This is a genomic window from Magnetovibrio blakemorei, from assembly GCF_001746755.1.
Taxonomy (GTDB): Bacteria; Pseudomonadota; Alphaproteobacteria; order Rhodospirillales; family Magnetovibrionaceae; genus Magnetovibrio; species Magnetovibrio blakemorei.
The window spans coordinates 56,710-149,198 of the sequence record NZ_MCGG01000002.1 but is presented as its reverse complement, the minus strand read 5'-3'; the positions used below and the strand labels follow the sequence as shown (position 1 = coordinate 149,198).

Here is a 92,489-nt window from a genome sequence, read left to right as displayed (position 1 = left end):
GCGCTTCGGTGTGGGGCGGAAATCCGCGTGTACGGGTGGCTTATAGCATATTTTGCGCGGGGGAAAAGATCATCCGGGCGGCTTGGGCGATTATTTTGCGGCGCTCAACAAGCCTAAAAGCTTTGTTTGATTTCGACGAATATGCGGTCGTTGTCGCCGAGCCCCTTAAAGGGTGCGCGGGTGCCGTCGTGATAGAGCGTTATGCCGCCCGTGATGCTGAGCGCGTCTTGCACATCATATTCGATGGAGGCCCGTGAAAATCCACCGCCTTTGGTGAGTGGCGAAATGCGGGTGGTGAGCGCCGTTAAGTGGACACGGTCGTGCATATAGTCGCCGGAATAGCGCAGCGCGTATTCTTGCGAATTCCTCTTTAAACCTTCCCCAATCAGCGCCGGGCTCCAATCAACAAGGTGGCGGTTCACGACTTCGAAGCTCATGGAGGCGTCAGATAGGCCCGTGTAGTCGACACCGGCCAAGATATCGTGGCGGGTAAAATCCTGGCCCGGAACGCCCAAGGTTTGCAGGCCGGAAAAGCTGGCGGCTTCGCCCCTCACCAACCAGTTTCCCAACGCAATGTCCCCCGAGATGCCCACCATATTTACCCGCTCATGGCGGATGCGGGTGGCGCCGTTCACCGTTTCTTTGTGGCCGTTGTCGTCATAGAGGTTGGCCGCGTGCAGGGACAAGTCCCAGCCCGAAAAGGTGCCCTTGAGGCGGGCGGCCAACTCAGTATTGTTGAGGCCACCCGAAGGCACATCGTTTTGTGGAGCTGCCCCATTGGCGGTGTCGTAAGGGCTGTAAGACGGTGCGGTTTTGTTAAAGCGGATGTGGGGGATGACCAAGGCGCTGGCGCTCCACGGTCCGGCGGTATAATCGGCGCGCACCATCGCCAACGGCAGACGGACGTCTTCGATATCGACCATACCCAGTTCGCGTCGATCCAAAGGATTGATGACGTCCACCACACGCAGATTTTCAGACGTGCCCCAGACGATGGTTTGACGCCCGGCGGTGATTTCGAACCCGTTTCCCAATTGAGCGCTGGCGTAGAGTTCTCCAAGATTGATATCGCGCTCGAAGGAATTGAGAACCGTCGCGTTATAATCCCCACGGCCATGCACGGCGTACACAAAATCGTGGGCGACGGACGCTTCGCCCAACACGCGCACCGGAAGGGAAAATTGGTCGGGCAGGTTACCTTTGATTTTAAGGTTGGCTTTGGGACGCGCGCGGCTCAGTCCGCGTTTGTCGGAGCTGCCCGCCGTTGGTGTATTTTGGGTGTAATCATAGGCCGCCGAAAATAACATGCTGCCCGACACAGACCACGGCGACGCGACAGAATGTTCCGTCGCCGATGTTGACGAAGACGGTTCATCAAAACCTTCCAAAGGGTCGTCCGTCGGGACAGTTTTGGGGGCCTTGTCAAAACCATCAAGCACATCGTCAAGCACATCTTGAGCCCAGGCGTTTGCGGGCAACGCGAGCGCCATGCACAGCAGCACAAGAAGATGAGAAAATGGCTTTTGCAAAACTTACAGACCTTTTTCGAGGCGGCGTAAATTGAACATGGCGTCGTCCAAGCCCTGGTTGTAAAGAATGTTGTAAAAGGTCAATTCGGTTTTGTGTTCGGTGAGTTTGTTTTTCTTGGTGGTCATGGTCATGGCTGTGGTGGTCCACACACCGTCCATCAATTCCAATCCGGTCACGTCCAAGTATTTGAGCTTATCGCCGATATCGGTCCAGTGCACGGCACGCACGACGACAAAATTATCTTGGCGCACGAACACAACCGATTTTTTGTAACCGCTTTGATCGATCTCTTCTTGGGTTTTGGGCTGGGCTTCGATCACCCAAGTTTTGGCACCGCGCACTTCGTCTTCTTTGAGAATCTTATACTCATAGGCATCGAGATTTTTGCGCGTCATGTCGGAATAGTTGAAGTCAGATCCCATGAAGCTGCCGGATTTATCGGTGCTGGCAATGCGTTTGGTTTTTTTCAGCGCGGGTAAGAACAGCCATTGATCATCGTCTTTGTCATACGCGTCAAAATCATAAGTCAGAAAGCCGGTGTCCTTGACGTCGGCAGGTTCCAAAAAGAACATGATGGTGCGGCGGTCTTCTTCGCCCTTGTCGGTGATCAGATCTTTGGCAAAGGTTTTGATTTTGCGCGTGCGGGTGTCCCCGTTTTTATCGATCAGTACCATTTTCATTTCAGAAATGCGATTGTCACCATCGTCGCGGTCATCCACTTTTTGCATGATTTCGCGGGCCGTGAGGTCAGCGGCCCCTGAATCAAACGCATAAAAGCTAAACACCAAGGCGCTGAAAAGAACTGTTGCGGTTTTCATCAAACTCTCTCCGTTCCTAAAAATCTTTGTCGTCGGGAATCATGTGGGCTTTGTCCAAAACCTTCATCAGGGCGGGTGCCAAGAAGATGTCCGCCAGCAGCGCCAAGATGATGGTCGTGCCGGTCAGCCAGCCGAAGTTGATGAGGTTTTGTAAAGTGGACAGCAAGTAGATGAAAAAGCCTGTCGACAATACGATTGATGTCACCAACATGGCGCGTCCGGCCCCCAACAAGGTTTCGCGTACAGCGGTATTCACGCTGCCGGTGTCGTGGTGGATACGTCGATAATTGTGCATGAAGTGAATGGTGTCATCGACCGCCAGACCGATTGCGATGGACCCGATCAGCATGGTGAATAAATCCAGCGGCACGCCCACCCAGCCCATGATGCCCAAGGTGATCACGATGGGGGCCAAGTTGGGGATCATGCTCACCAAGCCAAGGCGGATGCTGCCGAGAAAAGCAATCATCATCAACGTGATCACGCCTCCCGCAATGATGTAACTTTGGCCCATGGAATAGATGGTCGCTTGCATGGTGCGGCCCAACAGAGCGTTCATGCCGGTGACCGTAATGTCCACGTCATCGCCCAACACTTCCCTAAATTTTGCGGTCACGGTGTCGTTGATGTCTTGCAGATAAACGGAATCGGCCCATGGCATTTTGGCGGTGAAGCGGGCCATTTGAAATTGGCTGTCGACGAAATCTTCCATATCGTCTGAGCCTGAATTTTCAAACAAGAACAGTTCTTGTGCGATCAAATCACGGTCATCCGGAATGCTGTAAAAAGCCTCATCATTGGCATGCAAGGCGCGGTTTGATTCTTTTAAAATGTCAGCCAACGACAGGGTCTTGCCAACGGAAATAAAATCCGTTTTGAGCGCTTCGATGACACCACTCAGCTTGTCCAATCCGGCCATGATTGTTGGATCATAGAGGCCGTTGACCTGCTTGGTGTCGACGATCACTTCAAGGGAGCTGGCCCCTTTCAAACGCTCGTCAATCAGGTCAAGGGCCAAGCGCGAAGGTTCAGACATCGGCAGCCATTTGAAGGGTTGATGGGAAAAATGAAGCTGCGTGATGCCCGCGATTGAAATCAGCAATAGCACACCACTGACGATGATGACCGGCCACGCCCGAGCCGTGGAAAAATCGGCGATGGTGCGCAGCAGCGCATCCATGCGGTCATGACGCTTATGCGCCCGTGTGCTGGATTTGGCCTTAAGCGGCAAGAGACTGAGGGCGGCCGGCAATAGCGTCAGGTTCAAAAGCAACGACAGCAAAATACCCAAAGAGGCGATGACGCCCAGATCGGCAATGGGAGCAACTTCTGCGCCGGCAAATGATGCCAGACCTGCGGCAGTTGTCAGCGATGTCATAACGATGGGCAGCCCCGAGTGGCCCAGGGCATAGACCACGCTGTCATGTTTGGCGTTGCCGTGCTGAACATGGCGAAAGAAGATCGCCAACAAATGCACCGATGCCCCCACACCCACCGCCAACAAAAAGGACGGTAAAATTTGCATTGGCAAGGTGAAGGCGCGCCCGCTCAGCGGCAGCATCCCCAAGGTGCCGATGACCGATAAAATGACCACGATCAACGGCAGCACAACACCCGACACACGGCGGAACATCAGCAACAATACGGCTGCGATGATCAGCAGACCCATCAGGGTAAAACGCTTCATATTGGTTTGCATGGATTTTTTCAAAGCATCCGCCACCACGGGCGATCCGGACACGTAAACCTTGAAGTTCGGCGCGTCATAGCTGTAAGCGATCTGTTCGACTTTTAACACCAGTTCGGAGTTTTCAGCATCCGACAAAAAGGCGCGTTTCGTTTTGGGCGTGTCTGTCGGCGCATCTGCATCGTCGAAACCGCCCAACGCGTCTTCCTTGATGCCTGCGCTGGTGTAGGCATCGGTACGAATGATGATGGAGGTGATGTGGTGGTCTTCGGACAGCAGCGTGTTTTTAAACAAGGGGTTGCTGTATGCACGTTGGCGCTTGGCTTCAAAGGCTGTCTGGTCCTGGGGCCAATCTTCGAACAAGTCTTCGACGATCAAGTCTTCGCCGCGTCCGTAGGTGTTGCGGGCGTTGACAAGACTGGTGATGTCGTCCAGGTGTGGGGTGTTGTTTTTCAACTCGGTGTGGAGCTTTTTCAATTTGTCCATAAACACAGGCGTGAACACATCATCGGTTTCGATGGCGACGATCACCAACTCGTCCCGGCCAAACTGATCGCGAAAGGCGTTGTAGGTCAGCAGGGCCGGGTCCGTCTTGTGCAAAAAACTATCCGTTGCCGTGTCCATGACGATTTTGGGAATGTTGGAGCCCAGCCCCCCCACCAGCGCCAATGTCACAACCAACACGATCCATGCGCGGCGTGTGATGAAGTGGCCGTAGGCGGCAAAACCCTTTTCGATCCGTAGGCGGATGGTCTGAACCATGGGAATGTCTTTCGTGTTGAGCGTTAAGATGATCGGATGCCGCCCAGCAGCATCTCGGCGATGGCACGGGCAACTTGGGAAATGGGCAGTTCGGCGTTCAGCCATGAGTCATGCGCCGTTATTTTGGCAACCCGGCGGCGGATGGGGCCGTTGGTCGCGTATAGCGTGCACGCCCCCACCAAAATCATATGGATCATAAACGGATTGACCGGCTTAAACCGACCTTGGGCAACGCCATCGGCCAAGGTCTGTTCCAACACGCCGATCAAGCGGCTCATGAAAGGCAGGATGCTGTCGGGCAAATTGCGCCCGCCGTTGGCGATTTCACGCAACATGATGGCGCTAAAGTGTTCTGGATGTTCGTCATCGACCAATACGGCAGCAAAGGCGCGGACTCGATCTTCGGCGTCATCAAAGGTCTTGAGCATGTGTTCCATGTTCGCGACTTTGGCGGCGAACATGCGTTTTAAGATCGCTTCATAAAGCGCGTCCTTGTCACCGATGCGATAATACAAGGTCGCCTTGTTGACGTTCGCGGCCTTGGCGATTTCATCAACGCGCGCCCCGGCATAGCCCATTTCGGCGAATACGGCGGCGGCGACGTCCAAGATGTCGTCGGTGGACGGCATGGTGCGGGAAGGTTTTGTGAGCATGTTTTAACCATTTGGTTTAACTGAACGGTTGAAAGATGCCCGGGCACACGGAAACAGTCAAGCGCAACTTATGCGCAAGGGGTTTTCGGGCGAAAAAAGCTGACTTAAAGGATCAATGGAAGAAATCGACGGGGATGGAATAATACAGCAAAGCCGATTCCGTGCCCGGGTTGGTTTTCCCCAACGAGGCATTGGAATAGTGCGATACGGATATGCCAAGGCGTGAACGATCGTCAAAGCGATACGCGGCTTCGATCTGGGAGCGGAATTCCAAGGGGTAGTCCAGATCCAGTTTTGCATTGCCGCCGTTGTAATAATGCGGGGCAAAACTGGGGGTGATGACAATGCGCTTACCCAGATAAACATCCATCAAAATGCCTGCACCAATAAACGTTTGGGTGCTGTCATTCTTGGAAACCGCCAAAGCGGCAAACGGTTTGAACAAGCCGAGCAGCTTTTTGTCATGGCGGTATTCCATGCGCACTTCAACGCCTTGATCTTTTTGCCGGTTCCAATCGTAACTACCTGCACCAAAAGATAAAAAGGCGGGATCGTCGGCGGCCTGGGCCGGGGCTGTGAAGGCTGGAATGGCGAAAAAGGATACACCCAGGGTGACGCTCAGCGTCAGCAGTGTGGCGACGGATTTTTTAACGGCAGTCATGAGTTTGTCCCTTCCCGAGTTCGAGGCCGCATTTAACGGGAAATAAGCGCAAAAATCAATGCGTTTGAATCGATGGTCCTTAAGCCAAATTCACGGCCATGGTGTCTGCGGCTTGAACAAGGGCGCGGGCGATACCGGGCTCCATGCCGGAATGCCCGGCGTCCGGGACCACGGCAAGTTCTGAATTGGGCCACGCCAGATGCAGGGCATGGGCGGTTTTGATGGGGCAAACCACGTCATATCGACCTTGCACGATGATGGCGGGCAGATGGGCGATGGCATTGACCCGCGCCAACAGTTCGCCTTCACGCAAGAACATGTTGTGCTTAAAATAATGCGCCTCAATGCGCGCCAAGGTCAGGGCATAATGATTAAATGCAGGGCTGCTTTGAAATACGCCACCGGAACGTGCTTGAGGCAGCAACGTTGAGCACAGGCTTTCATAACGTGCCCACGCCCGGGCGGCGGGCAAATGGATGTTGGGCTCAGGGCTGAACAGGCGCTCGCAATAGGTCTCGAACAAGTCTGTCCCTGTGCGCCCCCCCACTTGGTCTGAAAAAGCCGCAAAATGTTCGGGAAAAAAAGTTCCCATGCCGCCCAAAAACCAATCGACTTCGTTTTGAGTGCCCAAAAAAATGCCCCGTAAAATAAACCCTAAACACGACTTGGGATGGCGGGTGCCATAGGCCAGCGCCAAGGTCGCCCCCCACGACCCACCGGCCACCAGCCATTGATCAATGTTTAAGTGCCCGCGCAGCATTTCCATATCTTCGACCAAATGATCGGTGGTGTTATGGGAAATGCTGGCATAAGGAATTGACCGTCCGGCGCCGCGCTGATCAAACAGCACGATGCAGTATTTTTCGGGGTTAAAATATTGCCGTTGGGTCGCCACGCTGCCGGCTCCCGGTCCGCCGTGAACAAAAACGACCGGAATCCCTAACGGGTTGCCGGACACTTCGTAATATACGCTGTGGCCGTTACCCACATCCAGCATGGCCGTCGTGTGCGGTTGGATAGGCGGATAAAGACCAAAATTGGGGGCGCTGTCCATGGGCGAAGTATCCAGTTTAGGGCAGTGTTGGGGCGTTGTTGTTGGCGATGGGTCCGTTTAGTATACGGCTTAACCGCTTTTGGGAACATATGAACACACAGCTAATGCGAGATGAAGGACTGTTTATGGTTCCTGTGTTGAGATTGATCGTCCTCTTCGCCGTCCTGTGCTCGGCAAGCGCTTGGGCCTTGGGCCCCGAAACGCTTCAAGACGGTGGACTGGCGCGGGTGAGCCGCGTTGTGGATGGCGACACGGTGGTCTTAACAGACGGTCGACAAGTCCGCTTGGTGGGCATTCAGGCTCCAAAACTGGCGTTGGGTCGCGCCAATTTTAAAGACTGGCCGTTGGCCATTGAGGCCAAGCGTGGCGCCGAAGACTTGGTGTTGGACCAAGATGTCCACCTGTATTTTGCGCCTGCCCCCCAAGACCGTCACGGCCGGGTGCTGGCCCATGTAACGCGCCAAACGGATAGCGTCTGGCTGCAAGGCGAACTGCTCAAGCGCGGCTTGGCGCGGGTGTACACCTTTCCCGACAATCGGGTGTTAGCGGCTGAATTGCTGGCCTTTGAGCGCCAAGCCCGAAGCGCTCAAGTGGGCATATGGGCGCTGGTGCATTATATGGTGCGCACGCCCTACACCTTAGCAGCGGACATGGGCACGTTTCAAATTGTCGAAGGCCGGGTTCTGGATACGGCCCAGGTGAAAAACACCGTTTACGTCAATTTTGGCAAAAATTGGCGCAGCGACTTTACCGTTAAAGTGAGTGCGCGCGACGCCAAGTTGTTTGCCGAGGCGGGCATTGAGCTGTTGGCTTTAAAGGGCAAACGGGTGCGGGTTCGCGGTTGGATCAAATCGCAAAATGGTCCGATGATAGAGTTGGACCACCCCGAACGCCTGGAAATTCTGGAAGACAAGAAGGACCCCATCGCAAGGTGACAGCCGAATACATTGCGCTTATATTTTGACGATGAAAAACAAAACCCTCCTGTCCGCCTGCAAATGGCTGCCGCTTGTGCCCGCCCTGTTGATGTTGGGGGCGTGCTCGGTCAATCCCGCCACCGGCAAACAAAGCTTTACGGGGCTGATGTCGCCGCAAAAAGAAGCTCAAGTGGGTGCCGATGAGCATCCAAAAATGCTGGAACAATTTGGCGGGGCGTATACCCAAGACGATTGGCAGGCGTATGTGAACGAGGTCGGGCAAAAGCTTGCGGCCTTATCTGAGCGCCCGGATCTGACGTGGACGTTTACGGTGGTGAACGATACGGATGTCAACGCCTTTGCCTTGCCGGGGGGGTATGTGTACGTCACCCGCGGGTTGTTGGCCTTGGCCAGTGACGAAGCCGAATTGGCGGGGGTTTTAAGTCACGAGATCGGCCACGTTACGGCGCGCCACACCGCGCAACGTTACAGCGCCACTGCCGCCACCAACATCGGCATTCAAGTGCTCGGCGTGTTGAGCAGCGTGGCCGGCGTGGGCGGCATTGAAAACATTGCCGCCGTCGGCGCCGAATTGGCCTTAAAAAGTTATTCACGCGATCAAGAATTGGAAAGTGATATGCTGGGCGTGCGCTACCTGACGCGTGCGGGCTATGATCCTCAAGCGATGGTCAGCTTTTTTGAAAAGCTGCGCGCCCAACAGCGCATTGAAGGCTTGAAGGCCGGGGATGCCAATGCGGCGGAAAAGAACAATCTTCTCGCCACCCACCCGCGCACCGCAGATCGCATTGAGCAAGCCATCAAGTTGGCGGACAAAAACGGGATCGTAAAGGGGGCCGCAGCACCCGCCCGACGCGATGCCGCGCGCTATCTGGCTCAAGTCGACGGTTTGGTGTTTGGTCAAGATGTTGACGAAGGGGTTGTGCAGGGCAATGCCTTTATCCACCCCAAAATGCGCTTTCGGTTTGATGTGCCCGATGGGTTCACGATTAAAAACACCCCTGATTTGGTGCTGGCCACGGACAAGGACGGAAATTCGATTAAGTTTGCCCATGCTTCGGCCAAAGAGGTGCGCGACACGGGCGGAATGGCGGGGTATTTGACCAAAGCCTGGAGTACCGATGTCACCATGGGGGACGTCCATGCCATCACCGTCAATGGCATGAGCGCCGAGAGCGGCTCGGCCAGGGTCAGCACCAATGCAGGCATCCTGGACGTTCAACGCATCCTCATCGAACAAGATGCAACGCGCTATTGGCGGTTTCAGTTTGTGTCGAAAAGCGCCGATACGCCGCGCCTCAACGTGCCGTATCGTTTGACCACTTATAGCTTCCGCCCGCTCAGCCGTGCAGAGGCCAACGCCGTGCAGCCCAAATACATCCGGGTGGTCGAAGTGGGTAAAGGCCAGACGTTTAAAGATTTAAGCGCGTCCATGGCGGTGGATGCGTATAAAAGTGAATGGTTTGAAGCGCTCAACGGCATCGGCCCCAACGACCCGCTGGTGGCGGGCACGCGGGTTAAGGTGGTGAAATAGGCTGCACCGACAACAAGAAAACCGGAGCAATCTGATCGATTGCTCCGGTTTTCTGTTTTGTTTGGGCTTGGACTATGCGCCTGGGATTAAGCAGCCGTGAGCAGCTTTTCCAGTTTCAACTGGGCTTTGTCCATGTCGATCTTTTCGACCGCCGCCACTTCACTGGCCAGACGTTCGAGCGCTTGCTCGTAGATCTGGCGTTCAGAGAACGACTGGTCCGGTTGATCGGCGTTGCGGTGCAGGTCGCGCACCACTTCGGCGATGGAAATCGGATCGCCGGAATTGATCTTGGCTTCGTATTCTTGGGCGCGACGGCTCCACATGGTGCGTTTGACCCGGGCGCGACCCTTCAACGTGCTCAAAGCGCCGTCCATAATCTTTTTGGAGCTCAGCTTGCGCAGGCCCGCTTCATTTACTTTCCCAACGGGTACACGCAGGGTCATGCGTTCGCTTTCAAAAGAAATCACGAACAGCTTCAGCGGGTGACCCGCAATTTCCTGTTTTTCCACGCCGAGAACCTTGCCAACGCCGTGAGTCGGGTAGACCACGAAGTCGCCGGTATTAAACATCAATTTATCTGCCATTTGTCGCCTTCTGGATCGATCGTGTTTAAGCGCGTGACGCGCATATGTTTGTGCCCAAGGGCTGGAGCCGTAAAACAAACCGTAAAAAGAAGACCCACAGCCGATGCCGTGCGTCCATCATGCGGTTGGTTTAGGGGTGTGGGGCTATCGCGCCACATTGGTCCTCATCAGGTCCAAAATCGGGTCCAAACTCTTGTGCCGCTGCTCATTCGGACCTCGACGCGTCAGGGCGTGTCGATTCGAACAAAGTAAAACTGGCCCAGGGGACCAGCTCTGCGCAAGCATAACACAAAATTAACGAAAATTACACCCTTTTCGGCAGGTTTTACCGAAAAGGGTGCTGATTTTGGGCTTAAAAAGCTAAAATTTTGCTCAGTTGCCTTCGCCGGGCTTTTCGCTCAGCATCGCCAGCTTACCGGGCTTACCGTCCCAGTCTTTGGCATCGGCAAGTGCATCGCCCTTGCGGGTGATGTTCGGCCACAGTTCGGCATACTTGGTGTTAAGCTCAATCCATTTTTCGAGATTGGGCTCGGTATCGGGCAAAATGGCTTCGGCCGGGCATTCCGGTTCGCAGACACCACAATCGATACATTCGTCGGGATTGATGACGAGGAAATTTTCCCCTTCGTAGAAGCAATCCACGGGGCAGACTTCAACACAATCTTGGTATTTGCACTTGATGCAATTTTCGACGACAACGTAGGTCATTTTAAGACTCCGGGTCTAAATCAATATTTTGCGCATTGTTTACGCGATTTGGGGGACGTGCTCAAGGTTAATAAAACCCTTATTCTTTTAGGGCTATTTTGTCCAAGATTCGTTTTCGCGCCTCGCCGCTTTCTCGGTCTGACACGTACAGCAATCCGGCCAGTCGGCGCACCAGGTTGGATTCATAGTCGTCGAGCTTGCCGTCGGCATAGACGACCTCCCACAGCATTTCAATCAGACCGATGCGTTCAGGATGTTCAAAGTTGTCTTTAACGGTGCGGGTCAGGGTATAGAGCTCATTTGCGTTGGCGATGGTCGCTTCGGCTTGGCTGAGCAGCTCTTGGACCTCTTCGGCGTCAAGCGCGAAGCGTTCCGTGAGCAACCGCGTGACGACCGTGCGTTCCGCATCATCGAAGGTACCGTCCATGACGGCTGCTTCGACCAGCAGCGCCGCCGCCGCCAGTTTCAGCTCGTCTTGCGCCAAAGGCTGTTGGGATTGGGCGCTGGTGAACAATTTTTTCAGGCGGTTCATCATGGGGTGGGTCCTTTATTCATTTGGTGTTTGCCGAGCGCGTTTGCGGCGATTGGAGACCGTGATGTTGAGCGCTTCGACTGAAATGGAAAACCCCATGGCAAAGTAGAGGTAGCCCTTGGGGATGTGCAGGCCGAAGCCGTCGGCGATCAAGGTCATGCCCACCAGCAACAAAAAGCTCATCGCCAGCATTTTCACCGTCGGGTGCTCAGAGACAAACGCCGACAGCGGCCCCGACGCCCACAACATGATCATCACAGCGATGATGATGGCAGACGCCATGATGGCCACTTCATCAACCATACCCACGGCGGTGACCACGCTGTCGAGTGAAAATATAATGTCGATGAGGGCGATTTGCACCACCACGGCCAACAGCGAATGCACAGCCTTGATGGTCGGTTCGTGTTCGCCGGCGTCTTCAATGTTGTCGTGAATTTCACGGGTTGCCTTGGTCAGCAAAAACAGTCCGCCAGCGATCAAGATAATGTCGCGCCATGAAATGTCTTGGCCGAATGCTGTGAACAGCGGGGCGGTGAGGCCTGCAATCCACGCCAGTGTAAACAGCAGCAAAAGCCGCGTGATCAACGCCATGGCGATGCCCAGGCGGCGCGCCACAACTTGCTTTGATTTTTCTACACGGTCGACCAAAAGGGCAATGAACACCAAATTATCAATGCCGAGTACGGCTTCCAGCGCCACCAGCGTCAACAGGCTGATCCAGGTTTCGGAGTTGAGCAACAGTTCCATCGGGCGGATTCCTTAAGGACGTTCAGTCCAGGTTTTGCAGGCGGTCAATGGCGCGGCGTTGCGCCTTGGTTGGGCGACCCGATCCAGCGTCACGCAGAGCGGGCCTGGCGGGGGCAAAGGGCCGCGCGGTTTTTTCAGGGGGCGGCGGACTTAAGTCTGAATAGAGCGTCCGGGCCTCGGGTGCCGGGCCGCGGCGGGTGCCGACAGACTTGATTTGCACGACCTTGACCAGATGTTCCTTGGCAAACGTCAACACGTCACCCGGTCCCACCATCACGTGGGCCTTGGAAATCAGCTTGTCATTGAGGCGCACATGCGCGCCTTGGCAAAACTTGCCCGCCAGCGTGCGGCTTTTGAAAAACCGTGCATGCCAGAGCCATTTGTCGATGCGGATCGGTCCTTCCGCTATAGTGTCTGTCATATCCGCAACAACTTGATCCGTTATGACTTGAATTTAAGTTCCATCAGCTTTGCGAACGGATTGTCTGGGTCGATGCCCGCTGCGCGGGGGCGGCCAGAATGCTGGTCTTTTTGCTTAGCAGCCTGCTGGGAGGTGTGATGAGGCGTGGTTTCGCGTTTTTTGAAGCGCTTGGGCGGGCGGCGCTTTTGCGTCGGCTTTGCACCAAGCCCCTCGGTCGGAGACAAGGGAACAGCACCAGGCGACGCAGATGCCGACAAAGCTGGCTGTGGGGCTTGCCTTTGTGGAGCCTGATTTTGCGGCGCTTGGGGCATCGCTGCAGGCTGGACTTTCTTGGCGCGATTGCCGGCGCGATTGCGCCATGATTTTGGCACCCACTTGCCATCCTTGTCGGCCTGAAAACCCAGGCTGGACAAAATACCGGCCAGATCGGCGGCACTACAGCCCGCCAGAGACAAAAACTCTTCATTGCCTTCAAACGGTCCCTTTGCGGCTTCAAGACGTTTCCACGCCATTTCGGCTAAGCGTTCGAGCATGTCGGCACGGACAAACAAGGTGCCCGCCGGACGAAAGCCCGCCGCGCGTAGCCAGCCTTCGGGCTCGTGCTTTTCGCGGCGCAAGGACACCCGGCCCGCAGGCGGCGGGGGCAGCAAGGGATCGCTGTCTTCAAACACACCCCACAACAACACCGACAATTCCGCCGCAGCCGGGCGCAACAGGGTGGGGATATAGATCAGGTGCCGGCCGATGCGAATGCCGAAGCGGCGCAGCTCGTGGCGGTCTTCTTTGGTGAGCGCTTTGATCTCGCTCTCGGCCTCATGGCGGGGCAGGGCACCCAAGCATTCGGTGAGTTGAAACACCAAACCGCGTGCCACCCCTTGCAGGGGCGCTTCGCGGGCTGCCAACAACAGGCCCAAACGATCGCGGACCAAATCATTGGCCCAGGTTTGCAGGCGCGCTTCGATGCGTTCTTTTTGTTCAAACTCCAACAAGTCGCTGGTCAGCACGCTGATGCGCGGGTGGAGCATTTCAGCACCTTTGACGAAGCGTGCTACGGGCTCGCCGCGCCAGTTGATGCGCCCGTCCGCGCTGAACGTGAAGGCGCCGTCGGCGTCCGCTTCAAACATGGAAATACGATCCGCAATTTTGCCCCGGAGCGCCTTTCCGGCGGCGGAATCGAGCACTTTGGCCGCCAGCGAGGTGTCGCTTTCGGTGGCGACAAAGCGGAACCCGCTGAGCTGGCCCAGATGATGGCCTTCGACTTCAAGCGCGCCGTCGTCGTGTAGCGCGGTGGCCAAGGGCACGTCGTCCTTCAACGTTTTCACCAGTTGGCTGGTGCGTTTGTCGACAAAGCGTTGGGTGAGGCGTTCGTGCAGGGCATCCGACAGGCCGTCTTCGATGGCGCGGGTTTGTTCTTGCCAATGCTGTGGTTCACCCAGCCAGCCGCTTTGATGGGCGACGAAGGTCCAGGTGCGGATGGCGGCGATGCGCGCCATCAAGGTATCGATGTCGCCGTCCAGATTGTGAATGCGTTTGACCCGTTCAGATATCCAATCGGACGAAATGCGCGCCTCAGAGCTGGTCAATTGTTCATAGATGCGGGCCAGCAATTGGGGATGCTCGTCGGTTTGAATTTGCCGGAAATCGGGAATTCGCGCCACTTCCCACAGCAACTTCACGGAATCAGCCGTGGTGGCCGTCGCCATCACGGCGTCGTTGGTCATCAAGGTGTCGAGCATACGTTCGTCATCGGCTTCGCGTGCACGGCGCAAGGCGGCGTGTTCGGGGCGTTCCGCCAAAGACGATTTAAGTTTTTTGAGCGAGCCAAAAGCCAAATCGCTGTTGCGCCAATAGACAAACGGCAATGGCGCGAAGGTATGGTTTTCAACGGCTTCAACGGCGCTGGCGCCCAATCCGGTGACTTCGCCGGTGGTGCCAAAGCTGCCGTCGTTCATGTGCCGCCCGGCGCGCCCGGCGATTTGCGCCAGTTCGGAGGGCTGCAAATCACGCATGATGCGGCCGTCAAATTTGCGCGTCGCCGCCAGCGCCACGTGATCGACGTCCATATTCAGGCCCATGCCCACCGCATCGGTGGCGACCAGAAAATCGACTTCGCCCGATTGGAACATGTCGACCTGGGCATTGCGGGTGCGGGGGCTGAGCGCCCCCATAACAATGGCGGCACCGCCCGATTGGCGACGGATCAGCTCGGCGATGGAATACACGTCGTTTGCGGAAAACGCGACGATGCAGCTGCGCGGTTTCAGACGCGTGAGCTTTTTGTAACCCGTATAGCGCAATGTGGATAACCGTGGGCGGGTGTGAAATTCCGTTTCCGGGACCAGCGCCTGGATCACCCCGCGGATGGTTTCCGCGCCCAAAAACATGGTTTCCTGGGTGCCGCGGTAGTTCAGCAAGCGGTCCGTGAAGATGTGCCCGCGATCCGCATCGGCACACATTTGAATTTCGTCAATGGCGACGAAGTCAAAGGTCCGGTCGGTAGGCATGCTTTCGACGGTGGTGAGATAATAGCGCGCATGGGCGGGAACGATTTTTTCCTCGCCAGTGACCAAGGCAACTTGGCTTACGCCCTTTTCCTTGACCGCACGGTCATAATTTTCCCGCGCCAGCAAGCGCAAGGGAAAGCCAATGACGCCCGAGCCATGAGCGAGCATACGCTCCATCGCTAGGTGGGTCTTGCCGGTATTGGTGGGACCCAATACAGCGCTGAGTGGCGCGCGCGCGCGGGACGTATCTATTTGCATGGGCGCAGTCTTAGCCTACTTTTTCCACGTTTTCCAGCGGGTAAAGTAGAGCTTTCACCGTCGCCCACAAAAAGGATGGGCCACGCGAAAGGGTCATGAGCGTCATGACACGGCTTTGCGCTGTTCGTCACGGCGTTTTGTGAGCACCTTATCCAATTGGTTTTCGACCGCGCCAAAGGCATCGCGCAACGCCACGTGGACGTCTTCATGCGCTGGGTTTTGGCCACGGTCATGGTGCACGATATCGCCGGAACCGGGTACGCCCATATCGATGTTGATATGGAACAACTTGCCCTGCGTCGGGGATTTGTGGGGCAATTCCACAACCACACGGCAATGGGTGAAACGGCCGTATTTGGCCTCAATTTTATCGATTCTGTCTAAAATCAAGCTCTGGATGGCGTCGGAATGATCGCATCCATGAAAACTGACTTGAACGGGTACTTGCATAATCGCTCTCCCCATGTGTGTTGGAATTTGGGGTCTGGGACAAACGTTTCAGACCTCACCATTCAGTATACTGCCAGGCGACGCTCACTGCGAGTCCGAAGCTGTAAATTTTTGCCAAAATTAACCCCTATAGGGTTGCGCCCGGGGCGCATTTCGACCATATCACGCGGGTCTAAGGGCGCATCTTTTGTGCATAACTTTGAGGGAACCGATATACGTCATGAGCAAGGAAACATTCACTTTTCAAACTGAAGTCAGCCGTTTGCTGGATATCGTCGCAGGCTCGCTTTATTCCAATCGCGAAATTTTCTTGCGCGAACTCATTTCAAACGCCTCGGACGCCTGCGACAAGCTGCGACACATGGCGTTGACGTCGCCGTCGCTCATCGAAGGCGACCAGGACTTTAAAATCAGCCTCGCCATCGATGAAAAAGCCAAAACCATTACGGTTTCGGACAACGGCATCGGCATGAATCACGACGATTTGCTGGCCACGCTGGGCACCATCGCCAGTTCGGGCACCGGGGCGTTTATCGAACAGCTGGGCAAAGACGACAAAAAGAATATGGGCCTTATCGGCCAGTTCGGGGTCGGCTTTTATTCCGCGTTCATGGTTTCGGATAAAGTCGAAGTCACCACCCGCAAAGCTGGAGAGAAAGAAAGCTGGCTATGGGTGTCCGACGGCAAGGGTGAATACACCATCGAAAGCGCGGAACGCAGTGAGCGCGGCACCCAGGTGGTGTTGCACCTGAAAAAGGACGCCAAGGAATTTTTGGACGCGTCGCGCGTCACCCACGTGGTGAAAACCTATTCCGACCACATTGGTTTTCCGGTGACCCTTACTGATAGTGAAGGCGGCAAAACGCTCAATGAAGCCTCGGCCATCTGGACCCGTCCGGTCAAGGATGTGACGGCGGAGCAGTACAAAGAATTTTACCACCATTCCGCCCATGCCTTTGACGATCCGTGGATCACCATGCACAACCGCATCGAAGGCGTGGTCAGCTACACGAACCTGTTGTTCATTCCGTCCATGCGGCCTTTTGATTTGTTCGACCCAGAACGCAAAGGCCACGTGAAATTGTATGTGAACCGGGTGTTCATCACCGAACAAGCCGAAGGCTTGTTGCCACCGTATCTGCGGTTTTTACGGGGCGTGGTGGATTCCGAAGACCTGTCGCTGAACATTTCGCGCGAAATGCTGCAAACGGACCCGAAGCTGGCCAAAATTCGCAACGGTTTGGTGAAGAAGGTTTTGGCCGAGCTGGCGAAAAAAGCCGAAAAAGCCCCCGAAGATTACGCCCAGTTTTGGGAAAACTTCGGCGTGGTGCTGAAAGAAGGCTTGGTCGATGACTTCACCATGCGCGACAAACTGTTGGCGTTGGCGCGGTTCCACTCGACAAAAGCCGAAGAACTCACCAGCCTCAGCGCCTATGTGGAGCGCATGAAAGAAGGCCAGGAAGCCATTTATTACATCACCGGTGAAGACGCCTCGCAAATCGCCACCTCTCCGCATTTGGAGGGGTTCAAGGCCAAAGGTGTTGAAGTGTTGATGTTGACCGATCCGGTCGATGAATTCTGGATGCAGCACATCACCCAGTTCGAAGACAAACCCTTTAAGTCCGTGACCCGCGGTTCCGCGGATTTGGACGGTGTGAAGTCTGATGACAGTGCGGATGCGGACGCGGATAAAAAAGCCGAAGATGCTCCCGCGCTCGATACCTTGATCGCGGCGTTTAAGCTGGAGCTGGGCGCGAGCGTGAAAGATATTCGTCCGTCCAAGCGTTTGACCGAAAGTCCTGTTTGCCTGGTCGCGGACGAAGGCGATATCGACGTGAACATGGAACGCTTGTTGCGGCGTCATGGTCAAATGCAAGGCGGTTTGCCCCGGGTTTTGGAGCTGAACCCCACCCACGCCATTGTCAAAAAATTAGCCGAACGGGCCAGCAGTGATGCCGACGATGGTTTGCTGAAGGACGCGGCCCATTTGCTGTTGGATCAAGCCCGCATTGCCGAAGGTGAAGTGCCTTCCGACCCCGCTGCATTTGCCAAACGGCTTGCATCTGTCATGGAACGTGCCCTTTAATGAATTTTGAAACGGGACGTTAGGTAACGAGTTTTGATCCTTTGAGGAGACACGTATGACCAAGATGAAACAAATTGCTGCCCTGGGTTTTGTGGCCCTGTTTGCTTTGGGTGTTGCGGCGTGTTCGCCGGACGTTGGTTCGCCCGAATGGTGCACCCAGATGAAAGAAAAGCCCAAAGGCGATTGGAGCACAAACGAAGCCGCAGACTTCACCAAAAACTGCATCATGTAAGGGCTGAATTTAAGCACTGCAAAACAAAGGCGCGCCTCCGATTGGGGGTGCGCCTTATTACTTTTGGGCCTTTAATAGGGCCAATTTTTCGATTGCCGGCGCATAGTCCAATGCGGCTGCTTTGTTATACCATTTCAGGGATTTTGGGGTGTCGCGCGGGACCAAGATGCCCTGTTCGTAGATTTCAGCGATGCGAAAGTAGCCCTGGGCGTATTGATTGTCGCCGGCAACTTCGTACCAGTGCAGGGCTTCGGGCACGTTGACGACAGCGCCGCCGCGACCTTCCTCATGCAATGTGCCAAGGTGGTAATAGCCGAGCTTAAAGCCCTCGTCTCCCGCCAATTGGTAAAAGTTGATGGCTTGTTCCGGATCGGCTTCCACGCCCCAGCCATTTTCAAAACACCGTCCCATATTATCCTTGGATTGGGCGTGATCGGCGGCGGCGCGGGAAAAGAGGGCGAACGCGACGTCGTAGTTTCGATCCACGTATTCGCCGTTCAAATACATCATGCCGATGTTGTTGAGGGCCGGGGGGTGGTCTTGGAGCATGGATTTTTTGTAAAGCTCATAAGCTTTTTTCAGGTCCTTAGGTACACCGCGACCCAAGTGGTAAATCAGACCCAAACTGAATTGCGATTGTGCATGTCCCGTTTCGGCTTGTTCGGTAAACTCTCGGATGGCCTTGGCCCATTTGCCTTGGCGCACCAAAATCAGGCCGTCTTTGTAGCCTGCATAGGCGGATGTCGCGCCAAGGCTCAGCGCGCCGACAATCAGAGCTGTCAAATGGGTTTTAAAGCGTTTCATGGCACCACCATAGCAAAACCCCCGGCCTGGGAAAAGGCCGAGGGGTGCCGATTTGAACTTTGTTCAGCGACTTAAGACTTGTTCAAGTTGCGCAGCACATAGCTGAGGATGCCGCCGTGCCTGTGGTATTCGACTTCATCCAAAGTGTCGATGCGGCATTTCGCAGTGACGTCTTGGGTGGAACCGTCAGCACGGGTGATTTTCAGGGCGACGTCTTGGCCCGGTTTGATGCCGCCAGAGATGCCGGTGATGTCGAACGTTTCCGAACCGTCCAGCTTTAAGTCGGCGCGGGTTTGGCCATTTTTGAATTCAAGCGGCAAAATTCCCATGCCCACCAAGTTGGAACGGTGGATGCGTTCATAGCTTTCCACCAGCACGGCTTTCACGCCCAACAGCTTGGTGCCCTTGGCGGCCCAATCGCGGCTGGAGCCGTTGCCGTACAGTTTGCCGCCCACAACCACCAACGGCGTACCGTCGTCCATGTGCTTCATGGCGGCGTCGTACATGGAGGTCTGTTTGCCGTTGTAGACGGAAAAACCGCCTTCGGTGCCGGGCGCCAATTCGTTTTTGATGCGGATGTTGGCAAACGTGCCGCGCATCATGACCTCATGGTTGCCACGCCTTGATCCGTAAGAGTTAAAATCTTGGGGACGGACTTGGTGTTGGGTCAGATACTGTCCAGCGGGTGTTTCCGGTTTGAAACTGCCCGCAGGCGAGATGTGGTCGGTGGTGATGGAATCACCCAACACCGCCAACAGCTTGGCGCCGTGAATGTCGGTGACATCGTCGGGTTCCGGGGCCAGATCGGTGAAGAACGGCGGGTTTTGGATGTAGGTCGAACTGGCGTCCCACGCAAACGTTTCCCCGGTTGCGGATTGGACGTTTTGCCACGCTTTGGTGCCCTTGAAGACATCAGCATAACGTGTGGCGAACAGTTGGGCGGTGACGACTTTTGCGACCACCGCTGCAATTTCTGCGTTGGTCGGCCAGATGTCTTTGAGATAGACCGGGTTGCCGTCTTTGTCTTTGGCCAGCGGATCGTTGATGATGTCGCGGGTCATGGAACCGGCAATGGCGTAAGCCACCACCAACGGCGGCGAGGCCAGGTAGTTGGCCTTCACGTGCGGGCTGATGCGGCCTTCGAAGTTGCGGTTGCCCGACAACACGGCGGTGGCGACCAAATCGCCTTCGGCAATGGCCGCGGCAATCGGTTCCGCCAAGGGGCCGGAATTGCCGATACACGTGGTGCAGCCAAAGCCGGCAATGTTGAAGCCCATGGCGTCGAGGCTGTCTTGCAGGCCTGCATCGCGGAGATAATCGCCAACCACCTGAGACCCCGGGGCCAGAGACGTTTTCACCCACGGTTTGGACTGAAGGCCCAAAGCACGGGCTTTTTGCGCCACCAGACCGGCGGCGATCAGCACGTCGGGGTTCGAGGTGTTGGTGCAGCTGGTGATGGCGGCAATGACCACGTCGCCGTCGCGCAGTTTGTAATCGGTGCCGGCGACGGGGATTTCCCGCGGGGCATCCGCATCGGCCATGGTTTTCAGGGTTTTGACAAAATCCGGTGCGGCATTTTTCAGATCAATGCGGTCTTGTGGGCGTTTGGGCCCGGAAATGGCCGGCTCGACGGTGGTGATGTCAAGCTCCAGCGTGGATGTGAACACCGGGTCGGGGGTGGAGCCGTCGCGCCACATGCCTTGGACTTTTGCATAGGCTTCGACCAAAGCGACCCGATTCGCATCGCGTGCGGTGAGCTTTAAGTATTTGATGGTTTCCGCGTCGATCGGGAAGATGCCGCAGGTGGCACCGTATTCCGGGGCCATGTTGGCGATGGTGGCGCGGTTGGGCAGACTCAGATGATCCAGTGCCGGGCCATAAAATTCGACGAATTTGCCGACCACACCTTTTTCACGCAGCATTTGCACGATGCGCAGCACCAAATCGGTGGCAGTAACGCCCTCGTTCATTTCGCCCGTCAGTTTAAAGCCGACCACTTCGGGGATCAGCATGGATACCGGCTGGCCCAACATGGCCGCTTCGGCTTCGATGCCGCCCACGCCCCAGCCCAAAACAGCCAAGCCGTTGACCATGGTGGTGTGGCTGTCGGTGCCGACCAAGGTGTCGGGATAGGCGACCGTCTTTCCGTCTTCGTCTTTGGTCCACACGACTTGGGCCAAATGCTCAAGGTTGACCTGATGGCAGATGCCGGTGGACGGCGGCACCACGCGGAAGTTGTTGAAGGCTTGCTGGCCCCAACGCAGGAACTCATAGCGTTCTTTATTGCGCTCAAATTCCAGCGCTTCGTTCTTTTCCAAAGCGTTGCCGGTGCCGGAATAATCAATCATGACCGAATGATCGATGACCAGATCGACCGGGCTCAGCGGGTTGATTTTTTTCGGATCGCCTTTAACTGACACAATCGCGTCGCGCATGGCGGCCAAATCGACCACGGCCGGAACACCGGTGAAATCTTGCATCAAAACGCGCGCCGGGCGATAGGCGATTTCATGCCCGCCTTTGGCGTCTGAAGCCCACGCGGCGGCGGCTTTGACATCGTCCGTGGAAACCGTGCGACCGTCTTCGAAACGCAGCAGGTTTTCAACAAGGACCTTGATGGAATAGGGGAGTTTGGAGACGTCACCCAGACCAGCCTGTTGGGCGGCGCTGAGGCTGAAATAGTCATAAGATTTGCCGTTCACTTCAAGCGTGCGGCGGGTTTTAAGTGTATCTTGTCCAGCCATATGTGGGACTCCTCAACGTATTAAGTCGTTTATCAAAGAGGCTGCGGTTTACCGCATATATTGCGGTGCAGCATGGAGCGCCCTTATACACGGTTTTCCAAATGCGCGACAGCCATATAACACTTATGGGTAGGTTTTTGTGATTTTACCACCCAATTTTGCGCGTATCTTAATTGAAATACAGGGTTTGTGAATGGGGAGAAATCATCACATTTCCCTGATTGTGACATAATCCGACCACATTCAGAGGCTTAAATACTCTCATCGGACGGCTCATCCCCCCTCCCCCCAGAGCGAGTCGTCCGTAGTCAAGTGATACAGCTCCTATAAAGACTGAAGACAGGTGCCAACGAAACGTAAAATGTATTACTCCTCATACAAGGCTCCCCTCCCAACCGCCCTTGTTTTGAGGAACACCAAATGACTTGCAGTGCTGACCAACTGGCCGGGTTCTTAGGAACCCGGCCTTTTTTCTGATTTTTTTGCAGATGCAGACAAGGGCTTCGCTTGTAATTGAGAAAGGATGCTTTAAGGTCCAAAATCGATCTTCAGGGAACAAAAACATTCGACTATGAGCCAATTTCTCGATTTTCATTTCAACGGCGACAATTTGGTATGCGTGCGTTCCGAGCGCACCGTATTTCGTGGCTTGACCTTCACCGTGCCTGCGGGCGGGGCATTGACGTTGGTTGGACCCAACGGGTCGGGCAAGTCTTCGTTGTTGCGCATGATGGCGGGATTGCTGCAACCGGCGTCGGGATCCATGACGTGGGACGGTGAAGATGCTCTGAATGACATGGACGTTCACGGCGCGCGCCTGCATTACGTAGGCCATCATGACGCGGTGAAGCCGGTGTTGACGGCGGCGGAAAACATCGGTTTTTGGGCGCGTTTGCGTGGTGGCGGCGACGACACCATTCAGGGTGCGCTGGACGTCTTCGACATCAAACACCTTTATGACGTGCCGGGGCGGTTTTTGTCCGCCGGGCAAAAACGCCGGGTCAATTTGGCACGCATTATTGCCGCACCAGCCCCGTTGTGGCTTTTGGATGAACCGACCACGGCGCTGGATAAGGCCACCATCAAACGCTTGGAGGCAGCCATCCAACGCCACCGGGACGGGGGCGGCATGGTGGTGTTGTCGACCCACGCCGATGTGGATACCCCTGGTTCGCAAACCCTCAATCTGGCGAATTTTGCGTGTTCTGCGCCGCTTGACGAACATGTGATGGTATAGGGCGCAACGGCCATGGGAAAATTTATAGAACTCGTCAAACGCGATCTGGCGCTGGCCTTCCGTCAAGGCATGGACAGCCTCATGGTGGTGGCCTTTTTCATCATCGCGGTGGTGTTGTTTCCGTTTGGCGTCGGTCCCGAACCCAGCACCTTGGCGAAAATCGCCGGGGGCACCATCTGGGTGGCGGCCCTGTTGTCGAGCATGTTGTCGTTGGAACGCCTGTTTCAAACCGATCATGACGACGGATCGTTGGAGCTTTTGGCGCTGGCCCCGGTGCCGTTGGAAATCACCGTTTTGGCCAAGGTGGTCGCACACTGGCTGACGACGGGCTTGCCGTTGATCGTTACGGCGCCGCTGTTGGCGGTGTTGATGCAGTTGCCGTCTGAAGGTTTTTTGGTGCTGATCGCAGCCTTGTTGCTGGGCACGCCGACGTTGAGCTTGATCGGGGCCGTGGGGGCGGCGTTGATTTTGGGCTCCAGACGTGGCGGTGTGCTGTTGTCGTTGCTGGTGTTGCCGCTGTACATTCCCATCTTGATTTTTGGCGTTTCCGCGGTGGATGCGGCCATTTTTGATCAGAGCGTGCGCCCGCACCTGGTGTTTTTGGCCGCACTTTTGGTGGGCGCTCTTGCGCTGACGCCGTGGGCGGCGGCAGCGGGGCTGAGACAGGCCCTAGAATAAGACCAAAACGTGCAACATTCGCCACAATTGCGCCATCACTTGGGGGCAAAGTCTGGCACTTGTGAAGGAAAACGGCTAGAACCGACCGCGTCAGATTAAGCGAAAACAAAAAAACGTATACCGTTTGTCAGATTATCAGGGGACTTATGCATCGCTTCGCCAACCCAACGCGATTTTTAAAAATCGCCGCCGCCGTCCAACCGTGGATGGCGGGCCTCACCATCATTTTGTTTGGCACAGGCCTTTATATGGCGTTCTTCACAGCGCCACCGGATTACCAACAAGGGGAAAGCATCCGCATCATGTATGTGCATGTGCCCGCCGCGTGGATGGGCATGTTTTGTTATGCGGCGATGGCCGTTGCGTCTGCGGTGGCGTTGATTTGGAAGCACCCGCTGGCCGATGTGGCCGCCAAGGCCACAGCCCCGGTCGGCGCGGCGTTCACGTTTTTGTCACTGGCCACAGGCTCCCTATGGGGTAAACCTATGTGGGGCACATGGTGGGTGTGGGATGCGCGCCTCACCTCCATGTTGATTTTGCTGTTTTTGTACATCGGTTATATGGCGCTGCAAGGCGCATTTGATGATCGCACCCGCGGGGCCAAAGCCTCTGCCGTGCTCGCCCTGGTGGGGGCGGTGAATTTGCCGATCATTAAGTTTTCGGTCGATTGGTGGAACACGTTGCACCAGACGTCCTCGTTTATGAAACAAGGTGGTCCTTCGATGCCGCCCGAGATGTGGATTCCCGCCGTCGTCATGGCGGTGGCGTTTAAGACATATTATGTGTGGGTTCTGTTGGTGCGCATTCGCCAAGAACTGACCGCCAACAAAGTCCGGATCTTGCGCTTGAAGCAAGTTCACGGCGGTTAAGGAGACCCAGACATGGCTGAATTTTTTTCCATGGGCGGATACGGTACCTACGTGTGGACCTCATACGGTTTGACGGCGGTGGTTCTGGTGGTGTTGCTGGTTGTCAGTCTCAAAAGCCTGAAATCCACCGAAACCACATTTGACCGCCTGAGAGCGGCAGTCGGCCCCAAAGAAATGAAAAGAATGGAGACCGCCAATGGCGATGAAGCGTAAGCACAAACGTCTCACTTTTGTTATCGTGGCGATGGCCTTGGTCGGCGTTGCCACGGGTTTGGTGCTGTACGCGCTGGGCGACGGGGTGTCGTTGTTCCATAGTCCCACCGATATCGTGACCAAAGCCCCCGACCCTAACCAGAGTTTGCGCTTGGGCGGCTTGGTTGAAGAGGGCTCGGTACAGCGCGCCGAAGGCTCTTCCTCCGTGCATTTTCGTGTCACCGATTTGGAAAATTCGGTCGATGTCGTCTATGAGGGCCTGCTTCCTGATTTGTTCCGCGAAGGCCAGGGCATCGTCACCACCGGTAAAGTCGTGAACGGTACATTTATCGCCGAAGAAGTGCTGGCCAAGCATGATGAAAATTACATGCCGCCCGAAGCGGTCGATGCTTTGAAAAAATCCGGCCAATGGCAAGGTGATGCGCAAAACGCAAACACGGGAGCTGCAAAATGATCGTCGAGCTTGGACACTTCGCCTTGGTATTGGCCCTGATGGTGGCTGTTTTTCAGACCATTGTTCCCCTTGTGGGTGCGGCGCGCGGCGATGTGCAATGGATGAACTTCGCCAAGCCCGCGGCGGTGGTTCAATCCTTGTTCGTCATCTTGTCTTTTGCGGCGCTGACCTATGCTTATGTTGTGTCGGATTTTTCCGTTCTGAACGTCGCGTCGAATTCACATTCCGATAAGCCGATGCTGTACAAAATTTCGGGCGTGTGGGGCAACCACGAAGGCTCGATGATGTTGTGGGTGTTGATCCTGGCCATTTATGGTCTGGCCGTGGCGGTCTTTGGCCGCAACCTGCCGCCCAGCTTGCGCGCCCGTGTGTTGGGTATCCAGGCGTTGATCGCGCTGGGCTTTTATCTGTTTATTTTGCTGACCTCAAATCCGTTTGCGCGCGTGTTTCCCGCACCGGCGAACGGTCAGGGCTTGAACCCGTTGTTGCAAGATCCCGGTCTCGCGTTTCACCCGCCGCTGCTGTATCTCGGTTATGTGGGTTTCTCCATTGCTTTTTCGTTTGCCATCGCCGCCTTGATCGAAGGCCGCGTGGACGCGGCGTGGGCGCGGTGGGTGCGCCCGTGGACGTTGGCGGCGTGGTCGTTTCTCACCGCTGGCATCGTGCTGGGTTCGTGGTGGGCGTATTATGAGCTGGGTTGGGGCGGCTGGTGGTTCTGGGACCCGGTGGAAAATGCCTCGTTCATGCCATGGTTGGTGGGCACGGCATTGCTGCACAGCTCCGTGGTGGTGGAAAAGCGCAACACCTTGAAGGGTTGGACCATCTTTTTGTCCATCGTAGCTTTTTCCTTTTCTCTGTTGGGCACGTTTATTGTCCGCTCCGGGGTGTTGTCGTCAGTGCATTCGTTTGCCTCTGACCCAGCGCGTGGTGTGTTTATCTTAGGCTTGTTGCTGGCTGTGGTGGGCGGTTCGTTCGCCTTGTTCGCGGTGCGAGGTCCGCAGCTGAAATCGGGTGGTTTGTTCCAGCCGGTGTCGCGTGAAGGGTCCTTGTTGCTGAACAATTTGTTGATGACGGTGGCGGCGGCGGCGGTGTTGCTGGGCACGTTGTATCCGTTGTTTTTGGATGCGTTGAGTGGCGACAAAGTGTCCGTTGGCCCACCGTTCTTCAATGCGGTGTTCATCCCTTTGATGGTGCCGATGATCATGGTCATGGCCTTTGGTCCGTTGATGTCGTGGAAACGCGGTGATGCGATGCGGGCGTTCAGACAACTGTTCGTCGCCCTTGGTGTGGCGGCGGTGACGGTTGGTGTGAACTTCGTGTTGCTTAAAGACGCCAGCTTCTTGTCGGTGTTGGGCACCGGGTTATCAGCTTGGCTGGTATTCGGGACCTTGACGGAAGTCGCGGTTCGGGCGCGGTTGTTTAAAACCGATTTGGGCACAAGCGTTCGGCGTCTGCTCGCCATGCCGCGATCATCGTGGGGCATGACGTTTGCCCACGCCGGATTGGGCATCGCCATTGCAGGCATGATTGGTTCGACGGTGTGGAAGCAAGAAAGCATCCAGGTGATGAAGTTGGACGATTCCGTTGAACTGGCGGGCTACACCTATACCTTAAAAGGGGTTCGTGAAGAGCAAGGTCCGAACTGGATTGCGCAAGTTGGTACCATTGAGGTCAGCCACGGCGGTGAACTTTACACCGTGCTGTATCCTGAAAACCGCATCTATCCGGTGCAAGGGCGTCCCACCACCGAGGCCGCCATCGAAACCACGTTTTGGGCCGACTTGTATGTTGCGCTCGGCAACAAAGAACAAAACGGTTCCGGTTACGTGATGCGCATCTATCACAATCCCCTGGTGGCGTGGTTGTGGGGCGGTGCGTTGTTGATGGTTTTGGGCTCCCTGATTAGCTTGACGGATCGACGCCATCGCATCGGTGCGCCGACCCGTGCCCATCCTCAGGGCTCAACCCAAGCCACGCCGGTACCGGCCGAATAGGGCCAATGTGAAAAGCCACGGAAAGAACGTGAAATGAATCGCCTTTTGTATGTTATCCCTCTGCTGGTGCTGGTCGTTGTTGGGGGATTTTCCATTGCCCAGTTGAAGCAAGTGAGCGACGGCAAGGCGGTGAATATTTTGCCGTCGGTGTTGCTCAATCGGGAAGTTCCGCCGTTTGAGTTAGAGCCCATTCAGGGCTTTTCCCAGGGCTTTGGTTCCAAAGATTTGATGGGTCAAGTTACGATCGTGAACTTGTTTGGATCGTGGTGTGTGGCGTGTCAGGCCGAACATCCGTTTTTGATGACCGTGAAGGAAAAAAATCTGGTGCCGATTTACGGTCTGGATTGGCGGGAAAAAACCCCTGATGCGGGACCGAAGTGGCTGGCAAAATATGGCAATCCCTACACCTTGATCGGTGACGACCCCAACTCCAAAGCCGCCATTGCATTTGGTGTGACGGGGGCGCCGGAAAGCTTCATCGTCGATCAAAAGGGCATCATTCGCTACAAGCAAATCGGTCCGATTACGCCGGCTGTGTGGAGAGACACATTATGGCCCTTAATTCAGGAGCTTCGCAAACCATGAACCGCTTTTTTGCCGTGGCCTTGATGTTGGCGGTGCTTGTGCCCCAATTTGCGGGTGCCGTCGAACCCGATGAAATTCTCAAAGACCCGGCGCTGGAAATGCGCGCTCGCGAAGTGGGCAAGCAGCTGCGCTGTGTGGTGTGTCAAAACCAATCCATTGATGATTCCAACGCAGAACTGGCGGGCGACATGCGGGTGCTGGTCCGCGACCGCATTACGGCGGGCGATTCAAATCAGCAAGTCATCGACTATATGGTAGACCGTTACGGCGACTATGTGTTGTTGGACCCACCGTTTAAGGCCGCCACGTTGGTGTTGTGGGTCGGCCCTGCGGCGATTGCGGGCCTGGGCCTGTTGTGGGTGGTGCTGTTGTTTCGGCGGCGCAAAACCGCCAGCGGCGAAATGGAACTGTCCACATCCGGTGTGCAAGCGGAACCCTTAAGCGATGATGAACGTCGTCGTCTCGAAAATTTATTGAAGGAAAATGACGCATGATCGCGTTTTGGAGTGTTGTTGCCGCGTTGATCGTTGTCGCGCTGGTGTTTCTCATTGTGCCCTTGGCGCGCAAGACCAAATCGACGGCCCAAGGTCCCTCGCGCGCCGAATATGATTTGACGGTTTATAAAGATCAGCTCAGCGAAATTGATCGCGATTTGGATCGCGGCGTCTTGAACCCAGACCAAGCTTTGGCGGCGCGGACCGAAATTGAACGGCGCATGTTGAATGCCTCCGACACCGATGGGGGCAGTGCCAGCGGTCTTGAAGTGGCAGAAACCAGCAACCGCAAAACCGCCATGGCGCTGATCATCGCGCTGTTGATTGTCGTGCCTTTGGGGGCCGTGGGCTTTTACATGTATCTGGGGCAGCCTCAGTTGCCCGATCAGCCGTTGGCCGCCCGCAATTTAGAGGCGGAACAGCAATCTGCGCAGCATGCGGGCATCAGCGAAGCGGATCGCGACCGCGCGCGTAAAATGCTGGCTGAGTTGGAACAGCGCTTAGAGCAAAATCCCAAAGACATCGAAGGTTGGTTGGTGCTGGCGCAAGTCTATGAAGCCATGAACCGCTACGCCGATGCGGCGGGGGTCTATGAAAAGGTCGTGGCCTTGACCGACCGTCATGTGGAAGTGCTGACGGCGTGGGCGGAGGCGCAGATCGTTGCCAACGACACCGTCGTGTTGCCAGCTGTGACGGAGCTTCTCAAAGAGGTCAAAGCCAAAGACCCGTCCGAGCCGCGCGCGTATTTTTACTTGGCGCTGGAACGTTTACAGCACCAAGACCAAGAAGGCGCGATGGCTGAATATGTGGCGCTGTTGAAGGCGTCCCCGTCCAACGCCGAATGGGTCGAACAAATTCAAACCCGTATGCAAGACTTGGCGACGGAAATGGGGCAACCCGTTCCAGTGGTAGAGATGTTGCCGCCGATGGGTCCTGTGTCTTCTGGTTTGGCGACCGGCCCCGGCGCGCTTGCCAATCCTGAAGGTGGAGCAAACGCGGCACCGGGACCAACCCAAGAGCAAATGCGTGATGCCCAGGAAATGACCGCGGAAGATCAAAAAGCAATGATCGAATCCATGGTCCAACGCTTGGCCGATAAGCTGAAGGAAAACCCTGACGACGTCGCAGGGTGGAAACGCCTTGCCCAGGCTTATCGGGTGTTGGGCAATGCCGACAAGGCGGCCGAAGCCGAGGCTCAGGTTCAGCGTCTGTCGACTCAATAAAGGCCAGGCCAGGTAAATTTCGCATACCACCCGGTGTGTGACGGGGCGTCGTCAACCGGCATAAAACAAGCCGGTTTGCTTTGGTGTTTGCATGCCCGCAATTTGACAACCGTCACGAAACCTTTATTCTTTGAGTTGATGTTTTTAAGTAACCTTGACACTGGCAAGACCCCGGCAATTCTCATCTCCGAAGATGAGGTGGGGCGCTTGCGTGAGCGGGTTTGGGACATTCCCAACTGCCTTCGCGGCAACGAAGAACCAACTTGGATGTTTGTTGGCAAGTGTGCCATGCCAAACTCCGAACATCTCATTCCCTCGCTCACCTAATTTTTTAAGGCGGAATCTCGCTTTTCGAGACCCTTAACCCGAATGCGGGTTTGGGTCCATGTATGCATATGCTGCACACATTCACCAGTTTTTAAGCCATCGTGAAATGAGTGAGCCATCGTGTAATGACGGATTTAAATTCATCACAAACAGATAGAGCGCCCGATAAGATCGTGCTGAAAAACCTTTATAAGGTTTTCGGTGATAACCCTGCGAAAGCGATGAAGCTTTTGAAGCAAGGCGTTGACAAGGCGGATATCTTTGAAAAAACAGGGAATGCCGTCGGCGTATGTGACGCCAGCTTTACGATCCGGGAAGGCGAAATTTTTGTTGTCATGGGCTTGTCTGGCTCTGGAAAGTCGACGCTCGTTCGCTTGCTGAACCGATTGATTGAACCCACGGCGGGGCAAGTTCTTTTTGACGGCCGCGACATTGCTTCCATGCCCGACAAAGAGCTGATGGCGCTTCGACGGAACGATATGAGCATGGTGTTTCAATCGTTTGCTCTGATGCCACACTTAAATGTCATCGACAATACGGCGTTTGGGCTGGAGCTTTCCGGCATTGGGGTAGACGAGCGGCATCTCCGGGCAATGGAGGCGTTAAAGCAAGTCGGCCTGGAAACCTTTGCGCACAGCTTTCCCGATGAGCTTTCTGGCGGTATGCAGCAGCGGGTTGGTTTGGCGCGGGCACTTGCCAATGATCCGGCCGTCATGTTGATGGATGAAGCTTTTTCTGCCCTTGATCCGTTGATTCGCTCGGAAATGCAGGATGAATTGCTCAAGCTTCAGGAAGAAAACAAACGTACCATTATATTCATTTCTCACGATCTTGATGAAGCGATGCGCATCGGCGATCGGATTGCCATTATGGAGGGCGGGCGTGTCGTCCAGGTGGGAACGCCTGAAGATATTCTCAACAATCCGGAAGATGAGTACGTCGCTTCGTTCTTCCGCGGTGTCAACGTCTCGACGGTGTTGAGCGCCAAGGACATCGCACGCAAGTCGCAAGTCACCGTTATCAAACGTATCGGCGTTGGGCTGCGTACGGGGTTGGAGGAGTTGCGCCAGGAAGACCGGTCTTATGCCTATGTCTTGGGGAAAAATCAGGAATTCGCCGGAGTGGTGTCGGAAGATACGATCCGTGCGGCGATGAAGGGCGGCGCAGGGCAAGATTTGTCCTCTGCCTTTATCCCCGGCATTGAAGTTTTACCCGCAGATATGGTGCTTTCGGACTTGATCGGCATTGTCGCCAACGCGCCGTGCGGATTGCCAGTGGTGGGCCCCAATAATAAGTACCTGGGGGTCGTCACCAAAACGTGTTTGCTGGAAGCTCTTGATCAGGAAATGGACCAATACGATGGCTGATCAGGCAACAACCAGCCCTTGGGAAACACCTGCGGCCCCTGTGAAACAGCCGACCGTAACCGGTAACGAAGGCACCGCATGGGGCGTCTCGGAACAATCTGATCAGGGAGCAAATACCAACTGGCTTTCGTCGTCAAAGGCGGAAGAGACATCTTTCGACATATTCGACCCATTCGCGCATTCAAGCATTCCCTTAGATGAGTGGACCGAACTTGGTTTGGAATGGTTGGTGACCAATTTTCGTCCGGCGTTTCAGGCCATTCGTGTCCCCATCGACACCACGTTGTCGGCCGTAGAAACCGGACTGCTGACAACGCCGTCCATGATTATCATCGCCATATTCGGATTGATCGCATGGCAAATGGCCAATGTTCGTTTGGCCATTGGTTCGGTTGTATCTTTGATCTGCATCGGATTGATTGGGGCCTGGCCGGAGGCCATGGTGACACTGTCGTTGGTTCTGACGTCTGTATTTTTTAGTCTCCTTATCGGTTTGCCAATGGGCATATGGTTGTCGCGTTCGGACAGAGTTTCTGTGACGGTCCGTCCGATTTTGGACGCCATGCAGACCACGCCGGCGTTTGTTTATCTGGTGCCCATCGTGATGCTATTCGGTATTGGCAATGTCCCCGGTGTTGTGGTGACGATCATCTTCGCGCTTCCGCCGTTGATCCGCCTGACCAATCTGGGCATACGTCAGGTTCCTGCGGATTTGGTGGAAGCATCGCGATCCTTTGGCGCCAGCCCTTCGCAATTGCTGTTCAAAGTTCAATTGCCACTGGCCATGCCGACGATCATGGCGGGCGTCAACCAAACCTTGATGCTGTGCCTGTCCATGGTCGTCATCGCCTCGATGATTGCGGTCGGTGGCCTTGGGCAAATGGTGCTGCGTGGCATCGGACGTCTCGACATGGGGCTGGCGACCGTTGGCGGTGTCGGCATCGTTTTACTGGCGATTGTTTTGGACCGGATCACTCAGGCGATGGGACAGGAAAAGCGCAGTAAAGGCATTCGCCATTGGTATGAAGCGGGACCGATCGGTCTGTTTCGCTCGGTGGTGTTGAAAAAGGGATAACCGCAAGCAAAGTCCCCTTTGGGGCATGACGCTTAAGCACAGGAAAAGAGGTTAGGACTGATGATTACAAAACTTATTCGTGGCGTGGTTGCGACCGCAGCTCTGGCGATGGGCGTGACGACATTTTGTGGAACGGCGCAGGCAGATCACCACATGCCCGGCAAAGGGGTCGTGATCCAACCCGGCCAAGATAACGTCGATGGCGAAAACTTTCAGACGATCCTCGTCATCAAAGCGCTGAAGGAACTGGGGTATGAGGTCAAGAGTGTGCAAAACGCCAAGTATCCCACGCTGCATATTGCGATCGCCAATGGCGATGTCACCTTCATGGCCGATCACTGGAATCCGTTGCACCAAGCGTTTTACGACGCCGCTGGTGGGGAGGCCAAATTATCTCGCACCGGCAATTATCTGCCGGGCTGTGCGCAGGGTTATCTGATTGATAAAAAAACGGCGGATAAGTACGGCATCTCCAACATCGGTCAATTGAAAGATCCCAAAATAGCCAAATTGTTCGATGCGAACGACGACGGCAAAGCGGATTTGGCGGGTTGCGTGCCCGGTTGGGGGTGCGAGCGTGTGATTGAACATCAGATGGATGCGTTTGGGCTTCGCGACACGGTCAAGCATAACCAAGGCGAATATTCCGCTATCATCGCGGAAACCATTGCCCGTTATAAAGAAGGCAAACCTATTTTATATTACACGTGGACCCCGTATTGGGTTTCCGGCGTTCTTGTACCGGGCGATGACGTGACGTGGATTGAAGTGCCGCATTCGGCGCACCCCAACAATGTCGACACGAAGTTGCCGAACGGCAAGAACTACGGCTTTGAGGTGAATACGCAAATGATCGTTGCGAATACGGACTTCGTGGCCAACAACCCGGCGGCGGCGAAGCTGTTTGAGGTGATGAACGTATCTGTTAACGACGTTTCTGCGCAAAACCTAAAAATGAAAGAAAAGGGCGAGGGTGGATGGAAAGCTGCCGAGCGTCACGCGGACGCGTGGATCGCGGCCAATCGCAAAACTTTCGATTCCTGGCTTGAGGCTGCTCGCGCTGCCGCTCAGTAACCCCCTTTGATCTAAGCACCCCCCAGTGCGCTATGCATCGGGGGTGCTTGGACCTTTGTTTGCCGGGTATTGGCAGAGCGCATATAGCGCATATCATGACTCGTCACGTCTTGGCGTAAATATTGCAAAGACCTCCTCGCGGTTTTCAGCGGGTTGGGGTGGATGACGGACGAAATTAAAATTCTGGTGATTGACGAAAACCCCGTGCGCGCGGCCATCTTGAAAGAGGGCTTGAGCGACGCGGGGCTTTTGCGTGTGGAATGGATTGCCGACACATCGAACCTGTATATGCGCATTTCGGCGCTGGACCCGGACGTTGTGCTGATCGATCTGGAAAGCCCCAATCGTGATGTATTGGAGCAAATGTTTCAGGTCAGCCGCGAGGTCCGACGCCCCATCGCCATGTTCGTCGATCAATCCGACAGCGCCATGATCACCGCGTCGGTGGATGCCGGGGTCAGCGCCTACATCGTGGATGGCCTGAAGAAAGAACGCATCAAACCCATTCTTGATATGACCATCAGTCGATTCAACGCCTTTTCCCGGCTGCAACGCGAGCTTGACGACACCAAAACCAAGTTGGAAGAGCGCATCATCATTGACCGCGCCAAGGGCATTTTGATGAAACAAAAGTGCATCGGTGAAGACGAGGCCTATACCCTGCTGCGGCGCAACGCCATGAACCAAAAGAAAAAAATTGCGGAGGTCGCGGCCAGTGTCGTGATGGCCGCCGATTTACTGAGTTGAGGAAAAGCGATCATGACGAGCCCTGAAAACCTCACTGTTGTTCGCGCCGGATTTATTGCGTTGGTTGATTGCGCGGTGCTGGTGGCTGCGCGCGAATTGGGCTTTGCCCAAGCCCACGGCCTGGACTTGCATCTGACCAAAGAGGTGTCCTGGGCCAACATCCGCGACCGCGTGAACATCGGGCAGTTTGACGTGGCGCACATGCTGGCGGGCATGCCGATTGCGCAAAGTTTAGGCATCAACCACATCAAAATTCCGACCATTGCCCCCTTGGCCCTGGGGGTGGGCGGCAATGCCATTACCGTGAGCCATGCGCTTTATCAAGCCCTTCAAGACACGGGCCGCGATTTGAGTCAGCCTTTGACGGCGGCGCGCGCCCTTGGCCAAGTGGTGGCGGCGCGCCAGGCCCAAGGCCAGGAACCGTTATCGTTCGGCCAGGTGTTTCCGTTTTCGTGCCACAACTACCAACTGCGCTACTGGATGGCGGCGGGTGGCGTTGATCCCGAGCGCGATGTGCGTTTGGTCGTTATCCCCCCGCCTTATATGGTCAACAGTCTTAAAGCCGGGCAAGTCGATGGCTTTTGCGTTGGCGAGCCCTGGAATATCCAGGCGGCGGCAGAGGGTGTGGGCGTCATTCTCACCCACACTTCGGCGTTCTGGCCATCCGGTCCGGAAAAGGTTTTGGGCCTTCAACAACGTTGGGCGGAGGCTCATCCGCAAACGCTGAAGGCGTTGCTTCAAGCCCTTGATGAGGCGGCGCAATGGGTCGATGATCCGGACCACCATGCACAATTGGCTCATATTCTGGCCCAGCCCGCTTATTTGGATGTGGTGGAAAGCCTGGTGTTGAGCGCCTTAGAAGGCGATCTCAAGTTCCATCGCGACGGGGCCGAATGGGCCGAATGCGAAGACGCCCTGTGGCTGTACGCGCAGATGGTGCGGTGGGGGCAGACTCCGCCCTCTGCACAGGCCGAACAGGCGGTTTGCCGCACCTTCCGCCCGGATCTGTTGGTGGACGTTATTGCGCCCCGTGCCGCACACGAAGCCAGTCCATCGCCGCTGCCGTTGGATGGAATCACCTTTGATGCGACAGATGTCACGGGATATATCGCCCAACTCGCGATCAAAAACTGTTCAAAATAGAGGCATTGTTTATTAAATAAGCATAATATGCTTAAAAACAGTGCAGTTGTGAAAGCGGCTTCCCCAAAAGCCTAAGCCGGGGTGCTCGCGCTATTACAAGAAAATCAACGGGTTAAAGCGTTAGGGGCCGATTGGCACGCATCTTGTATTTGTAAGTTTGTTATTTGGCACCGCTGCCATCCCAATTTCATATTCACCCACCGCCGGGTGAGAGCTGCAACGCCGCAGAGTCCGGGACCTTAGAGGTTCAGGTTTCTTTGCGGCCTTTTTTTTGTGTTGAACCCAGTCCCCCAATGTGGGCGGGGGCGAACAGGAGCAAACCAGATGAATAACCCCCGAATGCAAAAGCATTCCCATTCGATTAAATCCATCATCCGCCAAGCGGCCTATGGCGTGGGTTGCCTCGCCTTGGGCCTCGGCCTGTTTAGCCTGCCGGTTCAGGCCGAGCCGCAGGCGGTGGAAAAGGAAGAGTTAAAGTTCGGCTTCATCAAGCTCACCGACATGGCACCGCTGGCCGTGGCCTACGAGCAGGGCTTTTTCGAAGACGAAGGTTTGTTCGTCACCTTGGAACCCCAAGCCAACTGGAAGGTTCTGTTGGACCGGGTGATTTCCGGTGAGCTGGATGGCGCGCACATGCTGGCCGGCCAACCGTTGGGCGCCACCATCGGCTTTGGCACACAAGCGCATGTCATCACCGCGTTCTCGATGGATTTGAACGGTAACGCCATTACGGTATCCAATGACATTTGGGACCAGATGAAACCGAACGTTCCGGTTGGCAGTGACGGCAAATTGGTCCACCCGATCAAGGCCGATGCCTTGAAACCGGTGGTCGATAAATACCGCAGCGAAGGCAAGCCGTTCAAGATGGGCATGGTGTTCCCGGTGTCCACCCACAATTACGAACTGCGCTATTGGTTGGCCGCCGGCGGCATCCATCCGGGCTTTTATTCCAAGACCGATACGTCGGGTCAAATCGGCGCCGATGCTTTGTTGTCGGTGACGCCCCCGCCGCAGATGCCGGCCACCATGGAAGCCGGGACGATTTTCGGCTACTGCGTGGGCGAACCGTGGAACCAACAGGCGGTGTTCAAAGGCATCGGCGTTCCGGTGGTGACCGATTATGAAATCTGGAAGAACAACCCGGAAAAGGTTTTTGGCGTCAGCAACGCATGGGCCGAGAAAAATCCCAAGACCCACTTGGCCGTGGTTAAGGCTTTGATCCGTGCGGCGCAGTGGTTGGACGAAAACAACAACGCCAATCGTCCCGCAGCCGTCGAAATTCTTGCCCGTTCACAATACGTGGGTGCCGATGCCGACGTGATCGCCAACTCCATGACGGGCACGTTTGAATACGAAAAAGGCGACAAGCGCGATGTGCCCGATTTCAACGTGTTCTTCCGTCACTTTGCGACCTATCCCTACTATTCGGACGCCATCTGGTATCTCAGCCAAATGCGTCGCTGGGGTCAGATCACCGAAGAGAAATCTGATGCTTGGTACAAAGAAACCGCCGCGAAAGTTTACCGTCCCGACATCTATATGGAAGCTGTCAAGTTGTTGGTCGCGGAAGGCAAGGTGAAGAAAGAAGACTTTCCTTGGGACACGGATGGTTATCGCGCCCCGCAAAAACACTTCATCGACAACTTCGTCTATGACGGCACCCAGCCCAACGCCTATCTCGCCCAGTTTCCCATCGGTTTAAAGGGTAAAGAGATCGTCGTGGGGAACGAGGTGATGGCAGCAAAATAAGGCCAATCGGGAGGGTGCCGGGTGGCATCCTCCCCCTCACCAAAAGACACAAATTGAGGAACAGTTTCATGAACACCGCAACAACCGCAAATGACGTGAATGCACAAGACGCTGAGCAGGCTTTCAAAGCTGCCCAGAAAGCAAAACGCCAAGAGCGTCTCCACACGCGAATCAACAAGGCGGCAAAATATTTCAACGTCGTCGGCCTGGGTTGGGTCACGCCGATCCTCAAAATGATCGCTGGCGAAGATGTGAAAGCGCAGAGCAAAGAGCTGTGGCGTTTGTTGGGTGTGCCGTTGGTGGCCATCGGCGTGTTCTTGGTGGTGTGGGCTGAAACCGCACCGATGGTGCAGACCTCGCTGGGCAACATTCCCGGACCGGCCCAAGTGTGGGAACAGGCTGGTAATCTCTATGCCGACCATGTGCGTGAACGCGAAAAAGCCGCTGCTTTTTATGATCGTCAAGACAAACGTAACGCCGACAGACTGGCAAAAAATCCCGAGGCAGAAGTCAAAGATCGTCAATACACCGGCAAGCCGACCTACATAGATCAAATCTTCACCAGCTTGAAGACGGTGTTCATGGGCTTTTTCATCGGCTCGGTCATCGCTGTGCCGTTGGGGGTGTTCTGTGGATTGTCACCGACGGTCAATGCAGCGTTAAACCCGCTCATTCAAATCTTCAAACCCGTTTCGCCATTGGCGTGGTTGCCGCTGGTGACCATGGTGGTCAGTGCGCTTTACGTCAGTGATGATCCGATGTTTGACAAAGCCTTTGTCACCTCCGCCATCACCGTAACATTGTGTTCGTTGTGGCCGACCTTGATCAACACCGCGGTGGGCGTTGCCTCCATCGACAAAGACCTGATGAACGTTGGGCGGGTGCTGCGTTTGAAGTGGGACACCACCTTGACGAAGTTGGTTCTGCCCAGTTCCTTGCCCTACATCTTCACAGGTTTGCGGTTGTCCTTGGGCGTGGGCTGGATGGTTTTGATCGCCGCTGAAATGCTGGCGCAGAACCCCGGCCTGGGCAAATTCGTGTGGGATGAATTCCAGAACGGATCCTCGCAATCGTTGGCCAAAATCATGGTCGCCGTGTTCACCATCGGCATCTTAGGATTTGCATTGGATCGCGTGATGTCTGCGCTGCAGGCGATGTTCACCCACGGCGACGTGCGCTAAGAGCAAAAAGAGAGACCCATCATGACACCGATCCTAGAGCTCAAAAACGTCACCAAAAGCTTCGGTCAAGGCAAAGAAAAAACCGACGTCTTGGGAGGCATTGATCTCACCATCGAAGACGGAGAGTTTGTCGCCATCGTGGGCTTCTCCGGGTCTGGCAAAACCACATTGATCAACTTGATTGCTGGCTTGGAAAAACCCGACCAAGGCGAAGTGTTGTTGAAGGGCAAGCCCGTCACCGGGCCGGGGCCGGATCGTGGCTTGGTGTTTCAAAGCTACTCTTTGTTTCCATGGTTGACCGTGTTGGACAACATCAAGCTGGCGGTGGAAAGCGTATTTGGCGAACTCAGCAAGGCCGAACATCTGGCCAAAGCCCAGCACTACATAGATATGGTGGGGCTTGGACATGCCGCCGATCGGCGTCCTGCGGAACTGTCCGGCGGCATGCGCCAGCGGGTGTCGGTGGCACGCGCCTTGGCCATGAACCCCGATATCTTGTTGTTGGATGAACCCTTGTCGGCGTTGGATGCGTTGACCCGCGCCAAGCTGCAAGACGAGATTGAACAGATCTGGTCGCAAGACAAAAAGACCGTCATCTTGATCACCAATGATGTGGACGAAGCCTTGTTGTTGGCCGATCGCATCATTCCCTTGAACCCCGGACCCAACGCAACACTTGGTCCGGACTTTAAGGTTGAATTGTCGCGCCCACGTGAGCGCACGCAGATGAACTCAAGCCCGGTGTTCAAAAAACTCCGCGCCGACGTGACCTCGTATTTGATGGACGCAGGCAAAGCTGCCCAGCAAGCGGCGCAAAAAGCCGGTGGTGATGAAGATGGGGCGCTGCCCAATGTCACCCCGGTGTTTCCCAACGCCAAAAAGCCTCCCAAAGCGTTCCGCGATGCGATGATCAGTCATCACGATGAACGCTATCTGGAATTTTTTAACCTCACCAAAACCTATCCGACGGCGAAGGGTCCGTTGACCGTGGTCGATGGCTTTGAAACCATCTTGAAAAAAGGCGAATTTATTTCCCTGATCGGACATTCGGGATGCGGCAAGTCTACGGTGCTGTCGATGGCGGCGGGGCTGAATTCCATCAGCGACGGCGGCATTGTTTTGGATGGTCATGAAGTGACGGGCGCAAACCCGGAACGTGCCGTGGTGTTTCAGTCCCCCAATCTGTACACCTGGTTGACGGCCAAAGAAAACGTGATGCTTGGTGTGGATCGGGTATTCCCTCACGCGACGGCGGCCGAGCGCAACGACATCGTTGAATATTATCTTTCGCGTGTGGGCCTGAAAGATGCCATGAACCGGCCCACCGCCGACATGTCCAACGGCATGAAACAACGTGTCGGCATTGCCCGCGCCTTTGCCTTGTCGCCCAAACTTTTGCTGCTCGATGAACCGTTCGGCATGCTCGACAGCTTAACCCGCTGGGAACTGCAAGAGGTTCTCATGGAAGTTTGGGACCGCACCAAAGTCACCACGGTGTGTGTCACCCACGACGTCGATGAGGCCATCTTGCTGGCGGATCGGGTGGTGATGATGACCAACGGACCGCACGCACGGATCGGCAAAATCATGGATGTCGACCTGCCCCGCCCACGCACTCGCAAGGCGTTGTTGGAACACCCCCGCTATTACGAATTGCGCGCGCAACTGCTCGGGTTCCTGGAAGAATATGAACACGGCAATCAAAGCAAGTCTGAACGCCAAGAAGATGAAAAAGCTGTCGCATAAGTCGGTCGCTAGGAGAAGTCACATGAAACAGAAACTGATCGTAATCGGCAACGGCATGGCCGGCATGCGCACGGTGGAAGAAATTCTCAAGCGTGATGCGGGTCTCTATGACATCACCGTGTTTGGTGCCGAGGCGCGGGAGAATTATAACCGCATCATGCTGTCCCCCGTTCTCAGCGGTGAAAAATGTTTTGAAGATATCATCATCAACAGCCGCGAATGGTACGTCGAAAACGACATCACCTTGTTCGCCGGAGATGCCGTCACCGCCATTGACACCACCACCAAGACCGTCACCTCCCAACGCGGCCTGACGTTGGGTTACGACAAGCTGTTGCTGGCGACGGGGTCCGATCCGTTCATCATTCCGGTGCCGGGCAAAGACTTGGACGGCGTGGTAACGTTCCGCGATTTGGACGATGTCAATCGCATGTTGGCCGCCGCCAAGTTGGGTGGACGCGCCATCGTCATCGGTGGTGGCTTGCTGGGCTTGGAAGCCGCAGTGGGTCTGAAGGCCAACGGCATGGATGTCACGGTGGTGCACTTGATGGACACCTTGATGGAACGCCAATTAGATGAAGCGGCGGGTTATCTGTTGGTTTCAGAATTGGAAGGGCGCGGCTTGAAGGTTTTGACCGGGGCCAACACCAAAGCGATTTTAGGCGACACCAAAGTGACAGGGCTTGAACTTGTCGATGGCACCCAGTTAAAAGCCGATCTGGTGGTCATGGCAGTGGGCATCAAACCCAACGTCGCCTTGGCGCGTGAAGCCGGCATTGAAATTGGTCGGGGCGTGATGGTCAACGACCAAATGCAAACCTCAACGGCTGATGTATACGCAGTCGGCGAATGCGTTGAACACCGGGGCCTGACCTATGGATTGGTCGCGCCGCTGTTTGAAATGGGCAAGGTCTTGGCGGCGCATCTGACGGGCGGCGAAGGCGTTGGCTATGAAGGCTCCGTCACCTCGACCAAGTTGAAAGTTACCGGCGTTGACGTGTTTTCAGCCGGAGATTTTTCCGGCGGAGACGGCGCAGAAGACATCGTGTTTCGCGATGCCGCCCGCGGTGTCTACAAGCGCATCGTGGTTCGCGATGACAAAGTCGAAGGCGCGGTTCTCTATGGCGATGCCAAGGACGGTGCCTGGTACTTCCAATTGATGAAAGACGGTGCAGACATATCTGAGCTGCGCGACACCATTGTGTTTGGTCAGGCCTATGCGGGGGGAGGGGCCCAAGCGGACCCTAGCGCCGCCGTTGCCGCCCTTGCAGATGACGCTGAAATCTGTGGCTGCAACGGCGTGTGCAAAGGCGACATCGTCACCGCCATTACCAAAAACGACTTGACGACTTTGGATCAAGTCAAAGCCCACACCAAAGCCTCGGCATCGTGCTGCGGGTGTTCCGGTTTGGTCGAACAAGTCCTGTCTCTCACGTTGGGTGACGCGTACCAAATGCAAACCGTCAAACCCATGTGTGGCTGCACCGTTCATAGCCATGACGACGTGCGTCGATTGATTGTGGCAAAAGACATGAAGTCAATTCCCGAAGTCATGCAACAGTTGGAATGGAGCACGCCGGACGGGTGTTCCAGTTGCCGCCCGGCGCTGAACTATTATTTGTTGTGCGCCCTGCCTGAAACGTACATTGATGACAACCAGTCGCGTTTCATCAACGAACGCGTTCATGCCAACATTCAAAAGGACGGCACCTTTTCCGTTGTGCCGCGCATGTGGGGCGGCATGACGTCGGCTAAGGAACTGCGCGCCATCGCCGATGTGGTGGACAAGTTCGAAATCCCGGCCGTCAAAGTCACCGGTGGTCAACGTCTTGATTTATTCGGCGTGCAGAAAAAAGACCTGCCTGCGGTGTGGGCGGATTTGAACGCAGCGGGCATGGTGTCGGGTCATGCGTATGGCAAATCTTTGCGCACGGTTAAAACCTGCGCGGGCAATCAATGGTGTCGCTTCGGCACCCAAGACGCCATTGAAATGGGCATTGCGCTGGAACAAATGACTTGGGGGTCGTGGACGCCGCACAAGTTTAAAATGGCCGTGTCCGGGTGTCCGCGCAATTGCGCCGAAGCCACCATCAAGGACTTTGGTGTGGTTGCGGTCGACAGCGGCTATGCCCTGCACGTGGGCGGCAATGGCGGCATTGATGTACGGGTGACGGATTATCTCACCACCGTCGAAACGGAACAAGACGTGTTGGAATACGCCGGGGCCTACATGCAAATTTATCGCGAAGAAGCGCGCTATCTGGAACGCACCGCCCCGTGGGTGGAACGGGTCGGATTGGATCACATCAAAGCCAACTTGGTTGATGATGATGAAAAGCGCAAAGCCCTGTTCGCCCGTTTTATGGTTTCGCAAAAAGCCTTGCAGGAAGACCCCTGGGCCAAACGGGCCGAGGGCGTCAAGGACGCACACGAATTCACCCCGCTCAAAATTGTCGCCTAAATGTTGAAGGAGAAAACGATCATGTGGATGGAAATTGGAACCGTCAACGATATCCCCAAGTTGGGGGCGCGGGTGGTGCAAAGCGGGCAAGGTGACATCGCGATTTTTCGCACCGCCGATGACGAGATCTTCGCGCTGTTCGACCGTTGTCCGCACAAAGGCGGCGCGCTCAGCCAGGGCATCGTCCATGGCAAAGCGGTGGCCTGTCCTCTGCACAATTGGAACATCGATTTGGTCACGGGCGAAGTGAAAGGCCCCGACAACGGCTGTTCACGTACGGTGCCGGTATCCGTGAGTGGCGACATTATCCGTCTGCAAATGCCGGACGTGAAAGCTACGGGAACGCATGGCTGAAGCGGTCCACACCACCTGTCCCTATTGCGGCGTCGGCTGCGGCGTGCTGGTCACGGACTTGGGTGACGGCGATTATCAGGTCAAGGGTGATCCGGATCATCCAGCCAACTTTGGACGGTTGTGTTCAAAGGGGTCGGCGCTGGCGGAAACGCTCAGCGATCAAAGCCGTTTGCTTTATCCTGAGGTGAATGGGGAGCACACAGATTGGGACACGGCGCTGGACCGGGTGGCGGATGAGTTCAAAGCCGTCATTCAGGAGCACGGTCCCGACGCCGTCGCGTTTTATGTGTCCGGGCAATTGATGACGGAAGCCTATTATGTGGCCAACAAGCTGATGAAAGGTTTCATCGGTTCGGCCAACATCGACACCAATTCGCGCCTGTGTATGGCGTCCAGTGTCGCCGGGCACAAACGCGCATTTGGCTCTGATACGGTTCCCGGCAATTACGAAGATTTAGACCATGCCGACACGGTGGTGTTGGTGGGTTCAAACTTGGCATGGTGCCACCCGGTGCTGTACCAGCGTTTGGCGCTGGCAAAAAAAGAACACGGCACCCACGTAATCGTTATTGATCCGCGTCGCACCGCCACGTGCGACATCGCCGATCAGCACTTGGCCATCAAACCCGGAACCGATGTGCGCCTGTTCAATGGCTTGTTGGCGCACTTGGATGGGCGTGGATGCGTCGATGACGATTTTGTTCAGCGCCACACCAAGGACTTTGGCATTGCGCTGGACGCGGCGCACCTTGGAGGGGCGGAGATCGCGACGCTTGCCCGCGATTGCGGTGTGGGGACCGCCGACGTATCGGCATTTTATGCGGCCTTTGAACGCAGCGAAAAAATTGTCACCGTCTACAGCCAAGGCGTCAACCAGTCGTCTCAAGGCACCGACAAAGTCAACGCGATCATCAATTGCCACTTGCTCACGGGGCGCATCGGCAAACCCGGCTGCGGGCCGTTATCGGTCACCGGGCAGCCCAATGCCATGGGCGGGCGCGAAGTCGGCGGACTTGCCAACACCCTGGCCGCGCATATGGATTTTGATCCGGTCTCGGTCGATATCGTTGAGAGGTTCTGGGACGCGCCCGCCATCGCGCGGGCACCGGGACTTAAGGCCGTTGAGATGTTCGAAGCCATCCATGACGGGCGCATCAAGGCGCTGTGGGTGATGGCCACCAATCCGGCTGTCAGCTTGCCCGATGCCAATCGGGTGCGTGAAGCTTTGGCAATCTGTCCCTTTGTCGCCGTGTCCGATTGCGTTCCCACCAACGACACCATGGCGTTTGCCGATGTGGTTCTGCCCAGCACCACATGGGGCGATCGCGACGGCACCGTCACCAATTCGGAACGGTGTATTTCCCGCCAGCGTCCATTTCGCACAGCGCCTGGGGAAGCGCGTGAAGATTGGCGTATCATCTGCGATGTGGCGGCGCGCATGGGTCATGGCGCGGCCTTCGCTTTTGCGGGGCCCGCCATGATCTTTGCCGAACATGCCGGGTTGTCCGCATTTGAAAATGACGGGTCGCGTGATTTCGACTTAAGCGGTTTAACGCAACTCGATCCATCATCTTATGATGCCCTGATGCCGGTGCAGTGGCCGGTCCTCAGTTCCGACGCAGATGGCTGTGCGCGTCTGTTTGGCGCGGGCGGGTTTTTTCACGTCGATGGACGCGCGCGTTTTGTCGCTGTGCACCACAAGTCACCAACTCACGACCTCAGTGCGGCCTATCCATTGGTGTTGAACACCGGACGGGTGCGCGATCAGTGGCACACCATGACCCGAACCGGATTAAGCCCGCGCTTGGCCCAACACAGAACCGAACCATTTGTTGAAGTCCACCCCGGCGACGCTGCCGCATATGGTTTGACAGATGGGGGATTTGCGACGCTCACCAGCCGTTGGGGGGAAGCGTTGTTGCGGGTTCGTCTCGACGACAGCCAACGTCCAGGCTCGATCTTTGTTCCCATTCATTGGAGCGACACCAACAGCGCCAACGCGGTGATCGGCCGCTTGGTGAGTCCGTCCACGGATGCGCTATCGGGGCAACCTGAATCAAAATTTACGCCGGTCAGACTCTGCGCCTTTCACCCCAAATGGCATGCGCTTTTGGTGACGCGTGAAGACGTGGATGTGGGTGAGGCGGACTATTGGACCACCATCACCGGAACCGCCTGTTCAATCACGACCATGGCGGGGACGGGGGAAATTTCCGATTGGGAATCTTGGGCGCGGCAACGCCTGGGCGGACACAATTCAGAATGGCTGAGCTTCTGTGACCCATCGGGTGGGCGGCACCGTTTTGCGGCCCTGCGCGACGGACTGCTCACCGCTGCCGTGTTCATATCGCCGCGGGCCGATTTGCCGAGTCTCGATTGGGTGCAAACGCAATTCGGCCTTGATGCCTTGGACGACCTGGCCCGTGCAGGACTTCTGGCCGGGCGTGCGGCGGGTGATGCGTTTGATCCAGGCCCCATGGTGTGTTCGTGTTTCAGTGTCGGTATCAACGACCTGCGCCGCGCCATCACGCAAGATCAAATCCTCACCGTCGACGCCATTGGTGAAGCCCTGAAAGCCGGGACCAACTGCGGATCGTGCCGTTCGGAAATCCAGGCCATCCTGGACGCAGAATTGCCTCCGGTGATCTGCGACAGTCCTCATCAGGCGGTTGCCTGACGGGGCCGCAAATTCATCCCCCCGTTCAGACCTGCATTCTTGTCGGCTGGTTGTCTATGGTCACGCCACAAACGCTAAAGGCCGACCTGATCGCCGGCATCACCGGCGGGATCGTTGTCCTGCCACAGGGCATTGTCTTCGCCACCATCCTGGCATGCCGCTTGCCTGGGTGATGATGAAAATGTTGCGGCGAACCACTGGAAGATCGAAGGGAAGAAGGATATCATCGGTCATCGCGGGCGTGGCATTTTCGGGGGTTGTTAAGAAAGGCTGCTTAACAACAATTTTCTAAACGATTACAAGGAATGATGTTATGCCCACCAACTCGAAACCGAGCCTTCGATGAATAATCCAGGTTAACTCCATGGCGCGTGGTGTGAAGCTGACAGAAACCTTCGTTGCCATTTTAGACAGCGGACTTTATTCGCGTTGCGCAGCTGACCTTGTTCCCAACATTGGCGCTGTGGCTACCGCATATGCTCAAATAACGGCACGAGGGGAATCCTAAAATGAAGTCCAACCGTTATGACATGACCGTGCCGTGGGGCGATTGCGATCCTGCCGACATTGTTTTCTACCCCAACTATTTTCGCTGGTTCGAAAACGGAACCACCGAACTTTTTGCGTCGGTGGGGTTGGAGCTTCCGCAGATGTTCAAGGATCATGGCATCCTCGGCATTCCCATCTTGGACGCACATGCGAAGTTTATGCGGCCATCACGTTTTCGCAATGTGATTACCGTGGAAAGCGCCATCGAAAGCTGGGGAAACTCTTCCTTTAAAGTCATCCATAAGATTTACAACGGCGGCGTGGAAGCGGTGATTGGTCATGAGGTGCGGGGTTGGGTGGTGATCGATGAGACCCACGTCAGCGGTATTCGGGCGGTCTGCGTTCCCGATGACATCCGCGCCCGTTTCGACTGACGGCGCTGTCTGTCTCGTTTATGGATTTCTAGTTTCATCTTCATTCGCTTTCACTCTCTACGACGAGCCAAAAATCTTCCGTTACGCATTGGTCTCCGTGTGTCCCAGGGATGCTGACGTCAGACATGGTCGCCTGCGCCGCAACGGCGGGGCTAAGGGCGAGGCCTTTGTTTCGCTCAAGGGCGTTGTGCAGGAGCCCCTTTCGCATACGGTGAGGGTGTGCTTAATTGGCTCAACCATCCTGCCCGGCGACAGTTTCGCCTTCGCTCTGTCTAGTCGTGATTCTATGAACAACAGCAACGCCATCGCCTTGATCCATAGCGGACGAGCCGTATCCTACGCCACTCTGCACGCCCGGGGGCGGGAGGTGATGGCGTCCTATGGCGATGCGCAGGTGGTCGTCGGCGAAACGAATCGTCTCGATATGGTCAGCCTGGTCCATGGGGCGTGGGCCGCGAAACGCGCGCTGTTTGCCCTTGACCCGACCCTGCCCAGGCCCCTCCGTGAGGCTTTGCTCGCCCCCGTCGCGACCACCACGGCGGCGACAGACGTACGCCTGATCGTTGCCACCACGGGCAGCACCGGCACGCCCAAGGCGGTGATGCTCAGTGAAGCCAACATCAGCGCCGCCGTCGCTGCCTCGAACGTACGGATTCCCCTGCATCCCGGCGATATCTGGCTCAACCCCTTGCCGCTCAGTCATATCGGCGGCTTGTCGATTCTTTATCGGGCCGCCGCCGCCGGGGCGACGGTCCTGCTCGCCGAGCGATTCGAAGCCGATCATGTGTGGGCCGAGATCAACGCCCACCCGGTCAGCCACATCTCGGTCGTTCCGGCGATGCTGGCGCAGCTCCTCGATGCCGCCGGGGATCGTCCGCCGCCACCCGCCTTGCGCGTGGTTTTGACCGGCGGGGCGGCGCTGTCCCCGGCCCTAGCAGGGCGCGCCTTGGCCGCCGGATGGCCGCTCGCGCCAACCTACGGGATGAGCGAGACCGGTTCTCAGTTGGCGACTCTGATGACCATCGACGATACCTGGCGGCCCGGTCAAGTTGGCCGCCCGCTCGACTCTTTTGAGGTCGCCCTTGTTGGGGATGGACGCCTCGCCGTGCGCGGCCCCGCAGTGATGTGTGGCTACCTCAACGCTGATTTACGACCCGGCGATGGACTGGACGAAAACGGCTGGTTCAAGACCGGCGATGTGGCCCGCGTGGAGGCCGACGGCACGCTGAGCATCCTCGGGCGGGCCGATGACGTGTTGATCAGTGGTGGCGTAACCCTGCACCCCACCGCCATTGAGGCGGCCCTGTCGAATTGCCCCGGAGTCGAGGGGGTGGCGGTCACGGCAACGCAGGACCCGACGTGGGGTGACGTGGTGGTTGCGCTCTATGTGGGGACGATTGCGCCCGCCCAGGTGCTCGCCTGGGCGCGCGAAAATCTGGCCGGGTCTTACCGTCCTCGCCAAGCAGTTCAGGTCGACGAACTGCCCTTAAATCGGCTTGGCAAGTCTGATCGCAGGGCTCTGAAGAAACTCATCGAAGGGCACAAACCCGCCCCCTAAGGCGATGCGACCCCGTACGATTGGCGGCGGTTGGCCGGTGTCTTCGCACAGCCAACGTGACGTATCCAATCCGTGGGTCTGCTCTGCGCTGGGGTCGATCTCCGCCGCCGTGCGCGCGGCCAGCCACACGCCGCAGGCGCTTTCGACGACCGTCGTCACGATGCAAGCGATGCCCTCGGCCTTGGCCCGTGCGGCGATGGCCACGCAACGGTCGGGGCCGCCCTGGACCATCGGCTTGAGGATCAACCGTCGAACCGCCTTGGCGGCGATCAGGGCATCGACACCAAGTCTGCTCAGGCAGGCATCTGCGGCGAGGGGAATCGACGTTTGCGCCTGGAGGGCGGCGAGGGCGTCGCATGATGGGTCGGTCAAGGGGTCTTCGATACAGTCGATGGCGAGGGGGCGCAGGCGCTGAACGGCGTCGCTTGCCTGAGCCATGGTCCAGGCCTCGTTGACATCGAGGCGCAAAGACATCCCCTCGGGCAGACTCAGGGCCTCCAGCGCGGTCAGTTCCTCGGCCCATGGGCGGACGCCGAGTTTGAGTTTGACGATCTGGAAGCCTGCGTCGGCGGCGTCGGCAATCGAGGCGGCCAGGGCGTCGTCGATGGCCCCGAGGGCGGCGTTGACGCGGACCGTTCCCGCACCACCGAAACGATGCGGCAGGCGGACGCTTTCGATGGCGCAGCGGGCGGCGGCGGGTAGTTCCTCGGTGGTGCCGCCGTCCCAAGAGGTCAAGGCCGCCCAGGCCTGAGCGTGGGACTCGGTTCCGGCCTCGACCATGGGCGCGCAGTCGCCCCATGCATCACCGACCCGCACCAGCCAGCCCTGGCGGGTGTGCAGCACGCCCCGCGCCGTCGTCCACGGACGCAACAGGGGCAGGCTGTAGGGGATTACGGTGAGCATGACGGATGGTTTGATCTATGGTCGACGGGGGAAGCTTGAAAAATCGGGGGCGCGCTTTTCGACATAGGCGTTGCGGCCTTCCTGTCCTTCCTCGGTCATGTAAAACAGCCCGGTGGTGTTGCCAGCCAGTTCTTGTAGACCGGCGACGCCATCGGTGTCGGCGTTGAACGAGGCCTTCATGCAGCGCAAGGCGGTGGGTGACAGTTTAAGCATATCGCGGCACCAGGCGACGGTTTCGGCCTCCAGATCCTCGACGGCGACCACGGTGTTGACCAAGCCCATTTCATAGGCCTGCCGGGCGTCGTACTGACGGCACAGGAACCAGATTTCCTTGGCCCGGCGCAGGCCGACCATACGCGCCAGCAAGCCGACGCCGAGACCCGCATCGAAGCTGCCGACGCGGGGGCCGGTTTGGCCGAAGCGGGCGTTGTCGGCAGCAATCGCCAGATCGCAACACAGGTGCAAGACATGACCGCCGCCGATGGCGTACCCGGCGATCATGGCAACGACGGGCTTGGGCAGGGTGCGGATTTGCCGCTGCAATTCGAGAACGTCGAGGCCTTCCTCGCCGCTTTCATCGCGATAGCCGCTATCGCCGCGCACTTTCTGATCGCCGCCCGAACAAAAAGCCAGTTCGCCCGCGCCAGTCAGAATGATAACGCCAATGTCTTTGTCGAGATGGGCGTGGCGGAAGGCCGCCATCATGCCGCGCACGGTCTCCGGACGGAAGGCGTTGCGAACGTGTGGGCGATTGATGGTGATCTTGGCGATGCCCTCGGCTTGATGATAGGTGATGTCGGTGAAGGTGGGTTTTTCGATGGCCTGCCAGGCAATGCTCACGGGGTGTCTCCTTGAAAGGGGTCGATACAAGCCTGCCAGTGGTCCTGGTGGCGTTTGTTGCTGGCCCGGCGGTCGAGGACGACGCGGATCACCTGCGTCGTTTTGGAGCGCAAGGCCGCGCTTAAGGCATGCTGCAAACTTGCCTCGTCAATGGCGTGATGACAGACAATCTCATAGGCGGCACAGACTTTGGCGATGTCGGGGGCGTCGTCGGTCAGCCAGTAGCGGGCGAACAGTGCCGCATCCAGGCCCGCTTGCGGCAAGTATTCAAAAATGCCGCCACCGCCGTTGTCGAGGACGACGATCAGCACCGGGATGTCTTGGGCCGCGCGCAGGCTGGCGCTATCGTGGGCGAAGGTCAGATCGCCGATCAGGCCGACCGCGGGCGCGCCTGCGGGGTCGGCAGCGGCCAGTCCCAGGAGGGTGGCGATATTGCCGTCGATCCCGGATACGCCGCGGTTGCCGGTCATGCGCAAGGGTTTGTGCTCGACGCTGAGGAAGCTGTCCAACTCGCGCACGGGCATCGAGTTCCCGGCGAACAGCAAGCTATCGGCGGGCAGGTGGTGGGCGAGCAGGGTGACCACGCGATCCTCGAACAGACCCGTCGCGGAGGGGGGGGGAAGGGCCGCGCGAACCTGCGCATCGGCCGCTTGGAAGGCCTTCAGCCAGTGCAGGTCTGCCCCCGTGGCGATGGCCTTGGTGAGCGATTCGGCAACCCTGCGGGGGTCGGCGTGGATCATGTGCGTGGCGTGTCCGGCGGGGTCGGGCCATTGATCATATTCGGCAACGACAATGTGCTGGCTGGTAGCGCACATGCGCATGTACTGACCGAGGCCCTTGGACACCGGATAGGCGCCGAAACGCAGTACCCAGTCCGGTTGGTGAGCCTCTGTGAAATGAGGGCTGCGCAAAAAGCCGTCGTAGCCGCCAATAACGGTGTCGTCGACCCATGGGCCGCGCCGCAGGCCGGACAGGGGATCGGCCAGGATCGGCGCGTTGACGCGGTTGGCCAAGCGGACCGCGGCGTGGGCAAAGGGTACGTCGAGACGATCCGGACCGCAGACGATCACCCCCTTGCCACTCGACAGGACAGCGGCGAGGGTGGTGATGGTGTCGGCGCTGGGCAGGGTGACGCCGCGATGGATGGTTATGGCCCGCCCACCGCGCCTATTCGCTGGCGGGAGGTCATTTTTGGGCAGCAGCGGTTCGCGAAACGGCACGTTGATGTGGACCGGGCCGGGGCGGGACGACAGCGCCGCATCGACGATGCGGGCGGTGAGGCCGGGCAAGGTGTCGATCTCGTCTTCGGCGGGCGGCGGCAATTCATGAAAGGCGCGCACCAGATCACCGAACAGTTTGATTTGGTCGGTGGTTTGATTGGCACCGATTGCCCGCGCTTCGGGCGGGCGGTCGGCGCTGATCAGGATTAACGGCACATTGGCAGCCGAGGCCTCCATGATGGCGGGCAGCCAATTGGCGACGGCGGTGCCGGAGGTGCAAATCACGGCCGCTGGCGTGCCCGACAACTTGCTTAGGCCGAGGGCGAAATAGGCGGCGCTACGTTCGTCGCCGATGACCCAATCTCGGGTTGACGGATGGCGCGCAACGGCGAGGACCAACGGCGTCGAGCGCGAGCCAGGCGAGATGACGACGCGCCGGACCCCGGCCTGGACCAAGCCGTTAATCAGGGCGTCGGCCCAGATCAGGTTCAAGTGTCCCTGGTCCAGCATCATGCCTCCTCCAGGGCGTCGAGCATGGCGGCGAGTTTGAGCTCGGTTTCGGCCAGTTCCTCTATGGGGTCGGAGGAACCGACAATTCCCGCCCCCGCCGATAGATGGGCGTGATTGTCTTTGAGCACGGCGCAGCGCAAAACCACGGACAAATCGCCATCGCCGCCGGGGGTCATCCAGCCGAACACACCGGTATAAAGGCCGTCGCGGGTTTCACCATGACGGGCTAGCCAATCAAGGGCCGCTGCGGAGGGCGCGCCGCCGACCGCAGGGGTCGGGTGCAGGCGTTCGGCGAGGTCGAGCAAGCCGATTTCACGGGCGGGTTTGCCTTCAATCGGGGTCCACAAGTGATGCAGGCCGCGCAACCGCATCAGCAGGGGCTCTTCTGGATAGGTGAGGTCTGAGCTGACTGGGGCGAGCCGACGCAAGATGGCATCGACGACCAGTTGGTGTTCGTGCAGGGCTTTGTCGCTGTGTTGCAGATCGAAGCCGAGCAGGGCGTCGCGGCCTTCGTCGGGATCGCGGCGCCAGGTCCCGGCCAGGGCGTCACTGTGCAGTCGTCCGTGTTTCAGGCGAATCAGCCGTTCCGGGGTTGCCGCCGCCAACACGCCGAAGTCTCCGGTCATGGCGATCTGAACGCAACTGGGAAAGCGTTGGGCGAGGTTGATCAACAGCCGCGCCGGTTCGAAGCGGCGCGGGGCGACAACGTGGATGTGGCGGCTCAGGACGACCTTTTTTAAGAGTCCTTGGTGGATGTCTTGGGTGGCTTGGCCGACGCGGGCAAGCCAGGTGGCGTCGTTGGGCGTGGCCGAGACGCGGCGCAGGGGATTGGCGCAGGGGGCGGCGTCAATCGGTGAGGAAACGGCGATCAGAAGCCGCTGCAGGGCGTGCAGCCAGGCGGCCTTGGCGGCCTCGCCGTCGCCCTTGTCGCGGTGCCAGTTGAGGGTCAGGCTGCACACCGCCCGTTGGCGCTGGAGGGTGATCAGGGGCAAGCGCAGGAAGGCGCTTAGCCCTGCCGTGGTGTGCTCGGTTGCGTCGTTGGCACTTGCCGCGGCAAAGGGGAAACCAGTGAACAGGGCTGGGGATTGGCCCAGGTCGTCGAGGTCAAACTGCCGCCAATTGGTCTGCATCGACTGCAAGGCGGCGGCCAGCGCACCAATGTGCCGCTGGCCCGTGGTCTCGACCGAAACCACCTGTTCGCAGCCGAGCAGGAAGTGGCGATCTTCGGGGCTCGCCCAGTAGATGAAATCGGTCAATCCTTGGGGTAGGCCCTGTGGCAATCCGTCAAACCCAACGTCGGGCAGGGCCATGGTGACGCTGGTAATCCCCGAGCCTATTAACGCCGCAGCGGCATCCGAACGGGCCAGCAGCGCGCTCAACAATGGGTGAAAACTATCCATGAGAAACCTATGCCATCTTGATGCAGAGTTGTCGACGATAAAGGACGGGACCTTGTCATGCGTCGACTTCATTTATGACCGGGAATGTAATCTAATGAGTTTGGTGATTTTTAGTCATTTAATTCGCTCCAACCGTTATCCGACGAAAACTCTCAATTGTGAAAACGGTCAATTTTTGATCTGTAAATAAAATACGGCCAACACCCTGATTTATCAGGATACTGGCCAAATCTTGCGACAGACTAAGTTATGAAAACGACAAACTAAGCTGTGAAATGACAAATTAAACTGGAAATGACAAAAGGCTCCCGCTCGGGAGCCTTTTGCTGATTTTGGCTGGGGCGGTAGGAGTCGAACCTACGGTGCACGGCATCAAAAGCCGCTGCCTTACCACTTGGCTACGCCCCATTCGTGGTGTCCCCTTTGGACAACGTGTCACAAGGGGTGCGGGGGGGAAAATAAGGGGTAATGGCCGGGTTCGCAAGCGGGTAATGGGAAAAACTTTAGCTAATGTGCAAAACGGCTTTTGTTTTGCATATTTATCGCGGAAATCAGCCCTTTTTGTGGTTACATTGGCAGCGGTTCGTCGAGCATTTGTGTCGCTTTGACCCACCATTGGGGATGGGCTTGGGCTAAAGACTGGGCGGCGGCTTGGGCTTCGCTTTCGTGGGCGAACAAGGCGAAGCAGGTGGCGCCGGAGCCGCTCATGCGGGCGAGCAGGACGCCCTCTGAGGATTCGAGCGCGTTTAAGACGTCCCCAATGGTGGGGCTAAGCGCAATGGCTGGGGCCATCAAGTCGTTGTGGCGTTCGCTCAGTTGGCGGGCAAAATGGGCGACGTCGAGCGGATGGTGGTGAAAACGCGCAGGGGGGGAGAATGTGTCCTCTTGCGCTTCGGTCATATCTCTGCGGGCCTGAAAAACGGCGGGGGTGGAAACGCAGACGCCGGGATTGACCAGCACCAGCCACGTTACGGGCAGGTGCGGGGCCAATTCAAGCAGCTCGCCAATACCGCCCATGTACACCGGGCGACCTTCCAGGCACACCGGAACATCCGCGCCCAGTTGCAGGCCAAGGGTGAACAGCATGTCGGAGCCCAAATCGTCGCGCCACACTTTAAACAGGGTCGATAAGGCCCGCGCGGTGTCGATGGTGTCGGCGATGTCCCGAGCAACGCCGTGAATGGCGCTGTCGGACAGTTCAATATCCCACAACACGACCAAAGCTTTGAGGGTCGCCGCCGCGTCTGCGGATCCGCCACCGATTCCCGATGCAACCGGTAAATTCTTTTCCAACTGGATGTGCGCGTCGGCGGGAACGCCGGTGTGCGCCGCCAACAGCCGGGCGGCGCGCATCACCAGATTGTCATCATCGGGCGAAAGGGCGTCGGCAAACGGGCCGCTGATGTCGAGACTTAAGCCCGCACCCGCTTCAACGGCGCTGACGGTAATGACATCGCCGATGTCAGCAAACACGGCCAAGCTGTCGAGTTCATGATAGCCGTCGCTGCGCCGCCCCGTGACGTGCAGGTACAAGTTGATCTTCGCCGGCGCGAAACGGGTGACTTGCGCGAAGCGGGTGAAGCGGGTTGTGGGCGCAAAGCTGCTGGCGGGTTCGGATTTGGGCATGGTTCTCACCTCTTACTGAGAGGATACGGCGTCCAGGCCACTTTTGAGTTTTTGCTCAATGAGCTTGAGGAGCTTTTCATCGGGCTCCAAGCCTTTGGCGCGTTGCCACTGAAAGCGCGCTTCGCGGGTGCGGCCCACTTTCCACAGGGCATCGCCCAAATGATCGTTGATAACAGGGTCGTCGGGGCGCAGCATGACGGCGCGTTCCAGTTTTTTGGTGGCCATGTCAAATTGACCCAGGCGATAGAGCCCCCAGCCCAGGCTGTCGACGATGTAGCCGTCGCGGGGCCGTAAATCGACGGCTTTTTCAATCATTTTTAAGGCCTGATCCAGATGCTGGCCTTTATCAATCCACAAATAGCCCAGATAGTTCAAAGTGGTGGGCTGTTCGGAATCAAATTCCAATGCTTTGAGGAAATCCGCTTCGGCTTCGGGCCAGTGATCGGTTTGCTCATAAGACACGCCGCGCGCGTAATAGACGACCCAATGGCGGGGCTCAATTTTATCGATCCGTTTCAGGGCGTCCGTATAGGCTTCTACCGCTTCTTTAAAACGTTCATGACGGCGCAAAACACCGCCCAATTCGATCAGGGGGGCTTCCCGGTTCGGCCGTTCACGGGCCAAGGTGCGCAACAAGCTCACAGCCGCGTCGGTTTGGTCCAGGCGGTCCAAGTTGTCGGCGGTGTGCATGCGGGCATTCCAGCTCAGCGGTGAATCTTTGGGGATGTTGGCATAAATGGCGTTGGCGTCCGCATAGCGCTGGCTGGTTTCCAGCGCTGCGGCGATCACCACTTTGGCGCCGTCCATATCGGGGCGCAGATAGAGCGCCAAGCGCGCCAAAACCAAAACCCGGCTGTCACTTGCTTGCTTTTGCAGCACGCTGGCGATGTTGTACAAAATCTCAGCGGCACCGTCTTGGGGGGTGGCGACGTCAAGGGTCAAGCGCTTGCCGGCCTTGCGACGACCTTGCGCGAGCACCAGCATAGCCTCGCCTTCGCCGTCATCCTTGAACTTTTCGTACAGTTCAAAGGCTTTGTCGTATTGGTCCAAGCGTTCGAAATGGCCTCCCAAAAGCTGCGCCACACGGATGGACAGACCGGCAGATTTCAAGACCTCCAAGAAAGAGGCTTCCGCCGCCGCAGAGTTGCCAGCGTGCTCTTCGATCAAGGCGGCATGAAGGTCATGCAAAGCATTGAGGGCTTTTTGCTCTTTCATAGCGCCAAGCGCTTCCAGCGCACCCTTGGTGTCGTTCTGGCCAACCTTGGCCCACGCGTTAAGGGCCGGAGCCAGCAAGCGGATCAGGCCAACCTTTTCCGCTTTCAACACCAGTTCGACAGCGGCGTAGTTGTTGGTTTTAAGTGCCAGAACGGCCCGCAGCAAATTGGCGAACGGCGCTTCTTCACCCGCCATTTCAATTTTGTTCAATGCCTCAAGGGCTTCATCAATGCGCCCTTCGGTGAGGGCCAGAATGTAAATGCGCTTTTGCAGGTCTGGCGTGGCCAGATCCCCTCGGGTCACGGCGGCGGTGTAAAAATTCAACGCCGCCAAGCTGTCGCCAACCTGTTCGGCGTGACGTCCGGCAAGGTAACTGCCGGAAGCTGCTTCACCGCTGCCGTCAATGAGATTTTCTTCGGGTTTAGCGGAGCCGTTTTCCGCGTACGCGTGCGACGCTGCAGAAAGCGTGATGGCGGCGAAACCGATGGCGACGGCGGTGCATGTCAGGTGGGTTGCAAAAGACATGGTTTTGAGGGTGCGATGCAATGTTGTCATGGCCGCAGTGTAGCTGTCTCGTGCCCGGCTCGCAATAAGACGAAGTTGTTGTTCGCAGCTATTTTTACATATTCGGATAGTTTGGCCCGCCGCTGCCTTCGGGCGTGGTCCAGATGATGTTTTGGCTGGGGTCTTTGATGTCGCAGGTTTTGCAATGTACGCAGTTTTGGGCGTTGATTTGCAGGCGTTTGGCCGATGAATCCCCCTCAACCTCGACAAATTCATAAACTCCCGCGGGGCAAAACCGTTGCTCCGGCCCATCGTACAGCGCCAAGTTCACAGACAGGGGCACGCCTTGGTCTTTGAGCTTTAAGTGGCACGGCTGGTCTTCTTCATGGTTGGTGTTGGAAATAAACACCGAGCTCAGCTTGTCGAAGGTGATTTTGCCGTCAGCCTTGGGGTAATCGATTTTGCGGGCGTTTTTGGCCGGTTTTAACTGGTCGTGATCGGTGTGGTGCTTGAATGTCCACGGCGCGCGACCGCCAAACAAATAGGTGTCCAGCGCCGAATAGGCGATACCCATCCACAGGCCGTTTTTGAACGACGGGCGAATGTTGCGCGATTTTTTCAGTTCCGCCCACAGCCACGACGCTTGCAGCTGTTCGGGGTACGTTTCCAACAAAGCCGGGGCGTTTTCGCCAAAAACCTTTACGATGGCGTCCGCGCATTCGATGGCCGACTTCATGGCGGTGTGCGAGCCTTTGATGCGCGGTACGTTCATAAAGCCCGCAGACGCGCCGATCAAAGCACCACCCGGGAAAATCAGCTTGGGGATGGATTGAAAGCCGCCTTCGTTGAGCGCGCGCGCGCCATAGGCAATGCGCCGCCCGCCTTCAAAAATGGGACGGATTTTCGGATGGGTCTTAAAACGCTGCATTTCATCGAACGGCGACAGGTAGGGGTTGGTGTAATCCAAGCCGATGATAAAGCCGACGGACACCATGTTTTCGCCAAAGTGATAGAGGAACGACCCGCCATAAACGTCGCTGGTGAGTGGCCAACCGACCGTGTGGATCACGGTGCCGGGCTTGAAGCTTTCGGGTTTGATTTCCCACAGTTCTTTGATGCCGACGCCGTAGGTTTGCGGCTGAACGCCATCGCGCAGGTTGAATTTTTCCATCAATTGCTGGGAAAGCGAGCCGCGACAGCCCTCGGCAAACAGGGTGTAGGTGGCGTGCAACTCAACACCGGGTTCAAAATTCGGGCCTTCTTCGCCCGCCTGCGTGCGGCCCATATCGCCGGTGGCGACGCCTTTGACCCGCCTATTCCCCGGGCCGTCGTCTGCAAACAGAATTTCCGCAGCGGCGAATCCGGCAAAGACTTCGATCTCCAACGCTTCGGCCTGGCCGCCCAGCCAGCGCGTCAGTTCCCCCAAGGACGCAACGAAGTTGCCGGAGTTGTGCATTTGCGGAGGGGTCGGCAATTTGAATGCGGACGTCGCCGTCATGAACAAAAACTGGTCATCAACCACGGGCGTGTTCAACGGCGCGCCCAGGTCCTTCCAATCGGGAAACAGTTCGGTTAGGGCAATGGGGTCAATGACGGCACCCGATAAAATGTGGGCGCCGATTTCCGAGCCCTTTTCCAGCACGCACACCGAAATCTCTTTGCCCGCCGCTTGGGCTTGCTGTTTGACGCGAATGGCCGCCGTCAGACCTGCCGGTCCGCCGCCCACGACAACGACGTCGAATTCCATGGCTTCACGTTCCATCCGCTGTGCTCCTGTTTTACCCTGTTTTCTGGTGGCCCCGTTTTCTGTTTTGGTATTTTAAGGGGCCTTGGCCAAATTAAACCCCAGGATTTGAATTGCTGCAACTGCGAAATCATCTTTTTGCAATGCAGCAAGACTTCCCTTGTGCGGTGGCGATGGTATGGTGGCGGTTATGTACAGGTTTGAAGACACCGCGCTGCATCCCGCCGAGGTCCTGAAATGGTATCTCGACGCCGGGGTTGATGAGGCCATGGGCGAGCAGCCCTTGGATCGCTATGCCTTGCTGCAAGAAGCTCAGGCCGAGCGCGCCCTGGCCGCAGAAGCGATGCTGAAAGAAGCCCAAACCGCCCATGACACCTCTCACGTTGCCACGCCGATGTCGTCTCCAAGCCCGGGACGGATCGGTTCGGTCCCGGTTCCGGTTCGTCCTGCGGACATGGTTGACGTGCAAAAGGCGATGAAAGAGGCCGTCGAGCGTGCGGCAGCGGCCAAAAACCTGGACCAGTTGCGTGCCGCCTTGGAAACTTTTGACGGCTGTGGATTGAAGAAAAACGCAACGAATCTGGTGTTTGGCGATGGCAATCCGGCGGCCCGCATCGTCCTGATCGGCGAAGCGCCGGGGGCTGATGAAGACCGCCAAGGTGTGCCGTTTGTCGGTGCAAGTGGCCAATTGCTGGACAAAATGTTGGCATCCATTGGCTTGGATCGTACCAACGTGTTTTTATCGAACACGGTGTTTTGGCGTCCGCCCGGCAACCGCAGCCCCAACGCAGGTGAGATTTCGGTGTGTCTGCCGTTTGTGGAGCGCATGATCGAAATCATCGATCCCGTCGTTTTGATTACGGTGGGCGGGCCGGCCACGCATTCCCTGTTGGCCCATCCCGGCAGCATATCGCGGCTGCGGGGGCAATGGTTCACCTATGAAACGCCGCAGATGTCGCACCCCATCGCTGCCACCGCCATTTACCATCCGCTGAATTTGCTGAGCACGCCGGCACATAAGCGTCAAACGTGGTTGGACCTGATTGCGATCAAGGCCAAATTGGCTGAGCACGCTTAATTTCCCCCAGGCTTGAAACGCAGAGACCCCTTTGGGGCAGGATTGCTATATCTGGTCCTATGACGTATAAGATTTGTCAATATTTTGGGTGGATACTCAGTGCGGATTCATCAGGCTGGGAATTGGGCGGAGTTGTTTAAATCATTATGTCGGTAAAGCCATTTTTTCGTGCCTTGAGCATGGCCGCATCCGTTTGGGTTTTGATGTCGGTTGTGCCATCTTTGGTTCACGCTCAAGATGCGGCCCAAGATGTCGGCGAAGACGCGAGCCCGGCCACCGTTCAACAGGTGGCGCAACTCGATTTGCCCAGCGTATTGAACGCGGAGGACACGGCGCGCTACCGGAAAATTTTCGCCTTGCAAGAAAAGGGCGACTGGGGCAAAGCCGACCGGGAAATCAAGCAGCTATCTGATCGCCTGTTGATGGGGCACGTGCTGGCGCAACGCTATTTGCACCCGACCAAATACCGCTCCAAATACAAAGAATTGAAATCCTGGCTGGACACCTACAACGACCACTTTTACGCCAAGCAGATTTATCAACTGGCCCTGAAGCGCCGTCCGGCAGGCTATAAATTTCCCACAAAGCCACAGGTGGGGCGGGCCTTATATAACAAGGCCTCCAATAGCCAAGAAGACGTCGACCAGCCCACACGCAAGCACTTGACCCGTACGCAGCGTCGCCGGGTCGCGACCTTAAAGGTCATGCTGAAAAGCTACATGCGCAAAGGCCACACCCTGTCTGCCAAGCAGTTGATTGAATCGGGCGAAGCTCAAAAATTGTTCGATGACTACAATATGGATTGGGCAAGGGCCAGTTTGGCCAAAGGCTATTTTATGGACGGGCGCGACGATTGGGCGGTCAAGTGGGCGGAAAAATCCGCGGCCAAGTCCGGAAAGTATTTGCCCAGCGCACACTGGATTGCGGGTCTGGCTTATTGGCGTCTGGGCGATGTGGAGAAATCCGCCGAACATTTTGAACTGTCGGCCAAGTACGATGCGTCTTCTTGGACGCATTCGGCCTCTGCCTTTTGGGCCGCGCGGGCCAATTTGATCGCGCGCCACCCCGAAAAAGTTATGCCCTTGTTGGAAGAAGCTGCCAAACATCCGCGCACATTCTACGGCATGCTGGCCAATAAACTTTTGGGCCGCGAGCCGGAATTCAACTGGCAAATGCCGCCCATGAATGGGGACGAAGTTCAAGCCTTGCTGGCAAACGGCGGCGGACGCCGGGCGTTGGCCTTGGTACAAGTTGGCGAAAGCGAATTGGCCGAAAAAGAAATGCGCCAAACCGCCCGCTTGGCACCCAAAGAAATGGCCCAGGGCATGCTGTCCATTGCCGCGCACACGGGCATGGCGGAATTGACCATGCGCTTGGACGCCATGCTTTACCCCGATGGCGGCGGCTTTGACGGGGCCTCTTACCCCTTGCCCGCGTGGCAACCGGACGGCGGCTTTACGGTGGACCCGGCGTTGATTTACGCCCTGGTGCGCCAAGAATCGCGCTTTAATCCCAATGCCCAGTCCGGTGCCGGTGCGCGCGGTTTGATGCAATTGATGCCCGGAACCGCCAGCTTTGTGGCCCGTGACCGAACCTTGCGCTGGAACAAAAGAGCACAGCTTTTTGATCCCGAATTCAATCTTGCCCTAGGGCAGAAATACATTTCCATTTTGCTCAACGACAACAAAATTCAGGGTGATTTGTTTTTGATGGCGGCGGCCTGGAATGGCGGGCCTGGCAATCTCAACAAGTGGCGTCGGCGCGTCAACGACATGGACGATGCGTTGTTTTTCATCGAAAGCCTGCCGTCGCGCGAAACCCGTATTTTCATTGAACGCGTGCTGACCAATTTATGGGTCTATCGCAATCGTTTGGGTCAACCCGCACCGTCTTTGGATGCCATTGCGTCCGGTGTTTGGCCCAGTTATTCAGCCCTTGACCCCTCTGGGGCTGGGGCACCAGAACAGGTTGCCGAAAATGTCTCAAATCGAAGGTGAACGTGAATTTCTGCCGGTGCGCATTGCCGTCTTGACGGTTTCAGATACCCGCAAATTGGAAAACGATAAGTCCGGTGACACTTTGGTGGCGCGCATCGAAGCGGCCAATCATATTGTCGCGGCGCGTGAAATCATCAAAGACGAAGTGCCGAAACTGGTCGAACAGCTGACCGCCTGGATCAACGACGACACCATCGACGTGGTGATCGCCACCGGTGGCACCGGGTTGACGGGGCGCGACGTGACCCCTGAAGCTTTTGCTCAGGTGTGTGAAAAAGAAATTCCCGGCTTTGGCGAATTGTTTCGCTGGATCGGATATCAAAAAATCAAAACCTCGACCATTCAATCGCGCGCCACGGCGGGGCTGGCCAATGGCACATATCTGTTTGCCCTGCCCGGTTCGACGGGGGCCTGCAAAGACGCTTGGGATGACATCTTGGTCCACCAGTTGGACGCCCGCACGCGGCCCTGCAACATGGTTGAACTGATGCCGCGTCTTAAAGAGCACTTGGTTTAGCGCTAAAATCAGCCCCATCATCCACATCGCTGAGGCTTTCGATGAAAGCGACTTTGTACCCTTTCGGCACCCGCGCGAGGGTGTCTGAAAGCGCTTGGGCGGTGGACCACTGAACCCCTTGAAAGGGGTTGAGGAGGCACGGGCGACGCTTGGCCCCGACAAGCCAATAGCCGCCGTCGGTGGCCGGACCAAACACCAAATCGTTTGCGCCCAAGGCTTGAAACGCCGCCGCAATGTGGGCAGGCGTTATGGCCGGAATGTCTGAGCCAGCGATCACCACCGGACCGGGGGGCAACGTCAACCAAGGGCGCAGCATGCGGTCCCCCAAATCCCCCGGGCCTTGGCCGATGAGCGTCCAGCCGGGGGGGAATTGCCGCGAATCATGTACCGCAACGTCCGGCGTTACACTCAACCAGCCTTGCCAACGCGGGTCACGCAATTTTCGCGCCGTGGCAAACAGCAACGTGCGGTGAAAGGCCCAGGCGCGGGCCCAGCCGATGTCTTTGGCCAAGCGCGATTTCGTCCGCCCGATGCGTGGCGCTTTGCTCATCAGCACCAGATGTTGGGGCAAATGATTCATCGATACAGTCTCAGCAATATGGATTGGGACGCACCCAGCAGATAAAGACCCAGGCACGTCAGGTTGCGCAACGGTCGTGCCCACCAGCCGCCCGTTTGGTAGCGCTGGGCTGAGGTCTGCAGGGTGGCGTTGAGGCGCCTTAAGCGCATTGGGCCGATGCGCCGCACCAAGTCGACGTCTTCCATAATCGCTTGCTCAGGCACATATCCGCCGACCTCGTCGTAAAGGCTTCGGTGGATCAGCAGGCCTTGATCGCCATACGGCAAGTTCAGCGCCTGGGCCCGCCAGTTGGCCAACAGGGCGACCCGTTTTGCGCCGCCACTGTGCGTATCGAAGTCGAGGCGAAAATAGGCGGCCAGCTGTTGGTGGCGTTCGGGGGCAGTGAAGCGGTTCACAATCGCCTCCCACCCTTTGGGCAAAATGCTATCGGCATGCAAAAACAGCATCCACGGACTTTGGGCCTCAGCCGCACCCCGGGCCAGTTGACGGCCGCGTCCGGGGGTGCAAACGATCAGCTTTGTGTCGTGCTGGGTGGCGATCCGCGCCGTGTCGTCCGTTGAGCCCCCATCGATGACCAGCACTTCGTTGATGAGGGTACTTGACGCACGAAGGCTTTGAAGCGTCCGGTCTACAGTCGCTTCGGCGTTCAAGGTGGGGATGATGATGCTCAACATGAACGGAGATTACCACGTCTTCACCGTCACCAAAGCGCCTTATGTGTTCTTGAATTGTTCTCGCTCGTTGTGTAAGGTGGAAGGATGGTTGATGCTTTTGCTTTGAGAGATCAGGTGCTGCCCAAAAAAGGCCGGGGCGCGGTGTCAAATGCGGCCGGACGGTTCGAACCGTTGGCCCGACACGCGGTCGATGACGGTTGGCATCTGGGCGAAGATGACCAAGCCCTGCCGAAGCTCAGAACCGAAGTGACGGTGGAGCGGGCAAAGTCCGCCCTGACCCGCAACAGCTCTCCCGACATTGCCTTTGATCGGTCTCTCAATCCCTATCGGGGCTGTGAGCACGGTTGCGTGTATTGCTACGCCCGCCCGTCTCATGCCTACATGAACCTGTCGCCGGGGCTCGATTTTGAAAGCAAGTTGTTCGTTAAAAAAGATCTTGCCCAGGTGTTGGAAGCGGAACTGCGAAAGCCGTCCTATAAACCTGCTCCGGTTATGCTTGGGGCGAACACCGATCCCTATCAACCCCTAGAACGTGAACATCGTGTGACGCGCGATTTGCTTGAAGTGCTGCATCGCTTTCGCCACCCGGTCATGATCGTCACCAAATCGCATGCAATCACCCGCGATGTGGATATCTTGGCAGATATGGCCAAGGACAATCTGGTGTCCGTGGGCATATCCTTGTGTACCTTGGACGGGGAGCTAGCGCGCACGCTGGAACCCCGTGCCGCAACACCGGCGCGGCGCTTGGATGCCATGCGCATTTTAGCCGAAGCGGGGGTTCCGGTGACGGTGTTGGCTGCCCCCCTGGTGCCGACGCTCAACGATCATGAATTGGAAGCCATTTTGGCGGCCAGTGCCAAAGCCGGGGCCAGCGGTGCAAAGTACATATTGCTGCGCTTGCCGCGGGAGGTCAAAGACCTGTTTAGGGAATGGTTGCAGACCCACGTTCCCCATAAAGCCAAGCGGGTGATGAGCTTGCTCCGTCAATCGCGGGGCGGGCAGCTTTATGTGTCTGATTTCAATGCACGGATGACGGGAACCGGAGTTCACGCCCAGTTGTTGGGTCGGCGATTTGATTTGGCGTGCAAAAAGAATGGCTTGATTCCTGCAAAGCTGGGGGCTTGTATATTGAGCACAAAAGCCTTCCAGCGGCCTCTCGATATGGGAGATCAATTCATTTTATTTTAATTTATCGAGATTTGTGCGATCATTGGAAAAATTTATTAAACCTTTTGATTGAATTCGATGAGTTAAAACACATGTTGCTTGACGTTCGTAAGCTGATTTTTTCCGATGAACTGCTGCAACAGGCGTTGTTGGCGCATTGCAAAACGGAAGGTAAACAGGTCCCGAATTCACCGATTCAAAAAATCCATTTTACGCCGAGGCCTGCGGGGGGCTCGACGCTGGTCGTCGATTTTATGACCTCAAACCCCAAAAAACCCTATGAGCTGCATTTGAATGAGTCCTTTGTTCTGACGGCGATGATTTTGGTGTGCAAACGACATGGCGTGCCGTTACCCCGTGATGCGGCCAAAATCATTCAAGCCACGGACCAAGGTCTTGCGATGATTGTGTCGATGAAGATCAATACGAACAGCTCCCCACAAAAAGTCGCCATATAACCGCCGACATTTTTCTTGCAAAGACACGGCTGAGGTCAACAATGGGGTCCCTGTTGCCCCTACACGATTGAGAGCGTTCCCCGTGCCTGACTTTTCCCTAGAACTTGGTCATTCGGGCCTGATCGTCGGCGTGGACGAAGCCGGGCGTGGGCCTTGGGCCGGGCCGGTGGTGGCGGGGGCGGCCATCCTCAACGCGGCGACCTTGTCTGAGTCCTTGGCAAAGGGATTGGATGATTCCAAAAAGCTCAAAGCCCCAAAGCGCGAAGCCTTGCTGGCGGTATTGGAACAAAGCGATGCGGTGTTGGGCCTGGGCATTGCCAGCGCTGAAGAAATCGATGAGCTGAACATTTTACAGGCAACCCTGTTGGCGATGGAACGGGCCGTGGCGAATTTAGGTGTCAGGCCCGACTTCGCGCTGATCGACGGCAATCGGCTGCCAAAAAATTTGCCCTGTCCGGCCGAGGCCATTGTGAAGGGCGATGGCAGATCCCTGTCAATTGCGGCGGCGTCCATCGTCGCCAAAGTCAGCCGTGACCGGATGATGGCGGATTTGGACCGGACGTATCCCGGATATGGCTGGTCGGCCAATGCCGGGTACGGCACCAAAGCCCATCAAGAGGGCCTGAAAGCCCTTGGCGTGACCCCCCAGCACCGAAAAAGTTTTGCCCCAATTCGCAAGATATTGAGTCTCGAGGAATCCTGAGACTCAACATATAGCTCTAAGAGTCTGCTGTAACATATTGATTCCATTAAATTCCTTGACGGCGATTCCCGTATCCGTCATCTTGCCTCCATGAAACATTCAGATTTGCCGCTCAATAAGGTCCTGCTTGGTGACTGTATCGAAACCATGGAAAGCCTTCCCGAAGGCTCAGTCGATATGATCTTCGCCGACCCGCCCTATAACCTTCAATTGAAGGGCGATTTACATCGTCCCAACAATACGAAGGTGGATGCGGTTGACGACGACTGGGATCAATTTGAAAGTTTTCAGGCCTATGATGAGTTTTCCAAACGCTGGCTGAAAGCCGCGCGGCGGTTGTTGAAGCCCGACGGCACCATGTGGGTGATTGGCAGCTATCACAATATTTTCCGGGTTGGTTCGATTTTGCAGGACTTGGGCTTTTGGATGCTCAACGACGTGATTTGGCGCAAAACCAACCCGATGCCCAACTTTCGCGGTCGGCGCTTTACCAATGCCCATGAAACGATGATCTGGGTGGCCAAGGACAAAGACGCGCGCTACCGCTTTAATTACGAAGCCATGAAATCCCTGAACGATGATTTGCAAATGCGTTCCGATTGGACGCTGCCGATTTGTTCGGGCGGAGAACGGCTGAAAAAAGACGGCGTCAAAGCCCACCCCACGCAAAAGCCGGAAAGCTTGTTGTACCGTGTGGTGCTGAGCTCCACCCAACCGGGCGACGTGATTTTGGACCCGTTTTTCGGTACCGGAACCACCGGGGCGGTGGCCAAAAAACTGGGCCGCAACTGGATTGGCTTGGATCAAGACAAAGATTATGCCGAGATGGCCGAGCGACGCATCCTGCGCGTCAAACCGATTGAAGACCTGGAGTTGCTGCGCACCGAAAGCAAACGATCGGCCCCGCGCATTCCGTTCGGCAGTGTGGTTGAACGCGGTATGCTCAAGCCCGGCGACGTGTTGTATGACGGGCGGCGGCGCTATTCGGCCAAGGTTCGCGCCGATGGCACCTTGGTGACGGCGGATTTTAAAGGCTCCATCCACCAAACCGGGGCCTTCGTTCAAAAGGCCCCCAGCTGTAACGGCTGGCAGTTCTGGCATGTAGAGCAAAAAGGCCAATTGGTGTGTATCGATGCCTTTCGTGAACGGCTCCGCGCCGAGTTGAATTAAACCAATTGGGGGGCAACTCCCAGGTCTTCGGGGTCATCACAGTTCCAGGTCGCACTCGAACACGGCCCCGAAGACTAAAAATTCATTTACCCAGGCCGATCCCCCTTGCGTTGAGCAATCCAGTTACCCTAGTAATGATGGACGTTTTGTTCAGTCTTGAGAGGTCGCCATGTCGCTAAAATGGGATTCCCGCTTTATTCGTCTGGCGCGCGAAATCGCGTCTTGGTCCAAAGACCGCTCAACGTGCGTCGGCGCGGTAATTGTGGCCGAAGACAAAACCCCCAGCTCATATGGCTACAACGGTTTCCCCCGTGGCATTGATGACGATGCGGCGGAACGCCATGAACGCCCCGACAAGTACGACTGGACAGAACACGCCGAGCGCAACGCCATCTACAACGCCACCCGCACGGGTCAGACGTTGTTGAACAACACCATCTATGTCACCCACGTGCCGTGCCCCGATTGCGCCCGCGCCATCTTGCAGGTGGGCATCAAGCATGTGGTGGTGGACCGCGCCTCGGTATCGGATGACGATTTTCAGGCTCGCTGGGACGAAAAGGGCAAGTTTTCCGAGCGCATGTTCAAAGAAGCCGGCGTGACCATGGATTACGCCGAGGCGCTCACGGAAGATCAAATTCGCGAATCATAAGACGTTGCTCTATTCGGCCCCGATTGCGGGGGCTGTCTGTCCGAGGCTTGTAAACGACTCTGTATCGTTTGCCGCAACATTTAAATCAAGCGTAATGGGGCCAAGGGTATCGTTGAGATGCCCGCCAACGGCTTCTTCACAGGCTTTGGCGATCATTTTACGGTCATCAAACTGGACCGCATTCAGGGGCTGGTGAAATGTGACCTCCACCTCACAACCGCGGGAACCAAAAACGTTCAGCAGATGGGGGGCCAGGGTCATATCGCCGAACCAGGTGAACTGTTCACGCTCACTTTGGCTGAGCAAGGGACCGGGGCTGAGCTGCGGGCCATTCACATGGCGGGCGTACACAAGGCTGACCGGCTGCACCCAGGGCTGGGCATTGACGTCGTCCAAGGCGGCAAACAAAGTGCTTTTAAACCGCTTGATGGAGGCGCCGTTGGTTGAGGTCCCTTCGGGGAACAGCACCAAAGCATGCCCCTTATTCATGCGCGCGGCCAATACGGTGCGCTGAAGGGCGGCGTCTTGGCCATTGCGGCTGATGAAAATGGTTCTGGAAAGGCGTGCCAGAAACCCGAACAAGGGCCAGTCGGCGACTTCGCTTTTGGCCACAAACACGCCGCCGGGAATGACGGCCCCCAACACGATGATGTCCAGGTAAGATGCATGATTGGACGCAAACATAACCGTGCGCTCGCTGGGTGCACCAGTGACGACCAGTCGCAACCCGGTGAGCGCAACACAGCCTTTGAAAAACAACTGCGCAATCTTGTGACGTTTGTGCGGTGCCAAAGCGATCATTAAGACGTACGGTCCTAACAACAGCCCTATGAGCACCAAAAACAAAAAGACGTTCAGTCCCGCACGCAGGACGGAAAACGTCATGCGGCGGTGCCTTGAGCGGCCACTTTGTCGATTTCTTGAACAGCCGCTTTGTCGTTGTCGCGGGTGTAATGGTTCAAGTACTTGGCGGTGACGTTTTCGGTTTCGACGATGATGTTTACGTCGACGGTGTTAAAATCATAATCGATCACGGCACCGTCGCCGACCACGCCGCCAACCCGCAGATAGCCTTTGATCAATGGGGGCAATTCGCGCAACGCTTGGCCCACATCGATGGTGTCTTTGGCCATCATGTTCATGTCGACAAAACGCTCTTCCAAAGCATGGGTGCGAATGGGGCGCGGCGCCAAGTGGTGGTGATAGAGGTACGACAAAGGCAGCTTCATGTCGCTGGGATTGATGCCGGGAATGGACGCGCAGCCGAACATATAGCGAATGGAATGGGCAAAAACATAATCCGCAATGCCGCGCCACAACAACTGCATGGTGCCGCGTGAGCGATAGTTGCTGTCGATACAGCTGCGGCCCAATTCCAGAACTTGGCCGGAGCGATAAATCAACGGTCCCAATTCAAATTCGCTTTCCGAATAAAAGCCCGCATAGTCGTCGGCGACTTCGCCGCGGAGCAATCGATAGGTGCCGACCACACAGGGATGTGCCGCAGAACCGCGGTCACGATCAATCACCAACAAGTGGTCGCAAAATTCATCATAGGGGTCAAAATCGCGTTCGGTCGCAAGCACGCGAGGCGTAGCTTTTGCGCCCATTTCTTCATAGAAGATGCGATAACGAAGGGCCAAAGAGGCATCGACTTCACGGTCCGTCTCAGCCAGGCGAATTTCTAGGTTATTTACGATCAGAGGCTTCACAGCGCCACATCCTTTTACGGTTCTTTCCTAAATCTGACCGTAAGGGTGGGCGATTTGCGTGATACCCGCATGACGGAGCCATGAAAGTTCTTAGTCGCTAGCGTTTCAAAAATATTGCAGTGGTGGAGCGGAAAAAAAAGACCCAGCGGTCTACAAAAACGCCAGCCAGATGCCCACGCTGATCATGAGGATGCCTGCGATGCGGTTGAGGATGCGCACGTTTCCTGAATTTTGCAAAAGCTTGCGCAAGGACCTGCCTCCGGTGGCGTAAATCATCAAACAGATGAATTCCAACACCAAGATGATCGCGATCAACACGACCAATTGGGGGACGATGGGGTCTTGCAGGTTCACGAAGGGTGGCAACAGCGCGACCATAAAGGCCCACGCCTTGGGGTTGGAGATGGCCGTAATAAACCCTTGGGTGGCGAGGCTCAAAGGGTGGGGTTGGGGCAAGTCTTCCTCCCCAATGCGGAGCGCGACTTTTCCTCTGGACAGCCACAACTGAACGCCCAAAAAGGCCAAATATGCGCCGCCGCCAAAGCGCAACACCAAGAACGCCTCAGGGTATTGCGTCACCAATGCCGCAACGCCTAACACAGCTGCCGCCGCCACGGTGCCCACGCCCAACAGTTCGCCGCTCATCATCCACAAAGCTTTGCGCACACCAATGGTCATGCCCAGGGTCAAGGCCAGCGTCATGCACAGCCCCGGGGTGATGGAGACGAAGAAAAACGTCGGAATGAAAACGCCCAGCAGGGTGAGGTCAGACATGTGAGTTTAAGAGTCCAAAACCAATAAGCCGCCCGGGTGGGGCGGCTTATGGAATAAAGAGCGAAGCGGCCTTAGCGGGTCGGCACGGGCTCGGCGCCGGAATAGTCGTAAAAACCCTTGTTGGTTTTTTTGCCCAGCCATCCGGCTTCGACGTACTTCACCAACAGCGGGCAAGGGCGATATTTGGAATCGGCCAAGCCTTCATGCAAGACATTCATCACCGCCAAGCAGGTGTCCAAACCGATGAAGTCGGCCAGTTGCAGCGGGCCCATGGGGTGATGAGCACCCATGCGCATGGCGTTATCGATGGCGGCGACGGTGCCGACGCCTTCGTACAGGGTATAGACCGCTTCGTTGATCATCGGAATCAGCATGCGGTTGACGATAAACGCCGGGAAATCTTCTGCCGGAACCGGGGTTTTGCCCATCTTGAGCGCCAGCGCGGAAACCGTTTTGAAGGTTTCTTCGCCGGTGGCGATGCCGCGGATCATTTCCACCAATTCCATGGCCGGAACCGGGTTCATGAAGTGCATGCCGACAAACTGGCTGGGGCGGTCGGTTTTGGCCGCCAGACGGGTGATGGAGATCGATGACGTATTGGACGCAATGATCGCTTCGGGTTTCAACACCGGACACAATTCGCTGAGGATCGCTTTTTTGACGGTTTCGTCTTCGGTGGCGGCTTCGATGACCAAGTCCGCGTCGGAGAAACCCGACATGTCTGAACTGACGGTGATGCGCGGCAATGCAGCGGTGACATCGGCTTGGGTGGCTTTGCCCTTTTCAACTTGGCGATCCATGTAGCTTTTGATGGTATCGAGCGCCACGGCAACCGCATCGGCGTTGGCATCCATCAGGTGCACATCATATCCGGCAAGGGCGGCGACATGCGCAATGCCGCGGCCCATTTGCCCTGCACCGATCACGCCAATCTTCTTGATGTTTTCCACAGACATATCGTTCCTCGTTTCAATGCAACGTGCCTACGGCGTAGGCCCGCTTCTTCCCTATATATAATCGCCCGTGCTGATCGCCTAGAGCTTTTCAGAGAGTTCCGGCAAGACATCAAACAAATCAGCAACCAAGCCGTAGTCGGCAACCTGGAAAATCGGGGCCTCTTCATCTTTGTTAATGGCAACGATGATCTTGCTGTCTTTCATTCCCGCCAAATGCTGAATGGCACCGGAAATCCCCACGGCGATGTACAGATCAGGGGCAACGACTTTGCCCGTTTGACCGACTTGGTAATCGTTGGGCACAAAGCCCGAATCCACTGCGGCGCGCGATGCGCCAACAGCGGCACCCAGCTTATCGGCAACCGCTTCCAGCAGATGGAAGTTTTCACCGGACGCCATGCCGCGTCCGCCGGAAATGATCACCGACGCGGCGGTCAATTCAGGGCGGGCCGATTGGGTCAAGTCGGCGCTGACAAAAGCTGAAATGGTTGGAACATCGACGGCATCCACCGTTTCGATGGGGGCCGAACCGCCGAGCGCCGGCGCGGCTTCGAAAGCCGTAGTGCGCACCGTAATGACTTTGACGGCGTCCCCGCTTTTGACCGTAGCGATGGCGTTGCCCGCATAGATGGGGCGCTTGAACGTGTCGGCATCGATGACTTTGGTTATGTCGGAAATTTGCTGCACGTCCAAAAGGGCAGCAACGCGGGGCAAAACGTTTTTGCCCGTGGTGGTGGCCGGAGCCATAATGACGCCGTGCGTTTCGGCCAACTTGACCAATAGGGGCGTCCAGGTTTCCGCCAAGGTGTGTTCGTACACAGGGGCGTCGGCCAACAAAACTTTGCTGACCCCTTCGACCTGGGCGCAGGCCTGGGCGGCGGCTTGGCAACCGTGTCCAACAACCAAAACCGTGACGTCGCCCAATTGCTTGGCCGCCGTGATGGTGTTCAGCGTTTGTGCTTTCAGCAGCGTATTGTCGTGTTCGGCAAGGACCAAAACGTTCATCAGATCACCTTTGCCTCGTTCTTGAGTTTATCAATCAGCTCTGTCACGTCGGCGACGATGATGCCGGCCTGACGGGTTGCGGGTTGCTCGACGCCCAGCGTGGTCAGACGCGGGCTGATGTCCACGCCCAGTTCGTCGGGGGTGAGCTTTTCAATCACCTTTTTCTTCGCCTTCATGATGTTGGGCAGCGACGCATAGCGCGGCATGTTGAGGCGCAAATCGGTGGTCACAACGGCCGGCATATTGAGGCTCAGCGTTTCCAGGCCGCCGTCAATTTCGCGCGTCACGTTGGCTTTGCCGTCTGTGAGCTCAAGTTTGGAAGCAAACGTGCCCTGCGGCCAGCCCAAAAGCGCGGCCAGCATTTGGCCGGTCTGGTTGCTGTCGTCGTCAATGGCTTGCTTGCCCAACACGATCAAATCGGGCTGTTCTTTATCCACAATCGCTTTGAGCAGCTTCGCCACCGCCAACGGTTCCAAGACTTGGTCCGTTTCGACATGAATGCCCTTGTCGCCACCCATCGCCAAGGCGGTGCGGATGGTTTCTTGGGCTTGGGCAACGCCCAAAGAGACAACGATAATTTCTTCAACGCCACCCGCTTCTTTGAGGCGGACGGCTTCTTCAACGGCAATTTCGTCGAAGGGGTTCATGGACATTTTTACGCCCGCAGTTTCCACACCCGTCCCATCCGTTTTGACGCGAATTTTGACGTTGTAGTCAACCACCCGTTTGACGGCGACCAAAACCTTCATAATGTCTTTTCCGGTATCTGTTTAATTCTGCCTTATGGCTTCCCTGTTGGCGGAACGTTACCCGCCAGCGAAGCAAGAGCTTAGGCAAGATTCGCCGCACCTGCAAACTCTTTTCGCATGTGCGAAGGGCGGGCATCATGTCAAGCGATGGGGCAGAGCGGAAAGATTTAAGCGTTCCCGCCCGGTTTCCACAAGACATCCGCCCTGCCCATATCATTTTCCGCCCGCGCCATCTGGAACAAAAGGTCGGATAAGCGGTTTAAATATTTGAGAATTTCGGGGTTGAGGGGGGAAGATAAATTAAGATTAATGACGGTACGCTCGGCGCGACGAACCTGGGTGCGGGCCATGTGCAGGCGGGCCGCAACCTCCCTGCCACCGGGCAAGACAAAACTGGTCAACGGGCCAAGCTGCTCTGTCAAAGCATCGATTTCAGCCTCTAAACTTTCCGCACGGCCTTCAGACAAGCGCAACGCGCCGGGAATTTCCCCCGGTGTGGCCAAATCTGCGCCCAGATCAAACAAGTCGTTTTGAATTCCGGCAAGAAACCGATCCGTGGCGGAACCCACAGTGGCCACAGCCCGTGCAAAGCCAATGGTCGCGTTGGCCTCATCGACATCACCAATGGCGGCAAAGCGGGTATGACTTTTGGAAAGGCGAGAGCCGTCCACCAGACCGCTGTCGCCGCCGTCACCGCCGCGGGTGTAGATTTTTGTGAGCTTAACCATGAGACTCCTTCCTAAAATAAGATACAAAGATGGTCCGAAATGTCTGCGTCTACAAGCTCGGATGTCATAATTTTGTCGTACAACCTCGTCCAAATGGGTGTGTTGCACCGAAGCGGTGGGAGCGTTACGTTGTGGGCTCCTTAGGATGAAACGGCCATGACATTTAACAAAAATAAAAACGGCGCGGATCAAATCGTTCAAGAGGCGCACCCAAAATCCAAAGCTGGCGCGACTGCGGCGGAGCCCTTTGGCGCGGGCGCTCATCTTGATCTGCAACATGAGTATCGCAAGTTTTTTCAGGCGGTTGAGGCCAGTCCGTCATGCGTGGTCATCACGGATCGGAGCGGCGTGATTGAATACGTCAATGACCGCTTTGTCAAAAGTACGGGTTACAGCCAAGAGCACGTCATTGGGCGAAAGCCCAATTTGCTCAAATCCGGGCAAACGCCGACACACGTTTATGACACGTTGTGGTCAACCATCTTGAAGGGAGAAATTTGGCGCGGTGAGATGTGCAACCGCAAACGTACGGGGGAGCGCTATTGGGAATCCACGGCAATCGCCCCGATTCTTGGGCCTCAAGGAGACATCACGCATTTTGTTGCCGTGAAAGAAGACATAACGGTTCGCCGCGATGCCGAAGCCGCGTTACGCTTGCGCCAAGCGCATGACACCGTCTTGGCCGATATCACCCGTGGATTGTTGGCGGATGCTTCTGGCGCGGCGATCGAAGAGGCGTTGCGCATTTTGTCCGTCAGTCTGGACGCGCAACGGGGGGCTTTGTTTCGATTATCCGCCGATAATCTTTATGCCACCAACACCCATGCCAGCACTGCCCTTGAATGGGTTGAGGGCGAAAAGGGCGCGGGTCTCAGAAAAACCGTCGGCATTCCACGAGATCGCTTTCAATGGTGTCTGGATCAGTACCGTGATGGCAAAACCGTCATGGTTGACAATGCGCTCGACCTGCCAGCCGACGCGGAGGCATTTCGCACCAGCTTGCTGCGGGCAAACATTCACGCTCACCTCAGTGCTCCCATCCAATTGGGAGAGCGGTTTATCGGTTTTGTCAGTGTTGATGTGCAAACCAGTCCGCGCAAATGGACGACGGATGATGCTCACCTCTTGGAACGCGTCGCGGAAATTATCGGTCTGGCGTTGATGCGTCTGGATGCGGAACAAGAACTGCGCACGACCCGTGACCGGGCTTCACGTGCCGAGCAGAATTTGACCGATGCCATCAATTCCATGCCGGAAGGCTTTGTGCTCTATGATCAAGACGGCAAACTGGTGATCTGCAATTCGCGGTTTCGCAACGATTACGGCTACACTCAGGCGCAGGCCAGACCCGGTGTGCATTTTATGGATTTGGGCTTGATCGACGTGATGCAAGGCAACGTCGTTGTTCCCGAGGGTTATAAAAATGCCGATGAGTATCTCCAAATCAGGCTGAAGTATCGCATCAAATTGGAAGGTACCTTTCAGGTGATCTTGAAGGATGGGCGCCAATTGATGACCCAAGACCGTCGGACATCGTCGGGCGGACTGGTGAGCGTGCAAACGGACATCACCAAAATCAAGCAGACGGAAGATGCGCTGCGGTCTTCTGAGCGAAAGTTCTGGAGCATCTTTCACGCCAGTCCCAGCTTGATGACCATTTCCGTTCTCAAAGACGGACAGTTTTTGGACGTCAACGCCAAGTGGGTCGAGGTGATGGGGTTTGATTACACCGAAGCGATTGGCAAAACCTCCACCCAGTTGGAGGTGTGGCATTCGTCCCTGGCGCGCGAACAGATGCTGCGGGCATTTACCAAAGACGGTGTGTTGGTCAACTATGAGGCCCGCATGCAAACGCGGGCAAAAGAAATGCGCGACTTTTTGATGTCGGGGGTGCGCATGCATATTGACGGGGAAGACGCCCTGTTGCTGGTTTATCACGACATTACGGAACGCAAGCGCATGGAAGCCGCCTTGCAACAATCCGAGCGGGACGTGCGCGCCATCTTAGACAACATTGTCGAAGCGTTTTACCGCACGGACAAAAAGGGTCGCTTCACCATGTGCTCGGCAGGGGTCATAAAACTCTTGGGCTATGAGCCAGACGAATTGGTCGGTACGCCTGTCAGCGCCATATACGTTGACGCTTCGGGTCGCGATGAGTTTCTTAAACAACTGGCCGTACGGGGCGGACGTATCGAAAATTATGAAATTCAATTGCGGCGCAAAGACGGGACAACCGTGTGGGCGGCAACCAACAGCTATTATTATTATGATGATGACGGCGAAATTCTGGGCGTCGAGGGAACGAGCCGGGACGTAACCTGGCAGCGCCAAGCGGAACAAGACTTGCTGATTGCCAAAGAACTGGCCGAAAATGCCAACGCCGCCAAGTCTGATTTTCTGTCTGGTATGAGCCACGAATTGCGCACGCCGCTCAACGCCATCATCGGTTTTTCACAGATGATGGCGTATCAAGACTCCGATAGTCTGACGCCCAAACAGCGTGAATACATCGATATCATTTCACGCTCAGGCGAGCATCTGCTGACGGTTATCAATGAAGTTTTGGACCTGGCCAGCATCGAAGCGGGGCGCACAAGCGCGCACCTAGAAGCGATATCGGCCACAGCCGTGATTGATGATTGCATCGAGTTGGTACGCACGCTCAGTGCTGAAAAAGGGGTTTTGCTGGTGCGAGATTACGGCGACACGCCGGTTCCGCTCGTGTGGGTGGACCGCACCAAATTCAAGCAGGTGCTCATCAATTTATTGAGCAATGCGGTGAAATACAACGTCGATGGCGGCCGGGTGGATGTGATGGTTTCGGTTGCGCCGGGCAACTGTTTGAAAATCGATGTGACCGACACCGGTCACGGTTTGACAGAGGCAGAATGTCAAGATCTGTTCCAGCCGTTCCAACGTCTACATGCCCAAGACGGGGATGTGGAAGGCACCGGGTTGGGCCTGGTTCTGGCCAAACGCATGATCGAAGCCATGCACGGCGATATTCAGGTGTCCAGCACTCCAGGCGTCGGTTCAACCTTTACGGTGAAAGTCCCGTTGTCGTATTAAATCGCTCGCTAGATGAGAAACAGGTTGTCGAGGGCGGCGTAAAGGTCGTCACCAAAGGATGGGCCCTTGTGGATGGTGGGGATGTTTTTCGGCACCAAGCTGAGGTGTTCGTCACCCGGATCAAGGCTGGTGATCAGCGCCAAGGGAATGTTGCGGGTGGAGGGCATGGAAGACAGTCCAATGGCCAGATCTACGCCGTCGAGTTCCGGCATGATGGCTGAAATGATGACAAAATCGGGTTTGGTCTGCACGATTTGCGAAAAGGCCTCAAACACCGTGGACACCGTCGTCACCCGGTAACCGCATTGTTGCAATTCCCGCTGCACATAGTGATTGGCGGCGCCGTGGAGCATCACCAGCATGACTTCGATGTTGCGTACTTCGATGTCGGCTTGGGCAAACCCGATGTTGGCGGGCAAGGCGCGCACCACCACTGCGGCATCGCTGTCGTTCTCCAGGCGCCCTTCCAAAACATCTTCCAAACGATCGATAAAAATTTGCAGGTCGTCGAAGGCCCGGGGCGGAAGTTCCGTAATATTGGCCATGTAATCTTCAAGGCGGCGGGCAATGGTGCCGATGAGCCGCAGCCCCACGTTACCAGCCTGGACCCGCAATTTCAGGGCGGTTTTGGAAACGGCAGCGGTGAGCTCTTCGGGCTCACTGCGTTCATGGCGAACCGCGTCCAGCAAAAGATCAAGCGCCGTCACCAACTCTCTGGATTCATCGATGACCTCTTGACGCATGTCCTGGGCAATTGCATCGACGCCGTGGGCGTAGACTCCGCTTAAATCATCGGTCATGGATATTATTCTTTCCGCTCAGAGTATGGATGGTGAAATTTTTTAGATTATTATGATGAATTATACCTCTATAAAATGATTTCCCCCATGCCTAAAAAAACAAAAAAGAGCCCCAAAGGTCTGGGGCTCTTTTTTGCAAAATAGGGTATCGCAGAGATTACGGTTTGAGCAATCCGCGCGCGATCACGTGGGCTTGGATTTCGGCGGCACCTTCAAAAATATTGAGGATGCGCGCGTCCACCAAAACACGCGATATCGGGTATTCCAGCGCGTAGCCATTGCCGCCGTGCACCTGCAGGGCGTTGTCGGCGTTGGACCAGGCCACCCGTGCGGCCAACAGCTTCGCCATGCCCGCTTCGATGTCGGAGCGACGCTCTTCGTCTTTTTCACGGGCCGCAAAATAGGTGAGTTGGCGGGCTATCTGGGTTTCGACGGCCATCCATCCCAGCTTCGCCGCCACGCGCGGGAAGTTGATCAAGGGTTGGGCGAATTGCACCCGGTCGTGGGCGTAACGCAAACCCAATTCCAGCGCGTTGGTGGCGACGCCAACGGCGCGCGCTGCGGTTTGGATGCGCGCCGCTTCGAAGGTCGCCATCAATTGCTTGAAGCCTTGGCCCTCGATCCCACCCAGCAGGGCCGAAGCAGGCACTTCCAAGTTATCAAACGCCAGTTCAAACTCTTTCATGCCCCGGTAGCCGAGAACTTTAATTTCCGTTCCGGTCATGCCTTTTAAGGGGAAAGGGTTATCTTCTGTGCCGCGCGGTTTTTCGATGATGAACATCGACAAGCCTTTATAGCCGCTCTCGTCTGGGTTGGTGCGCGCCAACAAGGTCATGACGTCGGAACGCGCCGCGTGGGTGATCCAGGTTTTGTTGCCGGTGATGCGGTAAACGTCACCATCGCGCACCGCACGGGTTTTCAGGCTGGCCAGATCCGAACCGGTGTTGGGTTCGGTGAACACGGCGGTGGGCAGAATTTCCCCTGCGGCGATGGCGGGCAGGTATTTCTGCTTTTGCGCGTCGGTGCCGCCAATGCTGATGAGCTCGGCGGCGATTTCGGAGCGCGTGCCCAAGGAGCCGACGCCGATATAGCCGCGCGACAATTCTTCGGTGACCACGCACATGGCGGTTTTGCCCATGTCCAGGCCGCCAAATTCTTCGGCGATGGTCAGGCCAAAGACGCCCAATTCAGCCATGTGATTGACGATTTCATCGGGGATCAAAACGTCGCTGTCATGCCATTTGGGAGCGTTGGGGGCAACTTCTTCGGCGGCGAAACGGCGAAATTGGTCTTGCACCATTTCCAAGGTTTCGTCGTTCAGTCCGTCGTTGCCATACATGGCGGTGTGCACATCCAAAAGCTGGGCAATGCGCACCCGTGCGGCGTTGGCGTTGCCGTCTTGAATCAAGGTTTTGACGGCGTCTGAATAAAAGCCGCGCACGGTGGCGGGATCAACGCCCATATCGCGGGGGCGGACGATTTCCACCTGGCTCATGGGAATGCCGCCGGCCATTTGGGACAGGTATTCGGCGGTGCCGACTTGCAAAATCAAGCTTTCCAATTCGCCAAGCTGACCGCCTTGTTCAAGACGTTCGGCCCAACCCACCAGTTGTTCGATGGCGGTGGCGTAGGTTTTCAGCCAGGCAAAGCCATGGGCGGCGAATTGCTCTTGATCCAACAGTTGGCCGTCGATGCGGCCGTCACGAACGATTTTGTCCTGCACGGCTGTGCGGGCAGCATTCACCAAGGTGAGGCAATCGATGGCGGCTTGTTGGCAAAGCCCTAAAGCCCCGTCTAAGAGGGGGGAGGTCTCAGTGCTCATATCAGGTTCCTCAGTCTTCCAAGCAGTCTTCGATGGTGCGACGACCGGGTTGCATGGCCTGGACCAGCACGGCCATATTGCCTGGCTTGTGCTTGTTTTGGCGCATTTTCATGTGGGCTTCGGGGATGTCGTCCCAAGGGAAGACTTCGCTCATGCACGGGTCGATGCGCCGTTCACACACCAGTTTGTTCGCTTGGGCCGCTTGGCGCAAGTGGGCAAAGTGGCTGCCTTGAATGCGTTTTTGACGCATCCACACAAAGCGCGCATCAAAGGTGATGTTAAAGCCCGTTGTGCCGGCGCAAAACACCACCATGCCGCCGCGTTTGACGACAAAGGCGGACACCGGGAAGGTCTGTTCGCCGGGGTGTTCGAACACCATGTCGACGTCCACACCCTTGCCGGTGAAGTCCCACAGCGCTTTGCCGAATTTGCGACAGCGCTTCATGTAATCGCCGTAAGCTTCTTGGTCGTCGACGTCGGGCAGTTGCCCCCAGCAATCGAATTCCTTGCGGTTGACGACGCCTTTGGCCCCCAAACGCATGACAAAATCACGTTTGTCGTCTTCGGAAATCACCCCAATGGCGTTGGCGCCTGCGGTCGCGATCAATTGAATGGCCATGGACCCCAAACCGCCCGATGCCCCCCAAACCAAAACATTGTGACCGGGACGCAAGATGTGCGGACGGTGGCCGAACAGCATGCGGTACGCCGTGGCCAGGGTGAGCACGTAACACGCACTTTCTTCCCACGTCAGATGTTTGGGGCGCACCATCAGCTGTTGCGCTTGCACACGGGTGAACTGGGCAAATGAGCCGTCCGGCGTTTCATAACCCCAGATGCGCTGGGACGGTGAAAACATCGGGTCGCCGCCGTTGCATTCTTCGTCGTCGCCGTCATCTTGGTTGCAATGAACCACCACTTCGTCGCCGACTTTCCAGCGTTTGACCTTGGAACCCACGGCCCAAACGATACCCGCGGCATCGGACCCGGCAATGTGGAAGGGCTGTTTGTGTACGTCGAAAACGGAAATCGGCAAGCCCAAAGCGGCCCAGATTCCGTTGTAGTTGACGCCCGCCGCCATCACCATCACCAGCACTTCATGGCTATCGATTTCTGGGGTTTCCACCACTTCGATCTGCATGGCGGTATCGGGTTCGCCGTGACGGTCACGACGAATGACCCACGCATACATGTCTTTGGGGATATGACCCAGCGGGGGGAACTCGCCGAGTTCGTACAAATCTTTTTTCGGCTGGTTTGCCAGAGTCTCGGCAATACCACCGGTGTTTTCGTCTATTTTTACCTCAGCCATGATCGGCCTCCATTGCTGCCCTGTTCACTTGGCTTGCCCGACTTATATCCCAGAATAAGGCGCTCATTTTTGACCGCGTGGGTTTAGACCAAGTCTGTTCTGGTGGTAAGTATGGACGCATCTGAAAAAATATTGCAATGCACAATTTATTCCGCACTTGCGAAATTTTGTTTGATGAGGGACAATCTTGCCCGGAAACTGCCATTGCATAAGGCGGTCCACTTCATTTTGGGAGAGCCTCATGACGCGAAATATTGCAGATGCGAAAGACACACTTTTTGCCCCTTCGGTCCCCAAAAAGGATCGCCCGTGGCTGTTTCGCACCTATTCGGGCCATTCCTCGGCAGCCGCATCGAACGCTTTGTTTCGCACCAACCTAAGCCGCGGCCAAAGCGGTTTGTCGGTGGCGTTTGATTTGCCGACCCAGACGGCGTTGGACGCGGATGACGTGCTGGCGCGCGGTGAAGTGGGCAAAGTGGGGGTGCCGATTTCCCATCTGGGCGACATGAAACGTTTGTTTGACGGCATTCCGTTGGACCAGATGAACACGTCCATGACCATCAATGCCGCAGCGCCGTGGCAGTTGGCGTTGTTGATCGCCACCGCCGAAGACCAAGGTGTCGCGCGCAGAGATCTGGCTGGCACCACTCAAAATGACATCATCAAAGAATACCTGTCGCGCGGCACCTACATCTTCCCCCCCGCGCCTTCCATGCGCTTGCAAACAGATGTGATTTCGTTTGCAACGTTGGAAATGCCCAAGTGGAACCCAATGAACGTGTGTTCCTACCACTTGCAAGAAGCGGGCGCGGAACCGGCGGAAGAACTGGCCTTCGCCATGGCCAACGCCATCACCGTGTTGGACATGGTCAAGGCATCTGGCGACATATCGGCCGAAGATTTTCCCCAAGTGGTGGGCCGCATCAGTTTTTTCCTGAACGCCGGCATCCGCTTTGTCACCGAATTGTGCAAAGCCCGCGCGTTTGTGGAACTTTGGGACGAAATCACCCTGCAACGCTACGGCGTCGAAGACCCTAAATTGCGGCGCTTTCGCTACGGTGTGCAGGTGAACTCGTTGGGACTGACCGAAGCGCAGCCTGAAAATAACGTTTACCGCATCATGATTGAGATGTTGTCGGTGGTGTTGTCCAAAAACGCCCGCGCCCGCGCCGTGCAGCTGCCCGCGTGGAACGAAGCGCTGGGCCTGCCCAGGCCGTGGGACCAGCAGTGGTCGCTGCGATTGCAGCAGATTATGGCCTTTGAAACCGATTTGCTGGAATACGGCGACATTTTTGACGGATCGAGCGAAATCACCGCCAAGGTCGATGCGCTGAAAGCCCAGGCTCGCGATGAACTGGCCCGTTTGGAAGAGATGGGCGGTGTGGTCCGTGCGGTCGAGCAGGGCTACATGAAGCAGCGTTTGGTGGAATCCAACGCCCGGCGTTTGGCGGCCATTCAGGCGGGTGAGCAGATCGTGGTCGGCGTGAACAAGTACACCGAATGCGAATCCTCGCCGTTGGTGTCAGGTGTGGAAACCTTCTTGACGCCTGACAGCGAAGCGGAAAAAAGCCAGATTGAGAACCTCAAAGCGTGGCGTGCCCAGCGCGACAAGACGGCTGTTGCGGATGCGCTCAAGCAATTGGAAGCCACCGCGCGGGCGGGCAGCAACATCATGGAAGCCTCTATTCAGTGCGCCCGGGCCGGGGTCACCACCGGTGAATGGGGCGGCAAGTTGCGCGACGTGTTTGGCGAATACCGTGCGCCCACCGGCATTGCCGGGGCGGCGCGGGCACCGATGGTGGACGCCGATGCGCTGCGCGCGCAAATCAATGGGCTCAGCGATAAACTGGGCACCCGTCCACGTTTGCTGATGGCCAAGCCGGGCCTGGACGGTCATTCCAATGGCGCCGAGCAAGTGGCCTTGGCGGCCCGCGATGCGGGCTTTGAAGTGATTTACGAAGGCATTCGCCAAACCCCCGTGGAAATCGTTTCTGCCGCCGTGCAAGAAGGCGTGCACGCGGTGGGGCTGTCGGTGCTGTCGGGCTCACATCTGACACTGGTCGAAGACGTGCTGAAGGGGTTGAAAGAGCAAGGCGCTGCTGATATCCCCGTGATCGTCGGTGGGATCATTCCCGAACGCGATATGGCGACGTTAAAAGCCATGGGCGTGGCGCGGGTGTTCACACCCAAAGACTTCGAACTTGGAGCCATGCTCACCCAAGTCGCGGATGTCATGGCGGAAAATATAAAAGATTAGAGGCTTGGCCCTAAAGCGTTTAACGCTTTTTGGCTGACGGCGGGAGGACCGGGATCGGGTCGGTATTGTCGTTGAAATCGGTGGTGTTTTCCACCAAGGTTTTAAACGATTGGTCCAGATACTTGACCACGCCCGCACGATACGGTTCTTTCACCAGCGCCCACGCCACAAACAGGCCGCCGTTATTATCATAATAAGAGATGTCTTTGTTATTGCCCGCTTGGTGAAAGGCGCTCGCCAAATCTTTGCCGTGGCCTGCATAAACCCACTGGGGACGAACGCCACCGTGCCAAATCAAAAACACGCCGCCAACTTTGTTCAGGCCCAATTCTTCGGGGTCTAACTCTAAAAACGGTAAAAAACGTCCTTCCGGCGTGCGCACCCAATTGGGGTCGACCGGTGTGGTGATTTTTGCAGGTTTTTCATCGTCAGAACCAAACAGCGCCATTTATGTCGTCCCAGCGTATCGCCGAATAGAATTAGAAACTGCTTCAGATGACGGGTTTAGGGTGTAGAGCCAGCACAAACCTTAACCATCACGCATACATACGACCCTTATAAACGATTGGGCACTTCAAAAGTATTAACACAATTACAGTTCAGATGTTTGCTGCTCAAGCCATTTACAGGTGCTGGCGTCCAAGCCGGGGGCCAATTGTTCGGTGACCTGGGCATGATAGGCGTTGATCCAAGCGCGCTCCGTTTGGGAGAGGAGATTGGTGTCAATGAGGGTTTTGTCAATGGGGGCTAAAGTCAGTGGTTCAAAACCCAGCATCTGCAGTTCGCCACCTTTGGGGGCCGGGACATTCACCACGGTGATGAGATTTTCGATGCGAATGCCATAGGCGCCTGCTTTGTAATAGCCGGGTTCGTTGGACACCACCATGCCCGCCACCAGTTCTTCGCCTTGGCCCCGTTTGGAAATCCCCTGGGGACCTTCGTGCACACCCAAATAGGTGCCGACGCCGTGGCCGGTGCCATGAGCGTAATCCAAGCCTGCATCCCACAAGGCTTGGCGGGCCAAGACGTCCAGTTCCTGGCCCCGGGTGCCAACGGGAAAACGCTGGCTGGAAATGGCGATGTGGCCTTTGAGCACACGGGTGAAGCGGTCGCGCATTTCGGCACTCGGCTTGCCAATGGCGACGGTGCGGGTGACGTCCGTGGTGCCGTCTAAATACTGCGCGCCGGAATCGACCAAATAGAGCTCACCCGATTTTAAGGTGCGGTTCGATTTTTCCGTGACACCGTAATGGACGATGGCGCCATTCGGTCCTGATCCGGAAATGGTTGGGAAGCTGAGACCCCGAAAGTGTTCGTTTTGGGCGCGCAGGCCATCCAACTTGGCAGCGGCAGACAACTCCGTCACGCCGCCCATTGGCGCGTGTTCGCTGAGCCAGGCCAAGAACTGAACCAGCGCGCGACCATCGCGCACATGGGCGCGTTTGATGCCTTCGACTTCAGCCGGAGTCTTTTTCGCCTTGGGCAATTGACACGGATCGCTGCCCGGAATAAGCCGCGCCCCGGCTTGGGTGAGGCGTTTGACAATCCATGCCGGAGTCCCGCGAGGCGCAATACGAACGGCTTTCTTGCCCTGACCAAGCGCGTCCAGCATCGCCCCCAATTGGCTGGAATCAAGCACCTGCACGTCGGGCCCTAAGTGGGTGCGCAGGTTCTCATCCAAGCGTGCCGGATCAATAAACAAGGTGGCTTTTTCATCAGCCGTCAGTAGGGCATAAGCCAACACCAGGGGCGTGAACGGCACATCGTCGGCGCGGATGTTGAAAGCCCAGGCCAGAGAATCACCAGCCGTAATCACCGCCACATCCACGCCGGCGGCCTTTAAGTCCTTGGCGATCAGGCCTCTTTTGGCCTTGGCGCTGAGCGGCGCGAACGGCGGGGCGAGGGCTTCGACGCGGCTGAACGGCGCGGCAGGGCGATCCGGCCATAGGGTGTCAATGGGATTGGTATCGACAGAAACCAAGTGGGCATCCAGCTCGGTGCAGAGGTCTTCAAAGGGTTCCAATTGGGCTACCGTGTGTAGCCACGGATCGTAGCCAATGCGATCCCCGGCTTTGAGGTGGGTGCGCAGCCACGCTTCGGGGGGGGTGGTGGCGATGGCGTGCACGGAAAAAATCTGGGTATCGACTTGCTCAGGTGCTTGCAAGGTGTAGCGTCCATCGACAAACAGCGCTGCCGCGTCCGCCAAGACGACGGCTTGCCCGGCGGAGCCTGTAAATCCGCTGAGTCGCGCCAAGCGTTCGGCAGAGGGCGGCAGGTATTCGCTTTGATGAGCATCCGCGTGGGGCACCAAAAAGCCCTGTAAACCGTCCGCCTGAAGTTGGCCGCGCAACTTGGCGATCAATGTTGGGTCATAAGATATGGACATACGAGGTGCGCTTATCTCTTGAAATTGTGGGGTTCTTAGAAGCTAAGCGTACAAGTTGGTTCTGACAAGGGGGTGTCATGCGCCGCCAGGAATGCAAAAAACACATGTCAGGGTCGTTAAAACCGTGCTTTTGTTGCACTGCACAATGCGTATAGTGCATAGCGTACCCCGAAAAATTGGCACGACAAAAGTCGGCCACACTAAGGATAAATAAGATGTATATGACCAGCGATAGACATGAACGTGAGCTGATTGAAGCCGCTATTCGTGATGCGCATGAGATGCGTGCCATCGCGATTGCCGATGGCTTGAAGGCTTTTGCGGTATGGTTGAAACAAGAATTCATCGTGTTGATGAACCTTGTGAAACATCGCAAAGCGTCGTCTGAGCTCACACACACTCATCATGCCGTTTAAGCCTTGATGGGTTAGCGAGGTCTGAGCAGTTCAGCCACCACGGGTGCGTGATACGATTCCGGCGCGCCCGAAATGGCGGCAGGGCTTGAGACTTCGTCGTGAAGGGCCTCGTTGTGACACTCGACATGTCCCAGCCAACCCAACAGTTGGGTGGACAGTAAAATGTGATCCACCATATGCGGTTCCCCCCGGTGAATCACCGAGAAGCGTTGACTGAGCGGCAATCCGCGTTCCGCTGCGATCAGCATGCGCGGTGCCAGCCGACCGTCACCGGTATCGTCTTCATCACCTTTGATGATGCGCACCGGGGCTTGGCTGTCATCGCTGTTGAAGTCCCCCACCACCGCCACCAGGGCGTCAAAGTCCATATCGAACAAGCGATCAAGGAAGGTGCGCACTTCCAAGGCTTGACCGGCCGCTTTGATGGTGGCGAGAAAATAGCCTTCGGCCCATCCGGACATGGTTTTCCAGCTGTATTGGTCGCGCTTTTGTCCGGCCACAAAGGCTGCGCGGGGCGCGCGCAAATGCACGTTCACCACCACCAACTTGTGGCCACCACCTAAATCCAAATCGACATATAAAAACGGGCGGTCCCATTCAATGGGCATGGGGGCCTCTTGGGCGGGATCGGAGGTGGTGCAACGAAACAGCGGTGGGTCGACCAGATGGTTCCACACTTCATCCGCGCTTAAGATGGGGAACTTAGACAAGGTCACCAAATTGTGGCGGTCGCGCACGCCCCGTCCCGAAGGACTTTGGGTAACGGCGCGGTGATAGTGTTCGTAGGGGGTGCCGGACAGGACGGCGTCCAGTGCGTGCAGGGCGCGTACCGAACCATCTTCGTTCAGCTGTCCGTTGACCTCTTGCAAGCACAGCACGTCGGCGCGCAGTCTGACCAGTTGTGGGCGCAGGGCATGGATGCGCTCAATCAACGAAACGCGGGCGCGTGGGGGTTCGTCCAAACTTTCCATATTGAACGTGGCGATGCGGATGGGCGCTTTCAGAACGTCGGGCTCATGCGGGCTCATGCGCGGACCTTTTTGCCAATCTAGGTGAGCAGCCGCGCTCGGGGGAAAATCACCGAAACTGTGGTGCCTTTATCACACTCGGACTTAATCTCTAGTTTGCAATCATGCAACTCGACAAAGCTTTTGGTCAGCGGCAGACCCAAGCCTGTACCTTCAAACTTGCGGTTCATTTTACTGTCCACTTGACCAAATGGGGTCAACGCCGTGGCGATGTCGCTTTGACTCATCCCGATGCCGGTATCGGTAATGGCGATCACCAATTCGCCGGATGGCTTCAGACGTGCCTCAATGACGATTTTACCCTTTTCAGGGGTGAACTTAACGGAATTGGACAAAATGTTCAGCAGCACTTGTTTGATGCGTTGGCCGTCAACCAACAAATCAGGAAGATTTGGAGCGATTTTCGTTTTTATGCCTAAGTTGGCTTCGTTGGCACGATCACGGATCAGGCGTATCGAGGCTTCGATCAAGTCCGTGATGGAAATGCGCTCCGGGTACAATTCCATCCGTCCCGCTTCGATTCTGGAGACATCCAAGATGTCGTTGATCACCGCCAGCAAATGCGCGCCGGAATCGCGAATATTTTCAATGTATTCATGGTAACGCGGCGCAACAGTACCGAATAACCCCGACAGCATGACGTCAGAAAAGCCGATGATGGCATTTAAGGGGGTGCGCAGTTCGTGGGACATGTTGGCGAGAAATTCTGTTTTGACCCGGCTGGCAATTTCCGCGCGTTCCTTGGCATCGATCAATTGGTTTTGGAATTCAATGCGTTGGGTGATGTCGCCCACAGATCCTGCCATGCGATAGACCCAGCCGGCTTTGTCGCGCAACGCCATGCCGGAAATGCGGATCCATTTGAAGCTGCCGTCTTTGTGCATCAAGCGGCATTCTTTAAAAAAGGTCGGCGTTTCGCCTTTCAAGTGACGAATAAGGTTATATTGATAATCGCCGCGATCGTCGGCGTGGATCATGCGCACCCACGAGATGGCCTTGATCTGATGGTTTTTGTATCCGGTCAAATCGCGAATTTTGGCGGAGATGTAAAGTTGGTCGGAATGCAGGTTCCAGTCAAAAATGCCTTCCCCGGCACCGCTGATGGCCAGCTCGAATCGTTCTTTGGTTTCGTGTAGGGCCAGGGCGGCCTTTTTGCGTTCGGTGATGTCGCGCACCACTCCGATGAACAAAGATTTGCCGCTGCGCTTGAGCACACTCACCGCAAGATCGAGTGGGAATGTACTGCCGTTTTTGCGTCGACCAACAACTTCTCGACCCTGGCCAATGATAGAGGGTGTGCCGCTTTGGCTATAGCGCCGAAGGTATTCATCGTGGTGAACGGCAAAGGATTCCGGCATAAGCATTTTGATGTTTTTATCGATCACTTCACGTCGATTATAACCGAAAATTTTCTGGGCGGCGGGGTTGAAGGACTGAATAATCCCTTTTTCGTCAATGGTGATGATGCCGTCAATCACCGCTTCCATAACGCCCTGAAGTTGATTGTCGTGATTGATCAAGGCTTCGGCGGCGCGTTTGCGCTCAGACGTATCGCGGGCCACCAACATGATGGTTTTCAGGCCGCGCTCAGAAAACGGCAGCACCGACAGTTCTGCATCAATGGCGACGCCATCGCACCGGATGAGGCGGATCGGCATCCACTTTTCATCAAACAGTTGCTCAACCTCGTCGCGCAGCACTTCGCGGAAATCGGGGTGAACGTAGGTGTTGAAGCTTCTGCCGATGAACGATGACGGTTCGTCCGCGTGGAGCATTTCGGCCCCAGCCGAATTCATCAATGTGATGATGCCATCCGTCACCACACAGGTCAGATCGGGCGCCATCTCCACCAGCTTGCGGTAGCGGGTTTCGGAATCCATCAAAGTGGCTTCCATCTCTTTGATGTGGGTGATGTCCGTATGCAGGCTTAACACCTGGCCTTCGCGGGTGCGCTGCTCGTGGATGCGCCACCACCTTCCGCCGCGGAAAATTTCTTGATGTGAGGGCTGGGGATTCAGTCGTTCGGCTATTTTTTCTTCAACCCATTGCGAGGTGCGGCCCTGGGCTTCTTTGATGTTTAAGCGCCCTGCGGCCTCAGTCAAAATGTCTTTCAACGTTGCACCGGGGATGATGACGTCATCCAAAGCGGGGTACAGATTGGCATAGCCAACACTGGCCGCCATCAACTGGCCTTCTTGGTCGTAGATCACAAACGCTTCATTGGTGCCGTTAACGTTGGCCGCATAAGCCAGGGCATCAGATCGACTGACTTCGGCAATGCCCGCCTGATGGGTGAAGGACCGTCTGGCGGAGTGATATTTTTGCTGGGATTCCAGTTGTGGCGTGATGTTATGCGCAGCCCCCCGGTACCCGCGAAACATGTTATTGGTACTGTAATAGGGAACCCCTGAAAGGGTAAAGTGCAAGACCTTGTTGTCGGCGGACAACAAAGAACAGGCCACATCGTGGAAGGGTTCTCTGTGATCTAAGGTGAACACCACGGGCCGATCAAGAGGGGCCGAGCTGTCCGTGGACAAAACCACCTGTTGAATGGTTTTGCCGATGAGCACCTCGGGAACCAATCCGGTCGTTTCAAAAAACCGGTCGGAAATGAACGTGATTTCGAGGATTTCATTGGTTTCCCAAATCCAGTCGCCCACGGTCGAAACGATATCGTGCAGGCGCTGTTCAGGACTGTCCGGACGCGGCGGCATTTTGATCCGTGCGGCGCGCTTGGTGTGATCCGCAGCGAAAATGGGCTCTTTGCTTCGCGTCATTACAGTCTCTGGGGGTCGTCGCAGTTTCAGTGGGCAGGCTTTATCAAACCAGCAGGTGCGTATCGTCCGCACGCAATTGACGTTGTATCAGGGTTTGCGCGCTCCAATCAACTGATCTGGGCAACAATACGCCTGAAATGGCCTCATTATGTCATTTGGGACCAAGAGATTGGGCCAAATAGTCAACTGTGTCCGGGGAATCCCATTCCAAAACCCCCAAAACACGTCCGCTGACGTGACCATCTGCTGAGATTAAAATCGTTGTCGGCAATCCTTCTACGCCCAATTTGCGCGACAGGTTGCCTTTTTCATCATAATAGACGGCCAGATTTTCAATTTTGTTGGCGGCAAAAAACGGCGGAACTTTTTTCAGTGCCTTGCGGTCTTCGGAAACGGCGATAACATCGACGCCTTTGTCCTTCAGTTTAGCCGCCAGGCGGTCCAATGCGGGCATTTCGCGCACGCACGGTGCACACCATGTGGCCCAGAAGTTCAAAACCGCGCCCCGACCTTTCAGCGTGGAAATGGTGATTTCCTCTTGGGTGATGTTGAAAAAGGGCGTATCAAGCGCCCCTTCGTTGGTGATGGCGGGGCGCAGTTTGTTGGCCAATTCCAGAGGAATTTTGATCGGAGCGGTCTCGGCGCTTGCAACGCGCCCGGATATCACCAAAATGGCGACTGTAGCCACCATCACGGTACGCCACAGCGTGCCCCAGTGGGGCCTTGTTCCGGCGAGGGAATTTTTGCTTTTTGACTGATGCGTTTTTCGGTCCATCTTAGGTCCTGATACAATGAGTAACGACACTTCAAACAACGACAATACCACAGGCACCACCAGCACCATTTGGGGCGGTCGCTTTGAGGCGGGGCCATCGGCCATCATGGAAGAAATAAACGCTTCCATCGGCTTTGACAAACGCCTGTACGCCCAAGACATTCGGGGCTCGCGCGCGCACGCCCAGATGCTGGTTGCTCAGGGCATCTTAACCCAAGCGGACGGTAAAGCCATCACCGAAGGTTTAGAGGCCGTCGAAGCGGAAATCGTTGCGGGTACGTTTCAGTTTTCGCGCGCCCTGGAAGACATTCACATGAACGTCGAAAGTCGGCTGCGCGAAAAAATCGGTGATGCGGCGGGCCGTTTGCACACGGCGCGCTCGCGCAATGACCAAGTGGCGACGGATTTAAAGCTGTGGGTGCGGGACGCTTTGGACGGTCTTGATAACGCCTTGAAGGACCTGCAAGGCGCGCTGATCGATCGCGCGGAAGAACACGCGGGCACCGTTATGCCCGGCTTTACCCATTTGCAAGCCGCCCAGCCGGTAACTTTGGGCCATCATCTACTGGCCTATGTGGAAATGCTGGGCCGGGATCGGTCCCGGGTGCGCGATTGTCGGGTGCGGATGAACGAATGCCCCTTGGGCGCGGCGGCGCTGGCGGGCACGTCGTTTCCCATTGATCGCAATGCCACGGCGAAAGCCTTGGGTTTTGAAGGGCCGACGCAGAACTCGCTCGATTCGGTCTCGGATCGCGATTTCGCTTTGGAATATTTGAGCGTGCTGTCGATTCTCAGCGTGCATCTGTCGCGCATGGCCGAAGAAATGGTCATTTGGGCATCGCAGCAATTTGGTTTCATTCGGGTGTCGGACGATTTTTCGTCGGGCAGCTCGATCATGCCGCAAAAGCGCAATCCCGATGCGTCTGAACTGGTGCGCGGCAAGGCCGGGCGGGTGTTCGGTGCGTTGATGGGCTTGTTGACGGTGATGAAGGGGCTACCGCTGACGTACGGTAAAGACATGCAAGAAGACAAAGAACCGGTGTTCGATGCTTCTGACACGGCAGAACTGTGCGTCACCGCCATGACCGGCATGTTTAAATCAGTTACCTTTAACGTCGAACGCATGAAGGCCGATGCGGGCAAAGGCTTCACCACGGCGACGGACTTGGCTGATTGGCTGGTGCGGGTGCTGGGTAAGCCGTTTCGCGATGCCCACCATGTCACCGGGGCGTTGGTGAAAATGGCCGAAGACAAAGGCCTTAACCTGGAAGATTTGGCGTTGGCGGATATGCAAAGCGTGGATGCGGGTTTGACGGACGAAATCTTTACGGTTTTGGGCGTCGACAATTCGGTGTCCAGTCGGACCTCTTTGGGCGGCACGGCACCCGCCAATGTGTTGGCGCAGGTTGCCCAAGCGCGTGAAAGGTTTTTGAAATGATGCGGTTTATGACCCTCTTGCTGGCCCTGGTGATGCTGGCCGGTGTGCTCACGGCCTGTGGACGCAAGGGCGATCCCGAAGAGCCGCCCGGAACAACCTATCCCCGTCAATATCCCAGCCAATAAGGCCCCAAGATGGATCATTTCACATATAAAAACGGGCGCATGTTTGCAGAAGACGTCGCCCTGGCGGACATTGCCAAACAGGTCGGCACGCCGTTTTATGTCTATTCCAGTGCCACTCTGACGCGTCATTACAAGGTCTTTGCCGATGCCTTGGCGGGGTTGGACGCGCTGGTGTGTTTCGCGGTTAAGGCCAATTCCAACCAAGCTGTTATCCGCACGCTCGCAAAATTGGGTGCGGGTGCGGATGTGGTGTCGGGCGGGGAATTGACCCGCGCCCTGCAAGCGGGTGTAAAACCCGGCAACATCGTCTTTTCCGGGGTCGGCAAATCGGACGGAGAAATCCGTATGGCTTTGCGGGCTGGCATCAAACAGATCAACGTGGAATCCGAGCCCGAGTTGGACCGCATCAGCACCATCGCGACCGAGATGGGCACCGTCGCCCCGGTGGCGTTGCGGGTGAACCCCGATGTGGACGCCCACACCCACGAAAAAATCAGCACCGGAAAGCTGGAGAACAAATTTGGCATTGAATGGACGCGGGTCCATGAAGTTTACACCAAAGCTGCCAAGCTGCCGGGGATTGAAGCGCGCGGCTTAGCCATGCACATCGGTTCGCAATTGCTCGATTTGCAGCCGTTTCGCGATGCCTATGTGCGGGCGGGTGATCTGGTCGCCATGCTGCGCGCCGATGGTCTCAGCGTTGAGGTCCTCGACATCGGTGGGGGGCTCGGCATTCCTTACGGCGAAACCGACGAAACCATCGCACCTAGTCCCGATCAATACGCCCAAGTGGTGCGCGATACCCTGAGCGGCCTGGACGTGGAGCTGGTGCTGGAACCGGGGCGCATGATCGTGGGCAACGCGGGCATTTTGGTCAGCCGCGTCGTCTACGTCAAAGAAGGCGCGACGCGCACGTTCTTGATCGTCGATGCGGGCATGAACGACCTGATCCGCCCCACCTTGTACGGGGCGTATCATGCCATCGTGCCGGAACGCGAACCGGTCAAAGGGGCAACCTTGATTGACGTCGATATTGTCGGCCCGATTTGCGAAACCGGCGACACCTTCGCCAAGGGTCGCCGCTTGCCCCATGTGAACGCGGGCGATTTGTTGGTCATGCGCACAGCGGGTGCCTACGGCGCGGTGCAGTCTTCAACCTACAACACCCGCGCGTTGGTGCCCGAAGTGATGGTCAACGACAGTCAATTCGCCATCGTCCGCGAACGCTTAGAAGTCGAAGACATCATCGCCTTGGATCGATTGCCCGATTGGTTGGAATGAGGGTAACCTGATCCACTGAGCGGTTTTTCAGCGGGTCGATTCTTTTGTTTCTGCCGCGTTGACGAAGCTCAGCTTCATGGAGCGTGCGGTGCCGGGCGGGTTTTTGAATTCGATCTTGAACGTCACCTTTTCGCCCGGATGCAACTGCTCTTTGGATAGCTTTTGGGTCAGTACGCGGATTTCTTGGCGCTCGGAATTGGTCAGCGCCGCCCTCAGCATCGGTACGGCAACGGGCTGATGAACTTCGTTGACGACGTCGCCTTCGATGACCAGATA

At 56.6% G+C, this 92,489-nt stretch carries 80 protein-coding genes and 1 tRNA gene (1 of these 81 running past the window's edge); 40 read left to right on the top strand and 41 right to left on the bottom strand.

The features are described 5' to 3' along the window. Positions 1-113: 113 nt before the first annotated feature. The 6 genes from BEN30_RS00755 to pip all read right to left on the bottom strand — a co-directional run bounded on the left by BEN30_RS00755 (position 114) and on the right by pip (position 7,165). Positions 114-1,529, bottom strand: a complete 1,416-nt coding sequence (locus BEN30_RS00755; RefSeq protein ID WP_170826916.1) for a DUF1302 family protein — start codon at positions 1,527-1,529, stop codon at positions 114-116. Positions 1,530-1,532: 3 nt separating this feature from the next. Continuing rightward, positions 1,533-2,348 carry an outer membrane lipoprotein-sorting protein gene (locus BEN30_RS00750; protein ID WP_069956419.1) on the bottom strand — a complete coding sequence of 272 codons (816 nt, stop codon included), beginning with the start codon at positions 2,346-2,348 and terminating at the stop codon, positions 1,533-1,535. A 16-nt stretch (positions 2,349-2,364) separates the two neighbouring features. Next, complete coding sequence (locus tag BEN30_RS00745; RefSeq protein WP_069956418.1) at positions 2,365-4,797, bottom strand: efflux RND transporter permease subunit; 2,433 nt, start codon at positions 4,795-4,797, stop codon at positions 2,365-2,367. A gap of 23 nt (positions 4,798-4,820) precedes the next feature. Continuing rightward, positions 4,821-5,450: a TetR/AcrR family transcriptional regulator gene (locus BEN30_RS00740; protein ID WP_069956417.1), complete on the bottom strand. Its 630-nt coding sequence runs from the start codon at positions 5,448-5,450 to the stop codon at positions 4,821-4,823. Positions 5,451-5,562: 112 nt separating this feature from the next. Next, positions 5,563-6,111 carry an acyloxyacyl hydrolase gene (locus tag BEN30_RS00735; protein ID WP_069956416.1) on the bottom strand — a complete coding sequence of 183 codons (549 nt, stop codon included), beginning with the start codon at positions 6,109-6,111 and terminating at the stop codon, positions 5,563-5,565. A 79-nt stretch (positions 6,112-6,190) separates the two neighbouring features. After that, positions 6,191-7,165 carry a prolyl aminopeptidase gene (pip, locus tag BEN30_RS00730; protein ID WP_069956415.1) on the bottom strand — a complete coding sequence of 325 codons (975 nt, stop codon included), beginning with the start codon at positions 7,163-7,165 and terminating at the stop codon, positions 6,191-6,193. A gap of 125 nt (positions 7,166-7,290) precedes the next feature. On the opposite strand from pip, the gene BEN30_RS00725 reads away from it, so the two are divergent. Both BEN30_RS00725 and BEN30_RS00720 read left to right on the top strand, forming a co-directional pair. Beyond that, positions 7,291-8,100 carry a thermonuclease family protein gene (locus BEN30_RS00725; protein WP_069956436.1) on the top strand — a complete coding sequence of 270 codons (810 nt, stop codon included), beginning with the start codon at positions 7,291-7,293 and terminating at the stop codon, positions 8,098-8,100. A gap of 31 nt (positions 8,101-8,131) precedes the next feature. After that, positions 8,132-9,634 carry a M48 family metalloprotease gene (locus BEN30_RS00720; RefSeq protein WP_069956414.1) on the top strand — a complete coding sequence of 501 codons (1,503 nt, stop codon included), beginning with the start codon at positions 8,132-8,134 and terminating at the stop codon, positions 9,632-9,634. An 86-nt stretch (positions 9,635-9,720) separates the two neighbouring features. Here the strand turns inward: BEN30_RS00720 and BEN30_RS00715 are convergent, their stop codons facing one another. The 7 genes from BEN30_RS00715 to BEN30_RS00685 all read right to left on the bottom strand — a co-directional run bounded on the left by BEN30_RS00715 (position 9,721) and on the right by BEN30_RS00685 (position 15,841). Continuing rightward, positions 9,721-10,218 carry a CarD family transcriptional regulator gene (locus BEN30_RS00715; RefSeq protein ID WP_069956413.1) on the bottom strand — a complete coding sequence of 166 codons (498 nt, stop codon included), beginning with the start codon at positions 10,216-10,218 and terminating at the stop codon, positions 9,721-9,723. A gap of 372 nt (positions 10,219-10,590) precedes the next feature. After that, positions 10,591-10,926, bottom strand: coding sequence for a ferredoxin FdxA (fdxA, locus tag BEN30_RS00710; RefSeq protein ID WP_069956412.1), 336 nt, complete (start codon positions 10,924-10,926; stop codon positions 10,591-10,593). 79 nt (positions 10,927-11,005) lie between these two features. Continuing rightward, positions 11,006-11,461 carry a tellurite resistance TerB family protein gene (locus tag BEN30_RS00705; protein ID WP_069956411.1) on the bottom strand — a complete coding sequence of 152 codons (456 nt, stop codon included), beginning with the start codon at positions 11,459-11,461 and terminating at the stop codon, positions 11,006-11,008. 12 nt (positions 11,462-11,473) lie between these two features. Next, positions 11,474-12,208: a TerC family protein gene (locus tag BEN30_RS00700; protein ID WP_069956410.1), complete on the bottom strand. Its 735-nt coding sequence runs from the start codon at positions 12,206-12,208 to the stop codon at positions 11,474-11,476. Positions 12,209-12,230: 22 nt separating this feature from the next. Next, positions 12,231-12,629: an RNA-binding S4 domain-containing protein gene (locus tag BEN30_RS00695; protein WP_069956409.1), complete on the bottom strand. Its 399-nt coding sequence runs from the start codon at positions 12,627-12,629 to the stop codon at positions 12,231-12,233. Between the two features lie 20 nt (positions 12,630-12,649). Continuing rightward, positions 12,650-15,391: a helicase-related protein gene (locus BEN30_RS00690; RefSeq protein WP_069956408.1), complete on the bottom strand. Its 2,742-nt coding sequence runs from the start codon at positions 15,389-15,391 to the stop codon at positions 12,650-12,652. A gap of 102 nt (positions 15,392-15,493) precedes the next feature. After that, complete coding sequence (locus BEN30_RS00685) at positions 15,494-15,841, bottom strand: HPF/RaiA family ribosome-associated protein (protein WP_069956407.1); 348 nt, start codon at positions 15,839-15,841, stop codon at positions 15,494-15,496. A gap of 220 nt (positions 15,842-16,061) precedes the next feature. Between BEN30_RS00685 and htpG the strand changes: the two genes are divergently transcribed. Beyond that, the gene (gene htpG / locus BEN30_RS00680; protein WP_069956406.1) at positions 16,062-17,927 is read left to right on the top strand and encodes a molecular chaperone HtpG; all 1,866 of its coding nucleotides are present in this window, start codon (positions 16,062-16,064) and stop codon (positions 17,925-17,927) included. A 55-nt stretch (positions 17,928-17,982) separates the two neighbouring features. Continuing rightward, a complete protein-coding gene (locus tag BEN30_RS17625) occupies positions 17,983-18,159 on the top strand; it encodes a DUF3012 domain-containing protein (protein ID WP_084004868.1) in 177 nt (58 codons plus the stop codon). A gap of 57 nt (positions 18,160-18,216) precedes the next feature. Here the strand turns inward: BEN30_RS17625 and BEN30_RS00675 are convergent, their stop codons facing one another. Further along, positions 18,217-18,963 carry a tetratricopeptide repeat protein gene (locus tag BEN30_RS00675; RefSeq protein ID WP_069956405.1) on the bottom strand — a complete coding sequence of 249 codons (747 nt, stop codon included), beginning with the start codon at positions 18,961-18,963 and terminating at the stop codon, positions 18,217-18,219. Positions 18,964-19,034: 71 nt separating this feature from the next. Next, a complete protein-coding gene (gene acnA, locus BEN30_RS00670) occupies positions 19,035-21,707 on the bottom strand; it encodes an aconitate hydratase AcnA (protein ID WP_069956404.1) in 2,673 nt (890 codons plus the stop codon). A 571-nt stretch (positions 21,708-22,278) separates the two neighbouring features. Between acnA and ccmA the strand changes: the two genes are divergently transcribed. From ccmA to BEN30_RS00555, 22 genes are all read left to right on the top strand, one after another. Next, positions 22,279-22,944 (top strand): heme ABC exporter ATP-binding protein CcmA, encoded by a 666-nt coding sequence (gene ccmA, locus BEN30_RS00665; protein ID WP_069956403.1) that lies wholly within the window; start codon positions 22,279-22,281, stop codon positions 22,942-22,944. A 12-nt stretch (positions 22,945-22,956) separates the two neighbouring features. Beyond that, positions 22,957-23,622, top strand: coding sequence for a heme exporter protein CcmB (gene ccmB, locus BEN30_RS00660; RefSeq protein ID WP_069956402.1), 666 nt, complete (start codon positions 22,957-22,959; stop codon positions 23,620-23,622). Between the two features lie 146 nt (positions 23,623-23,768). Continuing rightward, positions 23,769-24,491 (top strand): heme ABC transporter permease, encoded by a 723-nt coding sequence (locus BEN30_RS00655; RefSeq protein WP_069956401.1) that lies wholly within the window; start codon positions 23,769-23,771, stop codon positions 24,489-24,491. 12 nt (positions 24,492-24,503) lie between these two features. Then, a complete protein-coding gene (gene ccmD / locus BEN30_RS00650; RefSeq protein ID WP_069956400.1) occupies positions 24,504-24,704 on the top strand; it encodes a heme exporter protein CcmD in 201 nt (66 codons plus the stop codon). Further along, a complete protein-coding gene (gene ccmE / locus BEN30_RS00645; RefSeq protein WP_069956399.1) occupies positions 24,694-25,158 on the top strand; it encodes a cytochrome c maturation protein CcmE in 465 nt (154 codons plus the stop codon). The genes ccmD and ccmE overlap by 11 nt, the downstream gene beginning before the upstream one ends. Further along, positions 25,155-27,152 (top strand): heme lyase CcmF/NrfE family subunit, encoded by a 1,998-nt coding sequence (locus tag BEN30_RS00640; RefSeq protein ID WP_069956398.1) that lies wholly within the window; start codon positions 25,155-25,157, stop codon positions 27,150-27,152. The genes ccmE and BEN30_RS00640 overlap by 4 nt, the downstream gene beginning before the upstream one ends. A 33-nt stretch (positions 27,153-27,185) precedes the next feature. After that, positions 27,186-27,737, top strand: a complete 552-nt coding sequence (locus tag BEN30_RS00635; protein WP_069956397.1) for a DsbE family thiol:disulfide interchange protein — start codon at positions 27,186-27,188, stop codon at positions 27,735-27,737. Continuing rightward, complete coding sequence (locus tag BEN30_RS00630) at positions 27,734-28,231, top strand: cytochrome c-type biogenesis protein (protein ID WP_069956396.1); 498 nt, start codon at positions 27,734-27,736, stop codon at positions 28,229-28,231. The genes BEN30_RS00635 and BEN30_RS00630 overlap by 4 nt, the downstream gene beginning before the upstream one ends. Then, positions 28,228-29,454 carry a c-type cytochrome biogenesis protein CcmI gene (gene ccmI, locus BEN30_RS00625; protein WP_069956395.1) on the top strand — a complete coding sequence of 409 codons (1,227 nt, stop codon included), beginning with the start codon at positions 28,228-28,230 and terminating at the stop codon, positions 29,452-29,454. Before BEN30_RS00630 ends, ccmI begins: the two co-directional genes overlap by 4 nt. A 452-nt stretch (positions 29,455-29,906) precedes the next feature. Next, positions 29,907-31,148: a glycine betaine/L-proline ABC transporter ATP-binding protein ProV gene (gene proV, locus BEN30_RS00615; RefSeq protein ID WP_069956393.1), complete on the top strand. Its 1,242-nt coding sequence runs from the start codon at positions 29,907-29,909 to the stop codon at positions 31,146-31,148. Next, entirely contained in the window at positions 31,141-32,223 is a 1,083-nt protein-coding gene (gene proW, locus BEN30_RS00610) for a glycine betaine/L-proline ABC transporter permease ProW (protein WP_069956392.1), read from the top strand. The genes proV and proW overlap by 8 nt, the downstream gene beginning before the upstream one ends. 60 nt (positions 32,224-32,283) lie before the next feature. Next, positions 32,284-33,297 (top strand): glycine betaine/L-proline ABC transporter substrate-binding protein ProX, encoded by a 1,014-nt coding sequence (gene proX / locus BEN30_RS00605; RefSeq protein ID WP_069956391.1) that lies wholly within the window; start codon positions 32,284-32,286, stop codon positions 33,295-33,297. Positions 33,298-33,459: 162 nt separating this feature from the next. After that, positions 33,460-34,044, top strand: coding sequence for an ANTAR domain-containing response regulator (locus BEN30_RS00600; RefSeq protein WP_069956390.1), 585 nt, complete (start codon positions 33,460-33,462; stop codon positions 34,042-34,044). A 12-nt stretch (positions 34,045-34,056) separates the two neighbouring features. Next, positions 34,057-35,187 (top strand): CmpA/NrtA family ABC transporter substrate-binding protein, encoded by a 1,131-nt coding sequence (locus BEN30_RS00595; protein WP_069956389.1) that lies wholly within the window; start codon positions 34,057-34,059, stop codon positions 35,185-35,187. A gap of 324 nt (positions 35,188-35,511) precedes the next feature. Further along, a complete protein-coding gene (locus BEN30_RS00590) occupies positions 35,512-36,939 on the top strand; it encodes a CmpA/NrtA family ABC transporter substrate-binding protein (protein ID WP_245648948.1) in 1,428 nt (475 codons plus the stop codon). Between the two features lie 68 nt (positions 36,940-37,007). Then, entirely contained in the window at positions 37,008-38,120 is a 1,113-nt protein-coding gene (locus BEN30_RS00585) for an ABC transporter permease (protein WP_084004866.1), read from the top strand. Positions 38,121-38,141: 21 nt separating this feature from the next. Then, a complete protein-coding gene (locus BEN30_RS00580; protein ID WP_069956388.1) occupies positions 38,142-39,866 on the top strand; it encodes an ABC transporter ATP-binding protein in 1,725 nt (574 codons plus the stop codon). Positions 39,867-39,888: 22 nt separating this feature from the next. Beyond that, positions 39,889-42,327, top strand: coding sequence for a nitrite reductase large subunit NirB (nirB, locus tag BEN30_RS00575; protein ID WP_211563220.1), 2,439 nt, complete (start codon positions 39,889-39,891; stop codon positions 42,325-42,327). Positions 42,328-42,348: 21 nt separating this feature from the next. Next, a complete protein-coding gene (gene nirD, locus BEN30_RS00570; RefSeq protein ID WP_069956433.1) occupies positions 42,349-42,681 on the top strand; it encodes a nitrite reductase small subunit NirD in 333 nt (110 codons plus the stop codon). Further along, complete coding sequence (locus BEN30_RS00565) at positions 42,674-45,358, top strand: nitrate reductase (protein ID WP_069956386.1); 2,685 nt, start codon at positions 42,674-42,676, stop codon at positions 45,356-45,358. The genes nirD and BEN30_RS00565 overlap by 8 nt, the downstream gene beginning before the upstream one ends. Before the next feature lie 509 nt (positions 45,359-45,867). Next, positions 45,868-46,281 (top strand): acyl-CoA thioesterase, encoded by a 414-nt coding sequence (locus BEN30_RS00560; protein WP_069956385.1) that lies wholly within the window; start codon positions 45,868-45,870, stop codon positions 46,279-46,281. Beyond that, positions 46,256-47,839: a class I adenylate-forming enzyme family protein gene (locus tag BEN30_RS00555; protein ID WP_170826915.1), complete on the top strand. Its 1,584-nt coding sequence runs from the start codon at positions 46,256-46,258 to the stop codon at positions 47,837-47,839. Before BEN30_RS00560 ends, BEN30_RS00555 begins: the two co-directional genes overlap by 26 nt. Here the strand turns inward: BEN30_RS00555 and BEN30_RS00550 are convergent. From BEN30_RS00550 to BEN30_RS00515, 8 genes are all read right to left on the bottom strand, one after another. Beyond that, positions 47,768-48,742, bottom strand: coding sequence for an enolase C-terminal domain-like protein (locus tag BEN30_RS00550; protein ID WP_069956383.1), 975 nt, complete (start codon positions 48,740-48,742; stop codon positions 47,768-47,770). The genes BEN30_RS00555 and BEN30_RS00550 overlap by 72 nt on opposite strands. A gap of 15 nt (positions 48,743-48,757) precedes the next feature. Further along, a complete protein-coding gene (gene menB / locus BEN30_RS00545) occupies positions 48,758-49,582 on the bottom strand; it encodes a 1,4-dihydroxy-2-naphthoyl-CoA synthase (protein ID WP_069956382.1) in 825 nt (274 codons plus the stop codon). Continuing rightward, on the bottom strand, positions 49,579-51,315 hold the full coding sequence (menD, locus tag BEN30_RS00540; protein WP_084004862.1) for a 2-succinyl-5-enolpyruvyl-6-hydroxy-3-cyclohexene-1-carboxylic-acid synthase: 1,737 nt from the start codon (positions 51,313-51,315) through the stop codon (positions 49,579-49,581). Before menD ends, menB begins: the two co-directional genes overlap by 4 nt. Continuing rightward, positions 51,312-52,712 carry an isochorismate synthase gene (locus tag BEN30_RS00535; RefSeq protein WP_170826914.1) on the bottom strand — a complete coding sequence of 467 codons (1,401 nt, stop codon included), beginning with the start codon at positions 52,710-52,712 and terminating at the stop codon, positions 51,312-51,314. The genes menD and BEN30_RS00535 overlap by 4 nt, the downstream gene beginning before the upstream one ends. A gap of 333 nt (positions 52,713-53,045) precedes the next feature. Further along, positions 53,046-53,120, bottom strand: a tRNA-Gln gene (locus BEN30_RS00530). Between the two features lie 159 nt (positions 53,121-53,279). Then, entirely contained in the window at positions 53,280-54,338 is a 1,059-nt protein-coding gene (locus tag BEN30_RS00525) for a 4-(cytidine 5'-diphospho)-2-C-methyl-D-erythritol kinase (RefSeq protein ID WP_084004860.1), read from the bottom strand. A 12-nt stretch (positions 54,339-54,350) separates the two neighbouring features. Continuing rightward, complete coding sequence (locus BEN30_RS00520) at positions 54,351-56,108, bottom strand: tetratricopeptide repeat protein (RefSeq protein WP_069956380.1); 1,758 nt, start codon at positions 56,106-56,108, stop codon at positions 54,351-54,353. Between the two features lie 64 nt (positions 56,109-56,172). After that, the gene (locus BEN30_RS00515) at positions 56,173-57,819 is read right to left on the bottom strand and encodes an electron transfer flavoprotein-ubiquinone oxidoreductase (protein ID WP_069956379.1); all 1,647 of its coding nucleotides are present in this window, start codon (positions 57,817-57,819) and stop codon (positions 56,173-56,175) included. Positions 57,820-57,991: 172 nt separating this feature from the next. Between BEN30_RS00515 and BEN30_RS19070 the strand changes: the two genes are divergently transcribed. The 3 genes from BEN30_RS19070 to moaB all read left to right on the top strand — a co-directional run bounded on the left by BEN30_RS19070 (position 57,992) and on the right by moaB (position 61,393). Next, complete coding sequence (locus BEN30_RS19070; RefSeq protein ID WP_084004875.1) at positions 57,992-58,879, top strand: uracil-DNA glycosylase; 888 nt, start codon at positions 57,992-57,994, stop codon at positions 58,877-58,879. Between the two features lie 179 nt (positions 58,880-59,058). Continuing rightward, positions 59,059-60,876 carry a lytic transglycosylase domain-containing protein gene (locus tag BEN30_RS00505; RefSeq protein WP_170826913.1) on the top strand — a complete coding sequence of 606 codons (1,818 nt, stop codon included), beginning with the start codon at positions 59,059-59,061 and terminating at the stop codon, positions 60,874-60,876. Continuing rightward, positions 60,857-61,393 (top strand): molybdenum cofactor biosynthesis protein B, encoded by a 537-nt coding sequence (gene moaB, locus BEN30_RS00500; protein WP_069956377.1) that lies wholly within the window; start codon positions 60,857-60,859, stop codon positions 61,391-61,393. Before BEN30_RS00505 ends, moaB begins: the two co-directional genes overlap by 20 nt. Here the strand turns inward: moaB and BEN30_RS00495 are convergent. Both BEN30_RS00495 and BEN30_RS00490 read right to left on the bottom strand, forming a co-directional pair. After that, positions 61,374-61,973 (bottom strand): TIGR04282 family arsenosugar biosynthesis glycosyltransferase, encoded by a 600-nt coding sequence (locus BEN30_RS00495; protein ID WP_069956376.1) that lies wholly within the window; start codon positions 61,971-61,973, stop codon positions 61,374-61,376. The two genes, moaB and BEN30_RS00495, sit on opposite strands and share 20 nt — an antisense overlap. Continuing rightward, positions 61,970-62,647: a TIGR04283 family arsenosugar biosynthesis glycosyltransferase gene (locus BEN30_RS00490; protein WP_069956375.1), complete on the bottom strand. Its 678-nt coding sequence runs from the start codon at positions 62,645-62,647 to the stop codon at positions 61,970-61,972. Before BEN30_RS00490 ends, BEN30_RS00495 begins: the two co-directional genes overlap by 4 nt. A gap of 84 nt (positions 62,648-62,731) precedes the next feature. Here BEN30_RS00490 and BEN30_RS00485 point away from each other — a divergent pair, with 84 nt between their 5' ends. The 5 genes from BEN30_RS00485 to BEN30_RS00465 all read left to right on the top strand — a co-directional run bounded on the left by BEN30_RS00485 (position 62,732) and on the right by BEN30_RS00465 (position 66,800). Beyond that, complete coding sequence (locus BEN30_RS00485) at positions 62,732-63,838, top strand: PA0069 family radical SAM protein (RefSeq protein WP_084004859.1); 1,107 nt, start codon at positions 62,732-62,734, stop codon at positions 63,836-63,838. Between the two features lie 71 nt (positions 63,839-63,909). Further along, positions 63,910-64,275: a hypothetical protein gene (locus tag BEN30_RS00480; RefSeq protein WP_139134778.1), complete on the top strand. Its 366-nt coding sequence runs from the start codon at positions 63,910-63,912 to the stop codon at positions 64,273-64,275. Between the two features lie 82 nt (positions 64,276-64,357). Beyond that, positions 64,358-64,978, top strand: a complete 621-nt coding sequence (locus BEN30_RS00475) for a ribonuclease HII (RefSeq protein ID WP_069956373.1) — start codon at positions 64,358-64,360, stop codon at positions 64,976-64,978. A gap of 90 nt (positions 64,979-65,068) precedes the next feature. Next, a complete protein-coding gene (locus BEN30_RS00470) occupies positions 65,069-66,148 on the top strand; it encodes a site-specific DNA-methyltransferase (protein WP_069956372.1) in 1,080 nt (359 codons plus the stop codon). 169 nt (positions 66,149-66,317) lie between these two features. Further along, positions 66,318-66,800, top strand: a complete 483-nt coding sequence (locus tag BEN30_RS00465; protein ID WP_069956371.1) for a deoxycytidylate deaminase — start codon at positions 66,318-66,320, stop codon at positions 66,798-66,800. 9 nt (positions 66,801-66,809) lie between these two features. On the opposite strand, the gene BEN30_RS00460 is transcribed toward BEN30_RS00465, so the two are convergent. The 7 genes from BEN30_RS00460 to BEN30_RS00430 all read right to left on the bottom strand — a co-directional run bounded on the left by BEN30_RS00460 (position 66,810) and on the right by BEN30_RS00430 (position 72,724). Then, the gene (locus BEN30_RS00460; protein ID WP_069956370.1) at positions 66,810-67,685 is read right to left on the bottom strand and encodes a lysophospholipid acyltransferase family protein; all 876 of its coding nucleotides are present in this window, start codon (positions 67,683-67,685) and stop codon (positions 66,810-66,812) included. Beyond that, complete coding sequence (locus BEN30_RS00455; RefSeq protein WP_069956369.1) at positions 67,682-68,512, bottom strand: GNAT family N-acetyltransferase; 831 nt, start codon at positions 68,510-68,512, stop codon at positions 67,682-67,684. Before BEN30_RS00455 ends, BEN30_RS00460 begins: the two co-directional genes overlap by 4 nt. Before the next feature lie 150 nt (positions 68,513-68,662). Beyond that, entirely contained in the window at positions 68,663-69,286 is a 624-nt protein-coding gene (locus tag BEN30_RS00450; protein ID WP_069956368.1) for a LysE family translocator, read from the bottom strand. A gap of 71 nt (positions 69,287-69,357) precedes the next feature. Beyond that, entirely contained in the window at positions 69,358-70,242 is an 885-nt protein-coding gene (locus BEN30_RS00445; RefSeq protein WP_069956367.1) for a 3-hydroxybutyryl-CoA dehydrogenase, read from the bottom strand. A gap of 78 nt (positions 70,243-70,320) precedes the next feature. Beyond that, a complete protein-coding gene (locus BEN30_RS00440) occupies positions 70,321-71,247 on the bottom strand; it encodes an electron transfer flavoprotein subunit alpha/FixB family protein (protein ID WP_069956366.1) in 927 nt (308 codons plus the stop codon). Beyond that, complete coding sequence (locus BEN30_RS00435) at positions 71,247-71,996, bottom strand: electron transfer flavoprotein subunit beta/FixA family protein (RefSeq protein WP_069956365.1); 750 nt, start codon at positions 71,994-71,996, stop codon at positions 71,247-71,249. The genes BEN30_RS00440 and BEN30_RS00435 overlap by 1 nt, the downstream gene beginning before the upstream one ends. Before the next feature lie 167 nt (positions 71,997-72,163). Beyond that, entirely contained in the window at positions 72,164-72,724 is a 561-nt protein-coding gene (locus BEN30_RS00430) for a cob(I)yrinic acid a,c-diamide adenosyltransferase (RefSeq protein ID WP_069956364.1), read from the bottom strand. A 156-nt stretch (positions 72,725-72,880) separates the two neighbouring features. Here BEN30_RS00430 and BEN30_RS00425 point away from each other — a divergent pair, with 156 nt between their 5' ends. Continuing rightward, positions 72,881-75,796 carry a PAS domain S-box protein gene (locus tag BEN30_RS00425; protein ID WP_069956363.1) on the top strand — a complete coding sequence of 972 codons (2,916 nt, stop codon included), beginning with the start codon at positions 72,881-72,883 and terminating at the stop codon, positions 75,794-75,796. 8 nt (positions 75,797-75,804) lie between these two features. Here BEN30_RS00425 and BEN30_RS00420 read toward each other — a convergent pair whose 3' ends face one another. The 3 genes from BEN30_RS00420 to ccrA form a co-directional block, all read right to left on the bottom strand. Then, complete coding sequence (locus BEN30_RS00420) at positions 75,805-76,596, bottom strand: Hpt domain-containing protein (protein ID WP_069956362.1); 792 nt, start codon at positions 76,594-76,596, stop codon at positions 75,805-75,807. 157 nt (positions 76,597-76,753) lie between these two features. After that, positions 76,754-78,418, bottom strand: a complete 1,665-nt coding sequence (locus BEN30_RS00415; protein ID WP_069956361.1) for an acyl-CoA dehydrogenase family protein — start codon at positions 78,416-78,418, stop codon at positions 76,754-76,756. Between the two features lie 10 nt (positions 78,419-78,428). Further along, on the bottom strand, positions 78,429-79,730 hold the full coding sequence (gene ccrA, locus BEN30_RS00410; protein ID WP_139134777.1) for a crotonyl-CoA carboxylase/reductase: 1,302 nt from the start codon (positions 79,728-79,730) through the stop codon (positions 78,429-78,431). 241 nt (positions 79,731-79,971) lie between these two features. Between ccrA and BEN30_RS00405 the strand changes: the two genes are divergently transcribed. Then, positions 79,972-81,987, top strand: a complete 2,016-nt coding sequence (locus BEN30_RS00405) for a protein meaA (RefSeq protein WP_069956360.1) — start codon at positions 79,972-79,974, stop codon at positions 81,985-81,987. 19 nt (positions 81,988-82,006) lie between these two features. On the opposite strand, the gene BEN30_RS00400 is transcribed toward BEN30_RS00405, so the two are convergent. Both BEN30_RS00400 and BEN30_RS00395 read right to left on the bottom strand, forming a co-directional pair. Then, complete coding sequence (locus BEN30_RS00400) at positions 82,007-82,435, bottom strand: hypothetical protein (protein ID WP_084004858.1); 429 nt, start codon at positions 82,433-82,435, stop codon at positions 82,007-82,009. Between the two features lie 144 nt (positions 82,436-82,579). After that, complete coding sequence (locus BEN30_RS00395) at positions 82,580-84,373, bottom strand: aminopeptidase P family protein (protein WP_069956359.1); 1,794 nt, start codon at positions 84,371-84,373, stop codon at positions 82,580-82,582. Between the two features lie 221 nt (positions 84,374-84,594). Between BEN30_RS00395 and BEN30_RS00390 the strand changes: the two genes are divergently transcribed. Further along, the gene (locus BEN30_RS00390; RefSeq protein WP_139134776.1) at positions 84,595-84,789 is read left to right on the top strand and encodes a hypothetical protein; all 195 of its coding nucleotides are present in this window, start codon (positions 84,595-84,597) and stop codon (positions 84,787-84,789) included. Between the two features lie 11 nt (positions 84,790-84,800). On the opposite strand, the gene BEN30_RS00385 is transcribed toward BEN30_RS00390, so the two are convergent. The 3 genes from BEN30_RS00385 to BEN30_RS00375 all read right to left on the bottom strand — a co-directional run bounded on the left by BEN30_RS00385 (position 84,801) and on the right by BEN30_RS00375 (position 89,369). Beyond that, positions 84,801-85,817, bottom strand: a complete 1,017-nt coding sequence (locus tag BEN30_RS00385; protein WP_069956357.1) for an endonuclease/exonuclease/phosphatase family protein — start codon at positions 85,815-85,817, stop codon at positions 84,801-84,803. Positions 85,818-85,837: 20 nt separating this feature from the next. Then, positions 85,838-88,594, bottom strand: a complete 2,757-nt coding sequence (locus BEN30_RS00380; protein ID WP_069956356.1) for a PAS domain S-box protein — start codon at positions 88,592-88,594, stop codon at positions 85,838-85,840. Between the two features lie 151 nt (positions 88,595-88,745). After that, positions 88,746-89,369, bottom strand: a complete 624-nt coding sequence (locus tag BEN30_RS00375; RefSeq protein WP_069956355.1) for a TlpA disulfide reductase family protein — start codon at positions 89,367-89,369, stop codon at positions 88,746-88,748. Positions 89,370-89,385: 16 nt separating this feature from the next. On the opposite strand from BEN30_RS00375, the gene argH reads away from it, so the two are divergent. Genes argH through lysA form a run of 3 tightly spaced genes read left to right on the top strand, consistent with a single transcriptional unit; the run spans position 89,386 to position 92,213 of the window. Next, on the top strand, positions 89,386-90,807 hold the full coding sequence (gene argH, locus BEN30_RS00370) for an argininosuccinate lyase (RefSeq protein WP_069956354.1): 1,422 nt from the start codon (positions 89,386-89,388) through the stop codon (positions 90,805-90,807). Between the two features lie 8 nt (positions 90,808-90,815). Further along, positions 90,816-90,932, top strand: a complete 117-nt coding sequence (gene lptM, locus BEN30_RS18910; protein WP_245648947.1) for an LPS translocon maturation chaperone LptM — start codon at positions 90,816-90,818, stop codon at positions 90,930-90,932. Positions 90,933-90,941: 9 nt separating this feature from the next. Further along, positions 90,942-92,213: a diaminopimelate decarboxylase gene (gene lysA / locus BEN30_RS00365; protein WP_069956353.1), complete on the top strand. Its 1,272-nt coding sequence runs from the start codon at positions 90,942-90,944 to the stop codon at positions 92,211-92,213. Between the two features lie 27 nt (positions 92,214-92,240). Here the strand turns inward: lysA and BEN30_RS00360 are convergent, their stop codons facing one another. Continuing rightward, positions 92,241-92,489, bottom strand: the final stretch of a protein-coding gene (locus BEN30_RS00360) for a DUF3426 domain-containing protein (protein ID WP_069956352.1). Its footprint extends 537 nt past the window's final position; the window shows 249 of its 786 coding nt (coding positions 538-786); its start codon lies off the right edge, out of view — the gene reads right to left on this strand; it ends in the stop codon at positions 92,241-92,243.

Bases quoted from the DNA above. Each gene is read 5' to 3' on its own strand.
- BEN30_RS00550 (WP_069956383.1), bottom strand. From the start codon at position 48,742: ATGCTCACCGTAATCCCCTACAGCCTGCCCCTGTTGCGTCCGTGGACG.
- BEN30_RS00430 (WP_069956364.1), bottom strand. From the start codon at position 72,724: ATGGTTAAGCTCACAAAAATCTACACCCGCGGCGGTGACGGCGGCGAC.
- BEN30_RS00375 (WP_069956355.1), bottom strand. From the start codon at position 89,369: ATGGACCGAAAAACGCATCAGTCAAAAAGCAAAAATTCCCTCGCCGGA.
- fdxA (WP_069956412.1), bottom strand. From the start codon at position 10,926: ATGACCTACGTTGTCGTCGAAAATTGCATCAAGTGCAAATACCAAGAT.
- BEN30_RS19070 (WP_084004875.1), top strand. From the start codon at position 57,992: ATGTACAGGTTTGAAGACACCGCGCTGCATCCCGCCGAGGTCCTGAAA.
- BEN30_RS00555 (WP_170826915.1), top strand. From the start codon at position 46,256: ATGACATCCGCGCCCGTTTCGACTGACGGCGCTGTCTGTCTCGTTTAT.
- BEN30_RS00520 (WP_069956380.1), bottom strand. From the start codon at position 56,108: ATGACAACATTGCATCGCACCCTCAAAACCATGTCTTTTGCAACCCAC.
- BEN30_RS00705 (WP_069956411.1), bottom strand. From the start codon at position 11,461: ATGATGAACCGCCTGAAAAAATTGTTCACCAGCGCCCAATCCCAACAG.
- lysA (WP_069956353.1), top strand. From the start codon at position 90,942: ATGGATCATTTCACATATAAAAACGGGCGCATGTTTGCAGAAGACGTC.
- ccmA (WP_069956403.1), top strand. From the start codon at position 22,279: ATGAGCCAATTTCTCGATTTTCATTTCAACGGCGACAATTTGGTATGC.
- BEN30_RS00600 (WP_069956390.1), top strand. From the start codon at position 33,460: ATGACGGACGAAATTAAAATTCTGGTGATTGACGAAAACCCCGTGCGC.
- BEN30_RS00685 (WP_069956407.1), bottom strand. From the start codon at position 15,841: ATGCAAGTACCCGTTCAAGTCAGTTTTCATGGATGCGATCATTCCGAC.
- pip (WP_069956415.1), bottom strand. From the start codon at position 7,165: ATGGACAGCGCCCCCAATTTTGGTCTTTATCCGCCTATCCAACCGCAC.
- nirD (WP_069956433.1), top strand. From the start codon at position 42,349: ATGTGGATGGAAATTGGAACCGTCAACGATATCCCCAAGTTGGGGGCG.
- BEN30_RS00690 (WP_069956408.1), bottom strand. From the start codon at position 15,391: ATGCAAATAGATACGTCCCGCGCGCGCGCGCCACTCAGCGCTGTATTG.
- BEN30_RS00485 (WP_084004859.1), top strand. From the start codon at position 62,732: ATGGTTGATGCTTTTGCTTTGAGAGATCAGGTGCTGCCCAAAAAAGGC.
- BEN30_RS00580 (WP_069956388.1), top strand. From the start codon at position 38,142: ATGACACCGATCCTAGAGCTCAAAAACGTCACCAAAAGCTTCGGTCAA.
- BEN30_RS00535 (WP_170826914.1), bottom strand. From the start codon at position 52,712: ATGGATAGTTTTCACCCATTGTTGAGCGCGCTGCTGGCCCGTTCGGAT.
- BEN30_RS00630 (WP_069956396.1), top strand. From the start codon at position 27,734: ATGAACCGCTTTTTTGCCGTGGCCTTGATGTTGGCGGTGCTTGTGCCC.
- BEN30_RS00740 (WP_069956417.1), bottom strand. From the start codon at position 5,450: ATGCTCACAAAACCTTCCCGCACCATGCCGTCCACCGACGACATCTTG.
- proV (WP_069956393.1), top strand. From the start codon at position 29,907: ATGACGGATTTAAATTCATCACAAACAGATAGAGCGCCCGATAAGATC.
- BEN30_RS00380 (WP_069956356.1), bottom strand. From the start codon at position 88,594: ATGACGCGAAGCAAAGAGCCCATTTTCGCTGCGGATCACACCAAGCGC.
- BEN30_RS00720 (WP_069956414.1), top strand. From the start codon at position 8,132: ATGAAAAACAAAACCCTCCTGTCCGCCTGCAAATGGCTGCCGCTTGTG.
- BEN30_RS00495 (WP_069956376.1), bottom strand. From the start codon at position 61,973: ATGAATCATTTGCCCCAACATCTGGTGCTGATGAGCAAAGCGCCACGC.
- ccmI (WP_069956395.1), top strand. From the start codon at position 28,228: ATGATCGCGTTTTGGAGTGTTGTTGCCGCGTTGATCGTTGTCGCGCTG.
- moaB (WP_069956377.1), top strand. From the start codon at position 60,857: ATGTCTCAAATCGAAGGTGAACGTGAATTTCTGCCGGTGCGCATTGCC.
- BEN30_RS00585 (WP_084004866.1), top strand. From the start codon at position 37,008: ATGAACACCGCAACAACCGCAAATGACGTGAATGCACAAGACGCTGAG.
- BEN30_RS00385 (WP_069956357.1), bottom strand. From the start codon at position 85,817: ATGAGCCCGCATGAGCCCGACGTTCTGAAAGCGCCCATCCGCATCGCC.
- BEN30_RS00445 (WP_069956367.1), bottom strand. From the start codon at position 70,242: ATGTCTGTGGAAAACATCAAGAAGATTGGCGTGATCGGTGCAGGGCAA.
- BEN30_RS00415 (WP_069956361.1), bottom strand. From the start codon at position 78,418: ATGAGCACTGAGACCTCCCCCCTCTTAGACGGGGCTTTAGGGCTTTGC.
- BEN30_RS00565 (WP_069956386.1), top strand. From the start codon at position 42,674: ATGGCTGAAGCGGTCCACACCACCTGTCCCTATTGCGGCGTCGGCTGC.
- BEN30_RS00490 (WP_069956375.1), bottom strand. From the start codon at position 62,647: ATGTTGAGCATCATCATCCCCACCTTGAACGCCGAAGCGACTGTAGAC.
- BEN30_RS00515 (WP_069956379.1), bottom strand. From the start codon at position 57,819: ATGGAACGTGAAGCCATGGAATTCGACGTCGTTGTCGTGGGCGGCGGA.
- BEN30_RS00450 (WP_069956368.1), bottom strand. From the start codon at position 69,286: ATGTCTGACCTCACCCTGCTGGGCGTTTTCATTCCGACGTTTTTCTTC.
- acnA (WP_069956404.1), bottom strand. From the start codon at position 21,707: ATGGCTGGACAAGATACACTTAAAACCCGCCGCACGCTTGAAGTGAAC.
- BEN30_RS00750 (WP_069956419.1), bottom strand. From the start codon at position 2,348: ATGAAAACCGCAACAGTTCTTTTCAGCGCCTTGGTGTTTAGCTTTTAT.
- BEN30_RS00635 (WP_069956397.1), top strand. From the start codon at position 27,186: ATGAATCGCCTTTTGTATGTTATCCCTCTGCTGGTGCTGGTCGTTGTT.
- BEN30_RS00480 (WP_139134778.1), top strand. From the start codon at position 63,910: ATGTTGCTTGACGTTCGTAAGCTGATTTTTTCCGATGAACTGCTGCAA.
- proX (WP_069956391.1), top strand. From the start codon at position 32,284: ATGATTACAAAACTTATTCGTGGCGTGGTTGCGACCGCAGCTCTGGCG.
- BEN30_RS00405 (WP_069956360.1), top strand. From the start codon at position 79,972: ATGACGCGAAATATTGCAGATGCGAAAGACACACTTTTTGCCCCTTCG.
- BEN30_RS00745 (WP_069956418.1), bottom strand. From the start codon at position 4,797: ATGGTTCAGACCATCCGCCTACGGATCGAAAAGGGTTTTGCCGCCTAC.
- BEN30_RS00560 (WP_069956385.1), top strand. From the start codon at position 45,868: ATGAAGTCCAACCGTTATGACATGACCGTGCCGTGGGGCGATTGCGAT.
- BEN30_RS00655 (WP_069956401.1), top strand. From the start codon at position 23,769: ATGCATCGCTTCGCCAACCCAACGCGATTTTTAAAAATCGCCGCCGCC.
- BEN30_RS00425 (WP_069956363.1), top strand. From the start codon at position 72,881: ATGACATTTAACAAAAATAAAAACGGCGCGGATCAAATCGTTCAAGAG.
- lptM (WP_245648947.1), top strand. From the start codon at position 90,816: ATGACCCTCTTGCTGGCCCTGGTGATGCTGGCCGGTGTGCTCACGGCC.
- htpG (WP_069956406.1), top strand. From the start codon at position 16,062: ATGAGCAAGGAAACATTCACTTTTCAAACTGAAGTCAGCCGTTTGCTG.
- BEN30_RS00400 (WP_084004858.1), bottom strand. From the start codon at position 82,435: ATGGCGCTGTTTGGTTCTGACGATGAAAAACCTGCAAAAATCACCACA.
- argH (WP_069956354.1), top strand. From the start codon at position 89,386: ATGAGTAACGACACTTCAAACAACGACAATACCACAGGCACCACCAGC.
- BEN30_RS00725 (WP_069956436.1), top strand. From the start codon at position 7,291: ATGGTTCCTGTGTTGAGATTGATCGTCCTCTTCGCCGTCCTGTGCTCG.
- BEN30_RS00460 (WP_069956370.1), bottom strand. From the start codon at position 67,685: ATGACGTTTTCCGTCCTGCGTGCGGGACTGAACGTCTTTTTGTTTTTG.
- BEN30_RS00505 (WP_170826913.1), top strand. From the start codon at position 59,059: ATGGCCGCATCCGTTTGGGTTTTGATGTCGGTTGTGCCATCTTTGGTT.
- BEN30_RS00435 (WP_069956365.1), bottom strand. From the start codon at position 71,996: ATGAAGGTTTTGGTCGCCGTCAAACGGGTGGTTGACTACAACGTCAAA.
- BEN30_RS00590 (WP_245648948.1), top strand. From the start codon at position 35,512: ATGAATAACCCCCGAATGCAAAAGCATTCCCATTCGATTAAATCCATC.
- BEN30_RS00715 (WP_069956413.1), bottom strand. From the start codon at position 10,218: ATGGCAGATAAATTGATGTTTAATACCGGCGACTTCGTGGTCTACCCG.
- ccmE (WP_069956399.1), top strand. From the start codon at position 24,694: ATGAAGCGTAAGCACAAACGTCTCACTTTTGTTATCGTGGCGATGGCC.
- BEN30_RS00640 (WP_069956398.1), top strand. From the start codon at position 25,155: ATGATCGTCGAGCTTGGACACTTCGCCTTGGTATTGGCCCTGATGGTG.
- proW (WP_069956392.1), top strand. From the start codon at position 31,141: ATGGCTGATCAGGCAACAACCAGCCCTTGGGAAACACCTGCGGCCCCT.
- BEN30_RS00465 (WP_069956371.1), top strand. From the start codon at position 66,318: ATGTCGCTAAAATGGGATTCCCGCTTTATTCGTCTGGCGCGCGAAATC.
- BEN30_RS00700 (WP_069956410.1), bottom strand. From the start codon at position 12,208: ATGGAACTGTTGCTCAACTCCGAAACCTGGATCAGCCTGTTGACGCTG.
- BEN30_RS17625 (WP_084004868.1), top strand. From the start codon at position 17,983: ATGACCAAGATGAAACAAATTGCTGCCCTGGGTTTTGTGGCCCTGTTT.
- BEN30_RS00395 (WP_069956359.1), bottom strand. From the start codon at position 84,373: ATGTCCATATCTTATGACCCAACATTGATCGCCAAGTTGCGCGGCCAA.
- BEN30_RS00525 (WP_084004860.1), bottom strand. From the start codon at position 54,338: ATGCCCAAATCCGAACCCGCCAGCAGCTTTGCGCCCACAACCCGCTTC.
- ccmD (WP_069956400.1), top strand. From the start codon at position 24,504: ATGGCTGAATTTTTTTCCATGGGCGGATACGGTACCTACGTGTGGACC.
- menD (WP_084004862.1), bottom strand. From the start codon at position 51,315: ATGATGCTGGACCAGGGACACTTGAACCTGATCTGGGCCGACGCCCTG.
- BEN30_RS00390 (WP_139134776.1), top strand. From the start codon at position 84,595: ATGACCAGCGATAGACATGAACGTGAGCTGATTGAAGCCGCTATTCGT.
- BEN30_RS00675 (WP_069956405.1), bottom strand. From the start codon at position 18,963: ATGAAACGCTTTAAAACCCATTTGACAGCTCTGATTGTCGGCGCGCTG.
- BEN30_RS00420 (WP_069956362.1), bottom strand. From the start codon at position 76,596: ATGACCGATGATTTAAGCGGAGTCTACGCCCACGGCGTCGATGCAATT.
- BEN30_RS00735 (WP_069956416.1), bottom strand. From the start codon at position 6,111: ATGACTGCCGTTAAAAAATCCGTCGCCACACTGCTGACGCTGAGCGTC.
- ccrA (WP_139134777.1), bottom strand. From the start codon at position 79,730: ATGGCTGAGGTAAAAATAGACGAAAACACCGGTGGTATTGCCGAGACT.
- BEN30_RS00695 (WP_069956409.1), bottom strand. From the start codon at position 12,629: ATGACAGACACTATAGCGGAAGGACCGATCCGCATCGACAAATGGCTC.
- nirB (WP_211563220.1), top strand. From the start codon at position 39,889: ATGAAACAGAAACTGATCGTAATCGGCAACGGCATGGCCGGCATGCGC.
- BEN30_RS00470 (WP_069956372.1), top strand. From the start codon at position 65,069: ATGAAACATTCAGATTTGCCGCTCAATAAGGTCCTGCTTGGTGACTGT.
- BEN30_RS00595 (WP_069956389.1), top strand. From the start codon at position 34,057: ATGACGAGCCCTGAAAACCTCACTGTTGTTCGCGCCGGATTTATTGCG.
- ccmB (WP_069956402.1), top strand. From the start codon at position 22,957: ATGGGAAAATTTATAGAACTCGTCAAACGCGATCTGGCGCTGGCCTTC.
- BEN30_RS00440 (WP_069956366.1), bottom strand. From the start codon at position 71,247: ATGAACGTTTTGGTCCTTGCCGAACACGACAATACGCTGCTGAAAGCA.